Below are 114,312 nucleotides of genomic sequence, written 5' to 3' on the forward strand. Positions count from 1 at the left end.
GCCGGTCACCATCGACATCACGAACAGGCCGCCCATCATCGGCAGCATCTGCATGCCGGCTTGCGTGGGCGTCGAGCTTTTGACCACCTGCAGATAGAGCGGCAGGAACGTTACCGAACCGAACAGCGAGACGCCGATGACGAAGCCGATCAGGCTACTCAGCAAAAACGTGCGTTGTTTGAACAGTTCGAGCGGCATGATCGGCTCGACCGCGGTGCGCTCTTCGTGAATGAAGCCCCAGATCGACACCAGCCCGATGCCCAGCGTGAACCACAATTGCGGCGACGACCACGGCAGAATCGTGCCGCCCTGGCTCGTGAACAGAATGATGCAGGTGAGCGCACCGGCGAGAAACGCGGCACCCATGTAGTCGATGGTGTGCTTCACGTGACGCACATGCGGCTTGAAGACCGCGCCGATCACGGCGAGCGAGATGATGCCGAGTGGCAGGTTGATGTAGAAAATCCAGCGCCACGACAGGTGCTCGACGAGAAAGCCGCCGAGCAGCGGTCCGATCACCGTCGCCAGACCGAACACCCCGCCGAATACGCCCTGAAAGCGGCCGCGTTCGGCCGGCGGAATCACGTCGCCGATCGCGGCCATCGTCACGACCAGCAGACCGCCGCCGCCGAGTCCCTGCAGCGCGCGCAACACGATCAGTTGGGTCATGTTCTGCGCCACGCCGCATAACGCGGAGCCGACCAGAAACACCACGATCGCCGTCTGCAGCACGATCTTGCGGCCGAACAGGTCGCCGAATTTGCCGTACAACGGCACGACGATGGTCGAGCTGAGCAGGTAGGCGGTCACCACCCACGACAGATTGTTGAGGCCGCCGAGTTCGCCGACGATGGTCGGCAGCGCGGTCGAGACGATCGTCTGATCGAGCGCCGCGAGCAGCATCACCAGCAGCAGTGCCGGAAACAGCAGGCGGATCGGCGGATGATCGGCCGCTCGCGTGCCCGCCGGCGCCGGGCTGGGCGTCAGGTCGGCGGATTGAAGGGTAGTGGGTTGTTCCATGGGGCTGTATTGAAATTAATTAACTTAGAGATTAATATAGGAGACATCATAGCAGCCGTCAAATTGAATGCAATGGCAAGGATTCCGTCAGATAAGCAGGAAGCGAAGGGGGCGCCGCAGCCCGCGCGGCGCCCAGGCCGTCCGTCAGGCACCGCGCGCGGCCCGGAGCAGCGCAGCCGCCTGCTCGACGCGGCGCTCGTGCTGTTCGCGCGGCAGGGCATCGTCGATACCACGCTCGGGGAAATTGCCCGCGAGGCGGGCTTCACGCCGGCCATGATGCATTACTACTTCAAGACCCGCGATCAACTGCTCGACGTGCTCATCGACGAACGCTTCGCGCCGTTGCGCGTGGGTCTCGGCGTGCCGTTTCAGGAAAACCCCGACGATCCGGTCGCCGCGATCACGCAACTCGCGCGGCGGATCGTGCAGGTGGCGACCGATCATCCGTGGTTCCCGTCGCTGTGGGTGCGCGAAGTGATCAGCGACGGCGGCCTGCTGCGTCAGCGCATGCAGGAGCGCTTCGGCAACACGCACCAGAAGGCTTCTCTGGCGGCGATCGCGCGCTGGCAGGAGGAGGGGCGTCTGAACGCGGAACTGGAGCCTGCGCTCGTGTTCGTCACGTTGCTGGGATTGACGATTCTGCCGCTGGCCGCGTCGAAGATGTGGCGCAACGATCCTGTGCGCAGCAAGATCGGCGGCGAGGAGATCGCGCGGCATGCGGTCGCGCTGCTGGTGCGAGGGATCGGACCGCAGAAAACGGAGTGATGTGTTGTGTGGGTTGTGTGCGTTGCGGGGTGAGCCCCCAGGTCCGTCGCGGCACGCTACGTGCTACCACTCGTGTGAAAGTGAACGCCGCGTGCGCCGGGAAGCGCGCGGGGCGCCGCAGAAGAACAGGAATGGCGGAACGGACGCCGTGCCGGGAACGCCGTGCTGATGGAACTGGCACGCGTTGCGGTGGCGGATCGGAAGTGTCGGCATCGGGTTGCCGGAATAGCGGCGCCGAAAGCCGGTTTTTCATTGGCGTGCAATTTTGGCGCGTTACTGTGCGCGCGAGTTGGCGGGGTCGCGATGTTTCAATCGTCGATCCGCGTGAAACTCGGCGCGCGAAATCGAGTCGGAACCATGAACAGCGACACCGCAGCCGCGCAAATCGGCGGCACGCAGCAGAACGATACATTGGCCACATCTGACGGCCTAACCGGTTTTTTAGAGCAACAACAGAAAATGAACGGAGCATTGAGACTCGATCAGGCCACGATCGTGCTCGTCGAAGACGACCCGGACAGCCGGGAGTCGTTGACCTTGTTACTCGAAGCGGAAGGCGCGCAGGTCTGCGCCGTTGCGGATGCGGAAGAGGGCGTCGAAGCGGCCTTGCGGCTGTTGCCGGATGCCGTGGTCTGCGACCTCGATTTGCCGGCCATGGACGGTTTCTACCTGATCCAGCGGCTGCGCGATCACGAGATTCGCGGCGATCACGCGCCTGCGGTGGCGGTGGCGCTCACGGGTCATACCGACGAAGCCTACCGCTTGCGCAGCATCGGCGAGGGTTTCCAGCATTTCATGACCAAACCCGCTTTGCCCGACGATCTCGTGACGCTGCTGCACGACGCGATCGACGCGCGCGCGGCGGGCTAAACAGGTTCATGCCGGGTTGATCGACGGTTGGCGTTTCGGCGCCGTTTCGGTGCCTCCGGCCGTGACGGCCGCGAAGTCCGTGTGGATCGGGAGGGCCGTGCTATTTAGCGGCGACAGCCGCCGCTGAACTCGCCGCGGCTTCTGCTTCCACCGCCTGGCACGCGGAACACAATCCCTTCAATTCGATTTCATCGCTGGCGAGGCGGTAGCCCGCGTCTTCGATCTGCGCGACGAGCGCCTGACGCAGTTTCGGCTGATGCAGTTCGGTCACGTTGCCGCACTGCTGGCAGACCACGAGAATGCCGTGCTGGCACTGCGTCAGATCGTGGCACACCGTGAAGGCGTTGATCGATTCGATCCGATGCACGAGCCCGGCGGTCAGCAGGAAATCCAGCGCCCGGTACACCGTGGGCGGCGCCGAGCCCGGATGGATCTGGCGCATGTCGTCGAGCAACGAATAGGCCTTGGTGGCGCGGCCGGAATTCAGCAGCAATTCAAGCACTTTGCGGCGAATCGGCGTGAGTTTTTCGCCGCGTTCGCGGCAATATTCGTCTGCGAGCGTCAGCGCGGCTTCCTGCGAAGCGCCGTGCGTGTGCCCCGGCTCATGGGCATGCGCAGTGGCGGCGGAGGGGGCTTTGGCGGCGAGCGCGGCGGGCTTGGCGGTCTTCATACGTCGATTATAAAGGTCAGCGCGCCGCGCCGTGCTGGGTGCTCACGATGTGCCCGGCGGCGCGCTCACGCGATGCGAGCCGGCCAACGTCGGCCGGCTCTTCGCTGTCGAGCGACGCTCCGTAGCTCAGCCGCGGCTCAGGTCAGCGGAAAATCAATGTACTTCTTGAAACCCGTGCGCGTCGCAAGACGCGAATACCAGCGCTCCAGATTCGGCAGCGCCGGGCGCTCCACGCCGTCGAGCCCGAACCAGCGTTTCGCGTACGCGCCGATCACGATATCGGCCAGCGTGAACTTCTCGCCTTCGAGGAAAAAGCGCGCCTGCAGATGGTTGTCCAGCGTGCGCCACAGCGCGGTGACCGCGGCGAAATCGGTAGCGAGTTTGGCGTTGTCGCGCTCGGCCGCCGGCGTGCGCACGAGCGCCCAGAACACCGGACGCTCAGCGGGCTGCAGCGTGGACAGCGACCAGTCCAGCCAACGATCGACACTCGCGCGGACCTTCGGCTCGGCCGGATACAGCAGGCTCGCTTCACCGTATTGCAGCACCAGATAACGCAGGATCGCGTTCGATTCCCACAGCACGAAGTCGTCGTCGACCAGCGTCGGAATCTTGCCGGTCGGGTTCATCGCGAGATAGTCGGCCTCGTTGTTGCGGCCGAATTGCAGACCCGCGTCGATGCGCTCGTACGGCAGCACCAGTTCATCGCAACACCACAACACCTTCTGGACGTTGACCGAGTTGGTGCGTCCCCAGATCGTAATCATCCGGTCAATCCTTTTCTTGGCAAAGTTGGCAAGCCGCGCCGGCTGCGCGGCGTTCAGCCGGTAACGATACACGATGCGCGCGCCTTTGCGGAGCGCGGGTGAAGCCGTTCGGCAATTCCCACGCGTTGCGTACAATGGCCGCTCCCGAATACGACGAGGCACCGGATGGCCCGCATTGTCCCCGACGACTGGAAGAGCCTCGCCGCCACCGGCGCGGCGGCCCGCGAACGCGAAACCCTCGCGCTGCTGGAAACAGCGCTGTCCGATGACTACACCGTTTATCACGGCGTGCACTGGACGCGCCTGAACCAGAATTTTTCGGTGTTCGGCGAGGCCGACTTCGTGATCGTCAGTCCCGCTGGGCGCGTGATGATCGTCGAACAGAAAACGGGGTTTCTGCGCGAGACGTCGAAAGGGCTCGTCAAGGTGCATCTGCAGACCGAGCGCAATGTGGCGATCGCGCTCGCGCACACCGTCGAGGGATTGCACCGGCGTCTCACCGCGGCGTTCGGCGCGGGCACCTATTTCGTCGAGGAACTGCTGTACTGCCCGGATCATGTCGTCAAAGACGCGTCGATTGCCGGCGTGAATCCCGCGCGTATCGTCGACGCGACGCGCAAGGACCGGCTCGCGGCGGTGATTCGCGAGGCGTTGCCGGTGGACGAAGCACGCCTTGCCTGCGCGCCGAAAATCCACCATTTTCTCGCCGACGAACTCGCGCTCACGCCCGACGCGAGCGCGCTGGTCGGCCAGGCCGGCACGCTCGTCACGCGCCTCGCGGGCGGTCTCGCCACCTGGGCGCGGCGGCTCGAATTCGCGCCGTTCCGCCTGCGGGTGATCGGCACGGCCGGCTCCGGCAAGACGCAACTCGCGGTGCAGGTCATGAAAGACGCGGTGGCGCGCGGGCAGCGGCCTTTGTACGTGTGCTTCAACCGGCCGCTGGCGGACCACATCGTGCGGGTCGCGCCGCCCGAGGCGAAGGTGGCGAACTATCACCAGCTGTGCGACTGGATTGCGCGCGACGCGGGCCGCGAGCCGGACTTCCAGGCCGGCGACGTCTTCAATCAGCTCGAAACGACGTTCGCTGACACGCCTATCGACGCGCGCTGGCAATTCGACGTGCTGATCGTCGATGAAGGTCAGGACTTCCAGCAACCGTGGGTCGCGGCGCTCGAACGCCTGCTGCGTCCCGGCGCCGCGTGGTGGTGGCTCGAAGATCCGCTGCAGAATCTGTACATGCGTGAACCGGTGGCGCTGCCCGGCTGGACCACGCTGAAGGAAACCACCAACTACCGCAGCCCGCGCGACATTCTCGACTATGTGCGCGATGTGGTCGGCGGCTCGGTGCCGGTCGCGGCGGCGCTCGCGTCGGGCAGTCCGTTCGACGGCTCCGATATTTCGCTATCGGTCTACGACGAAGCGAACGCCGCCGAAGGCAGCATCGACGCCACCAAGCGCGCGATCACGCAGGCGTTGTCGCTCGGCTTTCGCAAACAGGACATCGTGGTGCTGTCGTTTCGCGGCCGCGAAGGGTCGGCGATGAGCGCGCTGGATCATCTCGGCCCGCACCGGCTGCGCAGTTTCACCGGCAAATACGATCTGTTCGGCAACCCGGAGTATCGCGAAGGCGACGTGCTGTTCGAGTCGATCTATCGCTTCAAGGGGCAGGCGGCGCCGTGCGTGATTTTCACCGAGGTCGACTTCGATACATTCGACGAGCGGATCGCGCGCAAGCTGTTCGTCGGCGCAACACGCGCGACGATGAAGCTGATCATGGTCGCCTCGCAGCGGGCCGCGCGGCATCTGCACTTGCGCGACGGCAAGGAAGCGCGAGACGCGAAAGACAGCTAGTTCAGTGCCACGCGCGCGCACCGACCAGCATGCCGGTTTGCATCTGTGCGTCCCACCAGATCACGCGCAGCAACGGCGCTTGTTGCGCGATCAACAATGCCTGCACCGGGTCGCTCTCGACAAAATGCGTGACGCCGCCGCGCAATGCGGCGGCCGCCTTATGAGCGGCGGCGCCGGCGGAACTTTCGTCGTGCGTGCCGGGCGTGCGCATGACCAGTTGCAGATGCCCGAAACCGTGCCGCTTCAACCACACCTCGGTGCGCGCGCGGTCCAGTTCCGGCCGGCCGGTGATGATCGTGCGAACGCGTTGCAGATCGATATCCGGCAGCTCGTCGAACGGCAGCAGCGCGTCGCGTTCTTCAAGCGCGGCGGCCAGGTCTTCATCGTAGCGGGCGAGCGGCACGTCGGGCAGCAGAATGCCGTCGAGGTCGATCGCGTACGTCGCGTATTCGTGGTCTTCCGCCATTGCAGGTGCGGCGCCGGCTTCGACGCGCGCCCAGTCGTCGCGATAACGCTCGGTGTACGCCTGGCGCTCCCACGGAAACAGCGCGAAGTAGCCGCGCGCGTCGATCGCGTAGTCGGGTTGCGCGCGGCTCAGGTCGTCCACTGCGCCGGTCAGTGTTCTGACGTCGAGCCCATGTTGCTGCAGAAACGCGATGCAGTCCGTCAGCGTGAAACCGCGTCCGGCGATGTCCTCGCATAACAGCACGCGCGAACCCGCAGGCGGGATCGGCAGCGTCGAATCCCAGGCCACCGTGCGCGACTGCCGGTCATAGCGCAAAAACGCCACCGGCGTGCCGACCGCATGCGACACCATCAACGCAAGCGGCGCACCGCCGCGCAGAATGCCGATCGCGAGCGTAAAACGCTCCGCCAGCAACGCGGGTTGCAACGACTCGATCCAGTGATCGAGCTGTTCGTACGTCAAGGGCAAAACCGGCTTGTTCATGACTCTTTGGGGGCGCTGTCGAGCGCATATGGGACGAGTGTCTCCGAGGCGATGCGGCGTCCGGCGTCGAGCGCAGCGGCGGGGCCTCGTTTTTGAGACAGAGAATTTTGGCGATATTATGCATGCGGTTCAACGATTGCGCGTCGGGGTGACGCGCGTCACCGGCGTGGCGCCGCAGAGCGCCGCCCGCAAGAAACAGATAACGGAATAGAAAAACAGATGACCAAGGCGATCGTAACGGCGCAGGGTAGAACTGCCGTCCATAGAAACACGCGTAGCAGCGCGCACATCGGTGCGCGCTGGGCGAGTGGCCTGATGTTCGCGCTGGCCGGGTTCGGCGCGCATGCGCAACCGGCGTCGGCGCCATCCGCGCCATTGGCACCTTTAACGCTCGACGTGACGGGCAAGATCGGCAAGACTACCGATGCTGCGCACCGCGTGTATCACTTCACGGAGGCGCAACTGCTCGCGCTGCCGGTCCACTCGATCACCACCGCCACCACATGGACGCCGCGCTCCACCTTCACAGGACCGCTGCTGGCGGATATTCTGAAGGCGGTCGGCGCGACCGGCAGCGAGGTCGAGATCCATACGCTCGACGACTACACCTACAGCGTGCCGGTGTCCGACTGCGATCGCTACGGCGTGGTCGTTGCATACAGCATGAACGGCCGGCGCCTGAAGATCAGCGACTTCGGGCCGCTGTTTCTCATCTATCCGCGCGATGCGTTTCCCGATGAACTCACGGGCGCCTCGGGCGATTCGAAATTCGTATGGCAGATCAAGGCACTCATCGTCAAATAGTGCGCCGTCCGTGGCGCCGTGTTCTTTACGTGCTGATCTGGCTAACCGCGCTCGCGGCGCCGGCCGGCGCGATCGGCTACCTGCTGTATGCGAACCTGCTGAACCCGCGCACCACCGAGCAATTGACCGGCACGTACGACGGTTTCTACTGGGACGCCGCGCAACTGCAAATCGCTTACGCGCGTTTCGAGAATCAGTTGCTGCTGTATCAATCGGGTGTCGACGACGACTATCAGCGGCTGGTGCTGCGCTATGAGTTGCTGCAATCGAAGCTGCACGTGATGGCCGGTTCGACGCGCCGCCTGACCACGCAACTGACGCTGCTGCAACGCCAGCTCGACGAAATCAGATCGCTCGACCATGTGCTCGCCGACTTTCAGCCTGAAGTCGAGGCGTTGCAGACAGACCGCACTCAAGCCAATCAGATCGTCGCCGAATTGCGCGAGCATTGGAACGAGGTCAACGATCTCGCGCTGAGCCGCCGCTTCGCCGACGTCGCCGATCGCGAAGCGATGAACCGCGATTTCATCGACAAACGCCGCATGCTGTTCGCCGGTGGGATGTTGCTGCTGTTGCTGTCGGCGGCCGCGACGCTGTTGCTGGTGCTCAACGGCCGGCGCCGCACGCGTCTGATGCATCAGCAGCATGCGGCGCTCGAGGCCGAACACCAGGCGAGCCGCGCGGCGCGCGAGGCGAGTCTCGCCAAAGACGCGTTCCTCGGCATGATCAGCCACGAACTGCGCACGCCGTTGCATGCGATCGTTTCCTCGATCGAACTGCTGGGCTTCAACTATCACTCCGAGGCCGACCGCAAGGTGATCCAGCGGCTCGAAACCGCGGGACGGCATCTCGAAGCGCAGATGAAAGACCTCACCGACTACGCGCGCCTGGGCGCCGGCAAGCTCGAATTGCGGCATGAGCATTTCGAGCCGCGCGAGCTGCTGGCGTCGATTATCGACGAGCATGCCATGTCGGCCGAGGCGCGCGGCCTGCGGCTCGAAAGCGAGGTGAGCGGCATGAGCGGTCTGGTCGATTCCGATCCGCACCGGATCCGCCAGATCGTCAACAACCTGGTCACCAACGCGATCCGCTATACCGAGACCGGCACCGTGCGGGTGCAATTGAAGCGGCGGCCCGCGGTGCTGATTTTCGTTGTCAGCGATACCGGGCCGGGCGTGCCGCATGCGCAGATTCCGCTGATCTTCCAGGAGTTCACGCAACTGGACGGCTCGCGCACGCGTCGCTTTGAAGGGGCGGGCATGGGGCTGACCATCGTGCAGGGGCTGGTGAAACTGTTCGGCGGCACCGTCGACGTGGCGAGCACGGTCGGCGAGGGCACCACCTTCACCGTGACGATTCCGGTCGCGGCGGTGGCCGTGGCCGGGCCGCCGGGCGTGCCGGCGCACACCGAGCCGGGCGGCGCGCGCCCCTGCGTGCTGATCGTCGACGACAATCGGCTGATCCGCGAATCGCTCAGCGAAATGGTCGCGCATATGGAGTTCGACGCGCACGCGGTCGGCAACGCCGACGCCGCGCTCGCCTGGCTCGACGCGCGCCGCTGCGACGTGGTGCTACTCGATCTGCATATGCCGGAGCGCGACGGCTACACGTTTCTGGCGGACTTCGCCGGGAGGAACGGGCCGTCGTCGGGCGTGCCGGTGATCGTGGTCAGCGCGTATGCGCCGGAGCCGGAAGCAACAGGAAAAGCCGGAGACGAAACAGAGAGAGAAGCCGGCGCGCAGCCGTTCTTCGAAGCGTTATTAAAGCCGGTACATTACGAAGATCTGCGCAACGCGTTGCAGCGTGCGTTGGCGTCGCGGCATACGGTGTAAAGCGGCGCTGCCGGCGCGCGAAGTAGAGATGGGCTCAACCTGAGCACGCACCTTCAGCCCGCTGGCGGCGCGTTCGGCGCTACGGGCGGTTACGGACGATTAAGCCGCTTGGAGAGGTCGGCGACCAGGATCGCCATGCGCGCGGGCTTTTCGTAGCACGCGACGTCGTAATTGCGGATCACCTGGCTGATCTCCGATTCGCTGGCCTTGCCGGTCAGCAGCTCGCCGGTCAGCACGAAGATCGGCGCGTCCGGATTTTCCGACGCGCGTATCGCGCGAATCGCCGCCGCCGAAGTCTGCGAGCCGAACAGCCAGTCGATCACCACGCCGTCGAACACCTGCGTTTGCAGTTGCTCGGTGAAGGCCGCGAGTCCGTAGATCGCAACCGCCGTGAAGCCGCTACGCTCCAGATAGTCGCGCAGGTTGTCGGCGCTGGCCTGATCGTCGTCGACCACCGCGATGGCCGGTTTGTCGGTTTCGGCGCGGCGCGGATAGATCTCGATCTTGTGGACTTCGTACGCGCTTTGATACAGCGTGCCGTCGTGCCGCGCTACGCGCCATTGGCCGAGCCGCGAATAGGCGACGAATTCCGGCCGGCTGCCCGCTTCGAGCGCGGCGCCCACCCAGGCGGTGCACGCCAGTTCGATCGCGCCGATGCTGAAGATGGCTTCCTGGGCGATCGCGCCGACCATGCCCGGATCGAGCGATTGCGCGCCGAACAGTTGCGCGGCCGGTTCGCCGTATACCTCGGCGACTTTCTTGATCTGCGACAAGGTCCAGGGACTGTTGCCGCGCAGCTTGCGGTGCCCCTGGGAAAAACTCAGATCGAGAATCCGGCATAGCTCCGTGGTTTGCTGGCGCTTGCCGATTCCGTGACGGCTCATCAACTCGCGCACGCGCTCGGCGACTGCGATGGAGTCAGGTGAGTGTGTTTCGTTGGCCATACTGCGTGAGAATCCCCGTCTTGAAGGGTGCTGTGGAGTGCGGCCCGACAGGTGCAAGGGGCCCATGCACATTCAGTGTGCATGGGCCCGTCCACTTGAGGGACAGCAAATGTACCGTAAAAAGTTTCGCGGTCTGTGTTTTTGTGTGGCCGCCACCAGGTCCGTCTTTGCGCGAGTCGAAACGGATCGGTACAACGGCTTTTTATGCAATTTGAATCAAGTTCATTTTACCGATTAAACCGTTCCGCATCCTTAGAGAAATAACTCGGATACCTCTTTTGCCGCGGCATTGGCGTGATCTGAATGTGATAGGCGGGACAAAACTCGCGTGGCGGCATCTGGTGTGCCAGCACAGGGCACGCCCGCCACTTCGCGCCAATTTATGCCAACTCGCGCCGCACGGACAGCGTCCCACTTATTTATGTCGCCGACATTTTCTCGAGCTTGGTCACCGAGCTTTTCAGGCCTTTGAAAATCCGTTCGGCGACCTTGGCTGGAAAGCGCTCGGGCAATTCGGCCGAGACCCGCTCGATGACCTCGGGCGTCTGCGCGATCAGGCGCTGGATCAGCGGCTCGGCGTTCGCCCCGTACGAGCATTTCAGCGCCATGGTGTTGAAGTGGCGCCGCTGCACGTCGCGAAACGCGTCGTGTTTGTTGCGCGACCACATGGCCATGGCGAGCCTGGCCTTGTACCACGACCACTGGTTCGGGCCGCTGCCTTCCACCGGCCAGATCGACATCACGTCGTAAAGCGGCGTCAGACGGTACTGGCCGCCGGCCAGCAGGCGAATGCTGAAGTTCTTGGCGTGGCCGTCCGGCGCGGCCAGCATCCAGAACAGAATCTGGCTGGCGAGCAGCGTTTCGATGTCCTGCGAAGGCGTGACCGATTGCTGCAGAATTCGCGCGAGGTCGAGCACACCCGGACCGCCGTCGTTTTCGTACTTGCGATGCGACGGCAAGCCGTAGACCTGGCAAAAGTCCTCCTGCGGCAGGCGCAGCAGCCATTGCCCGCTCGAATGCGGCTGGCGGTCGAAACGTTCGACGCTCAGCACCCGCTGCTTGCCGAAGGTCATGATTTCCGTGTTTGCGACCGGCAGTCCGTAGGCACGCAGAATCCGCAAACAGAGCCATTCGTTTTCCACCGACGTGCTGAGGTCGGCGAGCTTGTTGCCGACCAGTCCGAGCGGCAGCTTGAAAATGTGCGTGGTGGGCGTGGCGCCGTGCGGGCGCTGCCATTTGCCGTCGTGCCAGAGCAGGGCGGTTTTCTCCTGCGCGCCGGCGAGCGAGATGCGGAAGTCGTCGGTTTCGTCGGCGGCGCCGGGCGCGGGGTTGCTCACCGTGCGCGCCAGCATGGCCTCGATCTCGGCGTCCGACAACGGCGTGCCCTCGATCCGCTCGACGCCGGCGGGCGTGTCGTCTTCGGCGAGCAACTGGACGGCGCCCACGCAATCGCGGCCGATGGCTTGCAGCAGGTCGAACGCGTCCAGCGTGTCGGTTCGATAGCGCTGGGCGATCCGCTTTCTGATCGCCTCGCTGTCGGGCAACAGGTTGTCGAAATAGTTGAGGACGCGCGGGCCTTTGAGCGGCAGATTGCCGGGCAGGAACAGGAGCGACAACGACAGCGGGCGGCCAGCGGGCGAGGCGACCCACGCCGGGTCGTACTCGAACTCCATCGGGCCGCGCGTGGGCAGGCGCCAGACGCCGACCCGCTCGCCATTGGCCCACACGGACAACGCGCGTGTATAGGTTGGACGGCCCATGCTCACCACTCGATCAGCGGCGCCGGCTCGAACGCCGGCGGGGTTTTGTCGCTGAGTTGCAATTGCAGACCATAGACGCCGCATAGCGCCAGCAATTGTTCGAGGGTGAGCGCGGCGGCGTCGGTTTCCAATGCCGAGAGGCGGCTCTGGCTGATGCCGACGCGCGCCGCCGCCTCGGCCTGCGTGAGGCCGGCTTGCCGCCGGCTGGCGGCGAGCAGGTGGGCCATCTGGTCGGGTTTGGCGATGAAATGGAGCATGGCAAATTATCCGTGAGACGAATAAATGTAGTTTATGCGTCTCACGAATATTTGGCAAATATGCGTGAGACGAATATTTGCCAAATATCTGTCTAGCGAATAAAAGCCAAATATCTGTCTGGCGAATAAACGTCGCGTGCGGTCAGTGCGGTTTCCCATGCCGGGCGGCCGGCCGCTCGACGGCGCGCGCCATGATCGGGCCCGTTTTCTGCTGAGAGCGTTTCACCGACCTTTGCGATACGGATCTGACATGATGAATCGAAACCACGCCCCGCGCATCACCGCCGCTCGACTCTACGCCCTGTTCGCCGCCGGCTTTTGGCCGTCGCGGCCGCCGCCCCGGCGAACGCCGCCAGCCGCGACGAACAGAGCAAGGCCTGTCGCGGCGACGCCATGCATTTCTGCGCCGCCGAGATTCCCAACGAAGACAAGATCACCGCCTGCATGAAGCAGCACGTCGACGAACTCAGCCCGGCCTGCCGCGCGATGTTCAAGGGCGGCAAGAAGAGCGGCGCGAAAGACACCACGCAGTGACGCCGCGGCGCTGCGGCGCTGCGGCGGCAAGTCTTTGCCGCTCGCCCCCGCGTTCGCCCGCGATCCGTCCCCAGCGCGCACCGGGGCATCGTAGAATCGTTCGTTCTCGATTCCCGGAGCCGCCGCGTGCCCGCCCAGCCGAACCCGCCGCCACGTCAGCCGCGCTTTCGCCTGCCTCGCCGTGCTCGCACGCCCTGGCAGGCGCCGCGCGCCCGCACGCTGTTCACGCGACCCGCCGCCTCGCCGCAGCGCGTGCTGCTGCAACGTATCTATCTCGTCGCCGGTCTGTGCGTGCTGGCCTTCGCCGTGCTCTATCTCGACCGCGACGGCCTGCGCGACGCCAACCGCAAAGTGCTCGGCATCGTCGATCTGATGTACTTCACGATGGTCACCGTCGCGACCGTCGGCTATGGCGACATCGTGCCGGTGACCGCTCGCGCGCGACTCATCGACGCGTTTTTTATCGTGCCGATCCGCATCGTCATCTGGTTCGTGTTTCTCGGCACCGCCTATCAGTTCGTCATTCAACGCGTCATCGAGGAATTCCGTATGAAACGCCTGCAAAAACAACTGAACGACCACGTCGTGATCTGCGGCTACGGGTTGAGCGGTTCGGTCGCGGTGCGCGAGTTGCTGGAAAGCGGTTTTGCGGCGGAATCGATCGTCGTGATCGACCCGCAGCAGGCGGCGCTCGAGGCGGCTACGGCGTTGGGGGTGGCGGGACTGCTCGGCGATCCGTCGCGCGAGGATCTGTTGCAGCAGGCGCAGGTACGGCGCGCCAAGGCGGTCATCATTGCCGTCGCCGACGACGCCATCGCGATCCTGCTCACGCTGACCGTGCGCAGCATCGCGCCGCAGACGAAGATCGTCGCGCGTATCCAGGAGCAGACCTATCAGCGTCAATTGCGCCAGGCCGGCGCGGACGTGATCGTGTCGTCGACCAAGATCGGCGGCCTGCTGCTGGCCGACGCGGTGGCCAGCGACTACATCGTGCCGTTCATCAACGACCTGCTGTCCACGCGCGGCCGCGTCAATCTGCTTGAGCGGGAGGCGACCACGCAGGAAGTCGGCCGCTGGAGCAACGCGCTGCCGGGCGCGGTGGTGGTCGGCCTGGTGCGCGCCGGCCGCGTGCTGTCGTTCTACGAAGACGAACCTTGTCCGATCGAGGCCGGTGACCTGCTGATGGTGATCCAGTCGTCGCGTCATCCGGGCGAAGCGGCCGCCTGCTAACCGGACTGGGCGGTGGCGCGGCACGCAGGTTTATGGCCGGGCACACTGGAGCCGTTGCCGAACCCGCTGCACCGATTGACGGTTTTCTGTTGCGCCGAATCCGGATTCACACTTTCGCAAGGATTGGAACCACCCGCTCATGACCCGCCCGACCACGCAGATTTTCGACGCCGCCGCCACCGCGCAACTGATTCCCTACGCCACCCTCGTCGACGCTTTGAAGCACGCGAGCCTCGACTACACGCAGCAGCGAATCGTGAGCCCCGAACGGCTCGTCGTGCCGCTCAACGAAGGCGGCATCATGCTGTCGATGCCGGCCACCGCACCCGATCTCGCGATTCATAAACTGGTCAACGTGTGCGCGAGCAACCGCTCGCGCGAGTTGCCGACGATCCACGGCCAGGTGATGGCTTTCGACGCCGATACCGGCGAAACGCTGTTTATTCTCGACGGCCCGACGGTGACCGGACGCCGCACGGCGGCGATGTCGATGCTGGGCGTCGAGACGTTCGCCGCGAGCACGCCGCGCGAATTCCTGCTGATCGGCACGGGCACGCAGGCACTCAACCATCTGGAGGCGATCGGTCAGCTTTATCCGGACGCGCGCGTCTGGGTGAAGGGCAGCGCACCGGCGCGCGCCGCAGCGTTTTGCGCGGCGTATGGCGAGACGACGCGCGGCAACCTGCAGGGCAAGGTCCGCGAGTTGCAACCGTTGTTGACGGAACCCACCGCACCGATTCCCGCTTCGATCGATGTCGTGATCGCGCTGACCACCAGCAAGCAGGCGGTCTACGACGAACCCGCGCGCGCTGGACGGCTGGTGATCGGCGTCGGCGCCTTTACGCCGGCCATGGTCGAGATCGGCGCGCACACGCTGGCGGGCAGCGCGCTCTACGTCGACGATCCGGCCGGCGCGAAGCACGAAGCCGGCGATTTCATCCAGGCGGGCGTGGATTGGGCGGCGGTGCGCGGGATCGCTTCGGTGCTGGACGAGTCGGCGTCAAGCTCAGCGGAAAAGCCGGTGGTTTTCAAAACAGTCGGCTGCGCGGCCTGGGATCTCGCGGCCTGCCGCGTGGCGCGCGCGGCGTTGTCCGGCGTTTAAAGCACAAAAGCACGCCGGCAAAAATTCCTGAAAACGCGAAAAAAGACCTGAAAAACAGGCCTTTAACGCGCGGGGTTGGCATATTGCGCCAAGCTGAGGCAGATGTTGCCGTGCAAACAATCTCAAAACGTTGCACCATAGGCGTTTGCCAGAAAAAAGTGCCGGTCCGCCGGTGCTCGCAGTTCGCCTCAGGCTTTTTTCTGCCCCTTGACCGACGCCTCATCCCTCTCTCCACGCTGCGACCGCGCTATGACGACCCACCACGCTACTGCCACTCCTGACTTGCCGCTCGACATGATCATCTTCGGCGGCACCGGCGACCTGTCGTTCCGCAAGCTGCTGCCCGCGCTCTACATGGCGCATCTGCACTGCAATCTGCCGCCGGAAACGCGCATCCTCACGATCGGCCGCAAGCCCTGGTCGCGCGAGGAGTACATCAACGAATTCATGGAGTTGAAGGCTAAACCGTTCATCGAAAAGAAAGCCTTCGACGCCGCCGCCTGGGACAAATTCCTCGCGCTGTTCGAGTACGTGCGCATGGACGTCGACTCGGCCGAAGACTATCAGCGTCTGAAAGAAAGCTCGCGCGAAGGCGTGCGCCGCGTGTTCTATCTCGCGACCTCGCCGGATCTGTTCACGAACATCTGCGACAACCTGGCCACGGCCGGGCTGATCGACGGTAACTCGCGCGTCGTGCTCGAAAAACCGCTGGGCCACGATCTGGCGTCCGCGCAGGAAATCAACACGGCGGTCGGCAATCATTTCAACGAAGCGCAGATTTACCGGATCGACCACTACCTCGGCAAGGAAACGGTGCAGAACCTGATGGTGCTGCGCTTCGGCAATCCGATTTTCGGGCCGCTGTGGCAGGCGCCGTACATCAAGAGCGTGCAGATCACGGTGGCGGAGACGGTCGGCGTGGGCACGCGCGCGGGCTTCTATGACAAGACCGGCGCGCTGCGCGACATGGTGCAGAACCACCTGCTGCAACTGCTGTGCATCGTCGCAATGGAACCGCCGGTCTCGCTCGACCCGGACGCGGTCCGCGACGAAAAACTCAAGGTGCTGCGCTCGCTGCGTCCCATGACCGCCGAAGATATCGCCCGCGACACCGTGCGCGGCCAATACACCGCAGGCGCGGTGGATGGCGAAGCGGTGAAGGGCTATCTCGAGGAAGAAAACGTGCCGGCCGGCAGCCGCGCCGAAACCTTCGTCGCGTTGCGCGCGCATATCAACAACTGGCGCTGGGCTCACGTGCCGTTCTTCTTGCGCACCGGCAAACGGATGCAGAAGAAGGTGTCGGAGATCGTGATCGAGTTCTCCGAGCTGCCGTTCTCGATCTTTCCGAGCGGCGGCCGTAACTACGGCAACAAACTCGTGATCCAGTTGCAGCCGGAAGAGTCGATCCAGTTGCAGGTGCTCGCGAAAGAACCGGGCAGCGGCATGCACATGCTGCCGGTGAATCTGAATCTGGATTTGCAGCAGGCCTTTACCGAGCGCCGCGCGGAAGCGTATGAGCGTTTGCTGATCGACGTGATTCGCGGCCGCCTCACGCACTTCATGCGGCGCGACGAACTGGAAGCCGCATGGGCCTGGGCCGAGCCGATTCTGGAAGGCTGGGGCAAGTCGGGCGAAAAGCCGCGCTCTTATACCGCGGGCACGTTCGGACCGTCCGCTTCGACCGCGCTGATGGCGCGCGAAAATGGCCTGTGGGCGGAGGAGTCGCAGTAAGCGGTTTTCCGGTCTTCTCGCGCAACATGGAAAAACGGCCCGCATGATGAATGCGGGCCGTTTTTTTATTGCCGGTAGCGGATGCAGTCGTGCGCGTCTATGACGACCACAGCCGCTACACCTTAAGGCAGCGAAATCGTCAACGTAGCCGATTGCGGGCCGAGCTTGACCACTTGCGAATACGGCGCGAGCGAACGCAACGTCTGATCGCGCAAATACGTGTTCAGCCCCAGATAAGCCAGCAACCCCACCAGCGCGAACACCGCGCCAATCGACCACAGCGGCACCTCGCGCTTGAGCCGGTGCGCGACCTGATCGGGCAGCGGCCAATGCGGCGCGAACGGCGCGCGTTTGCCCTTCATATGCGCGATTTCGTCGCCGATACGAGCGGTCAGATACGCGAGCTTCTCGGGCCCTTCGAGCAGGTACTTGCCCTGAAAACCGAGCAGCAGGCACATGTGAAACACCTCGAGCGACTGCAGGCGCGGCGCGCCTTGCGCGCGGCATTCCTCGAGATAGTGGAAGAACTTCTCGCCCGCCAACTGTTCGCCGAACAGCGTCAGTTGCAGCGGCCGGCGTTCCCACTCGGTGCGGATCTTGAAGGTGGACGACAACACCGATTCGTCGATCGCCGCGCAGAACGCAAACTTCGACGCATAGACGTCTTCCGCCGACGCGTTGAGCTTCTTCGCGCCGCGCTCGAAGTCGCCGAGGAATTGCTGGATGCGCTGGCTGAACTCATGCGCTTCGCCCGGTTCGCGGCCGTTCTTCAGCAGGAACAGCATGAAGAAGCCGTCGTACAGTAGATCGAGCAGCGAGCGAACCTGATAGCTCGGCTCGCTGGCGGGGGCGGGCGTTGCGGCAGGTGTGCTGCCGCCAAACAGGGAGGGCGCGTAGCTCATGAGGTGACGGCGATCAGTTCGAGTTGAAGATCGTTGATGCCCGACGGCGCGTAGATCATTGCCGATTGGGCTTGCAACATGCGGTCATACAGCGCACCGCGCGATTCGAAGGAGAAGTAGCACGCGCCCGGGCGCACCGGAATGGCGGGCGGCACCTGCGGCGTGTAGACGAGCCGCACGCCCGGCATGGCCGAGAGCACCAGCTTGTCGACGTCGTCCGGCGCGCCGACCTTGAAGCGCGCGGGCACGGCTTCGACGAGTTCGGCGGTCGGCATGTCGGCCGACACGGCGATGTAGAACTGGGTTTTGTCGTCGATCTTGCCCGAGTCGAGACGGCCCGCATGGAACGACGGGCGGACTTCTTCGAGCGAGATCGCGAAGTAGCGCGTGGAGATCACGGTTTCGAGCAGATCGCGCAGGATCGTGTCGAGACGCGCGAACGACGGGCCCGGATCGTCATGCCGGTACGCCGGCAGATCGGACAGCGCGTAGCCCTTCGAAAACGTCATCAACTGACCGGCGAGGCGCAGCAATTCCTGGAACAGCCGCTCCGGATGCAGTGCCGAATGCTGGTAAAGATGCGCAAGCGACGCGAATGCCGCGCTCGCCGTATGCAGCAGCCAGAACGACGCGATGTCGCCGGAACGGAATTCGATGATGTTCTTGGTCGGCTCGCGGTGAAAGCCGTACAGCGCGTTGACCTTGGCCTGCAACGCGTCGATCAGTTGACGCAGCCGCTGATGCAGCACCGGCGACGCGTCGATCGCGAGGCAGGGCGGCACGAAGCTGTCGTCGAATTCGAAACCCGAGGTGGCCGTGCGGCGCACGCGCACGAGCGGCACCGACAGCAACTGGTCGCGCGGCTCGCTATGCGCAATGAGTTTGACGCTGGTCTTCAGGAAGGTGATGTCGGCTTCGGCGGCGTCGGTGAAATGATCGGCCACCGGCGTCTGCTCGCTCACGTAACGCGACACGAAGCCCGCGTTCCTGTCTTGCGAGTAGTTCGCGCCGGTTTCGCGCAGCGGATGCAGCGCGAGATAAAACGTGAATTCGTTGATGCCGTCGGGCAACGTGTCCAGCGCGATGGGCGGCGGCAACTCGTCGGCTTGCGGCGCCGAGTAGAGCGCGCCGTCCGGAAACACCAGCGACAGTTCGCTCAGGCGCAGCACGTTGCTGCCGATCGCGTCGCGGTCGAAGCGCGCCGAACGCACGCCCCAGTTGTACGGCTGGATCGCCTGGATCGATTCGAACAGGCGCGCCTCGTGATAGGCGTCCTGACGCTGAAAATGCTGAGGCCTCAGAAACAGGCCTTCCCCCCAAAGCACTTTTGCGGAATAACTCATCTCAAACCTGTTATATGCGTTCAGCGTGTGGCGTGCCCGGACATTACCGATTCGAGCGCCGCATTGTTAATTGTGTAGAAACTGTTAAATCGTATTTGCACGGCATCTTTATCCGCAACTCACCGAAGAAAGCATATTCAGCGGCTGCGCGGGCAATCCCTGTTCCGGCGGGATCACGGTGCCGTTGGTCACGGTCATTGCACAGTTATGCAGGCCGATCATTATGCCGGATTTCTCCGACTTCGCCGGGTCGAAGGCGAATTTCCAGCGTTGCATGGCCGGATCGCGGAATAGAGCGACGATACCGAATGCCTGCGCTTCACGCGAGACTTTTTCGGTAACGGTGTAGCGCTGCCCCGGGATCAGTGTTACTTCACGCACGCCCAGCAAATCGCCGCCGAGCGTAGTCTTTTCCTTACTCGGATCGGTAAATGCGTCAAATGGCGCCTGCTGGAATGAGGTGGGGTCTTTCAGCACATAAAGCCGCACGACCAGCGCCAATGGCCGGTTGTCGGTCGCGGCATTCAGATTCGGCGCGGCGTATAAGGTCAGGCCGACATTGCGCGGCGGCTTCTGCGCGTCAGGCAGTTCCGGCTTGCCGAGGCCGCTGGCCTGCAGCACCGCGTTGGCGGCCGCGCCCAGCACCGGCACAGCGGCCGCGCAACCGCCCAGAAGCGCGCAGGCGGCGGCGCTCGCAATCAATAACGATGCATGGCGAACAAAACCCGAATTCATATACATCGACCGGCTTGGCGCCGCCCCCCGTCAATACATCAATAACGAAATCAATCCGGCTATTTGCAACAACGCGAATCCACGCATTGCCGCTTTATGCAAACTGCATGTGTTGCCGGTTGGTAGCTTGTTTGCCGCCAGCCAGTGGAAATTTTTTCCGCTTTCGACAATAACGCTATTGCACCAGGAAACAATTTCTGCATGTTTCGTTTAAATGATCCGTATGCATTTTTTTTGTGCAATGCTTCTTCACACGAAAGTTGAATTATCGAAAATTGGCCTGTACTATACCCGCGCACTTGAAGCAAAGCAAAACTCCGGTTTCTCCTTGAATTAAAAAATTCGCACGTCGGTGAAAAACGATGAATGAGCGTCTGTTAGTAAAACTATCTGGGGTTGTGTTGGCATGCGGCGTGATGGCCGGTTGCGCGACACAGGGCGACAACGTGGCGGCCACACCCGAGGCTTTTAATAAGCAACTCGCGGACGCCGATACGGTCGCGAAGGGTGGCGATCAGGATCGCGCCATCCTGCTTTATCAGCAATTGTCCAAATCCGATCCGACGCGTGAAGAACCGTGGTCGCGCATTGCGCAGATCCAGTTCACGCAAGGTCATTACGGTCAGGCGATCGTCGCCGCGCAGGAAGCGCTCCAGCGCGACCAGACCGACCGTCAGGCGAAGAGCGTGCTGGCGGTGGCCGGCTTGCGCGTCGCCACGCAATCGCTCGGCGAATTGCGTCAGGACGCGTCGCTCGCGGGCGACGCGAAGTCCGACGCGCAGGCGCTCGCCAAGCAACTGCGCGACACGCTCGGCGAGGCCACGCTGTTCCCGCCCGATCCGAACGACAAGCCGGTCGTGAAGAAGAAAAAGTACGTTCGCCATGTGCCGAAGGGCAAGCCGGCGGAAGCGGCCGAAGCGAACAACAGCGCCGCGGCTCCGGCCGCCACGCCGGCGGCGCCTGCCGCTCCGGCAGCGCCGGCAGCACCCGCCAAAGCCGCACAAAGCGGCGGCGCGTCCGACCCGTTCAGCGCGTTGCGTTGAACGTAGCCTGATCCATTCGCATCCGGGAGCCGACGATGGCGAAGAAAGAGAGCATTCAGAAACGCTTGCAAAAAGTGCGGCCGCCGCGCGTTCAATTGACCTATGAGGTCGAACGCGGCGATGCGATCGAAATCAAGGAACTGCCGTTCGTCGTCGGCGTGGTTGCCGATCTGGCCGGTCAGTCCGAAGTCGAGCAGCCGAAGCTGCGCGACCGCAAGTTCGTCAACATCGATCGCGATAATTTCGACGACGTGATGAAGGCGATCGAGCCGCGCGCCGCGTTCCAGGTTGAAAACCGCCTGAGCGAAACGGGCGGCAAGTTCGCTGTCGACCTGCGTTTCAAGTCGATGGCCGACTTCAATCCGGACGAAGTGGTATCGCAGATCGAGCCGCTGCGCCGCCTGCTCGAAGCACGTTCGAAGCTGGCCGACCTGCGCAACAAGCTGGCCGGCAACGACAAGCTCGAAGATCTGCTGAGCGAAGTGCTCAACAACACGCAGCAGTTGCAAACCCTTGCGAAAGACCAGGGCGACGCGGCAGACCACGACAAGCAGGGCGAATAAGTACGTACGGGGTGTGAGATGAACCAGCAAACGGCAGCAGCCCAACTCGCCACCGCACAAGGCGGCACGGAATCCACGCTGCTCGACCAGATCGTCGAGAAAAGCCGCGTGGCGAAGTCCGAGTCCGAACACGCGCGGGCGAAAGACCTGATCGGCGAACTCGTGCGCGAAGTGCTCGACGGCACGGTGGTGGTGTCCGACAACCTGTCGGCCACGATCGACGCGCGCGTCGCGGAACTCGATCGCCTGATTTCCACGCAGCTGAGCGCGGTGATGCACGCGCCGCAATTCCAGCGCATGGAAAGCACGTGGCGCGGTCTCGACTACCTGTGCAAGGAAAGCAACACCGGCAACACGGTCAAGATCAAGGCGCTGCATGCGCCCAAGCGCGATCTGGTGCGCGACTTCAAGACTGCGATCGAATTCGATCAGAGCGCGCTCTTCAAGAAGGTCTACGAAGAAGAATTCGGCACCTTCGGCGGTTCGCCGTTCGGCACGATCATCGGCGACTTCGAAGTAACACGTCAGCCGGAAGACATGTACTTCATCGAGCAGATGTCGCACGTCGCGGCGGCCGCGCATGCACCGTTCATCGCGTCGGCGTCGCCCGAACTGATGGGTCTCGAAAGCTTCGCCGATCTCGGCAAGCCGCGCGACCTCGGCAAGGTGTTCGACACGGTCGAATACGCCAAGTGGAAATCGTTCCGCGACGCTGAAGACTCGCGCTACGTCGGTCTGACGTTGCCGCGTTTTCTCGGCCGTCTGCCGTTCAATCCGAAAGACGGCGCCACGGCGGAAGGCTTCAACTTCGTCGAGGAAGTGGACGGCACCGATCACAGCAAGTACCTCTGGTGTAACGCGGCATGGGCGTTCGCTGCCCGCCTGACCGCGGCATTCGACGACTTCGGCTGGTGCGCGGCGATTCGCGGCGTGGAAGGCGGCGGTCTGGTCGAAGATCTGCCCACTCACACGTTCAAGACCGACGACGGCGAAGTCGCGCTGAAATGCCCGACCGAAATCGCGATTACCGATCGCCGTGAAAAAGAACTGAGCGACCTCGGTTTCATTCCGCTCGTGCACTGCAAGAACTCGGACTACGCCGCGTTCTTCGCCGCGCAATCGGTGCAGAAGCCGAAGAAGTACAGCACCGACAGCGCCAACGCGAATGCCGTGCTGTCCGCGCAGTTGCAATACATCTTCTCGGTGTCGCGCGTCGCGCATTACCTGAAGGCGATGATGCGCGACAAGATCGGCAGTTTCGCGTCGGCGCAGAACGTCGAAGTTTTCCTGAACCGTTGGATCTCGCAATACGTGCTGCTCGACGATAACGCGACCCAGGAACAGAAGGCGCAGTTCCCGCTGCGCGAGGCATCGATTCAGGTCTCGGAGATTCCGGGCAAGCCTGGTGTGTATCGTTCGGTCGCGTTCCTGCGTCCGCACTTTCAACTGGACGAGCTGTCGATCTCTTTGCGGCTTGTCGCTGACCTGCCGAAACCGGCAAATTCATAAACGAAAGTCCAGAAAACCCGTGCGGGCCGCACGGGTTAGCTGTTAAAACCACCTCTTTGGGGAGTCGATGAGTTATGAAGGATATCTATTTAAAATTCGGCAATCCGGCGATCAAAGGCGAGTCCGCCGATAAAGATCACGCTGGTTGGATCGAAATTGATTCGTGGAGCCACTCGATTACGCAACCGCGTTCGGCGACGGCTTCCACGGCCGGTGGTCACACGTCCGAGCGTTGCGAGCATTCGGACATGCAGTTCACGAAAGACATCGACGTGGTCAGCCCGTTGATCTATCAACACGCATCGGGCGGCACGACGTTCGACGAAGTCACGATCGACTTCATGCGTTCGGATGGTGAAGGCAACCGCATCAAGTACCTGGAAGTGAAACTCAAGTACGTGATCATTTCGAGCGCCACGCCGAGCGTGGTGGGCGAAGGCCTGCCGACCGAACAGTTCTCGCTGAAGTACGCTGCCGTGCAGTGGAAGTACACGCAGCAAAAGATCGGCGGCAACCAGGGCGGCAACGCGCAAGGCGCGTGGAGCCTGACGAAGAACGACAAGACGTACGCGGTCTGATGTCGCGGTGCGGGCGGCATGCCCGGCGTGAAAACGCCGGCGTGCGCCGCCCGCGCCTCGCATCGGCCGGATTCTTCGGACTCTGATGAAACGCTTCGAACCCAGCTTTCTCGACAAGCTGTTCGACGACGAACCGCATCTGCCGGCGTCCCCGGCGATGCGGCAATTGTCGTTGGAAGAATTGAAAAGCACCGTCGCACGCGACGTGGAAGCGATTCTGAACACACGGATCGCGCTGACCGAGCACGAGCTCGCGGCGCTGCCGGAATGTCAGCAGTCGGTGCTCACGTACGGGCTGAACGATTTCGCGGGCCTGAGTCTCGCGAGCCATTACGACCGCACGTTTATTTGCAAATCGATTCAACAGGCCATCGCGCGGCATGAGCCGCGCCTGCAGCAGGTGGTGGTCTCGCTCGAATTGAACGAACAATCCACCAATGCGCTGAACTTTGCGATTCAGGCGCTGCTGGTGGTGCACCCGGCGGAAGAACCGGTGAGTTTCGACGCCATGTTGCAGCCGTCCACCTTGCAGTACTCGGTGACGCGCGCTCGCGCGAAGCTGTAGCGGCGGCACATGGCAGCACGCGGCAGCACACGGCTGCACGTGTGCCGTATGAGTGTTTAGCAGTATCTTGAGTAGCGCCTCGCCGCCGCCGTTACGCGCAACGGCACGATGAGACGGGGCGCGGAAGGTTCAGGTCCGGGGATAGATCGATGGAAGAATTGCTGCCGTATTACGAGCGCGAATTATCATTTCTGCGGCGCTATTCGCGCGATTTCGCCGAGCGCTATCCGAAGATCGCGGCGCGTCTGGCCATGTCCGGCGAGCACTGCGAAGACCCGCACGTCGAGCGGATGATCGAGTCGTTCGCGCTGCTCGGCGCGCGCATCAACAAGAAACTCGACGACGATTACCCCGAATTCACCGAAGCGCTGCTGGAAGTGCTGTACCCGCACTACCTGCGGCCGTTTCCGTCGTGTTCGATCGCGCAGTTGGGCACCTCGGCGGCACTCAGCCATCTGACCGAGCCGGTGCTGATCGAACGCGGCACCGAACTGAAGTCGCGCCCCATTCGCGGCGTGCAATGCCGGTTCCGCACCGCTTACGACGTCACGCTCGCGCCGATCCGCATCTCGGAGGCGAAGTACACGTCGGTAGCCATGGCGCCGAGCGCGACCGTGCTGCCGGGCAACGCCACGGCGATCGTGTCGATCACGTTCGAATCCACCGCGCCGCTCGATCTGTCGGCGTTGAAGCTGGGCACGCTGCGTGCGCATCTGCACGGCGAGCAGTCGTTTATCGCGGCGCTGTCGGACTGCCTGTTCGTCAACGCGATGGCCACGTATGTGGAAGCCGACCGGCGCGGCGTGTGGACCCCGCTGCGCGTGTCGCCGCTCGTCCAGGCGGGCTTCGACGAAGACGACGCGCTAATCGACTATCCGGCCAAATCGCATCCGGCCTACCGGTTGCTGACCGAATACTTCGCGTTTCCCGAGAAATTCAATTTCGCGGACTTCGATCTGGCCGCGATGACGCGCGCCAGCGGCCGCTGCCAGCGTCTGACGCTGCATGTGGTGCTCAAGGAAGTGCGCAGCGATTCGCACATGGCGCGCCTGCTCGATTCGTTGTCCGCGCATCATTTCCGGTTGTTCTGTTCGCCGGTGGTGAATCTGTTCGAACAGCACGGCGAGCCGATCCGGATCAGCCATCAGGCGATTTCGTATCCGGTGATCGCGGAATCGCGCCGCGCCTTCGCCTACGAGGTCTATTCGATCGACTCGGTGAAACTCGTCAGGCAGCAGGCGCATGAGGAGTCGGTGATCGAGTTCCGGCCGTTCTACTCGCTGCATCACGGCGAAGCGGCGCGCGCCGGTCACTACTGGTTCGCGCGTCGCAACGACTGGGTCGCGCAGAAAAGCCCCGGCTACGAGACGGAAATCTCGATTGTCGATATCGACTTCGAACCCGCCGCGCCGCAAACGGATACCTTGAGTCTCGATCTGACCTGCACGAATCGCGACTTGCCCGCCGGCCTCGCGGTCGGGCTGGAAGGCGGCGATCTGTATCTCGAAGGCGGCTCGTTGACCGGCAGCATTTCGATGCTGCGCCGGCCCACGCCGAGCGTGCGTTTCGAGCGCGGGCGCGCGTCGCATTGGCGGCTGATTTCGCATCTGGCGTTGAATCATGTGTCGCTGGCCAATAGCGGTCTGTCGGCGCTGAAGGAAATGCTGGTGCTCTACGATTTGCGGCGCACGGCGGTGTCGGCGCGGCATATCGACGGACTGGTCGGCATTGAACAGCGCGCGGCGGTGCAGTGGCTGCCGGGCAAGCCGTTCGCCACCTTCGTGCGCGGTATCGAGATTCGTTTGACGATCAACGAAGAGCATTTCGTCGGCACGAGTCTCGCTTCGTTCGTGCGGGTCATCGATACTTTTTTTGGGCTGTACGTGCATCTGAACAGCTTTGTGCAACTGGTCGTCGTGTCGAAGCGCACGGGCGAGGAGATTCTGCGATGCAAACCGCGCAGCGGCGAGTCGATCCTGGCGTAATCGAGCAACTGCTCGACGAGCCGCATCGCTTCGAATTTTTTCAGGCGGTGCGGATCCTCGAGAAGTGGTTCGCACAACAGGCGCCGTCAAACAATGGGCATTCGGGCAACCGGCGGCCCGGCGAAATCGTCGCGCAGCGCATTGCGTTTCGCAACACGCTGTCCATGTCGTTTCCGCCGAGCGAGATTCACAGCGCGCAGTCTTACGGCGACGAAGGCGCGCCGCTGAAAGACAAGGCGCAGCGCAGCGCGGCGCTCGCGGATGGTTCGCTGGAGAAGGTGGATATCACGCCGGCGTTCTTCGGGCTGCTCGGCGGGCAGGGCGCGTTGCCGCTGCATTACACCGAGCAGATCGTGGCGCGCGAGCATATCAAGCGGGACCGCGCCGCGCGTGAATTCTTCGACGTGTTCTCGAACCGCGCGACCGCGCTGTTCTACGCGGCATGGAAGAAGTATCGCCTGCCGTTTCACTACGAGCTGGATCGCGACGAACGCTATCTGCCGCTGTTGCTGGCGCTGGCCGGCGTCGCCGACGACGACACGCGCAACAGCCTGCAAAGCGGCGACGGCGCGCTGTTCGACGAAGCGATTGCCGGCTACGCGCTGGCCGCGCGGCATCGGCCGGTGTCGGCGGCGTATTTGCAGCGCACGCTGTCGGAGTACTTCAAGGTGCGGGTGCGGGTCGAGCAGTTCATCGGCAAATGGTACGACGTGCCGCCCGATCAACTGACCGTGCTCGGCAGCGTCAACGCAACGCTCGGCGCCACCGCGCTGGCGGGCGAACGCGTCTGGCAGCGCGACATGCGGGCTCGTCTCGTGATCGGGCCGCTCGACAAGGCCGATTACGAAGCCTTCCTGCCCGGCGCCGACCGCGCCGTTGCGCTGGAGCGCATGCTGACGTTGCTGGCCGGCGTCACGCTCGAATACGAAGTCTCGCTGGTGCTGCGCCGCAAGGAAGTGGGGCCGAGCCAGTTGAGCAAGGGCGCGCGTCTCGGTTGGGACGCGTTCCTGTGCACGCGGGAAGCCGACCGTGACCGGGCGGACGCCCGCTACGAATTGCACGTGATTCACTGACCACAACGATAGAACCTGGACCCGGATCGCACGACATGAGCACGTCCCTCAATACCCTGATCGCCAAACTGAATCCGACCTGCCGGCAAGCGGCTTTGCTGGCGGCGAACAACTGTCTCGCGCGCGGTCACTACGAGGTCGACCTCGAGCATCTGCTGCTGGCGCTGCTGGATGAATCGGCGAGCGACGTCGCGCTCGTGCTGCGGGCGAGCAGGATCGACCCGCATGCGTTGCGCGCCGATCTCGAACGCGAATTGCAGCGGCTGAAAACCGGTAATACGCGCACGCCGGTGTTCTCGAAGCATCTGATCGACCTGCTCGAACAGGCGTGGCTGATTGCGTCGCTCGATTCGCAGATTGGCCGGATCCGCTCGGGGCATTTGTTGCTGGCGCTGCTGAGCGCGCCGGATCTCGCGCAGTTTGCCGAGCGCATGTCGCCGTTGCTGCGCGACGTGCGCGTGACCGATCTGAAGCACAAGTTCGACGAACTCACCGCGGGCTCGCGCGAAGCGGAACGCAGCAGCGCGGCCGACAGCGCCAGTGACGACGCGAGCGATATCGCGGCGAACGAAGCCGTGCCCGGCGCACCGTCGAAGACGCCCGCGCTCGACACCTACACCAGCAATCTCACGCAGCGCGCGCGGGACGGCAAGATCGATCCGGTGATCGGCCGCGAAGCCGAAATTCGCCAGACCATCGACATTCTGATGCGTCGTCGCCAGAACAACCCGATCATGACCGGCGAGGCGGGCGTCGGCAAAACGGCCGTGGTGGAAGGTCTCGCGCTGCGCATCGCCGCCGACGACGTGCCCGTGCCGCTCAAAGGCGTGGCGTTGCACGTGCTCGACATGGGTCTGCTGCAAGCCGGAGCAAGCGTGAAGGGCGAGTTTGAAAACCGCCTGAAGAACGTGATCGACGAGGTCAAGAAGAGCCCGCATCCGATCATTCTGTTTATCGACGAGGCGCATACGATCATCGGCGCCGGCGGCCAGGCGGGTCAGAACGACGCGGCCAATCTGCTGAAACCGGCCTTGGCGCGCGGCGAATTGCGCACGATCGCGGCGACCACGTGGAGCGAGTACAAGAAGTACTTCGAGAAAGACGCGGCGCTGGCGCGGCGCTTCCAGGTCGTGAAGATCGAGGAGCCGAACGAGGCGCTGGCCGCGGCGATGCTGCGCGGCATGGCGGCGCTGATGGAAAAGCACTTCAACGTGCGCGTGCTCGACGACGCGATCACCGAGGCGGTGCGCCTGTCGCATCGCTACATTAGCGGCCGGCAACTGCCGGACAAGGCGATCAGCGTGCTCGACACGGCTTGCGCGAAGGTGGCGCTCGCACACAGCTCGACACCGGCCGCGATCGACGACACGAAGAAAAGCCTCGAACGGATCGACGTCGAAATCGCCGCGCTGGAACGCGAAGTGGTGAGCGGCGCGGTGCATGACGAGCGGCTGGCGGAACTGCGCGAACTGCGCGAGGAAGACGTCAAGGCGCTTGCGGAAGACGAAGCCCGCTACGACAAGGAACGCGCGCTGGTCACGGAGATCGTCGGCTTGCGCGCCGAGCTCGACGCGGCCCGCGTGAGCAACGCGAACGGCGAGCACGCTGAACACACTGACAAAGCGGGCAACGCACAAGCCGCACGCGGAACACTCGCCGCACGCGTCGCCGAACTGCACGCGCTGCAAGGCAGCCAGCCGATGGTGCCGCTGCAGGTGGATGGCCACGTGGTCGCCGAAATCGTCGCGTCATGGACCGGCATTCCGCTCGGCCGCATGATCAAGGACGAAATCCAGACCGTGCTGAACTTGCAGCCGCTGCTGGCCGCGCGCGTGATCGGCCAGGACCACGCACTCGACGCGATCGCGCAGCGCGTGCGCACCGCCAGTGCCAGTCTCGAAGACCCGAACAAGCCGCGCGGCGTGTTCATGTTCGTGGGCCCGTCGGGCGTCGGCAAGACCGAGACCGCGCTGGCGCTGGCCGACGTGCTGTACGGCGGCGAGCGCAAGATGGTCACGATCAACATGAGTGAGTATCAGGAGGCGCACAGCGTCTCCGGTCTGAAAGGCTCGCCGCCGGGCTACGTGGGTTATGGCGAGGGCGGCGTGCTGACCGAGGCGGTGCGGCGCAATCCGTATTCGGTGGTGCTGCTCGACGAAGTCGAAAAGGCCCACCCCGACGTGCTCGAAATGTTCTTCCAGGTGTTCGACAAGGGCACGATGGACGACGCCGAAGGCCGCGAGATCGACTTCCGCAATACGCTGATCATTCTGACCTCGAACGTCGGCTCGCAGGCGATCATGCAGGCCTGTCTGAACAAAAGCGCGGAAGAACTGCCGGACGCGGACGAACTCGCGGAGACGTTGCGCCCGCAACTGTACAAAACGTTCAAACCGGCCTTTCTCGGCCGCATGAAAGTGGTGCCGTACTACCCGATTTCCGACGACGTGCTCGCCGAAATCATCGAACTGAAACTGGAGCGGATTCGCCGCCGCATCGAAGCGAATCACAAGGCCGTATTCGAGTGGGACGAGTCGCTGGTCGACGCCGTGCTCGCGCGTTGCACCGAGGTGGATTCGGGGGCGCGCAACGTCGACCATATTCTGAACGGCACGCTGTTGCCCGAGGTCGCGCAGCAGGTGCTGGAGCGCATTGCGAACGGCGCCGCGATCGAACGCATTGCGGTGCGCGCGAGCGAAGCCGGCGAGTTCGACTACACGGTCGTGTAACGAGCCGCAGCCACCCCGCGGCGCGCTCACACGTTCGCCAATCTGTTTAAATGCCGTACCGGACACTTATTGCATTCTGTCATGCCGACTAATCTGGACACCCTGCTGGCGCCGCTCAGCGAGACCTCGCCGTGCGGCGACGATCTGCTGTTTTCCGCCGACTTCGACGCGATCCAGCACGCGCGCCGTTTCGAAGATCCCTCGCTCGATCAGGGCGAGTGGGTCACGGACATCAAGGAGGCCGACTGGCCGTTCGTGGTGGAGCGCACGAGCGCGTTGCTGCAAACGCAGACCAAAGACCTGCGGCTCGCCGTCTGGCTCACGGAGGCGCTCGCGCTCGAAGAGGGCATGGACGGTCTCACGCGGGGCTATACGCTGCTGACCGGGCTGTGCGAGCGCTACTGGGACACCGTGCATCCGCTGCCGGAAGGCGACGACACCGAGTATCGACTCGGCAATGTCGCGTGGCTGGTGGGTCGCACCGGCGAACTGCTGCGTGCCATGCCGCTGACCTCGTCGCAAGGTAATGCGTACAGCACGATCGATTGGGACGTGGCGACGCACGTCGCGCAAGCCGTCAAGCGCGATCCCGATCACGCGGACGAAATCGCGCGCGGCAAGCCGTCCATCGAGCAGATCGAAGCGTCGAAGCGCGCCACGCCGCCGGCGTTCTACACGGCGCTGCTGGCCGATCTGAAAGCGTTCGAGGCGGCCATGCTCGCGCTCGAACAGGAACTCGACCGCCGCGCGGCCGACGCCGCGCCGAGTTTCCGTCAGGCGAAAGACGCGTATGAGAACGTCTTCCGTCTGGCCGAACGGTTTGCGCGCGAACTGGGCGTGAACGCGGAAACGTCGCCGCCCAAAGCCCCCGCGCCGACCGAGCACGAACGCGCCGAGCCCACCTTCAAGACTTCACCGCAACGCGAGGAACCCGTGTTGACGACCACGCCGACCAGCCCGATTGCAGGAATCCAGAGCCGTGCGCAAGCCGTCGCGCAGTTGCGCGCGGTGGCGCGGTTCTTTCGCGGCACCGAGCCGCACAATCCGGCGGCTTACTTCGCCGAGAAAGCCGCTGAGGCCGCGGATATGCCGTTGCATCAATGGCTGTCCACGGTGGTGAAAGACGACGGCTCGCTTGCGCATATCCGCGAGTTGCTGGGCGTGAAGCCCGACGATCAGAAAAGCTAGCCGATCACGCGCCTCTGATCTCGCGTATGCCCTTACGCAACCGACGGCGCAGCAACGTGCGCAACGTGACGCCGTCGGCGTAGCCCACCATGTCGGCAATCCTGTCGACGCTGTTGCTGCTGGTCTTCAGCAGATGCACGGCACGCTCGATGCGCAGGTCCTGCACATGCGAGACCGGCGTCTTGCCCAGCACGTCGCGAACGCGCCGCGCCAGCGTGCGCTTGCTGGTCGCCAGCTCACTGGCGGCGGCATCCAGATTGAAACCCTTGTCGAGATGCGCGCGCGCCCAGCGGTCGAAACGCTCGACCAGCGGATCGGCGTGAGAAAGGTGATCCGAAATGATGTACGCCGACTGCGACGGCCGCGAGTCGACCACCAGGTAATTCGCCACCAGCGTGGCCAGTTCGGGACTGGTCTGGCGAATCAGCCATAGCGTCATGTCGATGTGGCTGAACGCGGCGCCCGCCGTCACGAACTGTCCGGAGTTGACGAGCATATGGCTCGTGTCGAGACGCACGGACGGATAGCGTTGACGAAACAGCGGCGCCAGCCACCAGGTGGTGGTGGCGTTGTGCTGCGCCAGCAAGCCGCTTTCAGCCAGCACGAACGTACCGACGCACGCCGCGGCGATGCGCACGCCCGTCTCCGCCCAGCCACGCAGTGCCACGGCGGCTTCGGCCACGTCCGCGCGCGCCAGCGCCGCCTGCAGCGACTCGGGCATCTTGTAGCCGAGCGCCGGCACGATCACCAGATCCGGCGCCGGGCAGTCCGCCAGCGGCCGCACGGGAACGCTCAGGCCTTGCGCGCTTTTGACCTTGCGACGCACGCCGGCGACCGAAACCTGAAACGGTTCACCCGGCCACGCCTGCAATGCGGAGAGTTCGTTCGCCGTGGTCAACGCATCCAGCACGATGGCGAGTCCCGTGTCGAATACGCCTTCCAGCGCCAGCACCGTGATATTCATGGCTCGATCGATACCAAAGATGTCAATCGTGCCAGCATCCCAGATGCCTTCCGCGCTGTAAAGTGGGATCGGTCGCAAGCGTTGCGATCCCACTCACTCGGAGAGACTCATCATGATCAAGTACGCACTGTTCGCGCGCTTTGAAGCGAAGCCCGGCAAGGAAGCAGACGTGGCGGCTTTTCTGGAAAAAGGGCTGGAGCTGGCGAATCAGGAAACCACCACGCCGATCTGGTTTGCGTTGAAATTGTCGGATCGTGTGTTCGGTGTGTTCGACGCGTTCCAGGACGAAGCGGGCCGCGACGCGCATCTGAGTGGGCCGATCGCCAAGGCGTTGATGGGCAGCGCCGACGAGTTGTTCGTGGCGCCGCCGGAGATCGCGAAGATCGAGGTGCTTGGGCTGAAGAATCAGGCGGTGTAAACCTGCGTCACGCCGCGCCCGAAACCGGGCGGGGCGGATTGGCCCGCCCAGTGTGGATACGCGGCGATGCCGCCACGCCACACACACTGCACTGTTACGACCCGGCGCGGAACTCGATGCGCCGGTTCCTTGCGCGCCCATCCGTCGAATCGTTCGACGCGATCGGCTGATCCGGACCGACGCCGGTGGTCGTCATCTGCTGCGGGGAGATGCCCTTGGCGACCAGATAGCCCTTCACCGCATCCGCGCGCGCCTGGCTCAGCGCGATATTCGACGAGCGATTACCCGAGTTGTCGGTGTGACCGATGATCGCCACGGTTCGGGTCGTCATCTTCTGCATGGCGGCTGCCATCTGATCGAGAATCAGCCGGCCTTGCGGCGTGAGCGTCGCGCTGCCGGTTTCGAATTCGATCGTGCGGTTGGCCAGCGTCTGATCGAGCAGCCCCTGTTCGGACGCGCTCACGCGCAGTCCGTTCTTGATCGTGTAGGTCGGGTTCAGCGCATTCGCCATGTCGCTCGCGAGTTGCTGGCGCTGCGATTCGTTATGCACTTCGCCCTTTACGTCGATCTGCGTGCCGTCGATCTTCAACTGGCCTTTGCTGATCTGCTTCAACTGCGGGCCGATCAGTTTTTGCACGTTGGCCGACCAGTTGGGCGGCGTCGCGACGTCGGCCACTTCGATCTGATCGACCACATTGGCCGCGCCATACGTGTCGCGCAGTTTCGCGAGCACGGCGGCCTTGGTCGCTTCGTCGGGCACCTTGCCGCCGACCACCACCTGACCCGGCGTTGCATTGGCGGGCGGCGGCGCAGCGGTGATCGCGCCGGTGCCGGCGCCGGTCGTGCCGCTGGCGAGGCCCGCGGTGGTGACTGCGGGACCGGCGGTGCCCGTTTGCGCGGACGCCGTGCCCGGCAGCACCGTAGTGTGAATCGCCATGCCGTTGTTGTCGACCGGCGTGACGCGCGCCGGGCCGTCGTTGTCGGCCTGCGCGGCGGCGCTGAGCAGCAGCCCCGCGAGCAGCGCGGCCATGCGAATGCGTGGGCTGCCTGAGGTACGGGAGGTGCTTGAGGTACGTGGGTTCAGCATCGTGTCACGCTCCCGTGAAGGCTTCGCGGAACGTGTCGATGCTGACGCGCAGCGACAGTTGCGGTTGGTCGAGGTAACTGACGAGCTTGCTGATGCCATGATCGTTTTGTGCGTGTTCGTCGATCCACTCGGGATCGTCGATATCGATGTTATGTGCCGCATACGACTGCGGGTCGACCACGCTGTGCAGCGTTTTGGCCGAAGCGCCGTTAAAGCCGATGATGAGCCGCTCGCGCTCGGCAATCGTGCCGATGAAAATGGCCAGTTCGAAATCCGCCTGGGCGACGAACGGCGCGATCAGTTCGAGCCAGAACGCGGCCACCAGACTGCGGTAGAACGGGTCGTTCGGCAGCGGCAAGGTGAGCCCGCGTTCGAGATGCGACGAGCCGCTTTGCATCACCGGACGCAGCAGCGAGCCGAGCGCCAGCATCGCGCCGCGCAGACGCACCGGGTGGCCGCTCGCGAGCAGCATCTGTTCGAGACCGGCGAGCGTCTGATGCTCGACGAAGTCGTTGAACGTGCCGTCGTGCGGATTGCCGGGACCGCCGCCAATCTCGATCGGCACCATCGTCTCGCCGAGCGCCTGCAGCGCGCCGGCCGGCTCGCTCGCGCCGAGCAGCGGCTTCATTTGCGAAGCGATGCGCGACCATAGGCGCGCGAACGCGAGCGGGCTGTGCGCGAGGAAGGTCAGCGGCTTTTCGACTTCGAGCGCCGTGGCGGCGAGAAACGGAAAGCGCCGCGACGACTGATCGTGGCTCGCCACCATGTGGCCGGCGATGGCCAGCTTGCTGCGCGAACCGAGGAACGCGAAGTGCATCGGCTTGGCGTTTTCGTAGACGATCTTCCAGCGCGGATCGTCGGTAAGCAGTTCCATGGCTTCCGCGATCCAGCGGTCGAGCGTGGCCAGCAACTGCGGGTTATGCGCGCTCTTCACGAAGTCGCCGCGCGACGGAATCTTGCCGAAATAGGCGATTTGCGCCTGGACGGTCTGCGTCATTGCGCACTCCCTGTGTTCGAAACCGCGGCAGCGGCGGTCGCCGGCGCGTTGACGGGCGCGGGGCTGGGCGCGGCGCCCGGGCCACCCGCAGCCGTTGCATTGACCGAATTGGCCGCCGCGCTCACGTCCGCCACCGACGACGGCAGACGCAGGCCGCGCAGGCTTTGTTGTTGCGGCGCGTCGCTGCTGGCGCTCGAGGCCTGCGACGTGCTGATGATGCGCATGCTGACCGCCACCGTGATATTGCCTTGGGTCCACGTCAGGTCGAAGGTGCCGTCCGGACGACGCTTGCGTTGCGCCGAGTTGATCAGCTTCTCCAGACCGTAGCGGCCCGGCTCGTTCACCAGTTGCAGCGTGCGGCCGTCGAAGGTCGTGGCGTTCAGCGTCGCGCCCGGCGAACCCGACGGATTCGGCCACACGAAGTTGGTCCACTGCGGCGGCGTATTGCGGTAACGCATCTGCTGACCGTCGATCGCGAGCGTGTATTCCGTGGTGCCGCTGCTAGGCTGCGGCAGGATCTGGAACACGGTCTGCGGTTCGGCCGAACCTTGCGCTCCCGCGCCACCACCCGCCGCACCGCCGGCAAGCGGCGCCACCCAGCGCGCGAAGCCGCTGGTGAAGTCCGGTGTCAGCGCGAGACCCATGTCGCCCCATGTGCGTGCCGTCAGCGTGTCGCCACGGCGCACCGCGAGCGGCCCGAGGGTCGTGCCGACGAACTTGGCGATCGCGCCGTCCGGCCCGAACACCTGGGCGATTTCACTCGCACCGGCTTCGACCTTGGCGTCGCCCGCGAACGGGTACTTGGTCGCCAGCGATCCCTGGAAGGTCTGATAGACCTGGGCGTTCCACACCTTGTTGACTTCGACGCTGGCCGGCTGGATCACCACCGCGTAGGCGGCCATCAGCGGACGCACCAGCAGCGGACGCAGCGCCTTGCGTTGCGAGTCGGTGAGGCCGGTGAGCATCTGCTCGTCGACGTACTTCAGCGAATCGGCCAGTTCGGAACCGCTGCCGTCGAGCGTCTGTTGCATCAACTGACGCGCGCCCGGTCCCGGATCGCCCTGGTTCTTGATCACGTTGAAGCGCGTGCGGACCTTGGACAGCGTGTCCATATAGCCCTTGAGCATCGAGCCGTTGTCGCCGGTCTGGACGATGCGGCCCAGCGCCGAGAACTCCTGGCCGATCGGGCCCATCGGCATTTCGACCGGATTGCCGTTGATGTCGATGTTGGCGTTCAACTGACCGGTCGGCGCCCGCGAGAACAGGTTCTTGAACCAGCTGGTGGCGCCCGATTGCGCGCGCTTCAGGTTCGCGTTGAACAGCGACGGGTTATCCCACGAAGTCTGGTCGTACGCGGTTTCGAGCACCTTGCGGATCGGCGAGTCCTGCGGATCGCCGAGACGGTTCATCGCGTCCACCGCCTGGCCGAAGCTGCCGAAGTTCTGCACAGCGATGCCTTGCATGAACTTCTGCCAGTGCATGGCGTAGTCGGTCTTGTACATCGTGACGAGCGCCTTCTGGATCTGCTCGGGGCTGCCTTCCAGCGTCAGATCGTCGTGCGCGGAGGTGTTGAGCACCCAGTCTTTCGCCTGCAGTTCCTTGGTGGCGGCGTCGCGAATCGCGGGCTGCACGTACTGGAACCACGCCTCACGCGTGAAGGTGCCGGGGATCGCGTAGCTGCCCGCGACCAGCGCTGTATTGTTGTCGCCGACAATGCGGGCGATCGTCATGGGCGCGAAACGGGTCGACGCACGCGCCTTGATTTCCTCGTAGACGCGCTGACGGGCCGGCATGCCGCGCACCACGCGGCGCAGGTTTTCACGGGTCTGGTCGACCAGACCGAGGTTCTCGTCGATCATCGGCCAGTCGTCGTCGGACACGCGCGACAGGTAGAACGTGATCATGCGTTCGGCGCTGCGGATCATCTCGTCGCGCGGCATGTTGCCGCGATTCGTTTCGAGCCAGCCGCGCCAGAAGCGGGCCACCTGATCGGTCAGGTGAGCCGTTTCCACGTGACGCTTGTCGCTCAGCATCAGGTAGGTCTTGAGCGCGTTGTACGCGTCTTCCACGTTGGTCGGCGAAGCGTCGCTATACAGGCCGCCCTGGCTGTTCGCGGCCATTGCCGCATGCGCGGACACCGGCACCGCGGCCGCGTCCGGCGTGCGGTTCAGCGGCGCGAGCTGATCAGGATGCGCGTTGACGTCTTTCAGGAACGACGCGAGATTCTGCGAGACCGGGTCGAGCAGGATCTGCCGCACGCCGTTGTAGTACTCGGTGAGCAGACGCTGTTCGAGACGGTCGCCCTGATACAGACCGAGCGACACCGCGAGCGGCCGGTCGCGGCGGAACTGCTCGAGCTGGTCGATGCGGTCTTCGAGCACGTCCATGGCCTGCATGCGCGACTGCAGATCGTTACGGTTCTGCTGCAGACGCACCACGTTGTCGAGGTCGGCCTGCACGTTCGCGGTGAGCTGTTCGTTGTTCACCGTGGACCACGTCCAGCCGCCGAGCGCCAGCGCCAGCACGGCCACGAAGCCGAAGAACGTCGCATAGCGCATGCGCGTTTTGGCGGGGCTCGCGAATTGCCGGACCGTCTGACGGTCGGCGAAGATCACTTTCGAGAACAGGTCGCGCAGGAAGAAGCCGTTCTTCGAGAACGCGCTATGCGGCTTGGGCAGGCTGTCGGCGCTCAGGCCGAAACGGGTGGCGATGCGGGTGGCTGCCGCGCTGTTGGTTTCGCCTTCCTGCAAGGCGCTGGTGAAGTAGAAGCCGCGGAAAATCGGCTTGTATTGGAACGGGTTGGTTTCGAACAGCGTGGCGAGGAACGCGCGCAACGCGGGCTTGATGGTCGAGAATTCGAGCGGGAAGCTCAACTGACCGGGCGACAGCTTGTTGCCGCGATTGATCGACATCTGCGCGACGCTGATTTCTTTCAGGCCGTCGTACAGCTCTTCGAAATGCTCGTCGAACAGGCCGACCACGTCGCGCTTCTCGTCGGGCTGGTAGGGCAGGGTGGCGCCCCACACGCGGTCGTATTCGTGACGCTCGCTGCCGCTGAAAAATTCGGTGAAGCCGGTAATCAGGTCGGCCTTGGTGAACATCACGTACACCGGCGCGAACACTTCGAGCTTCTCGGTCAATTCCTGCACGCGCTGGCGCAGGTTCTTCGCGAGGTTGATCGCGAATTCGGGCTTACTGTTCGTCAGCTCGGCAATGCTCGCCGTGACGATGATGCCGTTGATCGGCGCCTTCGGCCGGAACCGCTTGAGCAGGCCGAGGAAGCCGAGCCATTCGGTGCGGTCTTCGTCGTGTACGGAATAGCGGCCGGCGGTGTCGAGCAGAATGCCTTCGGTCGTGAAGAACCAGTCGCAGTTACGCGTGCCGCCAATGCCGTGAATCACCGCGTTGTTCTTGTCGGCGAACGGGAATTGCAAACCCGAGTTCAGCACCGCGCTGCTCTTGCCGGCCGCCGGGTTGCCGATCACGATGTACCACGGCAGTTCGTACAGCGCCGAGCCGCCCGAAACCTGGCCGATCTTCGAGGTCTTGATGGTCTTTACCGCGTCGACGAGGCGCGTGCGCAGCACGTCGAGTTCCGCCTGGCGCGCGGGCGTGGGCGCCGGACCGGGCTCGGTCTGCTTCTCCGCCTGCTGCTCGAGCATTTCGCCGAGCTTGCGGTTGGCGCGCCGCGCGAGCAGGCGGCGGATCACCCAGACCAGCACGATCAGCGCGAGCACCGCGCCGAACGCGAGAGCCGGCCACATCAGGTCGACCTGCAGGGTTTCCGCGCCGACGAATAAAACAGCGGCGAGCGCGAGCAGGCCGATGATCGAGAGCGTGCGTGTATGGGTCAACACGTTGAGAATGCGTCGCATAAGCCGGTCAGGTCTTGTTGATGTGTGTTATGGCGCGGGGTGTGGCGATCAGCCAGGCGCGCGTGCGGCGTTTGAAATAAAACGAAAGCATATTCAGGCGAAAGCGATGGTGGCGGGATTGTTAAATTCAGATGGGCAGGCACCGAAAAAAGCGCATGGCGCAATGCCGTTATGCAACTGGCATTGCCGCGTTTTGCCGGAAAAATTGATTGAACGCCCCATTGTCAACCTCTTTATTACCCGCTTCACCTTAATGACCCCGCCCAAGGACGAAGCCGGGTTTGTGATATTCGACGTGTCCGAGATCCATCATTTTCCAGCGACCACCCCACGTCAGGCCGACCTGTTCGGCGGTCTGCCCGTATAACTGATAGCCTCGCATAGCCCAGGGATCTTTTTCTGAAATGACGAGCTTGCCGTCGCGCAAAAAAGCGTTGTCCGCGGCAAGACCGTATTGGTGATAGCTCTGAAACGCTGCGGCATTGGTGACGTTGCCCCCCATTTGCGCCAGCCGGTTTTGCCGCTCCGGACTGCGATAACCTTCCAGCAAAGCCATTTCATACCCGTATTGCTCGTGCATGATTTTATACACGAGCAATAAGCGTGTTCGGAAGTCTGCATCGAGCAAATTCCAGTCGCGGCTCGCGTCTTTGAGCGCGGGCCGAATCTGTTCGACTTCCTGCGTGGCGAATACCTCCGGCGGCAGTGGCGGCGGGGGCACGAGCTGTTCGCCGTTCAATAACGCGGCAATTTTCTCGTCCGGTACTCGCGCAGTGTCATCGAATTGGAATAATTGCCGGCCGCGTAAAGCCAATGCCACCAATGGCGGCGTCGCAAGAATACCTGTCGTGGTAAAAATCAGCAAGCGCCGCTTTACCAGTAACTTTTGCATATCAACTGCGGTGGATTGCGAAATTTTTGCCGAGCGTACTAATTGACCGCGAGCATGCGTTGCACCGCGCGATGCCCCGCGCATAACGCGGCCATGAATGGCGAGTGCAACGCCTAATAAAGAGGCGCGCACTGCCGGCAATAGCAGCATTGCGGCGATCAGGACGGCGATGGCGAAATAGGCGAGAAGTACTACGGCAATCAAAGGCGACCCCGGAAATTGGAAACAATTGTATTTTGTAATGCTTGCTCTTAGAATCAGGCCTGCTCGGAGACGAGCCGGAACGGTATTATCACGGCGAATTAAACCAGGATTCAATGAGACAGTGAATGAGTGCGCCGGAAAGTTCGAATTCCAAAGCCCCGCCTAGCCTGTTATCCGATAAGGCTAAAGGCGCTGATGCCAATGGTTCGCGAATTCTCGCGAACCTGGAAGGCCGCGTTGCGCCGCCTACCGAAAAACCGCGCCGGTCCAGGGCGCCACTTCTGCTCGTTGCGCTGCTGGTGATCGCGGCCGGCGGTTGGGGCGCATGGCATATGCAGCAGCGTCAGCATGATGAGACGCTGGCATCGGCTACGTCAGCTTCGCCGGGCGAAGCGGAGAAGCCTGCCGCGACCGCGGCTGTGCCTGCCTCTGCATCGTCGCCGGGCGCCGCGCAGGTCGTCGCGAAAGTGCCGGCGGCGCCGCTGCCGGCTTCGTCGCAAGCGGCCACCATCATCGCCGACGACAGCGACAGCAAAGCCGCCGCCGCGTCAGCACCTGCACCTGCCAGCGGCGCCGACCGCCTGTCGCGTGCGCTGGCCGACGGCGCGGAGCCGAGCAGCGCGCCGACGCCGGTGGCGTCCGCGACATCCGCTTCGGCGGTGCCGGTGCCCGCGGCCAAGCATGGCAAGAGTGCAACCGCGCTCGCCGGCAATAGCAAGCATGAAGCGGCGCACGGCAAGAAGGAAAGCGCGACCGCCAGTGCGGGCAACCGTCATGCGAGCATGCCGACCGCCGTCGCGCAGTCGAAGAAGCAGCGCCCGAACGGCACGGCGTCGAAAGACGATACGGATGCCGATCTATTGGCGGCGCTGGTTGCGCGAACCAAGCCGGCCGACACGAGGCCAGCGGGCGGCAGTGCCACGACCAAAGTGAGCGCCACGCCCGCCAGTGCGAAGCTCGCGGAGCGCGTGAAAGAGTGCGGGCAGCGTGGCTTCTTTGAAGACCAGTTGTGCCGCTGGCGCGTGTGCGACGGTCATTGGGGTAAAGATCCGGCATGTCCGGGTGCGTCGCCGCAAGCCCATCAGCCGTAATTCGGGTCGCGCGCGTCGCGCCTTTACCGTGACGCGCCGCTAACCCCTCGTCGAGTTTCACCTGCCGCCACGGAGTGTGTGCCGTGGCGGCGGCATCGACCGCCATGCGCGTCAGGCGACGCGCATGCGCTTCCACAAAAAATCCAGCTACGCGCGTCACCGTGCGGGGACCTGTTCGTCCTCGCCGGGGCGGCATTGTTGCCGCCGGCTCGCGCAATGTTGCGATCAAAAATAAGAGACATCAATGAAAAGACTTCTTGTAGCAATGACGTGCGTGGCAAGCGTGACGGCCGTTCTGGCCGTTTCCGCGTGCGGCGGCAACAGCCTGACTGCATCCAGCGCTGCACCGAAAGTGATTATCGATAGCGACTACAACACCCTGAGCGATGACGGTCAGCTCGGCGTGATGGCGGCGCAACTGCAGGCGCAGGGTTCGCTGAACGTGCTGGGCATTACGGTCGTGTCCGGCAATCAATGGTTGAAGCAGGGCGTTGCCGACGCGTTGAAATCGGTCGAGCGTCTGGGTGTCGAGAAACAGATCGGCGTGTATGCCGGCGCCAATTACGCGCTGTCGCACGACTTCGCGACCATTCAGGCCGAGCAGAAGCAATTCCCCGGTGGCGACGGCTATCTCGGCGCGTGGAATAACCCCGAGCCGAAATCGGACAGCGACCTTGTCGCGCCGCCGGACGGCTTCGCGACGCACACCAAAGTGCAGAGCAAAAGCGCGGTTGATTTCATTGTCGATTCGGTCAGGCAGAACCCGGGCGAAGTGACGATTCTGGCGATCGGCCCGCTGACCAATATCGCGCTGGCTACGCGGCAGCATCCCGAGATCGTGCCGCTGATCAAGCAGATCATCTACATGGGCGGTGCGATCGACGTACCGGGTAATACCACGCCCACGGCGGAATTCAACTGGTGGTTCGATCCGGAAGCGGCGAAGGCCGTGTTGCATTTGCCGATCAAACAGGTGGTGATTCCGCTCGACGTGACGGACACCGTGAAGATGGACAAGGCGCTATACGATCGTGTCGCGCATGATCCGGCGAAGCAGACCATCATCACGCAATTGTTCAAGACGTTGAACGGCTATGGTTACGATGGCAAGAACGGCTTCGAGACGAATCCGAACTACACCACGAACATCTGGGACACGTTGACGCTCGCGTATCTGATGAATCCTTCGTTCGCCACGCAAACCGTGGATGAATGGGTGGATGTGGATATGAGCTTCGGCGCCAATGACGGCAAGGCTACGGGTTATACGAGTTTGCCGCCGGCGGGCTTGCAGAAGATGACGGTCGTCAAGCGCTTCGACAATCCGGGCTTTTTCAATTTCTACGTGGATCTGTTGACGCGGCCGGTGCCGCTGACGCTGCCGAACTGATCGATTGTTGAGTGTGTTACGTGTTGTTGCGTGCCGCTGCGGACCTGCATCGACACCGCCTCAGGCGGGATGCAGGCCGCGCAGCAATTGTCGTACGCGGGTGAGGTCCTGGTCGACGTGTTCGGCCTGTTCGAACAACTCCGCGAGCCAGTCGACGAAGGCGCGCACGCGCCGCGACACGCGGCGATTTTTCACATAGGCGACGGCGACCGGCATCGGCACCGGTTGCCATTGCGGCAGGACTTCGCGCAACAGGCCTGAGTCGAGGTAGGGTTGCGCCGCGATCCGCGCGGGCTGGATCAGGCCGAGGCCTTGCAGTCCGCAGATGAGGTAGGCCTGTTCGTCGCTGACTTTGACGAAGCCTTTCACCTTGACCTGTTGCGCTTCGCCGTCCACTTCGAAATCGAAATCCACTTCACGGCCGTTATGCGGCGACATGCAGTTGACCGCGACGTGTCCGCGCAGATCGTCGAGATCGGTGGGTGTGCCGTAGCGGGCGAGGTACGCGGGGCTGGCGCAGGTGACGTGTTCGAGCGTGCCCAGGTTACGCGCGACGAGGTTCGAGTCGGGCAATTCGCCGAGCTGGATGCTGCAGTCGATCGCTTCCGAGATCAGGTCGACGGTGCGGTTGCTGATGCTGATGGCCAGGTCGAGATTTGGGTAACGGGTGTGGAAGTTTTCCAGTGCTGGGAGGACGATGGCGCTGGCTACCGCGCCGGGCATTTCGATGCGCAGGCGGCCGGTCAGGTTGTCCGTTGCGTGGCGGATGCTGGCTTCCATGTCGTCTATGTCGGCCAGGATTTGTGTGCAGCGTTCGTAGTAGGCCGCGCCTTCTGGGGTCACGCTCAGGCGCCGCGTTGTGCGGGCTAGTAGGGCTGTGCCTAGCAGGGCTTCCAGGTTCTGGACTGTTGTCGTTGCTGTTGCTCGTGGGATGTTTAACGACTCCGCTGCGCGGGTGAAGCTGTTCGTGTCCACGATGCGGATGAATGTGCGCATTGCAGTTATTCTGTCGATCATGGTTTTTTGCTCCAGTCGGAAATGGTGGTTTTTTTGCCTGCCTGCCTGCCTGCCTGCCTGCCTGGCGGGGTGGTGGGTTTTTGGTGTTGGCCTTTCCTTGTGTTCACGGTGGTCTATTAGCGTTGCCCCTGTGCGGGGCAATGCTCTCAACTTAAGCCCCACTGCATCAAGCGAGTTTGTACGCGAGATGGAAGTGGGGCTTGGCTTTTCTTGGTGGTCTTGGATAAGAGCGTGACGGCTGTACCCGGCATCGGGTCAGGCGGATCACGTCCAGCACACCGGCGAGGCGGTCCAGGCAGTGTCGGACACGCAGCAGGCACCCGCCGAGGATCGGCTTGAGTGCGCCCAGTGCGTACACCCGATTAGGCCGGCTGGCGTGCCCGTCATCGTGCGGCGCATCAAGCTCGCTGAGCAATGTGCAAAGATTGTCAGCGAGGATTTTTGCGCCGAAGTCCTGCTGCAATGCCAGGTAATCGAGGCCCGTGACGGCTTCCAGTCGCAGCCGGTGTTTCAGGCGTTTGAACGCTTCTTCGACGCGCCAGCGCTGATGATAGAGCGCGCCGAACGATGCAGCCGGGTAACGCTCGCTGTCCAGCAGCGAGGTCATCAGCACACGCACTCGACCGCTTGGGGTGACGTCCCGGATCAGGCGTACGGTAGTCGGCCTGCGCATCAGTTCATAGTCGCGGGCATCCTGCTCGCCAGGCGCTTCCAGTGTCACCACATGCTCGGTTTTACCGCTGCGGGCAAAGGCGGTGACGCACTTCCAGTTACGTGCGTCGACGCGCATGCAGAACTCAATATCGCGCTGTGCCAGCGCCGCCACCATCGTGTTGCCGATGTAGCCGCGATCGAGCAGCAGCAGATCGGTACGCGGCTGCAGCACGTCCAGCGCTTCGAACAGCATCTGCCGCTCGGCGCCGTCGGCGGGATGAAGCGCCGCGTGCAGGGTCAGCTCGGAGCCCGGCAGAAACAGTGCAAACGCGTAGTGATCGGCGCGCAGTTCATGGCCGCGACGCGTGCCCACGCGCAGGCGGCTGCCGTCAGCGGCGACCAGCCTCAGGCCGTGCCAGCGCATCGAATCGATATGGGGTTGAGCCAGCGAAATCAGGCGGGCGCGGGCCAGTTCGAACAGGTCGGCCGACAGTCCGCGTCGGGCCTTGCTGAACGCCTGCGCACTGACGGCGCGGCTGCGTGCGCCGTGCTCACCCAGTGCGCCAAACAGCGCGTCGAGCTCGGTCTGCACGCTGGCACACATGCCCGACATCATCAGCGCGGCCATGCGCGGCAAGGTCAGTGTGCGATTGCGGGTAAAGGCGGTGGGAGAACGACGCACGCGATCGGCGAGCGCCGGATCGAGCAGGAAATCGGAGAACTCAGCCAGAAGCCGCGAGGACGCTGGTATTTGAGTTCATATCGTTGATTTATCAGTGAGTTATGTGATGAAGTTTACAGGGGCAATGCCTCGTTTACAAGCACTTTGGGGCTTAAGTTGAGAGCATTGCTGTGCGGGGCGGCACCTACTTCTCTTTGCCGCGGCAAAGAGAAGTAGGCAAGAGAAAGCCGCTCACACCGCTAACTATTAAGCGGGCTTCGTGGTTCACCACCGGCAGTGGTGCATCTGGAATCCGCGCTCTCGCACACTCCGCTCTCGTGACAAAGCCGTCATACATCCTGACTCGCGCCTTGCGCTCGTCAGAGCGGTCTGCATTGAAATCAGGGGCTTCGTTTTCGCGCGCGCGGGCCGTCGGCTTCGCCTCGGCGAGGCGCCGTAATGCGTCGGTAGACCGACGCGTGTCCCGATGTTTTTGACTTACCGTTCGGCACGCGCAGCGCTGCCGGATGGATGACTGCTGTGTCACTAGCGTCGAATGCGCGAGGACACGGATTCCAGATGAGCCACTACCGTGGCTGCGCGGGGGACCCGCTTAAGAATTAGCGGTGTGAGCGGCTTTCTCTTGCCTACTTCTCTTTGCCGCGGCAAAGAGAAGTAGGTGCCCCCCGCACAGGGGGATCGCTAATAGACCACTAAGAAAGCAAGGAAAGGCCAACACCGCAAGCACCGAGGCAAGCAAGCGCAGTGAAGTACAACAACAGAAAAAACAAACCAAACACCCGCGCCGCAGGCAAAAAAACCCCCGCGGCCACGAGCGAAAAAACCCGCAAAAAATTACTTCCGCAAGGAATCCAGATCAATCACAAACCGATACTTGACATCACTCTTCAGCATCCGCTCATAAGCCTCATTAATCCCCTGCATAGCAATTACTTCGACATCGGAAGTAATCCCATGCTCACCGCAGAAGTCCAACATTTCCTGCGTCTCGGCAATCCCACCAATCAACGACCCAGCCAACCGGCGACGCTTGAAGATCAGATTGAACACCTGCGGCGACGGATGATCGTGCTCGGGCGCACCCACCAGCGTCATCGTCCCATCCCGCTTCAGCAGATTCAAAAACGGATTCAGATCGTGCTGCGCCGCCACCGTATTCAGAATGAAATCGAAGCTGTTGGTATGCGCTTCCATCTCCTGCGCATTCTTCGAAATCACCACCTCATCCGCGCCCAACCGCTTCGCATCTTCAATCTTCGACGGCGACGTCGTGAACAGCACCACATGCGCACCCATCGCATGCGCCAGCTTCACACCCATATGGCCCAGTCCGCCGAGGCCGACAATCCCGACCTTCTTGCCAGGACCAGCGCCCCAGGTACGCAACGGCGAGTACGTGGTAATGCCCGCGCACAGCAACGGCGCCACACCCGCCGGGTCGAGATTCTCCGGTACCCGCAGCGTGAATTCTTCGTCGACCACGAGTTGCGTCGAATAACCGCCGTAAGTGATCTGGCCATCCACACGGTCGACACCGTTATACGTGCCCACCCAGCCGTTCTCGCAATACTGCTCGAGATCTTCCTCGCAACTCGCACACGTGCGGCACGAATCGACCAGGCAACCCACGCCAACCAGATCGCCGACCTTGTACTTCGTGACGTCCGGACCCACCGCGCTGACGCGGCCGACAATCTCATGTCCGGGTACCACCGGGAAAACCGTGTTCTTCCATTCGTTGCGCGCCTGATGCAAGTCGGAATGGCACACGCCGCAAAACAGGACTTCCATCTGCACGTCATGGGCGCGCAGTTCGCGGCGCTGGATTTCGAACGGAGCGAGCGGCGCGGTAGCGTCGGTCGCTGCATAGGCGTAAGTCGTGCTCATGGGTAGCTCCAGCAAAGAGGGTGATGTCACAAGGCGATGCCCTCAGGCGACGCGTGGAGTCGCCACAGACAGCCTTGTCTTGAGCCGGGATCACAGCGCCAGCGGTGGTCGACGAATTCGCCGAAGCAGTGAATTGACAACCGAGCCCAACGTGGTGCGGAAAAACTCGATCCGGCAGGGTTCCCATCTTAGGAGCCGACCCTGAACCGGGGAATACCTGAATGTCTTGAAGATTTGCCTAAAACTCCTGGCGGAGAGCGCAGTAGGTCGTTTAGTGCTAAATTTCAAGCATTATTCTCTTGAACGTCACTATACCGTCATGTCAAGTTCCGCTTCTGGTCCCGCTTCTGATCTCGCTTCTGATCCCGTCGCCAGCATGCTCGCGGCCCCGCGCATGGTCGAACTGTTCGACCTGCTGGCGCCGACTCCAGGCTTTACGCGCTCCACGCTGGAAGGCGTCAATCTGATGCGCGCCAATAGTCCGATGCCGCGCATGCCGGTCATGTATGAGCCGAGCATCGTGATTGTTTGTCAGGGCAGAAAACGCGGTTATCTCGGCGACCAGGTGTTCCAGTACGACGCGCAACAGTATCTGGTGCTGTCGGTGCCGCTGCCGTTCGAGTGCGAAACCGAGGCGAGTCCGGAGACACCGTTCCTCGCGATCTCGGTCCGCGTCGATCTGACCATGGTGGCCGAGTTGCTGATGGCGTTGAACGAAACGCAAGGCGCGGCGCAGAACGAACCGCTCGGCGTCTATTCGACGTCGCTCGACCCGGCTTTGTCGAATGCGGTGCAACGCTTGATGGAAGCGCTGGCGTCGCCGCTCGACGCGCGCATTCTCGCGCCCGGTGTGGTCCGCGAAATCTGCTATCGGGTGTTGACCGGCGAGCAGGGCGATGCGATCCGCGCGGCGCTGACGCATCAGAATCATTTCGGGCGCATTGCCAAGGCGCTGCGGCGAATTCATGCCGACTACTACGGCGAGCTCGACGTGGATACGCTGGCCGCCGAAGCCGGCATGAGCCTCGCGGTGTTCCACGCGCAATTCAAAGCGGTCACCGCCACCTCGCCGATGCAATACGTGAAGACCACGCGTTTGCATCACGCGCGCTTGCTGATGGTGCAGGACGGGTTGAGCGCGGGCGCGGCCGCGGCGCGCGTCGGTTATGAAAGCGCGTCGCAATTCAGCCGCGAGTTCAAGCGGCTGTTCGGCCTGAGTCCGGTCGATGAGGTCAAACGCATGCGCACCGTCTACGATCCGCCCACGCCGCGTGTGGTGAAGCCGGTGGCACGTTACGTGACCGCCGTTTAGGCGCGTTCGTGATTTGATGGTTGCGGTTGCAACGGCTACAAACTGCTACAAGCCGCTGAACCAGTTGTACCCCTGGTCTTCCCAATAGCCGCCAGGGTTCGTGTTGGTCACGAAGATCGCCGCGATGTGCTTCGGGTTCTTGAAGCCGAGTTTGGTCGGCACCCGCAGTTTCAGCGGGTAACCGTATTTCGCAGGCAACGGGGCATCGCGGAAGTCGAGCGTGAGTTGCGTTTGCGGATGCAGGGCCGTCGCCATATCTAGGCTCGAATAGTAACGGTCCGCACACTTGAAGCCGACATAGCGCGCGCTCAGATCGGCGCCGATGCGCTCCAGAAAAGTACGGAACGGCACGCCGCGCCATTGGCCGATCGCGCTCCATCCTTCAATGCAGATGTGGCGCGTGATCTGCGAAGCCTGCGGCAACGCGCGCAACTGATCGAGATTCCAGCTGCGCTTGTCCGTGACCAGGCCCGACACTTCGAGCTGATAGGTCGAGCCGTCCACATCCGGCGCATCGAACTCGGGATAGAACGCGTTGAACGGAAACGGGTCGGTGATTTCGTGCGCCGAATAGGTCGGCGCGAGCTTGTTGCGGTCGAACAGCCAGCCTTGCACGCGATCGTTCCAGCGCGACATGGCCCACAGCACCTTGTCGACCGAATCGCCGTCCTGCATGTTGCAGCCGGACAGCATGGCGAGTGCGCCGATCGACAGCGACGAGCGCAGAAACAGGCGCCGCTGCAAACGTTCGATTTGCGGCTGATGATCGCTGAGGACGATCGGCGAGCGGCGCGCCTCGTCGGGACGGGATGCGCTCATGCCTAGGTTCCTTCGTGAGCAGAGGGTTTGGCGTGGCCGGTGAGCATGGGCAGCAAGGTGCGCGGCACCAGCAGCACGAGCGCCAGATGCACGACGACAAATCCGACCACGCCCGCCATGGCGACGAAATGCACGCGCCGCGCGAAATCGAAACCGCCGAATAGCGCGGTCAACCATGAGAACTGCACCGGCTTCCAGATCGACAGTCCCGACGCCACCAGCAGCACGCCGAGCGACAGCACCAGCAGATAGAGCGCACGCTGCACCGCGTTGTAGCGGCCGGTGTCGTGCGGCAGTTTGAAGCGCAGCGCCAATGCCGCGTCATGCACCACGTCGCGCGGATAAACCGGCAACAGCTTGCGGCGGAAATGCCCGCGTCCAATCCCATACGCCAGATACAGCAGCCCGTTCGTGCACAGCAGCCACATGGCCGCGAAATGCCACGCAATCGAACCGCCAAGCCAGCCGCCGACCGTCGCCCACGCGGGAAACCGGAACGGGAAAAACGGCGACGCGTTGTAGATAGCCCAGCCGCTCATCACCATACAGACCATCGCAAACGCGTTGATCCAATGGGTGACGCGGACGACGAGCGGGTGAACGAGTTGACGCTGGCGTGTTTCGGGCATGGCGCGGCAATGACGGCGATGACGGGGCGAACGGGAAACGGAAAGCCGCGTCGTGACAGGACGCGGCCGCTCAAGCAGTTGAAGCGATACGGTCGCGCCGTATTACATCGGCGGCGTGACGCCGTTGACGCCCGCGGAGATGAAGTTGGCGGCCATCGAACCGTCCGCTTCCTTGTGGGCGAACAGCACGACCTTCGCGCCCGGCACCAGCAGCGAACGGTCGCCCGGTTGCAGGTTGACGATCGGCACGTCCGGCGGAATCACGATTTTCTTTTCACCGTCCTTGTACTTCACGGTGATCGTGCGGCCGTTGCTGACCACGAGCGAGCCGACGGTGCCGTTGGTCATCGAGCTGTTGCCGCCCAGATCCCACGGGCGGTGGCCTTCGCCGCTACCGCGCATGCTGGCCGGAAACACGTGGACTTCGAGCGCCTTCAGCGTGCCGTCGGCCTGCGGAATCGCGGCGGTGCCGACATAGCTGTCCGGCTTGATGTCGTTCACGTTGGCGAGCGTGACGCCGCGAATCGGCGTGTCTTTGGCGAGCTTCACGTCGACGTCCTTGCCGTCGCGCGTGTGGACCTTGAGCAGGTCGCCCGACAGCGACGTGACGGTGCCGCGCACGCCGGTGGGCGCGGCGCTCTGGGCTTGCGCGGCGGGTCCGGCGGCGAGCAGCGCGGCGGCGACGAACGCCGGGGCGACGAGCACGCGCAGTGCCTTCGCGGAAACGATCTTCATGGAACGACTCCAGGTGGGTGAGCAAGGGAAGCCGCGACAGGCGCGGCGATGGGGGCAGATTAGGCGCGCGATCGGCTCAGCCGGGTGACCGGCGGATGACAAAAACGTCATGAACGGGGTGGCCCGCGCCACGTAGAATGGTCGTTACCTATCTATCTGTCCGGCGTTTCCAGCGCGCGTCAGCCCTATGAGCATTCTCGTCATTGAAGACGATCCGAAAACCGGCGACTACCTGAAGAAGGGTTTGCGCGAGAGCGGCTATGCGGTCGATCTCGCCCGCACCGGCACGGACGGTCTGCACATGGCCCTCGAACAGACGTATGAACTGGTGGTGCTGGACGTGATGCTGCCCGGCATCGACGGTTGGGAAATCATGCGCGCGCTGCGGGCGCGACGCGATCTGCCGGTCATTTTCCTGACCGCGCGCGACCACGTCAGCGATCGCATTCGCGGTCTCGAACTCGGCGCGGACGACTATCTGGTCAAGCCGTTTTCGTTCACCGAACTCGTACTGCGCATTCGCACGCTGCTGCGGCGCGGCGTGATCCGCGAAAGCGACGTGTTCGAGATCGCCGACCTCAAGCTCGACGTGCTGCGTCGCAAGGTGACGCGCGAAGGCGTGGAGATTGCGCTGACCAATAAGGAATTCATGCTGTTGCACCTGCTGGTGCGACGTCAGGGCGAAGCGCTGTCGCGCACGCAGATCGCCTCTGAAGTGTGGGATATGAATTTCGACAGCGATACGAATGTGGTGGACGTCGCCGTCAAACGGCTGCGCGCCAAGGTCGATCATCCGTTCGAGAAGAAGCTGATCCACACGGTGCGCAGCATCGGCTACACGTTCGGCGACGGCTCATGAGCTGGTGGGCCGAGCGGTCACTGACGGCGCGCACCACGGTGCTGTTCGCGTCGATTGCCTGCGTGGTGATCGGCACGCTCGGCGCGTATTTCTATCACTCCGCCGAAGTATCGCTGGAGCGCCGCGCCGACGTCGTGCTGACCGGCCGTGTCGAGCACTTCAGCCGTATCGTTCAGGATATGTATTCCGTCAGCGAATTGAAGGAGCGCCCGCTACTGTTCGAAACCATGTTGGGCGGAGAGGCGGACGTGCTGCTGTTTCGCCGGCCCAACGAGACGCCGTTTATCGACGTCAATCCGGCTGGCATCGCGGTGCCGCCGTTGCAGGCCGCGCCGTCGGGCCGCCTGCCGACCTTCGCCGAGATTCGCCGCACCGTGCTGGCGGACGGCGTGCCGGTGCATTGGGCGATCGCGACAGCCAAGGCGCGCGAGGACGGCGCCGAAGTCGAAGTGATTGCCGCGCATCCGATGACCCAGGAAGTGCGCATGCTCGCGGCGTATCGCAACCGCATCCTGCTGGCCACGCTGTGCGGCATGCTGGCGTCCACGCTGCTCGCTTACTACGTGTTGCGCCGCGCGTTGCGGCCGGTGCGCGAGATCGCCACGCGCGCCGCGCAGATCAGTCCGGCGAGCCTCGCGGTGCGGCTCGACAGCGACGCCGCGCCGGTCGAGTTGCGCCAGCTCACGCACGCGTTCAACGCGATGCTCGACCGTCTCGCGGATGGGTATCAGCGCTTGTCGCAGTTTTCCGCCGATCTGGCGCATGAAATCCGCACGCCGATCGGCGCGCTGATCGGCCAGACCCAGGTCACACTCGCGAAACCCCGCGAGCCCGACGAGTATCAGCAGGTGCTCGAATCGAATCTGGAAGAGCTGAACCGCCTGAGTCACATTGCCGAGAACATTCTGTTTCTGGCGCACGCGGATCATGCGGCGCTGTCGGTCGATCGGGAAACGGTCGACCTGCGTGAGGAACTCGTCAGAATCGCCGACTATTTCGAAGGTCTCGCCGACGAGCGCGGCATGCGCTTCACGATCGAGGCGACCGGATCAGTCTCCGCCGATCCGATGCTGTGCCGGCGCGCGATCAACAATCTGGTCGTGAATGCGGTGAGATATGGAGCGCCCAACACGGTGGTGCGCTTGAGCGGCGCAAACGACGAAACGGGCGCGACCGTGGTGGTGGAGAACGACGGTGCACCGATTCCGGAGGATCAGTTGCACCGGCTGTTCGATCGTTTCTACCGGGCGGATGCGGCGCGCAGCGAGTTCACCGAATCGAGCGGGCTGGGGCTCGCCATCGTCAAGGCGATCATGCATCTGCATGGCGGCGCCGCACAGGCGGCTTGTCCCGCGCCCGGCGTGGTGCGCTTCGAATTGCGCTTTCCGCGTGCCTGATCGCGAACGGGCCAACCATCTAACGACCGCGCGGGCGTATTTCAGCGCATGGCGGGTAACGTCGATACCGGGATGATTGCGCAACTGGCTACCGCTTTCCGCTCTCGATACGATGGTGTGACCCATTTCCCCTATCCGGAGAGAACACCATGAAGCGGTTTCACATAGCCCTTGCGGTCGCCGACCTTGACACTTCGATTGCCGACTACAGCCTGCGTCTCGGGCAAGCGCCCACCGCGGTGGTGTCCGGTCAGTACGCCATGTGGCGTACCGATCTGCTCAACTTCTCGATCAACATGACGCCGGAAAAAGCGGGCCAATTGCGCCACATCGGCTTTGAGGACGACGCGGCCGAGGGCTTCACGAAGAGCGTCGACGTGAACGGCCTCGAATGGGAGCACTTTTCGGCGCAGGAACAGGATCGGCGTATCGAGAGTACTTATGGCCACGCGGTCCGCGCGGATCGAAGCTGAGGCAGGCGGCATTGCGTTGGCCATGACCACGCGGTGACCGCCCGGACTCAGCACTTCAAGGTCGTTCATCGCGTTGTGTCGAGAGGGTCAGGCCGATCGATCGCACAGCAGCGTCAATCCGGCCCGGTCCACGTCGAGAGAAAATGCCGCCAGGCTATCTCCGCGCGCCGTGTCCACTGGACCCATGGCGCGCAGCACCAGCCCTAGCCGGCGGTAGAGCCGCGTCATTCCGACCGGGGCGACGCCGATCAGGCGTTGAATTCCTAAGCAGGTCGCGTATTGAAAAACGATCCGCAGCAGTTGACGCATTCGCTCCAGGTCGATCGCCACGTCGGCATGTAACGTGGTGAAGCGCGACATTTCCCATATGCGAGCATCGCCGGCCAGCGGTGCGGACAACAGATCGGGAAACACCTCAGCCAGCAGATAAGGCCGCGTGGTGGGCAGCAGGCGTGTGTAGCCGCAGATCTGCCGGGTCTCGGTGTACCCGATGACATGGGTGGTGTCGTTGCGGTCGAATTCATCCCACTCTTCCCTGGCCGGGTTTCCGGCGGACGGCAAATCCCATTGCATGTGTTCGACGAATACCGCATGCCGGTATCGGCCAAGCTGCCGTCTGGCGATGGGGCTGAGATTGTCCATCGTGACGATCGCAATTTCGTCCATGACCCGCTCTCTATAGATAACCGTAGGCGATCGCATACGCGGCGGCCGCGACCTTGGATGACGCGTTGAGTTTTCTCATACAGTTTTTCAAATGAAAGTTCACGGTATCGGCCGAGATATCCAACGCGTTGGAGATGCTTTTGGCGGATCCGCCGTCGGCGGTCCAGCGAAGGATTTCAATTTCACGCCGGGTGAGATTGATTTCAGTTGTGTCGTCCCGCTGTCGGTCGGCAATGGTGCTCACACACGTCATCGACAGATGGCTGAGTGCGGCAAGGTACGGTCGCAGCGCTTGTATCTCGTGGCAACCGAGGGCCGGGTAATCGCGCGCGAGGGAGAACACGCCGCACCGTCCGCGCGCGTCCCAGCAAGGCTGGGAGATGCCGACTCGCAGTCCCGCGGAGCGGGCTTCGTCCCATAAGGGTTGGGCGTCGCTGAAAAGGTCGTCGTTCCAGACGGTGGGCGTCAGGTCCCTGACGTCGAGTCTCGCGATCGGATCGATCTCCAGATAGTGCTGATCGAGGTAGCGCGATACCCACGGCGTGGGATAGGAACTCTTGATCACGACGTTCCTGAAATGAAAGGGCGGGCGATTGTGATAACCGAACGCGCAATACGCAAACCCAAGGTCTTGTGATGCACGCGACAGCACGGTGAGCGCGTGGTCGATCTGCTCGCAGTTCTGCAGTTTGAAGAAGAGATCGTTCCACCATCCGGAGGGGTCAGGGCACATCGCTAGCTCCGCTTTCAAATGTGTTTACAGACAGAACGCATAAGAATTAGTTCGGACTCTTGACTGGGGGGCGATACGAAGCCGACCGACGCCAACGGTTCCCCCTGCACGATTACGCATAGTAAAGGCGAATGGGGATGGATTAGCGGACAGCGGGGCGTTTCCTGCCAATTGCCGGAGCGCGACATAAGGGCGCGCTCGCGGGCGGAGTGGCGAAAGAAAGGCATGGCAATTTTCGGCGGCAACCACGCCGATTCCGCGATCGACCCTACCAAAGATGGGAGCTTTCTCAGGACCAGGTTCATGTAATTGTTTGTGCAGGCAGATCGGTCGGGACGGGTTGTCATCCGCGCGCCATGTCGTGGCTATAGATAGCTGGCGCATTTCAAACAAAGGAGTCTGCAATGCTTGAATCGTTCTCAGGAAGTGGCGATTTTCCTGTTTTTGATCCCGAGAAAGACTGGATCACGTTGGGACAGGATCAATCGAAGGCCGAACTGAATCGGGCCTACGCCTACGTACAGGAACGCGCGATCCAGGACCGGTTATCGATGAGCTTCGAAGGCGATCAGTCGCGCGCTTATCCGGTCATGTCGGGTTTTTGCGCGCTTCACGCCGCGACAGAAGAAGTGCTGTCGGCGCAAATAAAAACGGTATTCGACGCGTTGCAGAAGATCGTCGCCACGTACCGGACCGACAAGAACCTCCAGCACTTTCTCGACATTCCGAAGCCGCTGAACCGCTGGATCAAGGAAGACGCGCAGCCATCGAACAACCGGATCGATCTGTGCCGTTTCGATCTGATGGGGCGCAGCCTGGCGCAGTTGAAAATCATCGAATTCAATGCGAACGCGCCGGGCGGCATCGTGTACGCCGGCATGATCAACCGCTATTGGCGGCAGGCGCCTTGGTCCGCGGAGTTGATCGAATCGTGGGGCGGCGCTCCTTCTGCGTTCGAGCGGGAAGATTGGGTCGCCGACTGGCTCTCGGCACTGGCCGACGCGCGCGGCATGGAAGCGATCGAAGGTATCGCGCTGCTGCATCCCGCGGGCGGCAATATGCTTGAATTGCCTCACCTGAAGAAGCGGCTGGAGGCGCGCGGCCTACGCGCCGCCATGCTGAGCCCGGAGCAACTATTCGAGGACGCGGACTCCTCGTTTCGACTTGGCTACCTGAAATACGGCGTACAGCGCGCTCTTCAGGACATCGGACAATGGGACCGCTTCTGCCGAAGCGTCGTGGAAGGGCGACTGGTGATCCCATCGTCGCTAGCGGGGCGCTGGATCGGCGACAACAAACTCTGTATCGCCGTCATGTCGGACCCGCGCTTCGCCTATCTGTTCGACGACGCCGAGCGCGCGGCGATTCATGCCCTCGTGCCGCTGAGCCGCAAACTCGGCGACGGCGTGAGCCGCGCGGACCTGCTCAACAATAAAGACGACTTCGTCATCAAGCATCCGTACGGCACGCGCGGCGCGGCGGTCCACGTCGGGCGCGACTACGACGCGGCCACGTGGACTGACCTGATCATGCAAACGTCTTCTTCGGGCTACGTCGTGCAACGCTTCGTCGACTCGGAATGCGAGGTCGAAGGCGAGACCTGCTTCCGGGATCTGGTGGTGACGATTGCCAGCGGCGAAATTGCCGGCTATGGATCGCGTGTCAGCCGGGCGCGCAAAGTCAACATCGCGCAGGAGGGCCGCAAGATGGCGGTGCTGAGTTCGCTGCGCGCCACGCGCTGATCCGGGCGAGTGCGACTTTTTCCTTTACGCTGGTTCACGCAGCAGGGCAAGCGCTTCGATGCGCTTGCCTGCCGGGACTTCCGGCGCTTTACGTGCGGCAACGGCGTGTCGCTGATCGGAACATGGTTGCAGCGGGTCGGCGCCGGTTGGCTGGCGTGGGAAGCCAGCCATTCGAGCGTGTGGCTCGGCATCGTGGCGTTCGCCGATCTGTTCCCCACGCTCCTGTTCGCGCCGCTCGCGGGGGTGATGGCGGACCGCTGCGACCGGCGCAAGGTCGTGCTTTACTGCCAATGCGTCGCGATGGCCATGGCCCTCCTGCAGTGCGGTCTGTTGCTAGGCGGTGTCCAGTCGCTCGCCTGGCTGCTGGTGACGACGTCGATCTCGGGGACCGCGAATGCGTTGTGTCAGCCCGCGCGCATGGCCTGGGTATCGGGCCTCGTGCCGAAACCGCGCCTTGCGTCGGCGGTGGCGATCAATTCGCTGTGCTTCAATCTCGCGCGTTTCGCCGGACCGGCGGTCGCGGGCGCGGTGCTGCTCGAGTTCGGCACGGCGGCGCTGTTCGGGTTGAATGCGCTCAGCTACGCGGTCTTCATCGTCGTGCTAGTGCGCATGCCGGCGGCCCCGATGCCTGCCGCCATGGCGCCGTCCGCCCGGTGGTTCGGCGACGCGCTGGACGGCTTTCGCTACCTCGCGTCGGTCGCGTATTTAAGGGGCGTTTTCGTGATCACGGCGGCGTCGGCCGTGTGCATTCGCGGCATTCCGGAGCTGGCGCCGGCCATCAGCGAACAGTTGCTGCGACAGGGGCCGCGTGGTTTCGCGTCGCTGGTTGCCGCGGCGGGCGCCGGGGCGCTGGCGGGCGGCATCTGGTTCAGCGGCCGCGACGGCGCGCGATATGTGGCGAGCCTGATCAAGCGCCACGTGCTGGCGGCGTCGCTCTGTGCGTTGGCGTTGGCGCTGACGCGCGATTTCCGGCTCGCGTTAGCGCTTTTCTTCGCGATGGGTTTTTCGATCGTCGTGACCGGTATCGGCGCGCAGACGTTGATTCACCAGTCGGTGCCGGAGCATCTGCGCGGGCGCGTGCTGGGATCGTATGGGGTGATTTTTCGCGGCGGACCGGCCCTGAGCGCGTTGTGGCTCGGGGCGGCCGCACCGCTTGGCGGACTGCGCGTGGCGCTGGGACTCGGCGGCGTGCTGTGTGTGCTGATCTGTGTCATGGCGAGCGTCCGGGTTCGCCGGGCGCCTGGCCACCTGGCGCGGTCGCGCTGAACGTGCCACCGCGCCTCCCTACGTCACTCGCCCAGCGTGCCCGCTTCCTGCTGGTTCTGGTAGTGCGCGCGTTTTTCCTCGTACATCAGCAGATCCGCGCGCTGCACGCCCGCTTCGAGTCGGTCGCCGCGCTGGCAGGTCGCGGCGCCCATTGAAAAGCTCAGCGGCGCGCCCGGATAAAACTGGTTGTTCATCTCCACCAGTTGTCGGATCGCCTCGATCATCGCCGCGCCGCCGCGTTCGTCGGTGTCCGGCATCAGGACCGCGAATTCGTCGCCGCCAATTCGCGCCGCGTGAAACGGGATATCCATCGCCTTGGCGAGCACTTCGCCGGCGCGCCGCAACAGCGCGTCGCCGGCGGCATGGCCGAGCTGGTCGTTGACGCGTTTGAGGCCGTTCAGGTCGGCCATGATGATGGTCACCGGCCACGGACCTTTACGCTCCAACCGGTTCAGTTCATCGACATAGAACGAACGGTTGCGCAGCTTGGTCAGCACGTCGTGCTTGCCGAGGAATTCCAGGTAGGCCTCGGCCTTCTTGCGCGCCGTGATGTCGGTCAGCGCCACCAGCACCAGGTCCCAGTTTTTCTCGTGTCCCGGCAGCACGGAGAATTGCAGATGCACATGCACTTCGCTGCCGTCGAGCGAATAGTTGAGCACCTCGCGCTGCTGGAACAGCTTGTTGTCCCACAGGTCGATCAACTGCTCGCGGAAATGCGGCCGCATGTCGTCGCGGAATACGTCGGCGAGCCGCGCCAGCAGCGTGGGTTTGTCTTTCGCGGCGAACATGTCGAGCGTGTGCTGGTTCACGTCGAGCACATGGATTTCCTGCATGCAGCGCTCGACGAACTCGGGGTGCACGTCGGTGAACACGCGAAAATCGCTGATGCCGGCCGCCCGCGCGTCGTCGAGCAGACGCTTGACCGCGCTGAAGTCTTCCACCCACAGCGACACCGGCGAATGCTCGAACAACCCGCGCACGTATTGTTCGGCGAGCGTCACGCGATGCCGGGCGCCTTCCAGTTCCGTGATGTCCTCGACCGACACCAGCACGCGGTCCCAGTTCGCTTCGTGGCCTGGCAGCACGGCGCCCTTGAGCAGCACGTCGAGGCGGCGGCCGCCGAGCGTGTAGTTGACCGTGTGGCTCGTGAATTGCGAATGCCCCGCCCACAACTGGCACAGCTCTTCGAGGTGGGTCTTGAGCATGTCGTCGCGGAACACCGCGGCGAGGTTGCCGGTAAGCGCGTCGAAATCGGCGGCTTCGAACTGCGTCAGCGTCTTCTGATTGACCTTGATCACGCGGATGCTGTGCGCGCAGTCGGCGACCCGGCTCGGCTCCGCGGCGAAATGCGCGCGCAGATCCGTGACGCCTTCGGCACGCCACGCGTCGAACAGCGCGCGCACGCCGCTGAAGTCTTCGAGCCAGAGCGAGACCGGCGCGAGTTCGAACATTTCGAAATCGTCGCCCGATGCGTCGCGGGGATTTGCTTCGGGGCGGCTGATTTGCCGGGCGGCGGGGGCGGAGGCGGGGTCGTGCGGGAGCATATCCAGCATGGGATTCTCGGGGTCGGAGTAGCCGCTATTCTAAGACGGATAGGCGTTGGGTAAAAACAAACGCGTACGAGGCATCGATTTTGCGCAGGCCGTTCGGCAAGCTACCGGCGCGGAGCCACTTCAGGCGTGGCCGTCCGGCAGCGCGTCTTTGAGTGCCTTGCTACACTGATCCGCTGTCGATTCCGTCCGCCAACCCGGTTAAAAAACGTCCCGTCATGAAGCCATCCCTGCTGGTTCTGATTTCCCTGAACGACACTAGCCGCGCCAGTATCGACGCGGCGTTCGAGGCCGTTCACGCCCCCGACAGCGCTCAGCGCGCCGCCGCGATCGCCGCGCACGGCGCGACGTTTCGCGCGGTGCTGACCAACGGCACGACCGGCCTGAACGCCGCGGAAATCGATCAGATGCCGCAACTCGAATTGCTCAGCGCACTGGGCGCGGGCTACGAAAACCTCGCCGTCGACCATGCCCGCTCGCGCGGGATCGTGGTCGTCAACGGCGCGGGCACCAACGATCATTGCGTGGCTGATCATGCGTTCGCGCTGCTGCTCGCGGTGGTGCGCGACGTGCCGCAACTCGACCAGGCGACTCGCGTGGGCGTCTGGCGCGACACTTTGCCCATGCGCCCGAACGTCTCCGGCAAGCGAATCGGCATTGTCGGTCTCGGCAATATCGGCGCGAAGGTCGCACGCCGGGGCGGCGGCTTCGACATGGAAGTCGGTTATCACAATCGCACGCCGCGTGAAGGTTCGCCGCTGCGTTACTTCGACAGCGTGACGGCGCTCGCGCAGTGGAGCGATTTCCTGGTGGTGGCGACGCCCGGCGGAGCGGGCACGCGTCATCTGATCGACGCCAAGGTGCTCGACGCGCTGGGTCCGCAAGGCTTCGTGGTCAACGTGTCGCGCGGCAGCGTGCTCGACACGGCGGCGCTCGCGCAGGCGCTGAGCGTGGGGACGATTGCCGGCGCGGCGCTCGACGTCTACGAAGGCGAGCCGCATCCGCCCGAGGCGTTGCTGGCGTTGCGCAACGTGGTGCTGACGCCGCATGTGGGCGGCCGGTCGCCGGAAGCGATCACGGCTTCGGTCGACAATTTCCTGAGCAACGCCAAACGGCATTTCGCGGGCGAGCCGGTGCTGACGCCGATCTGAACGCAGGCTGCAATCGGCGCGAAATCAATCTGAAGCCGATCCGCAGTCAATCTGAAGCCGATCCGACAGCTCAGCCGCATCATTGAAAGCCAAACCGAAACTATCGGCGCCGCGGATAGTTTCTCTCACGAATAGCGATTTCCCTTGTGGGGCCGCGGCGCATAGGATGGTCGATATTGGATCATCAGCGCTTCGATCATTCGAAGCCGCGACGGAGGCCCCGCATGGAACACCACGCCCGCACGCAGGACGAACGGCTCGAGATCAAGACCACCACCTGCTACATGTGCGCGTGCCGCTGCGGCATCCGCGTGCATCTGCGCGAAGGCGAGGTGCGCTACATCGACGGTAATCCCGAGCATCCGCTCAACCAGGGCGTGATCTGCGCGAAGGGCGCCTCGGGCATCATGAAGCAGTATTCCCCCGCGCGCCTGACCCAGCCGCTGATGCGCAAACCCGGCGCGGAGCGCGGCAGCGCGCAGTTCGAGCCGGTCACGTGGGAGCACGCGTTCGAGGTCCTCGAAAAGCGCCTCGGCGCGATTCGCGCCACCGACCCGAAGAAGTTCGCGCTCTTCACCGGCCGCGACCAGATGCAGGCGCTGACCGGCCTGTTCGCCAAGCAGTTCGGCACGCCCAATTATGCGGCGCACGGCGGCTTCTGCTCGTCCAACATGGCGGCCGGCATGATCTATACGATCGGCGGCTCGTTCTGGGAATTCGGCGGCCCGGATCTGGACAGCGCGAAGCTGTTCTTCATGATCGGCACCGCCGAAGACCATCATTCGAATCCGCTCAAGATCGCCATTTCGAAGTTCAAGCGTGCGGGCGGCCGCTTTATCGCGATCAATCCGATCCGCACCGGCTACGCCGCGATCGCCGACGAATGGGTGCCGATCAAACCCGGCACCGACGGCGCGTTGTTCATGGCGTTCCTGCACGAACTGATCGCCGCCGACGCCTGGGATCACGAGTTCGTGCAGCGCTACACCAACGCGGCCGAACTCGTCGACCTCGACGAAAGCAGCGCCAACTTCGGCCTGTTCGTGCGCGATCCGCAGCGGCCGGCCGGCAATCCGCTGTTTCCGCAGAATCATCTGTGGTGGGACGCCGCTGCCGGGCGCGCGGTGCCGCATCACGCGCCGGGTGTGACGCCCGCGCTCGACGGCCGTTACACGCTCGAGGACGGCACGCCGGTCACGCCGTCGTTCGCGTTGCTGCGCGAACGCGTGGCCGCCTGCACGCCGGAATGGGCTGCTGGTATTACGGGCATCGCGGCGGACACGATTCGCCGTCTCGCCGGCGAGATGATCCAGGTGAGCCGCGACCATCGCATCACGCTGCCGATCCGCTGGACCGACGCCTGGGGCGAAACGCACGAAACGGTCACCGGCAACCCGGTCGCTTTTCACGCCATGCGCGGGCTCGCGGCGCATTCGAACGGCTTCCAGTCGATCCGCGCGCTGGCCGTGCTGATGTCGCTGCTCGGTACGATCGACCGGCCCGGCGGTTTTCGCCACAAGTCGCCGTTTCCGCGCGCGGTGCCGCCGTCCGCGAAACCGCCGAACAGCCCCGACGCCGTCAAGCCGAATACGCCGCTCGCCACGGGTCCACTCGGCTGGCCGGCCGCGCCCGAAGACCTGTTTATCGACGAGCAGGGCGGCCCGGTGCGGATCGACAAGGCGTTCTCGTGGGAATACCCGCTCGCCGTGCATGGCCTGATGCATAGCGTGATCACCAACGCGTGGCGCGGCGACCCGTATCCGATCGACACGCTGATGATTTTCATGGCCAACATGGCGTGGAATTCGTCGATGAATACGATGAAAGTGCGCGAGATGCTGGTCGACAAGCACGCGGACGGCGAGTACAAGATTCCGTTTTTGGTGGTGTGCGACGCGTTCCAGTCGGAGATGACCGCGTTCGCCGATCTGATCCTGCCGGACACGACCTATCTGGAACGCCACGACGCGATGTCGATGCTTGACCGGCCGATCTCCGAATTCGATGGTCCGGTGGATTCGGTACGCGTACCGGTCGTGCCGCCAACCGGCGAGTGCAAACCGTTCCAGGAAGTGCTGATCGAACTCGCTTCACGCCTGAAATTTCCGGCTTTTACGAGTGCCGACGGCACGCGGCGGTTTCGCGACTATCCCGACTTCGTGGTCAATTTCACGACCACGCCGGAGTCCGGCGTCGGCTTTCTGATCGGCTGGCGCGGCAAGGACGGCGACAAGGCGCTGGTGGGCGAGCCGAATCCGAACCAATGGGAGCAGTACGCGAAGAACAACTGCGTGTTCCATTACCGCTTGCCCGAAGACATGCAGTACATGCGCAACTGCAATGGACCGTATCTCGACTGGGCCGTGAAGAAGGGCTTCCGCAAATTCAACGAGCCGATCCTGATCCAGTTGTACTCCGACGTGATGCAGAAATTCCGGCTCGCCGCCCAAGGCCGCACGAGCGGCCGGCAGCCACCGGACCATCTGCGCGCGCGCGTCGAAACGTATTTCGATCCGCTGCCGTTCTGGTACGCGCCGCTGGAAAGCGCCGCGACGGATCTCGAACGTTTCCCGCTGGCCGCCGTGACGCAGCGTCCCATGGCGATGTACCACTCGTGGGATTCGCAGAACGCCTGGCTGCGGCAGATTCATGGCGAGAACTATCTGTACATGAATCCGCTGATGGCCGCCGAAAACGGTATTACCGACGGTAGCTGGATCTACGCCGAGTCGCAGTGGGGCCGCGTGCGCTGCATGGCGCGTTTTAGCGAAACGGTCGAGCCGGGCACCGTGTGGACGTGGAATGCGATCGGCAAGGCGGCGGGCGCGTGGAATCTTTCTGCCGACGCGAACGAATCGCAGCGCGGCTTCCTGCTCAATCACCTGATCACCGATGAATTGCCGGCTGGCGACGACACCGCCTCACGCTTCTCGAACTCGGATCCGATCACGGGGCAGGCCGCCTGGTACGACGTGCGGGTGCGGCTTTATCCGGCGGAAGCGGATGCGCGACACACGCTGCCGCAATTCGCGACGATGCCGCCGTTGCCCGGTTCGAACGGCGTGATTTCACGCATCGTGCAGACCTATTTCGCGGGACGCGGGGAGTTCGCGGCGCGATTGCGCGGAGCGAACGGACGGAAGTGACCGGCCGCTAGTAATCCGCGCGGCTGGCGAGGAGCGCGGGAGCGGACCGGCAAGCAGCGGAATACAAGCAGCGAAAGACGAGCAGCGAAAGACAGCAGCGAAGGAGCCTTTGATGACACAGATGGCATTGGTGATCGACCTGAACGTCTGCGTGGGTTGCCACGCTTGCGTGACGAGTTGCAAGGAGTGGAACACGTCGGGCGAATCGGGCAGTCTCGCGGATCTGAATCCGTACGACTCGGACCCGTCCGGCACCTTCTTCAACCGGGTCCAGAGCTTCGAGGCGGGCAGCTTTCCGAACGCCGAGACGATCCATTTTCCGAAGTCGTGCCTGCACTGCGAGGACCCGCCCTGCGTGCCGGTCTGTCCGACCGGTGCGAGCTATAAGCGTAAGGAAGACGGGCTCGTGCTGGTGGACTTCGACCGCTGTATCGGCTGCAAGTACTGCGCGTGGGCGTGTCCGTACGGCGCGCGTGAACTCGACGAATCGCGCAAGGAGATGACCAAGTGCACGCTGTGCGTCGATCGGATTCACGACGAGAATCTCTCCGAACGCGATCGTCAGCCGGCTTGTGTGCTGGCTTGCCCGACCTCCGCGCGGCTGTTCGGCGACATTCACGACCCGGAGTCGGTGGTGTCGAAAGCGATCGAGGAACGCGGCGGCTATCAGTTGATGCCCGAGTGGAACACGCGGCCCGCAAATCACTATTTGCCGCGCGTGCCGACCGAGGCCGCCGGCTGCGGCAGCGGCGCGTGCTCGTGCAAATCGACGGGATCGGCGACGGACTCGACGGACGCCACGCAGGCGCCGGCTTCGCTCGACGCGCAACTCGAGCGCGGTGAATTGCATCTCGCGTCGATGGCGACGCGCATCTAAAAATCCAAGGGGACCTCGCGATGAATCCGGCTTTCTCTGTCGTCTTCCTCACCACCTTGAGCGGCGCGGCTCAAGGGCTGCTGATCGCACTCGTCGGCGTGGAGAGCGCCGCGCAACTGGGGCTGATCGCGTCGCCCGGCGCGGCGTTCTATATCACCGGCGCGGGCGTGTCGGTGATGCTCGGGGGGCTTGGGCTGATCGCGTCGTTTTTCCATCTGGGGCATCCGGAACGCGCCTGGCGTGCGATCGCGATGTGGCGCACCTCGTGGCTGTCGCGTGAATGTTTGTGCCTGCCGGCGTTTCTCGCCTGCGTGTTTTTCTACGGCGTCGCGCATTGGCTGGGCTCGCCGTGGTCGCTCGCGATCGGTTGGCTCGGCGTGCTGGCGAGCGCCGCGCTGTTCGTCTGCACGGCGATGATTTACGCATGTCTGCGCTTTCTGCAGGAGTGGGCCACGCCGCTCACGTTGGTCAATTTCGCGTTGCTGGGGTGCGCGTCCGGCTTCACGCTGGCTACCGCGTTGAGCGCGTGGTTCGTGCCGGCGCCGACCGGTGGGCTCGCGTTGTGTGCCTGCGTGCTGACGCTGGCCGGTTGTGCGAGCCGCTCGGCGTCGCTGGTGCGCAATGCGCGCTTGCGGCCAAAGTCGACGGTGCAGAGCGCTACGGGCATTCACAATCCGAAGCTGGTGCAGGTGTCGCGTGGCTTCACCGCCGGCGCGTTCAATCTGCGTGAGTTTTTCCACGGCAAATCGGCGGGCACGTTGCGCGGAATCAAATGGGGTTTTCTGGCGACGGCGTTCGTCGCGCCGGTCGTGTTGATCGCGTTGGGTGCGAGCTTGCGTTCGATCGGCGGGTCGCTGAGTCTGCTGGCCGCCGCGTGTCTGGTGCAGTACGCGGGGCTGGTCGCGGAACGCTGGTTTTTCTTCGCCGAAGCGAAGCATCCGCAGAATCTGTATTACGCGCGGGTGGGGTGAGCGGGGAGCCGCGCAGCTACGACACGCCAGCCAGGCGACGCGTTTACTTCCCGGCGCGCGCTGTTCGACGGCGCGGCGCAGCCACGGTCTTCGCGGCGGTAGATGCCGCAGCAACTGGCGCGGCCGGCACCTTTGCCTTTTTGGCCGCCCGGACCGGTTTCGTACTCGCACTATTGGCCAGCGACACGAACACCGAATGGTCGTCGTCGAACAACTGAAGCGTGCCGACCGAAATCAGCTCCGCGACACCGTCGCCGAGGTTGGTCACGCGATGCTGCTGCTGCGCGTCGAAATGCAGCGAGTCGCCTGAGCCCAGCAGATATTCCTTCTTGCCGACCGCATAGCTCACCTGTCCCGAGAGCACAAAGACGAACTCGTCGCCGCCATGCGCGACCCATTCGGAGCGGTATCCCTCCAGCAACTGCACCTTGACGGCGTTCAGCAGGCTGCCATTGAAGGTGGTGGAGAGTCGTTCGTAGCGCTGCTGGGTGTCGTCGAGCGAATAGGATTCGCGGGCGCCCTGATGCGAATCCGGCTGCTCCTGACGCGGTTGATCGACCAGCACGCCGAGCGGCACGTTCAGCGCCTTGGCGACATTGACGAGCGACGAAATCGAAATCCCCGTCAGATTGCGCTCGACCTGCGACATGAAGCCGATCGACAGGTTCGCTGCCGACGCCACTTCCAGAAGCGTCATTCTGGCTTCCCGGCGCAAGCGGCGAATGCGCTGGCCGATGTGCATGATGTCGGAATCCATGAAGCTCCTTCAAAGCGGCGATATAGACAAAGCATGCGGAAAATGTCGCGGCGTCGCCGGCGTTTCACTTCCGGGAAATCGCACGAAGCACAACCGTCCGGTCGACAATGCAGGCCGCATTGTAGCGCGCCGAATTCGCCGTTTCGTCCGACAATGCCAGCGGTGTGGCGGTTTCCAACCGCCTGCCAGGCGGGGCAGCAGCGCAATTTCACCTTAACCGCAATGCGTGACACTGCCTGAATTCCAGCATGGGCGCGCCTTTCCGCTTCCTTTCGCTTAATCCCAGGTTCGTTTGAGAATTTTAGTAGGAGTAAAATTTAAGCTTGACGCAATTTTTAGCTCAAGGTAATTTTGAAAAGCGGTCCCGGCCGTTGCGTGCGCCTGATCGATAAACAAAACATGGGCATCCGATGATAGATCGACTGAAATACAGCTTCTCCAGCCTCGCGCGCTATGACGCCGCCGTCGCCGATACGCACGCCGGGCTCTCGCGACTCATGCAGCAGCGCGGCCTCGATGCGCTGCTGGTCACGTCGCAGGACGAATTCGTCAGCGAGTATTTGCCGCGCTGTAACGACCCGCGTTACGCGCTGTCCGCGTTCGACGGTTCGACCGGCAACGGCGTGTTTCTGTCGGAAGCGGTCGCGCTCGAACTCGGTCTGCCGCAATTCCTGTTGTTCGTCGATGGCCGCTACCATCTGCAGGCCGATCTGCAATGCGATCCGCAACGGGTGCAGGTGCAGAAGCTGGCGTTGGGCGTGTCGATGTGGAATGCCATCGCCGACTGGCTGATCGCGCATTCGGCACGCGTCAACGCCGTGGGCTACGACGCGCTGCGGATGAGCGTCGCGCAACGCGAAGGCATGCTCGAAGCGACCGCGCAGGCCAATCTCGTGTGGACCGGCCTGACCGGCCGCGAAGTGGACAGCGCGATCGATTTGCCCGGCTGGAAGGTGGATCGTCCGATCTTCGAGTTGCCGCAGTCGATGACCGGATCGAGCGTCGCGCAAAACATCGCGACGCTGAATCAGCGCGTTCACGCGCGGTTAGGTGGAGCGCAGCCAGCCACCTGCTTCCTGACCTGCGTGGCGGACGACATCAGCTTTCTGCTGAACAGCCGCGGCTATCACCTGCCTAATGCGTCGTCGCATCTGGGTTTTCTGTTCGTGATCGGCGAGCACGTCGTGCTGTTTCTGCCGGAAGGATGCGATCAGTGTCCGGTGGAATTGCGCACGTATCCGTCGCTGCGTGTGGTCCGTCGCGATCGGGACGAACTGGCGCGCGTGTTGGGCGAGTTCGAGGTACAGCAGGTGTGCTACAGCGCCGAGGCGGTCAACTGCGCGCTGCCCGACGCGGTGCGCCGTATCTGGCCGGCGGCCACGCATACGGATTTCAGCCCGGTCGAATCGATGCGGGTCGGCAAGACGCCCGAAGTGCTGGACCAGTTCCGCGACGCGTTCGCGCGCAGTTCGGCGGCGATTGCCGAGACCATGCGGTGGACCAAGTCGGGCGATGGACAACGCCGCTCCGAATACGACCTCGCGCGCACGATCAACGACGCTTATGGTGCGCGTGGCGCCGTCGGGCTGTCGTTCACGTCGATCGCGGCGAACGGCGCGAACAGCGCGTCGGCGCATTACTCGGCGGCCAGCGCCGAGGTCGATCTGCAGGAGGGCGAGTTGGTGCTGCTGGATAGCGGCGCGTACTACGAAAGCGGCTTCGCGACCGATTGCACGCGCGTCGTATTGCGCAAAACCGATCCGCAGACCCGGGCGCGACCGTGGCAGAAAGAGATCTACACGGTCGCGTTGAAGGCGTGCATCAAAGGTCTGGTCACGCAGTTTCCCGCCGACACGACCGGCGCGGAAGTCGACGCCGCCGTGCGCGCGGTCTGTCAGCAGCACGGCTACGATTTCGGGCACGGCACCGGGCACGGCGTCGGCATTCACGTTCATGAAAGCGGCGTGCGCTTCGCGCCTGGGGCGACGTACGGTCTCGTGCCCGGCGCCGTGATTTCGGTCGAACCGGGCATCTATCTGCCGGGCAAGGGCGGCGTCCGGATCGAGAACATCGTGATCATTCATCCGAGCGCTACGCAAGCCGGCAAGATGGAATTCGAGAACATCGTGGCCGTCGGTTACGACTGGGATTTGATCGACCTCGATCTGCTCGACGAAAGCGAGCGGGACTATCTGCGTGACTATGAGCGGCTGTGTGCCGAGCGCGGCACGAGTGTCACGGCGTGCCCGTTGCTGTAGGCCAGTCTTTCAGGCGGCCTTGCGTCGCATTTGGCCGACGGACAGCCACAGCGCGGACACCAGAAAATAGATCGCGCCCACCGCCGCGTACGCCGCCACTCTGGAGATAACCGGCGGCGTGGCCGTGTGAGCTTGCACGATAAAGAACGTGCCTGCGATCGCCGACTGCGCGCCGCTCAAAATCATGGCCCACTGCGCGCCGAATTGTTTCCAGCGGCGCGCTGCCGTGCCGAGTTGAAGCAGTCCGGCAAGTATCGCCCAAATCCCAAACACGCCCAGCACCCAGCTCGTGTCGACGCTCAAGGCAACGACCACCGCGGTCGTCGTCAGGATACTGATGACGACATTGATTGCCTGAGTACGGCTTTCGGCCATTCCGCCCGTGCGCGACATGTCGATGTAATTAGCCAGCGCATCCCATGCCGGATAGACGACCAGCAGCGCGGCGACGGCCTCCGGGGAATGCTGTCCGAGGGAGAAAGCAAGCGCGACCCAGGCAACGGAAAACGCTGCCCGAATGAAGTAATACTGCGTGAGCCACCGTTCTTCGCGAGCACGTGTGGGATCGGTGCGGCGATCGTTCATTGCAACTCCTTCTGGATTGTCGACGACCGGAGTCGTCGATAGATTCTGGGCGCCTGGTCGGCCGACAACGCCAGGCGGTTGCCCGCGCAGCGTGCGTCGGCCGCATGACTTACATCGGGGGCGCGACGCCGTCCTTTTCGACGACGACGAAGTTACCGTCGTAAGCGCCGTCTTTCCCATGAATCGCCACCACGAAGACCTGCTTGCCTGCCTTCAGATCGTCGCGCGTTGCGGGAATGAGCGTGACGACCGGCGCGTTGGCCGGCACGTTGATGACGTTGGTGCCGCCCTTGTACGACAGTTTCAGATCGCGGCCGCTGGTGCCTTGCACCACGGTGTCGACGTTGGCGTTTGTCATCGACGTGTTGGCGCCGAGGTCCCAGGCATAGTGTCCCTCTCCCGTACCGCGCGCGGCTTCGGGGAACACCAGCACCTCTTTGGCGACCAGCTTGCCGTCCGGTCCGGGCGTTGCGGCGGCGCCGACGTAGGAGCCGGGCTTGATGTCCGAAAGCTGGACGGCCTTCACGGCGTTCAGGTGCGTCGAGTCCTTCATCTGGATCGTGACGGTGTCGCCGCTGCGGCGGTGTACCTGCAGCGTGTTGCCCGAGAACGACTCGATCGCGCCTCGGATCCGTTCGGGCTTGTCGGTGGACGATTGAGCGAAGGCCGTTCCGGCGAGCGTCAGCGCCAGGGTGGAAATAGCGAGTTTGAGGCGAATCGACATGAATGCTCCGTGTGTGCAGTAGTGGTGTGAAACTTGAGGTTGAAGCTGGACGTTGAGGCTTGACGTTGAATCTTGATGTTGAAGCTTGGCGTGAGTGAAAACTTGCGGCGCCGGCTCAGGAACCTCCGAACCAGTTGTACCCCTGGTTTTCCCAATATCCGCCGGGAAACTCGTTGGTGATCGTGATCGCCACGATGTGTTTCGGGTTCTTGTAGCCGAGCTTGGTCGGCATCCGAAGCTTCATCGGGAAGCCATAGCGCGCGGGCAGAATGTTGCCGTCGTAGGTCAACGTGAGCTGGGTCTGCGGATGCAGTGCCGTGGGCATGTCGATGCTGGTCCAGTAGTCGTCGGCGCAATGCAAGGCGACATACTTCGCCGTCGTATCCGCTTCGACCAGCGCGAGGAAATCGGAAAATCGCACGCCGCCCCATTTCCCTATGGCGCTCCAGCCTTCAATGCAGATGTGCCGGGTGACCTGGCTTTGTTGCGGCAACGCGCGCAGTTCGGCGAGCGTCCAGCGAGCTTTGCCTTTGACCCGTCCTTTCAACTCGAGACGATAGGCCTGAGGATCGACGACCGGCACCTGATCGATGTCGTAGTACGCGTTGAATGGAAATGGCCGCGTGATCATCGACTCGGGGTAAGTCGGCGCGAGCTCGCGCGGGTCGAACAGGCGTGCCTGGGCGTCGTCGTTGAAGGCGGAGACTCTGCGCAGCATCGTCTCGACCGATTTGTCGGTCTTCAGGTCGCAACCCGACAGCAGCATCAAACCGCCGAGCGTGAGGATTCTTTTACCCAGCAAGCGTCGTGCGGAGGATTGAAGTTCACCTCGTGCATCCTTGACGATGGAAGCCGCGTCGGGTCGATATGCCGGAGCGGGCATAGCGCCGCGTTTTGGGGAGTTCATGTTTAGCGGCCTCGAATGATCGTCAGCAAGGAACGTGGAACGAGGGCGACCATGGTTACGTGCACGATCAGAAATCCGACGAGTCCGCTCATGGCGACAAAATGGACGACGCGCGCGTTATCGAAGCCACCCATCAGCGTGCGCAGAAGCGGGAATTGCACGGGTTTCCATACCGTCAGACCCGACAGAACGACAAGTGCGATGTCGGCAAGCACGGCAAGGTAAGCCAACTTCTGGACGGCGTTGTACTGGGTCGGATCAGCGTGCGCCAGCTTGCCTCGCATGGCGGCAAGCAGATCCGAGCCGACGGCGCGAAGCGTGACCGGAAACAGCTTCGTGCGCAGGCGTCCCGTCGCGATGCTCAGCCCCAGATACGCAACAAAGTTAATGACGAGGATCCACATGATCGCGAAGTGCCAGAGCAGCGCACCTCCTAGCCAACTGCCCAGCGTGATGGCGGCGGGAAACCTGAGGCTCGGGAAAATTGGCGACGCGTTGTAGATCTGCCAGCCGCTCATGCACATCGCAATCACGGAGGCGGCATTGAGCCAGTGAAAAATGCGGACGTAAGCGGGATGGGCAAGCGTGCTGTTCATGGGAGCATTGGGCATCGGGTTGTCCGCGTGACGGCGTGTTGGCGCAGGAAGGAGGCCGTCTCGGGCGACTCGATCGATGGGCTTCGGTTCGGTGTGAGAATCGCATCCGGCGCAGGTTGACGCCATCGGTCGAATGACCGATCCCCGGGGTAGGGAGGTGGTGAGGTGGGGTTTCGGTTTGTTGCGCCCGCTGCGTCACTGGCGTGCCGCAGGGCTTCGGCGAGCGGCTTGCGCTGACTGGGATCAGCGCTGCCGGTCGTTTTATCTGATAACTACCGCGCAACAACCGCGCGATGCGTCACGCAGCATTGCGCGGCCGCTGCCGTCAACTTCGAATGGCGCGCGGCCGCATGGCCCGCTTTCACCCGCACGCGCCGACCTCGCCGCAGGCCGTGCAAAAGTCGCAGCCGTCCTTGCGAATCACCGCATTCGCGCCGCACGACCCGCATTTGCGTCCGAGCATGGTCTGCAGTCCGAGCACGCCGCCGGCCTGCGCCGACGTGGCGGCATCATCGCCATCGTCGGGATTCGGCCGGATGCCGAAGTCCGCCGACAGCGCCGTCTCCGCCTTCATCTGCCCGCGCGGCAAACGCGCCAGCCTACGCGACGGCACCTGATTGCCCTCGGCGTCGAGAAAGCCGCGTCGGTGCAGAATCTGCTGGATCGCGAACGCGAGCGCGGCCACTTCCGAATCGTGCCAGCGCGGCGTGCGATGACCGTCGAGCCGCTGCACGTCGCCGAGCCGCACCTGTCCGCGATCCCACGACACCTTGCGCATATCCTGCAGATTGCGCGCGACGAACCCGCCGCGCGCGGCGAGCGACAGCGAGCGCATGGTCGCCGTGATCCATTGCTGCGATTCGTCGCGCTGGCCGGTCGGAATAAAGAACTCAATCGGACGCTCGATGCTGACCTCTTCGCCGCCCAGCCGCCCCGTGACTTCGATAAACGACACCGCCACATACAGCGATTTCTTGCCGGCCTGGGTCAGATATTCGACCTTCTCGATGATCGCCGGCAGTTCGCCTTTGGGCCGATGATCGATCGCGATTCGCAGCGGATCCTGATCGTTGTCGGCCAGCGAGTCTTCCGCTTGCGCCGGCGGCGGGCTCACGCTGAGCACCGCGCCGAGCGTTTCGTTCGGGCGATACGTGGCGAGGCCTTTTAGGCCGTTTTTCCAGGCGTCGAAATAGAGGCTTTCGAACGCGTCGAACGGATAGTCGGCGGGCACGTTGACGGTCTTCGAGATCGAGGTATCCACATACGGTTGCACGGCCGCCATCATGTCGAGATGGTCGCGCGCCGACATCTCGAGCGCGCTGACGAAGTAATCCGGCAGCTTGCCGACATCGCCGCCCAACTCGCGATACAGCCGGTACGCGTAGTCTTCCACGTCGAACGATTCACGGCCGCCGTCGGCCATCACCTTCATGCGCGTGTAGGTCCACGAGAAGGCCGGCTCGATGCCGTTCGACGCGTTGTCCGCGAACGCGAGGCTCACCGTGCCGGTCGGCGCGATGGACAGCAGATGGCTGTTGCGGATGCCGTCGCGGCGAATCGCCGCCTTGAGGTCGTCGGGCAGGCGCGACGCGAAAGTGCCCGCTTCCAGATAGCGGCCGGCGTCAAACAGCGGAAACGCGCCGCGCTCGCGCGCCAGTTCCACCGACGCGCGATACGCTTCGTCGCGCATCAGCCGCGCGATCCGCACCGCGAAGTCGCGGCCGGCCTGCGAGTTGTAGCGCAGGCCGAGCATCACGAGCGTGTCGCCGAGACCGGTGAAGCCGACGCCGATGCGCCGCTTCGCGTGCGACTCGTCGTATTGCTGCGGCAGCGGCCACAGCGTGACGTCGAGCACGTCGTCGAGAAAGCGCACCTGAGTGCGGGTGCGCTGGGCGAGGCCGTCCCAGTCGAACGACGGCGCGCCGCCTTTCATCTGCGCGAACGGCTCGATCACGAAGCGCGTCAGGTTGAGCGGCCCGAGGTTGCAGCAGCCGTACGCGGGCAACGGTTGTTCGCCGCACGGATTGGTCGCGCGGATGGTTTCGACCGCGCGCAGGTTGTTGTCCTCGTTCATCCGCGAAATGAACACGATGCCGGGTTCCGCGACGTCGTACGTGGAGCGCATGATGCGCTCCCAGATCGCGCGCGCCGGGCGTTCGCTGTAGACCCACAGGCCGTCGTCGCGCTGCCGCATGTCGTTGGCCGCGCGTAGCGCCGGCGACGGTTCGCCGCGATGCACGAGCTGCCAGGGCTGATCGGCTTCGACCGCGCGCATGAAGGCGTCGGTGACGCCGACCGACACGTTGAAGTTGTTCCAGCGGCCTTTCGAATGCTTGGCCTCGATGAATTCGAGCAGGTCGGGGTGGTCGCAGTCGAGCACGGCCATCTGCGCGCCGCGCCGCGAACCGGCGCTTTCGACGGTGCGACAGGACGCGTCGAACACATCCATATAACTGCACGGCCCGGACGCCGATGAACTGGTGCTGTGAACCCGCGCGCCCTTGGGGCGGATTGCCGAGAAGTTATAGCCGACGCCGCCGCCGCGGCGCATGGTTTCGGCCGCCTGCAGCAACGCGACGTAGATGCCGGGCAGGCCCTGTTCGTCGACGCCCTGAATCGCGTCGCCGACCGGCTGCACGAAGCAGTTGATCAGCGTGGCGGCAATGCCGGTGCCGGCCGCGCTCATGATGCGGCCCGCGCCAAGTGCGCCGTGCCGCAGATTGTCGACAAAGCGCGCTTCTACGGATTCACGTAGCGCTTCCGGCTCGGCCCGGGCGACGCCGTGGGCGACGCGTTGGAATACGTCGTCGGCCGATTGCTCGTCGCCTTTCGCGTATTTTTCAAGCAGGACGTCGACGGAGAACTGTTGCGGTGCGACGAGCGGGGCCGGGGCGGCCGATGCGGTGCGGGTGTCCGGCGTGTCTTCTGCCATGGTATGCCCTCGGACGGCGCCGCAAGACACGCGGCGCGGTGGGTGGAAATGCGAGGGTCACGATAGCCGGACAGCGAAGCCGGCGCGGTGACGTGGCGCAATCTCCTGCACCTTAGCTCAGCGCGCGAGGGGCCGCAATCGGAAGGGTTTTTGCATCGCGGGATGACACGTGGCGCTTGAGGGGCGCGCTATGCAACGGGTCTTGTGGTGGGGCGACCGGAAACGGAAAACTTCAGGCTTCGGCGAATTCACCTAGCAGTTCGGCGCAAATCATCGCCGATGCATTCGCGGGCGCTGGCCGCTCGGCCGGTTTGAACACCGCGTCGCCGCGGCGGATCTTGCGGCGCGACACCGCGCAGGTGCCGGACGTGTGCGCCGACCGGCGGCGCCAGCGCTGCTCGCCATAATGACATTTCCCCGGTTCGACCCAACGGATCACCAGCGTCGTATCGGAGCGTTCGAGAATTTCGATGCGCACGCCATTGGTACCGTCAAGGGGGATGGACTCTAAGGTCATCATCATCGGCTCCGTATTGTGGTGTGCCGAATGTAGTCCTGCGCGGGCTAGATAGCCATTGTGTCCGAGTTGAAACACTGTTCTCGAAATAGCAACAATGAAACTTGACATTCACATCTGCCCGTCACGGCGGGGTTTTACGGGCCCGATGACAGCAATTTGGAGATAAGGCGGATTTTTGCAACGCAGTGTTGTTCGTAGCGCGACGAGAGTCCCGCCCGTTAAGGCCGACGGCGCTTCCTTTAAGATGTCGTTATCGATGAGCGACCGTGGCATGCCAGTGTAGCGGTTCTGGTTTTTTCCGGTCGGCTCGCGCGCACCTGGGGAAAATCGCCTTGGGTCGCGCATCCACGCTTTGATAAAACCACCAGAGATCACATGAATTCACGCCCGCCCGTCACGCCACCCGAATCGCCACCCGTCACACCACCCGAATCGCCGACCTCGCCCGAGCGTCTGAAAAAGCAGCGAACCGCGTCGCTCCTGCTGTACATCGGATTGGTGCTGCTGGCGTTGTGGGTCGTGCGCGATTTCATCGCGGTGGCCGCCTGGGCGAGCGTGCTGGCCATCGCGCTGTGGCCGCTTCTGCGCAAGATCGAGGGACACCGCTGGTTCAGCGGCCGCACGACCTTGATCGCCGCGGTGTTGACGCTCGCGATCGCGTTGCTGGTGGTGCTGCCGGTCGGCGTCGGGATCGCGCAGGCGTTGCGCGAGGCGCACGACATGACCGACTGGTTCAAGACCGTGCAGGAAAACGGCATTGCGTTGCCGGACTTCGTTCAGCATCTGCCGTTCGGCGTGCAACAGATTTCCGCGTGGTGGCAAGCCAACCTCGCGCAGCCGCTACGCGATTCGGCGGCGATGAAGGGCTTGCACAGCACCACCGTGATGACGCTCGGCCGCCATTTCGGGGCGCGCGCGGTGCATGCGCTGATGGTGTTCGCGTTCATGCTCGTCACGCTGTTCGTGATTTTTCAGGCGGGGCCGCGCTTGTCGGGGTCGCTCTCCACCGGCATGCGGCGCGGTTTCGGCGAGGCCGGCGCGCAGCTTCTGCAACGCATGGCCACGGCCGTGCGCGGCACGGTGTCGGGACTGGTGGTGGTCGGACTCGGCGAAGGCGCGTTGCTGGGCGTGGCTTATGCGGTGACCGGCTTGCCGCATGTCGCGTTGCTCGCGGTGATCACCGCGATTGCCGCGATGCTGCCGTTTTGCGCGCCGCTGACGTTCGGGCTCGCGGCGTTGTGGCTGCTGTCGCAAGGGTCGGTGGCGTCGGCCATCGGGCTCGCGGTGTTCGGCTCGGTGGTGGTGTTCGTCGCCGAGCATTTCGTGCGGCCGGTGCTGATCGGTAACTCGACGCGCCTGCCGTTCCTGCTCGTGCTGTTCGGCATTCTCGGCGGCGCAGAAACCTTCGGTCTGCTGGGCATTTTTATCGGTCCGGCGTTGATGACCGTCCTGATGGTGTTGTGGACCGACCTTGTGCAATAGTTGCACGCGAATTTCAGGTCGGTTTCAAGGGCGGCCGGTCGAGGGGTGATCCAGCGGTTGTGGTGGCGTTGGCGTTGGTGTCGGCGTTTGCGTCTTCACGCAGCCCAGCGTGTATTTCAGCGCGGCTGGCAGCAGCGCGCTCCAGACATCCCACGTGTGGGCGCCGTCGATGATACGCAGCGCCGCCGGATTGCCCGCCAGCCGCAGATGCGTGTACAGCGACGACGCATCGGCCTGGATCGCGAGATCGTCGTCACCGGCGGCAATGAACATCGGCAGACGATACGGTCGGCTCATATAGCGGTCCCACTGCGCCGGATAGTTGAGCTCATGCCAGATGCGCGGATCGAATTCGCGCTCGCCGAATACCCCCACACGCCGCGCCGCCGACGCGCGCGGCGGTTCGTTCGGGTAGATCGCGGGGCTCAGCAGCATCGCGCCGCAAAAGCGTTCCGGCTGCGTCAGCGCGTAACGCAGCGCGCCGAAGCCACCCATCGACACACCGCCGATCATGCGGCCGCCGCGCTGCGTCGACACCGCGTAGCGCGATTCGATCTCGGGCAGCAGATCGTCGAAGAACGCCGTCTCCATCTTCTCCTTGCGATCGACGTACCAGTCGGTGCCGCCTTGCGGCATCACGATCGCGACCGCCGGCATGTCCTTGTGGTCGATCAGCGCGTCGGCGGCGCTTTGCAGATGGCCTTGGGTGAGCCAGTCGTTGGCGTCGCCGTTATTGCCGTGCAGGAGATAGAGCACCGGAATGCGGGCGGCGTCGTGACGATAGCCGGTCGGCAGATAGATGGTGTACGACCAGTCGCGGCCGAGCGCGTCGGCATGGAAGCTGCGGCTGATCACGGTGCTGGCGCAAGCCGCGCCGTGAGCGATGACGCACAGCGCAACGAGTGCGGAGTGTAGGAATGGACGCATGTGAGAGTAGGAGGCCGCCGCGCGGGTCGCGGGCGGCGTCATGCTAACAGGATCGGCGGTGGAGATTGAAGCGATACGAACTCAGCGCGGACAACGGACGAGACCGCGAACGCCTGGATCAAGGCGCGCTGCCCGCGCGCCACTCAAGGCGAGGTGCGAAGCCGTGCGCCGACCAGCCGCGAAGCGAGCCGCTTGAACGGCTTTTCCCCGAGCGCGACGGCCAGCAGCGCACCGACCGCGACGGCATCGGCGAGCAGGCCGAGCGGGTAGTTGAGATAACCGTCGGTGGCCGCATACAGCACCGAATCGACCACCAGCGAAATCACCGCGCCGGCGATAAAGCACAGCAGCCCCTTGCGGCCGATCACGCCGACCCACGGCAGCCATTGCGCGAGTTTCCTGGCCCAGCCGAGCTGAATCAGATTCGCGACGAGCCATGCAATCGCCAGAAAATTAACCGCGCGCAGATAGGAGAGGTTCTGCTTGAGACTGCCGTCGAGCGGTTCGAGCTCGATAAACAGCTTGTAGTAAGCCGCGGCCGCCACCACGGCGAACGCCAGCACGCTGACCAGCCAGCCGAGCCGGTGCGCGCTGATGCGCTGATATACCGGCTGGCAGCGGGCCAGCACGCCGAGCACGAACAGCAACTGCCAGGCGAACGGGTTGAAGTCCCAATGCATGTCCGGCGCGGCGGGCAAATACGCGGTGATCGCCGGGGCGCCGGCCCACAGCGCGACGCTGCCGGCCAGCAGCCACCACGGCTTGCTGCGCGCGAGCGGCAGGATCATCGGCACCAGCGCCGCGAAGAACGCGTACATCGGCAGCACGGAGGCGAGATACGGCTGGCGGCGGAACAGCAGGATGTCGCGCAACGCGGCGACGGGGGCGTCCATCAGATCGTCCAGGTCGGTGGTGGCGAGATTCGGGCCGTCGATGCTGAACGCCGTCAGCACCGCGCTGACCAGCAGCATCAGCGCGGCGGTGATCAGGAACGCCCGGTAGATTTCCAGCGAACGCCGCAGGAAGCGGCCGCGCGCGATCGTCTCATTGCGCCGTTCGGCCAGCGCCGCGTAGGCCGTGGCGGTGGCGAAGCCGCCCAGGAACACGAAGACTTCGGCGGCATCGCACAACGCGTAAGCGTGCAGCGTGACGCGCGACAGAATGCTGCCGCCGATATGGTCGACGACGATGATCAGCAGAACCAGTCCGCGGAAAAAGTCGAGCTCGATCAGACGGGATTGCGATGCTTGCATGGTGTGACGCCAAAAGCAGCCTCATGGGACGGCGCGCTGGCTCAGCGCGGCAAACGTCTCACGTGACTTTGGAAATAGGGGCGAGCTGCGGCGGATGCACGATCTACGCGCTCGGCGTCGCCGTTTTCAACCGGGCGGCCTGGGGCAGGCTCGATTGCAGAGGGCAGTAAAAATGACCCATGTGACGACGCTGAGTTCCGCTGCAGCGCCGCGAAAGCTTTCGATTATATTTCTTTCCGTGACAAGGACCCGGCGAGCCGGGCAGCGCGCCGGGCGCGAAACGCAGCTCAAAACCGGGCTGGACTTCAGTCAGGGCGGCGCGCTGCCGTCTACCTGAATGAGCGCCGCGATAAAAGGGGCGCTTGCACGAAGTGGAGATTTCGCAACAATTTGAGATATCGACGTGACACCCGATGGACGTCCAGCTAACGGCGTGTGAGGATTTCCTGAAGGCGCACAGGGGCCGGTGAAAGCCCTGACAAAGCGTCAAGAACAAAGCGGCTGGATCGAGTTGTCCGATTACTCGAGTGCAGGGAGATCATCATGAACAAGCAAGTGTTCGCGCTGGCTGTCTCCGCCGCTTTGTCCGCCGCTTTTGCCCAGTCTGCCTCGGCGCAGACCAGCGTGACGCTGTACGGCGTACTCGATGAGGGCATCAACTACACCAATAACGTCGGCCGTGGCCATGTCTATGAACTGGCGAGCGGCGACGCGCAAGGCAGCCGCTGGGGCCTGAAGGGCGCCGAGGAACTGGGCGGCGGTCTGAAAGCGATCTTCCAGCTCGAAAACGGCTTCGACGTCAGCTCGGGACGCTTCAATCAGGGCGGCCGGATGTTCGGCCGCCAGGCCTTCGTGGGCATCAGTTCGGATACCTTCGGCAGCTTGACGTTCGGGCGCCAGTACGATTCGGTAGTCGACTATCTGGCGCAGACGACGGCCAACGGCAATTGGGCCGGCGAACTGTTCTCGCACCCGTACGACAACGACAACACCGACAACTCGTTTCGCCTCGACAACTCGGTCAAGTTCACCAGCCCGTCGATCTCCGGCTTCCAGTTCGGCGGCGTCTACAGCTTCAGCAACGACACCAACTTCGCCAATAACCGCGCTTACAGTTTCGGCGGGCAATATACGTATGGCGGCCTGCTGGTCGCCGCTGCTTATCTGCAGGCCGACAATCCCGGCAATGGCGCGAACGGCGCGATTACCGCGAACGACGCCAGTTTCATCGCGGGGCGCATGCGCGTGTTCGGCGGCGGCATCACGTACTCGTTCGGTCCGGCGACGGCCGGCTTCGTTTATACCAACTCGAATTATCTGGATCCGACCGGCAACGGTTATCTCGGCATCACACCGCTCGTGCCGCCGGGCATTTTGCTCAACTCGCTGAAGTATCAGAACTTCGAGGTGAACGGCAAATATCAGGTGTCGCCGATGCTGTTCGTCGGCGCGCAATATGTCTACACGATGGAAAGCTACGACGCGTCCAACGGCGGCGTGAAGCCGCGGATTCACTCGTTCGGTCTGATGGCGGATTACAACTTGTCCAAACGCACCGACGTCTACATTCAGGGCGAATATCAGCAGGTGACCGGCGACTCGACCTACACGATTCTGGACGATGCCTTCACGCCCGGCACCCAGTCGCCTTCATCGACGTCGAAGCAGGTCGTGGTGCGGGCGGCGATACGACATAAGTTCTAGGCGAGCGCGAGCGTGCATGGCGCTTGCGTGAGCGGCTCAGTTCATCACGTAGTGCTGAATCAGAATCCCGACCACCACGCCGGCCGGAATGCCGAAGCTTCGGCCACGCAGCGTCGCGCTTAAATCCTCGTCGAGGACAAAGCGGCAGCGACGCTCGCGCCACACGGTTTTATAAGCCAACGGTCTCGCGCCGACGATCACCACGGCGATCAGCACCGTGACGACAACTTGCCCGAACGCGTGCAACTGGGCCGTGAACGGTGAAAACTCGCCGGCGTTGCAAAGCAGCACCATGACGAAGGCAGCGATCAACGCGCCGAAGAAAAAACCGCTGATAAACCGGTTTGCCGATTGAAGAGAATCCACTGCAACCTCAACGCGTTCGTCAGCGGGATAAACGTGACGAACGAAAAAATAGACGGACGGGAAGGGTGTTCGATTGAATCGACCCGCCAGAATATTTTCTTTGGCGGCCGCTACCTAGCGTCCGTTTCCCAACGCCTCGCGCGATAAGTCGGAAACGGCCGCCGCGTAAATGGCCGCCTACGCGCCCAGCAGATTCAGTTTCGCGTACTGCAGCAGCATGATCGTCTTGCCGTCGACGATCTCGCCGCGCTCGATCATCGCGAGCGCTTCGTTCACCGGCAATTCCAGCACCTCGATATCTTCGCCTTCATCCGCGATGCCGCCGCCTGCGCCGACCTTCGCCACCGCGTCGTATTCGGCGACGAAAAAGTGCAGCTTCTCCGTGACCGAGCCCGGGCTCATGAACGCCTCAAATACCTTGCGCACGTCATGCACGCGGTAGCCGGTTTCCTCTTCCACCTCCGCGCGAATCCGTTCTTCCGGCGAGGCGGCTTCCAGCAGACCGGCCGGCGCCTCGATCAACATGCCGTGATGACCGTTGACGAACGCCGGCAGGCGGAATTGCCGCGTCAGCACCACCGTACGGCGGCGCGGATCGTACAGCAGCAGGGTGGCGCCGTTGCCGCGGTCGTAGGTTTCGCGGCTTTGGCGCTGCCAGCTACCGTCGGCGCGTTGATAGTCGAAGGTGGTTTTTTTCAGCACGTACCAGTCGTCCGAGAGCACTTCGACGTCGACGATACGGACCCGTCCGGCGGTTTCGTTCATGTTCGCTTCCTGTTTTTCTGATTGCCATGTTTGCATGGGCAAGGACAAAGCGGTCGGCGCCGCCTGCGAATCATGGTATCGTGCAGCTTCGTGCAAAAACAAGTGATTTCGTGCAATTGCGTTGAAATGCCCCTGACCCTGTCGAGACCCTCACCGTGCTGACTTCGCAAAGAAAACAACTGATCCTTGAAGCGCTGAAGCGCAACGGGCAGGTGATCGCCAAGACGCTGAGCGTCGAATTCGAGGTGTCGGAAGACACGATCCGCCGCGATCTCCGCGAGCTCGCCGCCGAAGGCCAGCTTCAGCGCGTGCATGGCGGCGCGTTGCCGGCGTCGCCGGCGGCGGTAGACTTTGCCGGGCGCGAGCGGATCGAGTCGGCGTCGAAAGCGGCGATTGGCCGCGCTGCCGCCGGCATGATCGCGCCTGGCCAGATCGTGTTCGTCGACGGCGGCACGACGGCCGTGCAACTGGCGCGTCATTTGCCGTGCGACTTGCAGGCCACGATCGTCACGCATAGCCCGAGCATCGCGGTCGAACTCGCCGAGCACACGCAACTCGAGGTCGTGATGATCGGCGGCCGTCTGTTCCGGCATTCGATGGTCAATCTCGGCGCGGCCGCCATCGAAACGCTCAGCCATATTCGCGCCGATCTGTTTTTCATGGGCGCGACCGGCGTGCATCCGCAAGCGGGTCTGAGCACCGGCGATCGCGAAGAGGCCTACGTGAAGCGCGCGTTCGCCGAGCATGCGGCGGAGACCGTGGTGTTGGCGTCGGCGGAGAAACTGCACGCGGCGTCGGCGTACAAGATCGCGGACGTGACGGCGGCCAGCGCGATCGTGGTGGAACGCGGCACGGCCGAGGCGCTGACTGCGCCGTTCGAGGCGCTCGGCATCACGATCGTGCGAGCGTAATTCGTCGCGACGGTGGCCACGCGGAGGCCTTCCGGGCATCACGCTCAAGCCGCTATTAAGCCCACTGCATAACGGTTCCAGCGGGCTTCCAACGCGCTTCCAGATCAACCCATGCTGAATCCGTTATTTTCGAGATAGCGGACAAAATTTGACGCACCCTGCGGCGAATCAGCGCGATAATCGCGGCCTTTGCCCTTCGCCGGGCAGACAAAAAGGCAACTCACGGTAGTTCAAAGGTCAATCAGATCGAATGCGGCGCAACCGGAACACGGGTCGTCGCAGATCGCCGGTACGCGCGGGCGCGCATGAGCGCCTGTGGTTCGAACAGCTCCTTCGTGGTTCCATTGCCGTTCCGCACGCCAGCGCGTGCGTGTCAGCGCGCGCATCGTCGCGCGCGCGGCGGCGGGGGAAGCGTGTGGGTTCCGCCGACGGGTTGCCGCCGTGTTCACTTAAGGAGAAGTCCATGGGGAAACTCGACCTTTCGCGTCGTAGTTTTCTGAAGGCCAGCGTCGTGGCGGGTGTGTCGGTGTATCTCGCGCCGATGGGCAGCCGCGCATTCGCTGCGTTGTTCGAAGAGAAAATTCTGACGCCGATGCAGTGGGACGCGGCGAACGGTCAGGCGAAATTCCGTATCGACGGGATCGCCAAGGTGACCGGTTCGAAAGTGTTCGCACGCGACATTCGCGCCACCGACATGCCGCATTGGCCGCAGCAGCAGTCGCACGCGTTCATTCTGCGCACTACGCAAGCCGACCGCAGCTACGAAGGTTTCGACCTGTCGCTGCTCGGCGCCGATCTGCAACCCGACCGGGTGGTGACGGCGGCGGATCTGACGCGCGACGGCCTGATCTTCCCGGCCTTCTACGGCGACGACATGTTGCTGCCGCCGGGCAAGACGCCCGCGTATCTCGGCCAGGCGGTCGCGATCCTGATCTATCACGACTTCGCGCGCTTCCGCTTCGCGAAGAACACGCTGAAGTTCCAGGATCAGATCATCCGCTACGGCGCGCAGACGGGGCCGCTGGAACGCGATCCGTGGGGCACGTTCCGCTTCGTGCGGGTCGGCGGTAAGACGCCATACGACGACGATGTTTTCTCCAGCCTGAAAGACGCGCCGGTGTTTCCGAGCATGATGCGCAAGCACAAGCCGGTGTGGCCCGACGGCGTCGAGCACGGCAAGCTGGACGAGCAGGGCATGTTCCACGCCGCGCAGATCCAGCAGAACCTCGATCATCCGTCGGCGGACTGGCTGGTGATGGAGCGCGAGTACAACACGCAGTCGATCGATACGGCCGCGCTCGAGCCCGACAACGCGAACTGCTGGTACGACGCCGCGACGCAATCGCTGCACATGGTGGTGCCGACCCAGGCGCCGTCCGAAGTCGTGGACAGCGCGGCCGGCATGGTCGCGAAGTGCGCGTTCCCGGTGAAGAACCTGTTCATTCACCCGTGCTACACGGTCGGTTACGGCTCGAAGGATCACTTCAACGTGCCGTTCTATGGCCTCGTCTGCGCGATGTATGCGGACGGCCGCCCGGTGCGTCTCGCCAACGACCGCTACGAGCAGTTCCAGACCTCGTTGAAGCGCCACGCGTTCAAGATGAACTACCGCATCGCCGTCGATAAAAAGACCGGTCTGCTGCAATCGTTCAAGGCGGAGATGGAAGCAGACGGCGGCGGGCGCTGCAACTTTTCGCCTTCCGTGGCAATGGTGGGCGCGACCGCCGCGCAGTCGATCTATTACTTCCCGAGCAACGATCTGTCGGCGGTGGCGATTGCGTCGCGCGCGATCGACGCCGGTTCCGCGCGCGGCTACGGCACGCTGCAGAGCATGGCCGCGACCGAAATGATGGTCGACGAAATCGCCGCGCAACTGAAGCTCGATCCGATCGATTTCCGCCTGAAGAACGCGTTGCGCTCCGGCATGAAAAACACGCAAGGCGCGGTGCCGGCCGGCGCGATTCGCGTCGACGACGTGTTGAACAAGGCCAAGGTGCATCCGCTGTGGGTGAATCGGGCGAAGCGCAAGGCCGAGTTCGAAGCGGCGCATCCGGGCAAGCGCTACGGCGTGGGTTTCGCGTGCGTGCAGAAGGACTTCGGCACCGGCGCGGAGACCTCGTTCGCGAAGGTCGAATTCAGCGCCGACGGCAAGATCAGTTTGCAGCACACGGCCGCTGAAATCGGCACCGGCGTGTCGACCTCGCAGGCCGTCGCGGTCGCCAAGTGGCTCGGCAAGCCGGCCACCGACGTGCACGTCGCGATCACCGACTGGCCGGATCTGCCGGTCGTCACGAGCGGCGATCCGTACATGATGTCGCAGGCCGATCAGGACAAGCTCGCGGCGAATCCGCGCTGGTCGCCGGGTTATGCGTCGCCGTCCAGCGCGACGAACTCCGCGTTCTATTTCACGCACAGCACGCGCGAAGCGGCGCGGGTCGTGTTCGCACACGGTCTGTGGCCGGCCGCGATGGCGATCTGGAGTCAGGGCACGGGCGGCGGTCAGGCCGCGCCGCTGGTGGTGCGGATCGAAGACGCGCGCTGGGTCGACGGCAAGCTGTCGGCAGCGGGGCTCGAGGCGCTGCCGTTCGAACAGCTCGCGAAGAAAGCGCACGAACTCGGGCTCGTGACCGGCGCGACTGTGCACGTGTTCAATCGCTGGCAATGGACCGAAGCGGACTTCGAGATCGACGGCGCGGTCGTGCGCTTGCCGCTCGACGGCCTCGCGCTGCGCTACGGCGACAACGCGCCGGACGAACGCAAGAAACTGCAGACTACGGCGAATCGTTACCGCGTGCTGGATCGTCAGCGCGTGTTCATTCCGCCGGTTCAGCGCAACAACGCGACCGTGACGTACTACAGCGCGGTCGGCACACTGGTCGAACTGTCGGTGCATGAAGCGAGCGGCAAGGTCGAGTTGCTCGCGCATCACTCGATCATGGAGTGCGGCAATCAGATCTCGCCGCAACTCGTGTCGGGCCAGTTGCAAGGCGGTCTGGCGATGGGCATCGGCCACGCGCTGCACGAGTATCTGCCGCTGTACGAAGACGGTCCGGGTAACGGCACGTGGAACTTCAACCGCTACCACTTGCCGCGCGCGACGGACGTCGCCGTCTGGACCCAGACCGGCGAAGTGCTGCCGCCGCTCACCGAGACCGATCCGCCGAAGGGCATTGCCGAAGTGGTGATGATTCCGGTGGTCGGCGCGATCGTGAATGGGATCGCGCATGCGATCGGGCATCGGTTTACCGATCTGCCGGTTACCCCGCAACGTATTCAGGAGGTGCTCGCATGACGGCCCCCAAGCAAGATTTGACGAACGCCGCGAGCCAGACGGGTGGTGTGGCGGTGGCTTCCGGTGTGGTGGGCGGGGCGGCGAGTGCCGCGGCTGCTCCGGCGGCTGCTTCGGTTTCGGCTGCTGCATCCGCCGGCGTTGCCGCCAGCGCGCCGGCCGCCGGTGTGGTCGAGCGTCCGTTGACGCATTTCCGCACGCTGCCGCTGTCGATCAAGGTCAACGGCGAGATCGTCGGTCCGACCGACGTGCCGGCCGGGCTGATGATGATCGACTACCTGCACGAGTATCTGCACCTGACCGGCTCGCGTCTCGGCTGCGGTCAGGGCATCTGCCACGCGTGCGTGGTGATCGTCGACAAACCGGACGGCACCAGCGAAGAAGTGCGCACCTGCATCACCGGCGCGAATTTCTTCCACGGCAAAACCATTCGCACGATCGAAGGCCACGCGAAGCGCAACGACGCGGGCGAAGTCATCGGCATGTCGCCGATCCAGCAGAAGTTTCTCGAGCACTTCAGCTTTCAGTGCGGCTACTGCACGCCGGGTTTCGTCAACGCGGCCACGGTGTTGATCGAACGTCTGCAGCGTCAGCCGGTTGCCAAAGACGAGGTCGAAGCGACCATCACCGAAGCGCTGAACGACCATATCTGCCGTTGCACGGGCTACGTGCGCTATTACGAAGCCGTCAAGGAAGTCGTGCTGACGACGCCGGGTCTCGTCAAGGAAGCCGCATGATGCGCCGCCCGATCACTCTGCGCCGCGCGCTGCTTTTGCTTGGCGCGACGCTCGCGTTGAGCGCGTGCGGCAAGCACGACGATTCCGCCGCAATGACCGCCGCCGCCGCGTTGGGGCCGCAGTCCACCGCCGCCGATCCGCTCGCGCGCGGCCGCTATCTCGTGAAAGCCGCCGATTGCGCCGCCTGCCACACCACCTCGGACGGCGCGCCCTTCGCCGGCGGCGTGAAACTGGCTTCGCCGTTCGGCACTTTCTACGGCACCAACATCACGCCGGACAAAGCGCACGGCATCGGCAACTGGAGCGCCGACGATCTGTACAAGGCGCTGCACGACGGCGTCACGCCGACCAAACAGTTGTATCCGGCGATGCCGTACACGTCGTACCGTCAGTTGTCGCGCGCGGATAGCGATGCGATCTACGCGTATCTGATGGCGCAGAAACCGGCCGCCGTGCCGAACCACGAACCCGAACTGTCGTTCCCGTTCAACCTGCGTTTCGGCGTGCGTTTCTGGGACTGGGTGTTCCTGAAGGACGCGTTGCCGGATGCGTCAAACCAGGCGTCGGCCAAGGGCGCTGCCGCCACCGGCTCGGCGGACTGGTATCGCGGGCGTTATCTGGCGAGCGCGCTCGGCCATTGCGCCGAATGCCACACGCCGCGCGGCAAGTTCGGCCAACTCGACGGCGCGAAGCCGCTGGCGGGTGCGGCGCTCGGCCGGATCGCGGCACCCGACATCACGCCGCACGGTCTGGCAGCGCGTGGCTGGACCGCCGCCGATCTGCAGACGTTTTTCGCCACCGGCATCGCGCCGCAAGGCTCGGCGTTCGGCGAGATGTTTCCGGTCGTGCATCTGAGCAGCCAGTACATGACGCACGACGATCTGCGCGCCATGTCCACCTACCTGCTCGGCGATCAGCCGCCCGCGCCGCAGCCGTTGCAACCGTTGCAGTCAGGTTCGGCCGATGCCGCGCAGCTCGAAGCCGGACGCAACGTGTATCTCGCCGTGTGTGCCGGTTGTCACGGCATCAACGGTGAAGGCAAGCCGCACGTCGCGGTGCCGATGCACGCCAACTCGACGCTGCGTCAGAGCGATGCGCACAACCTGATCGTGGCGATGCTCGACGGTCTCGGCGCGCAGGATTTCCCGGGTCTCGAACGGATGCAGGAGATGCCGGGTTTCGCCACGCAACTCAGCGACGAAGAACTCGCGCAGCTCGCGAACTATCTGCGTGCGACGTGGGGCGGCCAACCGGCCGACGTCACCGCGGACTCGGTGAAAGCGTTGCGATGAAGTAATGACGCGGTGAACTCGACCGCGCCGACCTGCTCAAACCGTATCGCGCCGCCGGCTGGCGGCGCGCCTTACGGTTCGCCATCGATCAGTCTGGTTTCTTCCACGGAGACTTCATGAGCAATGTGAGCAATCGCGCGACAGAGATTCTTCCGCACCACAGCTACGTTCATTCACTCGGCGCGCCGCTCGCCTGTGTGCAAGGCACGATCAGCAAGGTATTCCCCAGCCCGGACAATCACCACGGCGCGAATCATCAGCAATTCGTGATCAAGATCGACACGGTGCTGAAGTTCGAAGGCGGCTCGGAGAATCTGGTGGGCACCGAAGTTTTCGTCGCTGTGCGTTTCGGCGACGACGAAGGTCTGGCGCACGAGATCCCCGGCTTGCAGGCCGGTCAGCCGATTGAAGCGCAAGGGGAATATATTCCCGATTCCAGCGCCTATCCCACCGCCGACAACAACAACCCCGTGCTGCCGGTACTGCATTTCACGCATCATCCGGTCGGCTACGTACGCTACGACGGGCAGTACTACAGCTAACCCGGTTTCCCTCGAAGCGGACGGACATCGCGCCGTTCGCCTGCCGGCACGTTCATCTTTTCCCCATTCGCCGTTCCTTTTACGCCGTGAAAACGATTCAAGTTTTCGCGGCGCTTTGCCGTTAAAGCAAAAGTTACCGACCGATTGCCGAGGTGTTGCCGTTTCCGTTGCACGCGCAACGATGTCCGCAATACCGTGGGTAAGGTTTGTATCAGATTGTGTGGAGCGGGGCGTTTTCTGTAAAACGCACTTTACAATTCCGCTGGAATTTTAATCGGCAATCTGGCCCTTTTCGCAGAAGATCGACTGTTTTGGGTGAGTCCACGGTAGACGTGGCTTCCCGACATCGGGTGATGGCGAAGGGTTGGGTTGTTCGGCAGGACATGGGATGAGCGTCGCACGAGGCGACCTCGCCGTGTCGCGAAGATAGGCCGCGCGGCGTACGAACGCGCGCATCGCACGCGACGAGGCGTGCATCCGGTCCGCCATAAAAAAGGCAGGAGTCGGACATGGTGGAAAAGCGTTTCGACAGAACAATCAAGGCCAGTCTGGCCGGCGTGTGGGTCGCGCTGGCCGTCAGCGGTTGTGCGAACGTCGGGCAGCAGGGCGCGCAGAGCGGCGCGGCGCCGGATGCGACGGCCGCTTCCGCGGTGCCGGCGGCGAATGCGCCGACCGCAACGGCAGCGACCGGTGCGCAACTGAAGATCGGCGCCGATGCGGGCACGCCGCTGAAGAAATCGCCACCGCTGGTGTATCGCGTGAAGCGGGGCGATACGCTGGCGCGTATCGCGCAGCATCATCATTGCAGCGTCAGGCAGTTGCAAGCCTGGAACGGTTTGAAAACGAAGTCGCGGTTGAAGTTGGGGCAGGTGCTGCATGTGGCGTCGCCGGAAACCGTGCGGGCCGTGAACGCGGCTAACGCGGCGGCGGCTGCTTCGGCCAAGGCGGCAGCGGCTTCGGCTTCGGCGGCTGCATCGGTGGCGCAGCAGGCGGGCGTATCGACGAATTCGGCTGCGGTTACGGCTAATGCTTCGGTTGCGGCAGCCGCATCGGCAACCCAAGCCACCCAGGCCGCTCCGGCCACCACCGCGCAAGCGGACTCAGCCGCGCCGAGCGCCGCTGAGGCACGCGAAGTCGCGCAGCAAACCGCGCGGCACGCGAACGGCGTGGCGCTGGCATGGCCGGCGGGCGGGCACGTCGTTGAAGGATTCCAGGCGGGCGAGACGCGCGGCATTGAAATCGGCGGCAAGCCGGGCGATCCGGTGCGCGCCGCCGCCGACGGCAAAGTGATGTACGCCGGCACGGGCCTGAACAGCTACGGCAGTCTGATCATCGTCCAGCACAACAAGGACTTTCTGACCGCTTACTCGCATAACCGCAAGCTGCTGGTCAAGACCGGCGACATCGTCCGGCAAGGGCAGCAGATTGCCGAGATGGGCGACGAAAACAACTCGCGCGTCTCCGTCGGCTTCGAGTTGCGCCGCGACGGCAAGCCGATCGATCCGATGCCTTATCTGCCGCACGGGCGCGGTTAAGCCCGCGTCGTCACACGAACCCGCACACCTCTCAGCGGCGTTCAACTCCGGCGTGAAGAGGGCGCGGCTAAGCCCGCGTCCTCACGCAATCCAGCGTAGCGCCGCAGCGACGATCGCTTCCGGCGCGTCTTCCTGCATCAGATGGCCGGCGTTCGGCACTGCCTGAAAGCGCGCGTTCGGTATCGCCGCAGCCAGTTGGCGGCCGCGCGCCAGCGGAATCCATTGATCCTCTTCGCCCCACAGAATCTGCACCGGGCAGCGCAGTTGCGCGTAGCGCGCTTCGACCTCGTCGGTATAGCGCTGATCCATTTGCGCGATCTGCCGGTAGAACGCGGCCTGTCCCGTCGCGCCGAGCCACGGCGCCACATAGGGTGCGAGTTCGCCGTCCGGAATCTCACGCGCAATCGCGCCGCGTAGATACGCTTTCACCACCGCTTCGTGAATGTAGGGCGGCAGCCCGGCAAACGCGTCGCCGTGCTCGCGCACATGGCGCACGAAGGGCGAGCCCCACGGCGCAACCGCAACCGGATCGATCAGCGTGAGGCTGCGGTACTCGCAGCCGTCGATCAGATGCGCGCGCAACGAAGTCGCACCGCCGAAATCATGCGCCACCACGTCCGGCTTCGCTAACTGCCAATGCGCGAGCAACGCCGCCAGCAGCACGTTCTGGATGCCGAGCGAGACGTCTTGCGCCTCGCGTTGTTCGGATTGGCCGTAACCGAGCAGGTCGTAGTAGTAGACCGTGTGGTTTTGCGCGAGATGCGGCGCGATGCGATGCCACACAGACGAAGAAAACGGCGTGCCGTGAATCAGCACCAGCGGCGGACCATTGCCGGTCACATTGAAGCGCACGGTCTGATCGCGGAATAAGTAGCTTTCGGGGAGCGGCCAGTTTTGCATGGCAGTGAACGTGGCAAGGGAGTTCGCTTACCTTAGCAGGGCACCGCGATGCGCGCTGATCGGGTTTTCGTAGCGGCCGGCGTGCCGTTCCCGAAAAAGCTCACCTTGGGTTTATTCAGCAAAGCCAGGCAAATTCAATGTTGAACCACCGGCGTATCGATTCAAATCGTAAACAACACACGCTTGCGACGCCCACTCTTGCGAATCGCGCATAAATCGGCCTGAAGTAAGGGCTTTTCGCATCGGCTGACTACCGGAAGCCTGGTAATTCCTGATAATCGTCGACCGCCGTATTCAACCCGGTCATGTTCAGCCGATCAAAAAGCACGCTTCTCAATGGTGAGGAAATTCGGGAGCCGACGGCGCGCACCGCGCATTCTGGCAAGCCGGCGCGCGTCGACGTACGCCGGCCTTAAAAAACCTCACCGCCAACCGCTCACTTCTCCGCCACCCCACGCAGCAACTGCGCCACCTGCCCATGGTGATGCAGAATCGCCGGGTCGGCCTGCAACAACGGCAGATAGCGCGGCAGAAAAATATTGTTCGGCGCATCGGGCGAGAACAGTCCCGTGACCGCTTCGGCCGCGCCGACCCGGTCGGCGGTATCGGCTTCCTTGTCGTCGAGGATTTCGTCGACGCTCGCGATCACCGTCGAGAGCGGCGTGAGCCAGCGAAACCCCGAGCCGTTGATGAGCACCTGCAGAAACGCCGCCGGCGTCACCGGACCGAATTCCTTTTCATACGCCGCGCGTTCGTGGTCGAGAATCGCTTTGTGCAGCGACAGCAGAGGTCGGCGAATGTCCGAGAGGAATTGAGTGCATTGCTGGTCGTTCATCGTGCTGCTCCTTCGGAGTGTCAGGCCGGATCGCATCCGGCATTCGGGTATTCAGGTATTCGGGTACATGCAATCGTTCCAAACCGGAACCATGCTAGCAAAATCGGCGGCCGCTGACCGCTAAAGCGTTTCAACGGCCACGCGCGCATGGGGGTCGCTGCGAAATTATTTATCCGCGACTACAATTTGCCGATCATCTCCGGCGCGTTCGCGCCTTGCATCGAATGTCTGTTTGAACTGAACGCGAGCCGCCGCGCGTATTAGTCCGGCTTATCGAATAAACGCGGCAACGCTCACTGTTTTGGTTCGACGTCTCTGTCTAAACAGCCTCATCAACAATAAACCCCACTCGGAGCCGCTCAATGACAACCCTGAATATCAACGGCGAGACCCATACCGTCGACGCCCCACCCGACATGCCCCTGTTGTGGGTCTTACGCGACCTCGTCGGTTTGACCGGCACCAAGTTCGGTTGCGGCATTGCGCAATGCGGCGCCTGCACCGTGCATCTCGACGGTGTTGCGGTGCGCTCGTGCGTATTGCCGGCCGCAGCGGTCGGCGACCGCAAGATCACCACCATCGAAGCGGTCGGCGGCACGCCCGCCGGCCAGAAAGTGCAGCAGGCCTGGCGGCAACTGGACGTGGTGCAGTGCGGCTACTGTCAGTCGGGGCAGGTCATGTCGGCGGCTTCGCTGCTCACGAGCAACCCGAACCCCAGCGACGCGGATATCGACGCCGCCATGGCCGGCAACATCTGCCGCTGTGGGACGTATAACCGCATCCGCGCGGCGATCAAGCAAGCCGCGAAGGGAGCCTGACATGTCCCAGGGATTGCTCGATGCAGGCAACGGTGCACATCCGTCCGGAACGAAGGCGGGGCGCGTGTCGCGCCGCACGTTTCTGAAATTCGGCGTGACGGTGGGCGCGGCGGCCGGCGGCGGTTTGCTGCTCGGCTTCAGCCTGCCGGCGGCCAGCCAGGATCAGAAGGCCGGTAAATCGGTGATTGGCGGCGATGGAGTCGAGACGCCGCAAAGCGGCGTGTTCGCGCCGAACGCGTTCATCCAGATCGACACGGCGGGCAAGGTGACGCTGGTGATTCCCAAGGTCGAGATGGGCCAGGGCGTGTACACGTCGATTCCGATGCTGATCGCCGAAGAGCTCGAAGTGCCGCTCGATTCGATCACGGTCGATCACGCGCCGCCCAACGAAAAGCTCTTCATGGACCCGCTGCTCGGCGGCCAGTTAACCGGCGGCTCGACCTCGATCCGCTACGCGTGGGAGCCGATGCGCCGTGCCGGCGCCGCCGCGCGCGTGGTGCTGATCCAGGCGGCCGCGCAGCAATGGCAGGTCGATCCGGCGAGCTGCCACGCGCAGGCCGGCCAGGTGCTCCATGCGGCCAGCCAGCGCAGCCTCGGCTACGGTCAACTGGCGGACGCCGCGGCCAAACTGCCCGCGCCGCAAAACGTGCCGCTGAAGAACCCGAAAGACTTCAAGCTGATCGGCACGTCGCCCAAGCGTCTCGATTCGCCGGAAAAAGTGGATGGCACCGCGATGTTCGGACTCGACGTGCGCGTGCCCGGCATGGTCTACGCCGCGATCGCGAACTGCCCGGTGTTTGGCGGCACGCTCGCGAGCGTCGACGATACCAACGCGAAGAAGATTCCCGGCGTGCGCCAGATCGTCAGGATCGACAACGCGGTTGCGGTGATCGGCGACCACACGTGGGCCGCCAAACGCGGCGTGCAGGCGCTCGATATCAAATGGAACGAAGGTGCGGGTGCGGCTATTTCGATGCAGCAGATCGTCGACGATCTCGCCGCCGCGTCGCAACGCAACGGCGCGGTGGCGCGGAAAGACGGCGACGTGGGCAACGCGTTTTCGAATGCGAAGACGCGTGTCGACGCGGTGTATCAGCAGCCGTTCCTGGCGCACGCCACCATGGAGCCGATCAACTGCACGGTGCATGTACGCCCCGACGGCTGCGATGTCTGGCTCGGCTCGCAGGTGCCGACGCGGGTCGTGGACGCGGCGGTGGCAGTCACGGGTTTGCCGGCCGACAAGATCGTCGTGCATAACCATCTGATCGGCGGCGGCTTCGGCCGGCGGCTCGAATTCGACATGGTCACGCAGGCGGTCAAGGTGGCGAAACAGGTGTCGTCGCCGGTGAAGGTGACCTGGACGCGTGAAGAAGACATTCAGCACGACATGTACCGACCGTACTACTACGACAAGATCTCGGCCGGCCTCGACGCGAACGGCAAGCCGATCGCGTGGCAGCACCGGATCGTCGGCTCGTCGGTGATCGCGCGCTTCGCACCGCCCGCGTTCAAGAACGGCATCGATCCCGACGCGGTCGAAGTGGCCGCCGATCTGCCGTACGACCTGCCGAATCAACTGGTCGATTACGTGCGCCAGGAACCGCACGCGGTGCCCACCGCGTTCTGGCGCGGCGTGGGTCCGACGCGCGGCACCTTCGTGGTGGAGAGTTTCATCGACGAACTCGCGGCGCAGGCCAAAGTCGATCCGGTCAAATATCGCCAGGATCTGCTGGGCAAGACGCCGCGCGCGCTGAACGTGCTGAACGTCGCGACGCAGTCGGCGGGCTGGGGCAGTGCGTTGCCGAAGGGCCAGGGGCGCGGCGTGTCGGTCATGCACGCGTTCGGCAGCTTCTTCGCGATCGTCGTCGATGTGGCGGTCGATCAGGGTGAGGTCGCGGTCAAGCGGGTGGTGTGCGCGGTCGATTGCGGCATGGTGGTGAATCCGAACACGATCGAAGCGCAGGTGCAGGGCGGCATCATCTTCGGGATCACGGCGGCGCTGTACAGCGAGATCACGATCAAGGACGGCCGCGTCGAGCAGAACAATTTCACCGATTACCGGATGCTGCGGATCGACCAGACGCCACCCATCGAGGTGCATATCGTGAAGAGCGGCGAGGCGCCCGGCGGTATCGGCGAACCCGGCACGGCGGCGCTCGCGCCGGCGCTGACCAACGCGATCTACGCGGCCACCGGCAAGCGGCTGCGGCACTTGCCCGTCGGCAGCCAACTGCAAACCGCCTAACCGGAGCCCGATCATGAAAAACACACTGAAGGGTGTCGGTGCGGCGTTGTGCGTCGCGTTGCCGTTGCTGGCGCTGACGCAAGGCTCGGCCTATGCCGCCGCGCAATCAGGCGATCCCGCGCTGGTGCAACGCGGCGCCTATCTCGCGAAGGTCGGCGACTGCGTGGCCTGTCACACAGCGCCGAAGGGCAAGCCGTTCGCGGGCGGCCTGCCGATGACCACGCCGATGGGCCAGATCTACACCACCAACATCACGCCCGATCCGAAGACCGGCATCGGCGGCTATACGGAGGAAGACTTCGCGCGAGCGATGCGCGAAGGCGTCGCGAAAGACGGCCACAACCTGTATCCGGCGATGCCGTATCCGTCGTATGCGAAGGTCAACGACGACGACATGAAAGCGCTGTACGCGTATTTCATGGGCGGCGTGGCGCCGGTGCAGCAGGCGAATCGCGAGGCGGACATCAAGTGGCCGTTGAACATGCGCTGGCCGCTGAAGTTCTGGAACATGGTGTTTCTGGAGAAGGGCGCCTATCAGGACAAGCCGGGCAAGGACGTCGCCTGGAATCGCGGCGCGTACCTGATTCAGGGTCTCGGCCACTGCGGTTCGTGCCACACGCCGCGCGGCATCGCGTTCCAGGAGAAAGCGCTCGACGAAAGCGGCAGTGCGTTTCTGACCGGTGGCCTGCTCGACGGCTGGTTCGCGGCGAATCTGACCGGCGAGCACAACGTCGGGTTGGGGCGCTGGAACGATCAGGATCTGCAGGCGTTCCTGAAGACCGGTGCGAATCGCCATGCGTCGGCGTTCGGCTCGATGACCAGCGTGATCAACAACAGCACGCAGGGCCTGAACGACACCGACGTCGCCGCCATGTCGACGTATCTGAAGTCGTTGCCGCCGGCGGGCGGTAGCAATGCGCCGCCGTACGCGTACGATCCGCAGGCCACCAAGGTATCGCTCAACCGTCCCGCGAACGATGCCGGCGCACGCGTCTATACCGCGTATTGCATGCACTGTCACGGCGTCGACGGGCGCGGCTTCGCGCCGATGTTGGCGCCGCTCGCGGGCAATCCGAACGTGCTCGAGAAAGACCCGTCGTCGCTGATCAACGTGACGCTGAACGGCACGGAAGATCTGGTGATCGGCGGCATTCCCGCGCCGTATCCGATGCCGAAGTATGCGCCGGTGCTCAACGATCAGCAGATCGCGGACGTGCTGAGCTTCGTGCGATCGGGCTGGAACAACGGCGCGCCGACGGTGAGCGCGGCCGAGGTGGCGAAGTTGCGCAAGTCGACGCAGGCGGCCCGGTAGTTATGCGGGCTTAACGTTGGAAGGGATGGGCTGCAAAAAAAAGCGGTAACCGTGTTCGCCACACGGTTACCGCTTTTTCGCATCGAAGCCGCTACGTTAATGAAGCTTCAACGAAGCCCAAAAACCTCAGCGATGCTGTCCCACCTTCTGCCGTTTTTCCAGCACCCGCGCGTACCACGTCAACGGGAAACACATTGCGAAGTAAATCATCGCGACCATGCCGTAGATCGGAAACGGACGGAACGCGGCGTTGGTGATCATCGAGCCGGTCTTGGTCAATTCGGTGAAGCCGATAATCGACGCGAGCGCGGTGCTTTTCACGACCTGCACGAGAAAACCGACCGTCGGCGCCACCGCGATTTTCAACGCCTGCGGCCACACGATATAGCGCAACTGCTGGCTGAACGTCATGCCGAGACTCGCGCCCGCGGCCCACTGACCACGCGGCACCGCTTCGACGCAGCCGCGCCAGATATCGACCAGATACGCGCTCGTATAAAACGTCAGCGTGACGGTTGCCGCGACCCACGGCGAAACGTCGACACCGAGCAGGGGCAAACCGAAGAACGCGAGGAATAGCTGCATCAGCAGCGGCGTGCCCTGAAACACTTCAACGTAGACGATCACCACGCGCCGCAGCCAGGCGATCGGCGACACGCGCATGGCGAGCAGTATCAGCCCGACGAGGCCGCCGCCCACAAACGCGATCAGCGACAGCAGCACGGTCCAGCGCGCGGCGAGCAACAGATTACGGGCGATGTCCCACAGCGTGAATTCGACCATGATCAACGCTCCGTGGGCAGCGTGCGGGCACCGCGCCACATCAGGCGGTCGCGCCAGTTACGCGGCGCGTTGCCGCTGCCATGGCTGTTGCTGTTGCCGCGAGCGGCGCGGCCCGCGAACAGGCCGCGCCCGAAGCGATTGAGCAGTTGCCGCAAGACGATCGACAACACCAGATACGTGACGGTGATGATCACGTAGCTCTCGAACGAACGAAAGTTGCGCGACTGGATGAAGTTGGCCGCGTAAGTGAGATCGGGCACGGAGATCTGCGACACCACCGCCGAGCCGAGCATGACGATCAGCACCTGACTCAGCAGCGCGGGAAACACGTTGGCGATCGCCTGCGGCAGCACCACGAAGCGGAACACCTGGCGCCCGTGCAAACCGAGCGCTTGCGCCGCCTGCACCTGGCCGCGCGGAATCGAATCGATACCGGCGCGCACGATCTCGATCGCGTACGCGCCGAGATTGACGGTCATGGCCAGAATCGCGGCCTGTACTTCGTCGATGTGAATGCCGAGGCTCGGCAAGCCGAAGAACACGAAAAACAACTGCACGATAAACGGCGTATTGCGGATCACCTCTACATAACTGGCCACGACCCAGCGCGCCCATTTCGGCCCGGCCACCGCGATGCTCGCGCCGCCAATGCCGACCAGCCCGCCGAGCACGGTAGAGACCGCGGTCAGCCCGAGCGTGACGGCGGCGCCGCGCACGAGCATCCCCGCATAGAGGCCGAAGCCGCTGAAATCGAACGCATAAGTCATGGCGTGGCGCTCATCGTGAGGTCAGACTCCGCCGCGTTTCCGGACCCCGAGGCAATCCTCTGACGGGACGCCTCGGGCGGTTCGCGCAAAAAATGTTAGAGGTCGGCCGGCAGCGGCGCGCGCAGCCACTTCTGCGAAATCGCGTTCATGGTGCCGTCCTTGCGGGCCTTGGCAATCACGTCGTCGACTTTCTGCTTCAGCCGCGGCTCGTTCTTGTTCAGACCGACGTGATCCGGCGAGCTGAACAGCGAGAATTTCTGCTCCGGATCGTTCGCGGGATGACGCGCGAGAATCGTGGCGCCGACGTCGTTGCCGACTACCATCAACTGTACCTGACCAGAAAGGAACGCCGATATTGCGCCGTTAGGATCGTCGAATCTTTTGATGTTGGCGGACGGCGGGGCGATCTTGGTCACGCTCAGGTCTTCCAGCGTGCCGCGCGCCACCGAAATCGACTTGCCGGCGAGGTCGGCGGCGTTCTTCACGGGCAGCGACTTCGGACCGAACACGGCGAGGTAGTACGGCGCGTACGGTTGCGAGAAGTCGATCACCTTGTCGCGCTCCGGCGTCTGGCCGACTGAAAGCAGCATGTCAGCCTTGTGGTCGGCGAGATAGGCCATACGGTTGTCGCCCGTCACCTGCACGAGTTCGACCTTGGCGTTGAGCGCCTTGCCGATCAGATCGGCGACGTCGATGTCGTAGCCTTGCGGCTTCATGTCCGGACCGATCGAGCCGAACGGCGGGTAATCCTCGAACACGCCGATGCGTACCGTGCCCGATTTGGCAATGCTGTCGAGCGCGTCGGCATGCGCGGCCGACGAGAACGCGCACAGCGCGCCGAAGCCGGTGAAGGCGAGCGCGGCGGCGAGCGTCGCAAACACGCGGCGCGTGCTGGAGTGAGCGGCTTGAGCTTGGGTCATGGTCTTTCCTCTGTCGAGTGGATCGGTATTGGAATAGGTTTTAGTGGGCGCGCGCGGCGATCAGTTTGCACGCGTGCGACGGCAATTCCGCGAGCACCGGCATGCCGAGCGTGAGCCCCGGCGTTTCGCGTGGCGTGGTCGCGGCGGTCAGCGTGAAGCCGGCGCAATCGATCGTCGCTTCGAGCGACGCGCCGACGTCGCGAATAAACGTGACCGTGCCGGCCAGCCGGTTCGGACCCGCCGTGTCCGACGCCGGTTTGACGCACACGTCCTCGGGGCGGATCAGCAGACGGATGTCGCTGCCGGACTCCGGCATGCGTGCGTTTTGCGCCACGCTAATGCGCCGGCCGCCGGGCAGATTCACGCCGCCGGCGCCGTCGTAAGTGACCCGCAGGATATTGCCGAGCCCGATGAAATCCGCCACGAACTCGCTGACCGGATCGCGATAAATATCCAGCGGTTTGCCGACTTGCGCAATCCGGCCTTTCTCCATCACGACGATTTCGTCGGCCATGGTCATCGCTTCGCGCTGGTCGTGCGTGACCATGATCGTCGTGATGCCCAGGCGCTGTTGCAGCAGGCGGATTTCCACCTGCATCGCTTCGCGCAGCTTGGCGTCGAGCGCGGACAGCGGTTCGTCGAGCAGCAGCAGTTTCGGTTGCGAGGCGATTGCGCGCGCAATCGCCACGCGCTGGCGCTGGCCGCCGGAGAGCTGCGTGACCGGCCGGTTCGCCATGTGCGGCAACTGGATCAGCTCCAGCAATTCGGCGACGCGGCGCGCCTGCTGATCCCTGGCGGTCTTGCGTAACTTGAGCGGATAGGCCACGTTCTGCGCGACCGTCATGTGCGGAAACAGCGCGAGCGACTGGAACACCATGCCGAAATCGCGCTGATTCGCCGGCAGGCGCGTGATGTCGCGGCCGGCGAAATGAATGCTGCCCGAGGTCGGCGTCTCCAGACCGGCGATCATCCGCAGCAAGGTGGTCTTGCCGCAGCCGGACGGGCCGAGAAAGCACACCAGCTTGCCATCGGGCACGCTCAGATCGACGCTGTCGACGGCCTGCGCCGCGCCGAAGCGACGGGTCACGGCCTGCAAGGTCAGATGGGTCATCGAATGCTCCAGCAAAGAGGTGTCACGGTTCGCCTGGTCCAACGCGATACAGGCGGCGCTTAAAGCGCCACGCCTTCATCGCCGACCAGTTTTTCGAGCAGCCAGATCAGCGCGAAGTCGATCGCGACGATAAACACCGCGAAACAGAACACGGTCGGATCGAGCGACGACACCGTGCGGCTATACAGCCACACCGGCAAGGTCATCGTGTCGATGCCGTACAGAAAGAAGGTCACCGTGAATTCGTTGAACGAGACGATGAACGCGAACAGCATGCCGGCGAGAATGCCCGGGCGCATCAGCGGCAGGATCACGTCGACCAGCGCGCGAAGAGGACTCGCGCCCATCACGCAGGCGGCTTCCTCGAACTCGGGGCCGATCGCGGCGACCGAGGCCGCGCAATTCTTCACGGTGAACGGCAGCGCCAGAATCACATGCGCGATGATCAGGCGGAACACGCCCAGTTCGACCGGCAGTACGTTGAACACCAGCAGCAGCGACAGGCCGAGCATCACCAGCGGATAGACCAGCGGCAACGCCACCAGTTGTTCGACCGCCGGCTTGCCGCGAAAACGGTAGCGGCTCAGCGCGTAGGCGGCGGGCACGGAGACGAGCGTGGCGATCAGCATGGTTGAAAGCGCAACGATCAGGCTCGTGCTCAACGCGGCGCCCATCGAGAGCGAGTCGCTCGCATCCGGCGACACAAAGCTGTGCCACGCCGCGCGATACCAGTGCAGGCCGTACGCGTGCGGTGGGAATTCGAGCGTGTCGGCGGCGCCGAACGACATCGTGATCATCGTGAGGATCGGCAGCGCGGCGAGAAACAGCACGATCGCGGCGAGCAAGGCGGCGGCCTTGCCGAGTTGGCCCGGCATGGTCGCGGCGGGCCAGCGCGGGAAAAAAGGCGGACGGGGTTGAAGCTCCGCGCGGCGAACGGGCGTGCTCATGCGTGAGGCTCCTCGGCAAGACGCTGGGTCCGACGCACGAGGCGCTGCGACAGCGCCATCACCGTCAGCGTGGCGATCATCAGAACGACGCCCGACGCGGACGCCGCCGGCCAGTTCAGCAAGGGCGCGACCTGATCGTGAACCAGCACGGCGAGCATCGGCACGCGCCGTCCGCCGAGCAGCAGCGGCACGGCGAACGCGCTGGCGTTGTACGCGAACACCAGCAGCGCGCCCGACACCAGACCCGGCATGGCCAGCGGCAACAACACGTGACGCAGCGTTTGCCAGCGCGTCGCGCCGAGCGTCGCCGCGGCTTCCTCATACGAGCGGGACACGGCGCGCATCGCGCTGGACAGTGGCAGCACGGCGAGCGGAAAGGCGGTCTGGATCAGGCCGAGCAACACGCCGTTCTCGCGATACAGCCACATCAGCGGACGCTGGACGAGCCCACTGCCGAGCAGCGCGTGATTGAGCAAACCGGCCGGGCCGAGAATGATCAGCCAGCCATAGCCTTGCAGCAGCAGATTGACGAGCAGCGGCAGCAGCACGCCGGCCAGCAGCAGGCGGCGCGCGAGCCGCGACTGGGTGCGCGCCATGGCGAGCGCGACCGGAATGGCGAGCAGCACCGCGCAGATCATGCTTTGAAACGCGAGCTTCAGCGTGAGCCACAACGACTTCAGAAAGTAGCTGTCGAGCAGGTCGGCGTAGTTCTGCAGCGTGAAGCCGTGCCACTCGTTGCCCTGCGTGCCGAAGCTCATGCGCAGCACGACCAGCGCCGCCGCGCCGAGCACGGCGAGAAACAGCAGGATCGGCGCGAGCAGCAACCAGGGGCGCGCTTTTTCCATCGCGGTGGCGGCGGGCGCGTCCGCTGTGGGGCAGCCGGCGGCGGCTTCACCAGAAGCCGCCGCCGACGCAGCACGCCGCGAAAAGCGCGCGAGCATCGGTGTCATGCCGAGAAAATTTCGGTGTAGCGCTTGATCCACGCCGGCTGCACGACGGCGAGCGCCTTGTCGTCATGCAACACGGCTTTCTCGGCGATCTGCTTCGGGCTCGGCACGAACGCGCGGCTCTCGGCCGGAATCACGGCTTTCGAATTGACCGGGCCGTTCAGCACGTCGGCAGCCATGCGACCTTGCACGCCCGCGTCGAGCGAATGGTTGATGAAGGCGTGGATCACGTCGCTGTCGGCCGGATGCGCTTTGGGGATCACCGTGAACATCAGTTGCGTGGCGAAGCCTTCTTTCATGCCGTACGTCACGCCCATCTTGTACTCGGGCTTGCGGATCTGATCGGGGAAAAAGGCCGGCGAATAAATTCCGCCGATATCGAGCGAACCGGTGCGGAACAGATCGGCCACCTGGTTCGGGTTCTCGCCGAGCGTCATCACGCGGTCTTTCAGCTCCATCAGCTTCTTGAAGCCCGGCTCGATGTTCTGCTGCGAACCGCCGTTCATCTTCGCCGCGATGATCGCGAGGTCGACCGCTTCGGCCCACTCGGGCGGCGGCAGGAACAGGCGGCCGGCGTACTTGGTATCCCACAGCGCTTCGTAGGAGGTGGGCGCGCTCTTGACCGTCGACGTGTTGTAGATCAAGCCGTCCGACCACAGCAGATAGCCCACGCCGAAACCGTTCGCGCCCGTGCGGTACTGCGGCGCGACGTCCTTCAGATTGGGCAGCTTGTCGAGGTCGGGTTTCATCAGCAGACCGGCATCGCCGAGACCCGACGCGCCCACGCCGGCCAGCGTGATGACGTCGTACGTGGGACGCTCGCCCGCGGCCTTCACCTTGGCGACCATGCCCGAGGTGCCGTCGGCGCGGTCGGCGATCACCTTGCAGCCGGTCTTCGCCGTGAAGCTCTGGGCGATGTTGCGCAGCGCGGCGGCGCCGGTGTCGTCCGACCAGGTCAGCAGGCGCAAGGTCTTGCCGCTGAAGTTCTGTTCCTGCGCGCGCAGATTGACGAACGGCATCGGCAAGGTGGAGGCCGCCAGCGCCGCGCCGATCGCCTTGATGGCCTGCCTTCTACCCCGTTTGATCTCTTGCATGGCGGTCTCCCGTGTTGAACGCCTGTTGCCTGATGAAAATCACTGTGACCGCTGTCGCTGCACCGCCCGGTTGCGCGGTGTGTTGATGCACTCTAGGTTTGCCAAAATCCCTCAACAAACGAAATATGCGCATGACGCGCATGACGGAATCTCATGCGCTGGGCTTGGCGCGACGGACGGGACAAATTCGTCGTGCTTAGCCGGAGCACCGAGGGCGGGGCGTATGCGGGTTAACGTCCACGGTTCGGGCGCACTTTAGGCTCGCGTGGAGGTATGAGGAAAGCTCGGTTCTGGTGCGATGCTTCGGCGTCTTGCCCCGGCGTGGTGCGAAATGGCGCGGTCAGCGTGCTGTTTTTGCGGAGGCATGAATTCGGCGCATGCGGGTGGGATGCCTCGGTCCTCGTGTGGGCCTGTCTGATCGCGTATCCTGTGGGCTTGACAGCGAAGTGGGCGGTGCGCGCTGCGTCGCCCACACAATGACTTTTCCTGATCCCGGACGACTCCGATGCGCCGCCTTCCGCCACTCAACGCGCTACAGATTTTCGAAACCGTCGCGCGCCATCGCAGCTTCACGCGCGCCGCCGACCACCTGTGTCTGACGCAAGGCGCGGTCAGCCGGCAGATCATCGCGCTCGAGGATTACTACAAGTTCCCGCTCTTCAAGCGTCACGCGAAAGGCCTGACGCTCACCGCCGAAGGCGAAATGCTGCTGCCCGCCGTGAAAGAGAGCTTCGCGCGCATCGAGGAGATCTCGTTGCGGCTCACGCGGCAGCGCACCGATCTCGCGCTGAAAGTACCGACCTGCGTGATGCGCTGGATGCTGCCGAAAATCATGCGCTTCCAGGCCGAATACCCGGATCTGCATGTGCAGATCACCACGACCTGGCAGCACGACATCGATTTCCAGAGCGAGCCGTTCGACGCCGCGATCATCTACGGCTCGTCGCCGGGCGCGGGCGTGCAGGCGGTGCCGTTGTTCGAGGAGCGTCTGACGCCGGTGTGCGCGCCCGATCTGCTGAAGGACAAGCCGCTCGCCCAGGTGGCGGATCTGGCGCGCCACACGCTGCTGCATCCCACTCGCGATCATCGCGACTGGAAGATGTGGCTCGCCAAAGCCAGCGAAGGCGACGCGGCGAATGCGCCGGCGGTCGACGCCGAGCACGGCCCGAGCTTCGACACGCTCGATATGGCGACCAATGCCGCGCTACAAGGATTCGGCGTGGCGATCAGCGACCTCGCGCTGATCGACGAAGACGTCACGGCGCGACGCCTCGTGCGGCCGTTCGACACCGTGCTGAAAACCGGCTGGCGCTATTACTTCGTGTATCCGGACTCGGTGGCGCATCAGCAGAAGCTGAATCTGTTCCGCGACTGGATCGCGGCGCATTGGGAGGAATAAGTTAGGTCAAAGCGTCAGCTCAAGGCGTCAAGGCGCGAACGACAGAAACAGATACGCCGCGAACAGCGACAGATGCACGGCGCCTTGCAGAATCGTGGTGCGCCCGCTACTCAGCGTGAGCGTGCCGACCAGCAGCGTGAGGATCAGCAGCACGGTTTCCTTGCCGTCGATGCCGAGCATCAGCGGCTGGCCGTTCCACAGAAACACCGCGGCGACGGTCGGAATCGTCAAGCCGATACTGGCCAGCGCCGAGCCGAGCGCGAGATTCATGCTGTTCTGCAAGCGATCGGCGCGCGCCGCGCGCACGGCGGCGAGCCCTTCGGGCAGCAGCACCAGCGCCGCGATCACGATACCCACCACCGCGGCCGGCGCGCCCGCGTTCTTGACCGCGGTTTCGACGATCGGCGACAGGATCTTCGCGAGCAGCACGACGGCGACGAGGCACACCAGCAGCAAGCCGCCGGCCGCGAGCGCGACGCCGACGCTCGGCGGCGCCGCATGTACATCTTCATCCGACGCATCGGCGAGAAAGTAATCGCGATGGCGCACGGTCTGCACGAACACGAACACGCCATAGAGCACCAGCGACGACACGCCGGCAAAAGCCAGCTGCGAAGGCGACAGGATCGGGCCGACGCTGGTGGTCGTGTAGTTCGGCATGACGAGCGTCAGCACCGACAGCGACGCCAGCACGGCCAGCGCCGCCGACGCGCCGCGGCTCTGAAAATCCTGCTCGCGATGGCGGATGCCACCCACCAGCAGGCAAATGCCGACAATGCCGTTGCAGACGATCATGACCGCCGCGAACACCGTGTCGCGCGCGAGCCCGGCTTTTTCCGGGCCGGAGGTGAGCATGACCGAAACGATCAGCGCGACCTCGATCACCGTGACGGCCACCGCCAGCACCAGCGTGCCGAACGGTTCGCCGACGCGATGCGCAACCACTTCCGCGTGATGCACCGCCGTGAACACCGCGGCGCACAGCGCCACGCCGACCAGCGCAAGCAGCAGCCCGTTGCCCGGCAGCGCGTAGGCGAGCCCGAGCACGATCCACGCGACGAGCGGCGCGGCAATAGTCCAGCGGGGCAAAACGGTCGCGGGCGTGGTCATTCGGGCTTCCTTTTTCGATGCTTGTATGGGACGGCGGCGAACGGCCAACGTCTGGAGCTTGAAGCGAGCGCGAATGCTAACGCATCGTGTCAACAATGCGCTCTAACGCATTAAATTATAAAGGATAGTTTTTGCGGCCAGTGCTTGATCCCGGGGGCGTGGCGCAGCATCGGCGCAATCCTCGCGCAGCGGTCTCGGCGACCCCTGAACGGAAACGGGCGCCAACGCGTTGTGATAACGCATTGGCGCCCGCGAAGAGCCGGCGACGGCTCGACTACGCTTACTGTCCGACCGGACGGATCGTCAGTGCGTTCTTGACCGACGTCACGCCAGCCACGCCTTGCGCTGCCGTCGTGGCCAGGTCGACCTGCTGCTGCTCAGGCACGGAACCGGCGAGCGTCACTGCACCGCCGCGCGCGCGCACGGTGATGTTGTTGACGCTCAGGCCCTTGGTCTTCGCCAGTACGCCGCGGACCTTGCGGCCGAGCGCACGGTTCGCTGCCTTGGCTTGCTTGGCCGACGGCGCCGACGATGCAGCCATCGGGGCCGCAGCCATCGCGTCGCTGCTTTGCGCATACGCATTGAGGGACGCCAGAACGATCAGCGCGCCGCCGACCATCTTGATTGCCGTGAATGCTTTCATTCAACTTTCTCCTGTTGTCATGGATACGACGATCCCCGGGTGGGGATCTGTGCTTCGCCTGCGGATACATAGGGATCGACACTGAATGGAACGGTGCTACGGGTCGTGCGAAGGCTTTCAAACTGCCTGCTGATTCAGGCCGACCGTGCCACGCGCAAGCCGTTGAAGGCTGTGCCGCGGGCCGGAAACACACGATACTCCAATTAGTGCCATGGTGAATAAGACGGTGCCAGGAAATGAGGTTCTGGTACAACGAATCGGCCGATCGCAACAGGCCGATGGCGTCGTATTGCTGATCGCGCAACCGTGCCGGCGCCGTTCCGACGCGCATTGAAAACAAGGTCGACCGCATGCGAAAACCGTTGCTGCCTATCGTGCCATTGCTTCGTGACGAATTACCGCTCGATACGGTCGAGCTGGCGCGCTTCATGATCGGCAAATATCTCGTGCGCGATGGGCAGGAAGGGCGCATCAGCGGACGGATCGTCGAAACCGAAGCGTATCCGCTCGGCGATTCGACCAGCCACGCGTTTATGGGCCGCCGCCCGTACAACCTGCCGATGTTTCTCGCGCCGGGCTTTGCGTATGTGCGGCTTACGTATGGCGTGTCGTACATGCTCAACATGTCGGCCGAAGCGGAAGAGATCGGCGCCGGGATTCTGTTTCGCGCGATCGAGCCGCTCGAAGGTCTGCCGCTGATCGAAGCGCGCCGACCCGGCGTGCCGCTGCGCGACCTCGCGCGCGGGCCGGGGCGGCTCACCAATGCGCTCGACATCGGGCCGTCGTTCAACGGCTGCGATCTGTGCAGTGGGCATGGCTTGTGGATCGGTGCGATCGAGCGCGGCGAGACGCCGATTGGGGTGACGACGCGGATTGGTTTGTCGCGTGAGATGCATCAACCGCTGAGGTTTTTCGAACCCGGCAGCGCGTTCGTCAGCGGGCCGCGAAAACTGTTGTTATCGGCCCAGGCCGTTGAGCCGAAGCGGACGAAAAAATGACCGTCGGCGAATGGGTCGCCGGTCAAGATGGCTGGTTCGGATGCATTTCGAAACGTCAGACACAAAATGTTACGATCCCGACAATTATTACGGTAAGAGAAAAACTTGAGCGCGGATTTTCGGTGATTCATCGCGCATTCTTGCGAAACCAACAATTATGTATCTCTGAATTAAGGGTTTTCCCGGGACGATCGGGTGTCTAGACTTGGATCACTCGCTTCTCACAACGCGTGACAGGCGAAGCCAAAAAACCAGATCTGGAGGTAGTCATCATGAAGTCGCTTATCAAGGCAGTCGCCATTGCAGCCGTTCTCGCCGCTCCCGTCGCAGCGTTCGCTCAAGCGAGCCAGCAACCGGTGACCCGCGCCGACGTTCGCAACCAGTTGATCCAGTTGGAACAGGCCGGCTACAACCCGGCGAACAGCAGCGACCCGACCTATCCGGCCGACATTCAGGCCGCTGAGCGTCGTGTCGACGCGCAGAGCCCGGCGGTTGCGCAAACCCAGGAACCGGTTGCGGACACCAGCGGCTACGGTGGCGCAGTGAGCGGTTCGTCGCAAGCAGGTGGCGTGGTTCAGCCGATGTCGGGCCCGAAGTCGGTGTATTTCGGTAACTGATCGGACAGCGCAGTCTGGAAATAAAGACAGTAAAGCCGTTGATGGATTAGCAGGGTGTGCGCCGTCACCGACGGCACACACGGCATCGCGAAGCGTTAAACCTTCGACGATGTAAAGACGTAGACGTGAATTCGCGCGCGCGACCTGACAATCGGGTCACGCGCCGCGCGAAGCCAGTTCAAAGAACCTCCGCTGCCGCAAGGTAGCTTCGCCCAACCTTTTGAAGGATTGGGCTTTTTTTGCGCTCCGGTTTAGCAGCGCATGTAGGCGACAGTGGTTTTCTTCAGGGCCGCTCGCCGTGAATATAGAACTCGAGTTGCTGAATGGTGAATTGCTGTTCGGCGATGATGTTCTTCACCAGGTCGCCGATCGACACCATGCCGATCAGACGGTCGTTCTCGATCACCGGCAAGTGCCGCATGCGACGCTCGGTCATCAGCGCCATGCAGTCGTCCGTGGTCTGGTCGGGCCGCACGAAGCGCACGGCTTTGCTCATGATGTCGCGCACCGGCGTGGCCTTCGACGAACGGTCCATCAGCACGACCTTGCGCGCGTAGTCGCGCTCCGTGACGATGCCGGCGATGCTGTCGCCGTCCGTCACCACCAATGCGCCAATCCCTTTTTCGGCCATCAGCTTGATGGCGTCGTAGACGGAATCGTCGGCCCCGACCGTAAAGACGACCGTGTTATCAGGTTTAGTTTTAAGAAGCTGTGCAACGCTTGTCATGGAGCGGCTCCGTTTCGCAGTGCAGCATGCCGGCGTGGCGTGCTGTCGTGAGGGACAGGCCATTCCAGTATAGGCGTGGCGCGCTATCGGGATACCCGGGAATACCTGTGGCGCGTCAGGCGTTCTATCTGCAATCATGGTCCAACCGTGGCCTGCCGCACCGCGACGCATCCGCGCCATCCGCATGGCCATACGGTGCGTCATGCCGTTTAGCGATAAACTCCTGTCTCATATCTAATCTCCCGGTTGATCGGGTTCATGTCAGCACCACTGTCTAACGCCATGCTCACGTCTCACGATCCGTCGCCCGCAGCAGACGGCGCACTCAACAACGGCGAATGCGTCATTCTCGACGCCACTGCCACGCTCCCCACGCGCTACGGCACGTTCACCTCGTACGTGTTTCGCGTGTGCGAAAGCGGCGCCGAACATCTCGCGCTCGTGATGGGCGACGTCGCCAATCAATCGTCCGTGTTGACGCGCCTGCATTCCGAATGCCTGACCGGCGACGTGCTCGGCTCCTACCGTTGCGACTGCGGCGAACAACTCGACCTCGCGCTGCGCTATATCGCGGCCGAAGGCTGTGGCGTGCTGCTGTATCTGCGCGGTCACGAAGGCCGCGGCATCGGGCTGTCGAACAAGATCCGCGCGTACGCGCTGCAGGAGCAGGGACGCGATACGGTCGAGGCCAACCTCGATCTCGGCCTGCCGGACGATTCGCGCGAATACGATTCGGCGGCCGGCATTCTGCGCACGCTGAAGGTCACTTCGGTGCGTCTGATGAGCAACAATCCGGAGAAGTTCGACACGCTGTCGAAGCACGGTATTCCGGTGTGCGAGCGGGTGGCGCTGGCCATTCCGATGCGCGAGGAAAACGAGCGTTATATCCGCACGAAGCAGGTCAAGTTCGGCCACTATTTCGACGAAAACGAATAAGCCGTTGAAGCGCGCCGGCCGCCGTTGGTGACACACGGCGGCCGGCGTTTTTGCGTTGATTTCGTCAATCTGTTGCGCGGTTGAGGTGGTGCGAGCCGGGCGTTGCGTCCACCGGCAAGCACGCAGCGCGATCAGATGTCGCGCGTCAGTGCGATCAGAACAGGCCGAAGTCGTCGTTGCTGTCGGGAATGGCGTTGAGCACGTCCCGCAGCGCGTGCCAGCCCAACCATCCCAACAGACTGAGCGATAGCGCCAGCCAGCGGCGCGCGTTTGTTTGCGCGTGCGCGCGGTTCAGCGGTGTTCGATATTTCGCGGACGCGCGCGATTTCATCGAAGCGCGTAGTAAAGGGCAGGGGTGCATGCTGTCTCTCGTGATACGCGCTGTCTAGCGCGAGACGGTGGTCGATGCCGCAGTCGCTGAATTTGCGGCGTTGGAAGCGATTGCTGTTGTTGATTCGGCAGCATTCGCGGCATCAGCCACAGTCGGCGCCTTAGCGGTCGCAGCAGTCTTACCCGCTGCCAAAGCTACCGCCGCCACCGCCGCCGGCAAAATCCCCGCCAACGCCTGCGCCAGTGTCGTCGCCCCGAAGTACCTTTCGCTGACCTCCTTTTCGACGTCGATACGACCCGCGTTATGCGCGTCGTACAGATCGACGATCAGCCGTGCGTGCTGCTCGCCGAGACCGGCCGCCTGCAGCATCGCGTTCCACTCGCCACGCGGCACTTCACGCGCGATCACCTGACTGCTCGCCAGTTCACCGACCGTACGCGCCACCTCGAACGTGCTGACGCGCTGTTCGCTTTCGATACTCACCACGCGCGGCGACACATTCAGCGCGCGATCGTCGAGCAGCAGTTCGGCGGCGAGCACACCCACATCCTGCGCGGCGACGGTCGGATACAGCTTGCTCACCGGATGATGCAGGCTCGGCAGCACACCTCGCGCGAGCATTAAAGGCAGCATGCGCGCCCAGTTGTGCATGTGCTCGGCGGAGCGCAGAAAGGTCAGTTGCGTATCGACGGTTTTTAGCTGCGTTTCAAGGTAGTGGAACAGCGTCGAGATGCCCGTGCCGCTCGCGTGTTCCGCGCCATAGTCCGATAGCGCGAGAATCCGTTGCGGCGGATTCGCGTCCAGCGCGTCGACGCTCGAATTGATCATGCGGCGCATTTCAGCGGCCGGATCGGCGTGCGCGCGCGGCACCGGACACAACAGTTGCACCGCGTATGCGCCTTCGATCGCCCGCGCCACCGACGCCGTATCGAGCAGATCGGCGAGCGCGATCTCACAGCCGATCCGCGCGAGTTGTTCGCCTTGCTTGCGGTCGCGGACCACCGCGCGCACCGCGTGACCCGCTTCGCGCAAAACCGTCGCGGTGACTTTGCCGACCTGACCGGCGGCTCCAAAAATCACGAACATGTTGATCTCTCCTGGTTCTGTGCCATGGTGGATGAGGCGGCATGGCGTCATCCTGGAGAGACGGCGATCGAAAAGCGCGCAGACACGGATCGCATTGCGCAGATTCGGATGACGGTCTGCATTGCGGCGCTGCAACACGCGAACGGGATCGCGTAGTGTCGAGCGCCGCCGCGAAAAACCCCGCACAATGCACGCACCCAGGCCGCCATCCACGAGGCTCGCAATGAACGCCGTGACACCGATACCGCTAGCGCACAGCGGCTCCCGCATCGCCTTGCGTTCCAGCCAGTCGCTGGGCTGGCAGGGCTTCGGCGCCGATCTGGTCAACGTGTCGGCCGGGCTGCATCGAGTGCCGGCGTTCAAACATCATCGGGTGGGCGTGCATGTCGGCGCGCCGGTGCGGGCGCGTTGCCTGTGCAACGAACGCCGTTCTTCGCGCATCCAGGCGCATGGCGACGCCGACGTGATTCCCGCGGGACTCGACGGGCAGTGGACCGACGAATCCCCGTGCACGATTTTCAGCGTGTGGATCGGCGAAGCATTCGCACAGCGCACCGTCGAGCAGTTGGCCCTGAAGTCCGCCGACGCGCAGCTCCGGCCGCAATTCCAGATGCGCGATCCGCGTTTTCAGCATCTGGCGTGGGCACTGCATGCTGAACTCGAAGCCGACGAAGCCTCCGATCCGTTGTACGCCGAAAGCCTTTGCACCGCGATGGTGGTGCGCCTGATCGGCGGCGCGCCGACCCTCGACAACAAGCGCCGCACGCTCGCGCCGATCATGGCCACGCGCGTGATTGATTTCATCGAGGCGCATCTCGATCAGCGTCTCACGCTCGGCGACCTGGCCGCGCTGGCGGAGTTGAGCGTGCCGCATTTCAAGGTGCTATTTCGCGAAACGCTCGGCATGCCGGTGCATCAGTACGTGGTGCAGCGGCGCGTCGAAAGGGCCCGGTCGCTATTGCTGCACGGCAAGCTCAGCGCGAGTCAGATCGCGTTGGAAACGGGCTTCGCGCATCAGAGTCACATGGCGCATTGGATGGTCCGCTTGCTGGGTGTCACGCCGCGCGAACTCGTCAAGTCAAGTGCGAATGCAGGCCGCATTGTCGAGATCAACACGTTAAATGCCCGCCGCATTGCAACAGCGCGATAAACGTTCGAAACGCACTGCAGCATGCGGAGTTTGGAGTTCGCGCTCTATTGCCGTCGATCGATTTGTATCGCTAAATACCCGGACTTTGCAACCGGAGGCCGTGCATGTCGAAATCGAAGGGTTCCCGCTTTGTCGCCTGGGTAATCGCCGCTGCACTGACCCAGGCGCCGCTCGCGCTGCTGCTCACATTCGCTACGCCAGCCGGCATGGATCGCGCGGTCGCCGCGACCGCAACGGCTAACGCCAGCGTCGATAATTACGCGGCCACGCGCTATCCGATCATTCTCGTGCACGGTCTTGCGGGCACGGACAAATACCTCGGCGTGCTCGACTACTGGTACGGCATTCAAGCCGATCTGCAGCAGCATGGCGCAAGCGTGTACGTGGCGAACCTCTCGGGCTTTCAAAGCGACGACGGCCCGAACGGCCGCGGCGAACAACTGCTTGCGTACGTGAAGCAGGTGCTCGCGGCCACCGGCGCGCCGAAGGTCAACCTGATCGGCCATAGCCAGGGCGGCCTGACTTCGCGTTACGTCGCGGCGGTCGCGCCGGAGCTCGTCGCTTCGGTCACGACCATCGGCACGCCGCATCGCGGCTCGGAATTCGGGGACTTCGTCGCAGGCGTATTGCAGAAGGACCCGACGGGTCTGTCCACGCCGATCATCGCCGCGTTCGCGAATATCTTCGGGATCCTGACGAGCAGCACGCACAACACCGATCAGGACGCGATCGCCGCGCTGCAAACGCTGACCACGGCCAACGCGGCGGCCTTCAACACGCGCTATCCGAGCGCCGGTCTCGGCGCGCCCGGCTCGTGTCAAACGGGCGCGGCGACCGAAACCGTGAACGGCAACACGCATCTGCTGTATTCGTGGGCCGGCAGCGCGATTCAGCCGACGTCGGTGCTCGGCATTCCCGGCGCCACCGACACCAGCGTCGCGCTGATCGACCCGGCGAACGTGCTGGACCCGTCGACGCTCGTGCTGTACGGCACCGGCACGGTGATGCTGACACGCCAGTCGGGGCAGAACGACGGGCTCGTCTCTGTGTGTAGCGCGCTGTACGGCAAGGTGCTCGGCACCCGCTACAAGTGGAACCATCTCGACGAGATCAACCAGTTGCTCGGCGTGCGCGGCGCGAATGCGGAAGACCCGGTCGCGGTGATCCGGACTCAGGCGAACCGGCTGAAGACCCAAGGCGTTTGAGCGGATGGCGCAAGACGAACGGCAGCGAGGCGGTGCGCGCAAGCAGTGGTTTGCCTACGTCGCGGTCGGTGCGATATCGGCCGGCGCGGCGCTGTGGGTGAATCGCGCGCCGACCGTGCATCACGAGTCCGTGGCGGCGACGGGGCAGGCGGGTAGCGCCGCGCAAACCACGGCGCCTGGGTTGGGGCAAGACCCGAACGCATCGGCGGCGGGCGCGTTGCCGGCCTCGCTCGACGGATCGTCGCCGCCACGTTTGCCTACCGATGGTCGCGGTCATCTGGCGCGCACGCGTGCGGTGCGCGATTTCTTCGACTATTTCCTGACGACGCAAAACGAAATCCCCGCCACGACGCTCGACGCATTGGTGCGCAGGCAGATCGCCGCGCAACTCGACGGCACGCCGGCCGCGGACGAAGCGCTCAACGTCTGGCAACGCTACAACGCCTATCTGAGCGCAGTGGGGAAGTTGCCGCAAACATCGCCCTTGCCGACACAAGCCGGCGCCAGGCTGAATCTCGACGCGTTGCAACTCGAACTCGATCAGCGCGACGCGGTGGGCACGCGGCTCATGGGCGAATGGAACGCGCCGTTCTTCGGCGCGGAGTCGCAGCAGCAACACACGGATCTGGCGCGCCTGAGAATCGCGTCGGATGCTTCATTGAGCGACGCGCAGAAAGCGGCCCGTCTCGCGGCGCTGGATGCCGCGTTGCCACCCGAAGTGCGCGCCGCGCGCGAGCGCATCCGTCAGCAGCAAGCCGCGCTCGACACGTTGAGCCAGGCGCAAGCGCAGGCACAGAAGCCGGGCGGTTCGCTCGACGCAATGCGAGCGCAGATCACGCAGACGCTGGGACCCGAAGCGGCGGAACGCGCGGTGAAAATGCAGCAGGCCGACAATGCCTGGCAGGCGCGCTATGCGGACTACGCCAATCAGCGCGCGCAGATCGACAAACAGAATTTGCCGGCGCAGCAACGTAACGCGCAGGTCACGCAACTGCGTCAGCAGTTCTTCACGAATCCGAGCGACGCGATGCGGGCGGCGTCGCTCGATCGTGGCAGCGGTTCGGGCGGTTGAGGCCGAGAGCAGGGCCAAAGCCGGGCAAGGCGGCCCAAAACGGAACCGCTCGCCGCAGCACCGCGCCCGCCATCAACCCGGCGTAGCCCCCGTCAACTGCGCATACACATCGTGCGACAGTTGCAACAGCTGCTTGCGATCGATCCCACCCGACACCGCATAGCCAAAGTCGCCGTCGACCCAGTAGAACACGTTCACCGGCCCGTCCTGATACAGCTTGAACGCGGTGGTGTTCGAATTCACCTTGCGGTGCGAGATGCACAGCGTTACGCGCTCGCCGTTCGGCCCGCGATACATGAACTGCGCGGTCGGGCCATCGGCGCCGGGCAACAGCCGGCCGCCCGACAGATCGAAGCCGCTCTTCGACAGCACCGGCGGATGCACATTGGTGCCGAGCCGGTTCGACAGCCACTGCACGAAATCCTGCTCGTGGTCGGCGTTCATCTCCGCCGGGCGGTCGACCGCGGGCATATACACCACATGCGCGATCGCCGCCTGGCGCGCGAACATTTCGCTGCTGTCCGCGCTGACCGGACGCGTATCCGAATGGCTCGCGCCCATCGGCATCACCACGTCCTGCCCCATATGCGTGCCTACGCCGATTCCGACGCCTAGCACCAGCGCCGCCGCCATGCCGGCAAACTGCGGCCAGTTGGCGGCCATGCGCCAGCGACGCGGCGCAGGCGCATGCAGCCGTTTCGGCACCGGCTCGCTCAGCACGCGGTCGTAGCGCTCGTGGAACATGCTGTTGAGCGAGAAATAATCGCTGACGCGCGCGGCCAGCTCGGGGTTCTGTTCGAGCGCGCGCTCCACCTCGACACGCCGTTCGTCGGACAGCGTGCCGTCCACGTAGGCGTGCAGGTCTTCTTCGCCGATCGGCATAGATTGGTCGCTCATCGCACCACCTGTAATTTTGCACCGGGCTGCGTGCCCGCCATCAACGCCCGCAGCCGCTCGCGGCCGCGCGACAGACGCGACATCACCGTGCCGAGCGGAATATTCAACGCGAGCGCCACGTCGGCATAGCTCATTTCTTCGAGGCCCACCAGCAGCACGACTTCGCGCTGTTCCATCGGCAGGCGTTGCAGCGCGTAGTCGAGATCGCGCATTTCCAGCGAACGCGTCTGGTCGGACGGCACCGCGAATTCGCTTTCGTGGACGCTGTCGTCGTCGACCGCCACGTGAACGGCGCGTGCCGACGCCTTGCGCGCCTGATTGGCGAAGACGTTGTGCATGATCGTAAACAACCACGCGCGCAGATCGGTGCCCGGCTGAAACATGCCGGTGCGGCCGAGCGCGCGTTCGAGCGTGTCCTGCACCAGATCGTCGGCGAGGTCGCGATTGTTGATCAGCGCCCGCGCATAGCGCCGCAAACGCGGCACATGCTCCATCAACTCGTCACGGACATCCATGGTTCATCCCAATTGTGGGGCTTGTGTAAGGCCGAAGGCCGGCGCGCGCCGAGCGCGCCACCGGCAGTATTCCATTGGCTAACAC

101 protein-coding genes (1 of these 101 running past the window's edge) are annotated in these 114,312 nt (G+C 63.7%); 50 read left to right on the forward strand and 51 right to left on the reverse strand.

Features of this window, described 5'->3' with window-relative positions:
* Positions 1-1,020 carry the 5' portion of an MDR family MFS transporter gene (locus tag FA94_RS25945; protein ID WP_035556583.1) on the reverse strand. Its footprint begins 516 nt before the window's first position, so the window shows 1,020 of its 1,536 coding nt (coding positions 1-1,020); it begins with the start codon at positions 1,018-1,020; the stop codon falls past the left edge of the window.
* A gap of 72 nt (positions 1,021-1,092) precedes the next feature.
* Here FA94_RS25945 and FA94_RS25950 point away from each other — a divergent pair, with 72 nt between their 5' ends.
* Together FA94_RS25950 and FA94_RS25955 are read left to right on the forward strand one after the other, a co-directional pair.
* Entirely contained in the window at positions 1,093-1,785 is a 693-nt protein-coding gene (locus FA94_RS25950) for a TetR/AcrR family transcriptional regulator (RefSeq protein ID WP_051980747.1), read from the forward strand.
* Positions 1,786-2,142: 357 nt separating this feature from the next.
* A complete protein-coding gene (locus FA94_RS25955) occupies positions 2,143-2,655 on the forward strand; it encodes a response regulator (protein ID WP_035563046.1) in 513 nt (170 codons plus the stop codon).
* A 100-nt stretch (positions 2,656-2,755) separates the two neighbouring features.
* On the opposite strand, the gene FA94_RS25960 is transcribed toward FA94_RS25955, so the two are convergent.
* Positions 2,756-3,325 (reverse strand): Fur family transcriptional regulator, encoded by a 570-nt coding sequence (locus FA94_RS25960; RefSeq protein ID WP_035556585.1) that lies wholly within the window; start codon positions 3,323-3,325, stop codon positions 2,756-2,758.
* A 137-nt stretch (positions 3,326-3,462) separates the two neighbouring features.
* The gene (locus FA94_RS25965; protein ID WP_035563049.1) at positions 3,463-4,089 is read right to left on the reverse strand and encodes a glutathione S-transferase family protein; all 627 of its coding nucleotides are present in this window, start codon (positions 4,087-4,089) and stop codon (positions 3,463-3,465) included.
* A 165-nt stretch (positions 4,090-4,254) separates the two neighbouring features.
* Between FA94_RS25965 and FA94_RS25970 the strand changes: the two genes are divergently transcribed.
* Positions 4,255-5,940 (forward strand): ATP-binding domain-containing protein, encoded by a 1,686-nt coding sequence (locus FA94_RS25970; RefSeq protein ID WP_035556588.1) that lies wholly within the window; start codon positions 4,255-4,257, stop codon positions 5,938-5,940.
* Position 5,941: 1 nt separating this feature from the next.
* Here the strand turns inward: FA94_RS25970 and FA94_RS25975 are convergent, their stop codons facing one another.
* Positions 5,942-6,889 (reverse strand): phosphoribosyltransferase, encoded by a 948-nt coding sequence (locus tag FA94_RS25975; RefSeq protein ID WP_035556590.1) that lies wholly within the window; start codon positions 6,887-6,889, stop codon positions 5,942-5,944.
* 315 nt (positions 6,890-7,204) lie between these two features.
* Here FA94_RS25975 and FA94_RS25980 point away from each other — a divergent pair, with 315 nt between their 5' ends.
* On the forward strand, positions 7,205-7,693 hold the full coding sequence (locus FA94_RS25980; RefSeq protein ID WP_156126828.1) for a putative pterin-binding protein: 489 nt from the start codon (positions 7,205-7,207) through the stop codon (positions 7,691-7,693).
* Positions 7,663-9,525, forward strand: coding sequence for an ATP-binding response regulator (locus FA94_RS25985; RefSeq protein WP_035556593.1), 1,863 nt, complete (start codon positions 7,663-7,665; stop codon positions 9,523-9,525). Before FA94_RS25980 ends, FA94_RS25985 begins: the two co-directional genes overlap by 31 nt.
* Before the next feature lie 89 nt (positions 9,526-9,614).
* Here FA94_RS25985 and FA94_RS25990 read toward each other — a convergent pair whose 3' ends face one another.
* From FA94_RS25990 to FA94_RS26000, 3 genes are all read right to left on the reverse strand, one after another.
* Positions 9,615-10,469 carry a helix-turn-helix domain-containing protein gene (locus tag FA94_RS25990; RefSeq protein ID WP_035556595.1) on the reverse strand — a complete coding sequence of 285 codons (855 nt, stop codon included), beginning with the start codon at positions 10,467-10,469 and terminating at the stop codon, positions 9,615-9,617.
* Positions 10,470-10,888: 419 nt separating this feature from the next.
* The gene (locus tag FA94_RS25995; protein ID WP_035556598.1) at positions 10,889-12,229 is read right to left on the reverse strand and encodes a type II toxin-antitoxin system HipA family toxin; all 1,341 of its coding nucleotides are present in this window, start codon (positions 12,227-12,229) and stop codon (positions 10,889-10,891) included.
* A 2-nt stretch (positions 12,230-12,231) separates the two neighbouring features.
* Positions 12,232-12,486 (reverse strand): helix-turn-helix domain-containing protein, encoded by a 255-nt coding sequence (locus tag FA94_RS26000; RefSeq protein WP_035556601.1) that lies wholly within the window; start codon positions 12,484-12,486, stop codon positions 12,232-12,234.
* A gap of 318 nt (positions 12,487-12,804) precedes the next feature.
* Between FA94_RS26000 and FA94_RS26005 the strand changes: the two genes are divergently transcribed.
* The 4 genes from FA94_RS26005 (at position 12,805) to zwf (ending at position 17,083) form a co-directional block, all read left to right on the forward strand.
* On the forward strand, positions 12,805-13,020 hold the full coding sequence (locus FA94_RS26005) for a hypothetical protein (protein ID WP_051980749.1): 216 nt from the start codon (positions 12,805-12,807) through the stop codon (positions 13,018-13,020).
* 126 nt (positions 13,021-13,146) lie between these two features.
* Complete coding sequence (locus FA94_RS26010) at positions 13,147-14,250, forward strand: potassium channel family protein (RefSeq protein WP_035556603.1); 1,104 nt, start codon at positions 13,147-13,149, stop codon at positions 14,248-14,250.
* 139 nt (positions 14,251-14,389) lie between these two features.
* A complete protein-coding gene (lhpI, locus tag FA94_RS26015) occupies positions 14,390-15,352 on the forward strand; it encodes a bifunctional Delta(1)-pyrroline-2-carboxylate/Delta(1)-piperideine-2-carboxylate reductase (RefSeq protein ID WP_035556606.1) in 963 nt (320 codons plus the stop codon).
* A gap of 249 nt (positions 15,353-15,601) precedes the next feature.
* Positions 15,602-17,083, forward strand: coding sequence for a glucose-6-phosphate dehydrogenase (gene zwf / locus FA94_RS26020; RefSeq protein WP_035556609.1), 1,482 nt, complete (start codon positions 15,602-15,604; stop codon positions 17,081-17,083).
* 122 nt (positions 17,084-17,205) lie between these two features.
* On the opposite strand, the gene icmH is transcribed toward zwf, so the two are convergent.
* From icmH to tssJ, 3 genes are all read right to left on the reverse strand, one after another.
* Positions 17,206-17,985 (reverse strand): type IVB secretion system protein IcmH/DotU, encoded by a 780-nt coding sequence (icmH, locus tag FA94_RS26025; protein ID WP_035556611.1) that lies wholly within the window; start codon positions 17,983-17,985, stop codon positions 17,206-17,208.
* A complete protein-coding gene (tssK, locus tag FA94_RS26030) occupies positions 17,982-19,328 on the reverse strand; it encodes a type VI secretion system baseplate subunit TssK (protein WP_035556614.1) in 1,347 nt (448 codons plus the stop codon). The genes icmH and tssK overlap by 4 nt, the downstream gene beginning before the upstream one ends.
* Positions 19,329-19,436: 108 nt before the next feature.
* A complete protein-coding gene (tssJ, locus tag FA94_RS26035; RefSeq protein ID WP_035563059.1) occupies positions 19,437-20,063 on the reverse strand; it encodes a type VI secretion system lipoprotein TssJ in 627 nt (208 codons plus the stop codon).
* A 362-nt stretch (positions 20,064-20,425) separates the two neighbouring features.
* On the opposite strand from tssJ, the gene FA94_RS26040 reads away from it, so the two are divergent.
* The 9 genes from FA94_RS26040 to tssA all read left to right on the forward strand — a co-directional run bounded on the left by FA94_RS26040 (position 20,426) and on the right by tssA (position 31,296).
* Complete coding sequence (locus tag FA94_RS26040) at positions 20,426-21,106, forward strand: tetratricopeptide repeat protein (RefSeq protein ID WP_063771800.1); 681 nt, start codon at positions 20,426-20,428, stop codon at positions 21,104-21,106.
* A 35-nt stretch (positions 21,107-21,141) separates the two neighbouring features.
* A complete protein-coding gene (gene tssB, locus FA94_RS26045) occupies positions 21,142-21,669 on the forward strand; it encodes a type VI secretion system contractile sheath small subunit (protein ID WP_035556621.1) in 528 nt (175 codons plus the stop codon).
* Positions 21,670-21,687: 18 nt separating this feature from the next.
* Complete coding sequence (tssC, locus tag FA94_RS26050) at positions 21,688-23,178, forward strand: type VI secretion system contractile sheath large subunit (RefSeq protein ID WP_035556623.1); 1,491 nt, start codon at positions 21,688-21,690, stop codon at positions 23,176-23,178.
* Positions 23,179-23,252: 74 nt separating this feature from the next.
* Entirely contained in the window at positions 23,253-23,756 is a 504-nt protein-coding gene (locus FA94_RS26055) for an Hcp family type VI secretion system effector (RefSeq protein ID WP_035556626.1), read from the forward strand.
* Positions 23,757-23,841: 85 nt separating this feature from the next.
* On the forward strand, positions 23,842-24,321 hold the full coding sequence (tssE, locus tag FA94_RS26060) for a type VI secretion system baseplate subunit TssE (RefSeq protein ID WP_035556629.1): 480 nt from the start codon (positions 23,842-23,844) through the stop codon (positions 24,319-24,321).
* Between the two features lie 149 nt (positions 24,322-24,470).
* Positions 24,471-26,306 carry a type VI secretion system baseplate subunit TssF gene (gene tssF / locus FA94_RS26065; protein WP_035556632.1) on the forward strand — a complete coding sequence of 612 codons (1,836 nt, stop codon included), beginning with the start codon at positions 24,471-24,473 and terminating at the stop codon, positions 26,304-26,306.
* Positions 26,270-27,379, forward strand: a complete 1,110-nt coding sequence (gene tssG, locus FA94_RS26070; RefSeq protein ID WP_035556633.1) for a type VI secretion system baseplate subunit TssG — start codon at positions 26,270-26,272, stop codon at positions 27,377-27,379. Before tssF ends, tssG begins: the two co-directional genes overlap by 37 nt.
* A 35-nt stretch (positions 27,380-27,414) precedes the next feature.
* Entirely contained in the window at positions 27,415-30,108 is a 2,694-nt protein-coding gene (tssH, locus tag FA94_RS26075; RefSeq protein WP_035556636.1) for a type VI secretion system ATPase TssH, read from the forward strand.
* 81 nt (positions 30,109-30,189) lie between these two features.
* Positions 30,190-31,296 carry a type VI secretion system protein TssA gene (tssA, locus tag FA94_RS26080; RefSeq protein WP_035556639.1) on the forward strand — a complete coding sequence of 369 codons (1,107 nt, stop codon included), beginning with the start codon at positions 30,190-30,192 and terminating at the stop codon, positions 31,294-31,296.
* A gap of 4 nt (positions 31,297-31,300) precedes the next feature.
* Here tssA and FA94_RS26085 read toward each other — a convergent pair whose 3' ends face one another.
* Positions 31,301-32,260, reverse strand: a complete 960-nt coding sequence (locus tag FA94_RS26085) for a GlxA family transcriptional regulator (RefSeq protein ID WP_035556643.1) — start codon at positions 32,258-32,260, stop codon at positions 31,301-31,303.
* A 112-nt stretch (positions 32,261-32,372) separates the two neighbouring features.
* Here FA94_RS26085 and FA94_RS26090 point away from each other — a divergent pair, with 112 nt between their 5' ends.
* The gene (locus FA94_RS26090) at positions 32,373-32,678 is read left to right on the forward strand and encodes a putative quinol monooxygenase (RefSeq protein ID WP_035556646.1); all 306 of its coding nucleotides are present in this window, start codon (positions 32,373-32,375) and stop codon (positions 32,676-32,678) included.
* Between the two features lie 94 nt (positions 32,679-32,772).
* Here the strand turns inward: FA94_RS26090 and FA94_RS26095 are convergent, their stop codons facing one another.
* From FA94_RS26095 to FA94_RS26110, 4 genes are all read right to left on the reverse strand, one after another.
* Positions 32,773-33,765 (reverse strand): OmpA family protein, encoded by a 993-nt coding sequence (locus FA94_RS26095; protein WP_035556649.1) that lies wholly within the window; start codon positions 33,763-33,765, stop codon positions 32,773-32,775.
* 4 nt (positions 33,766-33,769) lie between these two features.
* The gene (gene tagF, locus FA94_RS26100) at positions 33,770-34,762 is read right to left on the reverse strand and encodes a type VI secretion system-associated protein TagF (RefSeq protein WP_035556651.1); all 993 of its coding nucleotides are present in this window, start codon (positions 34,760-34,762) and stop codon (positions 33,770-33,772) included.
* Positions 34,759-38,637 (reverse strand): type VI secretion system membrane subunit TssM, encoded by a 3,879-nt coding sequence (tssM, locus tag FA94_RS26105; protein WP_035556654.1) that lies wholly within the window; start codon positions 38,635-38,637, stop codon positions 34,759-34,761. The genes tagF and tssM overlap by 4 nt, the downstream gene beginning before the upstream one ends.
* Positions 38,638-38,887: 250 nt before the next feature.
* On the reverse strand, positions 38,888-39,733 hold the full coding sequence (locus FA94_RS26110; protein WP_035556656.1) for a M15 family metallopeptidase: 846 nt from the start codon (positions 39,731-39,733) through the stop codon (positions 38,888-38,890).
* Between the two features lie 125 nt (positions 39,734-39,858).
* Between FA94_RS26110 and FA94_RS26115 the strand changes: the two genes are divergently transcribed.
* Positions 39,859-40,824 (forward strand): prolipoprotein diacylglyceryl transferase, encoded by a 966-nt coding sequence (locus FA94_RS26115; protein ID WP_035556659.1) that lies wholly within the window; start codon positions 39,859-39,861, stop codon positions 40,822-40,824.
* Positions 40,825-41,068: 244 nt separating this feature from the next.
* A complete protein-coding gene (locus tag FA94_RS26120) occupies positions 41,069-42,214 on the forward strand; it encodes a nucleoside hydrolase (protein WP_035556660.1) in 1,146 nt (381 codons plus the stop codon).
* 60 nt (positions 42,215-42,274) lie between these two features.
* Here the strand turns inward: FA94_RS26120 and FA94_RS26125 are convergent, their stop codons facing one another.
* From FA94_RS26125 to FA94_RS26135, 3 genes are all read right to left on the reverse strand, one after another.
* Positions 42,275-43,231, reverse strand: a complete 957-nt coding sequence (locus tag FA94_RS26125; protein ID WP_035556662.1) for a LysR family transcriptional regulator — start codon at positions 43,229-43,231, stop codon at positions 42,275-42,277.
* 166 nt (positions 43,232-43,397) lie between these two features.
* Entirely contained in the window at positions 43,398-44,636 is a 1,239-nt protein-coding gene (locus FA94_RS26130) for an IS4 family transposase (protein ID WP_353611449.1), read from the reverse strand.
* 765 nt (positions 44,637-45,401) lie between these two features.
* A complete protein-coding gene (locus FA94_RS26135; RefSeq protein WP_035556664.1) occupies positions 45,402-46,454 on the reverse strand; it encodes an NAD(P)-dependent alcohol dehydrogenase in 1,053 nt (350 codons plus the stop codon).
* A 376-nt stretch (positions 46,455-46,830) separates the two neighbouring features.
* On the opposite strand from FA94_RS26135, the gene FA94_RS26140 reads away from it, so the two are divergent.
* Positions 46,831-47,766 carry an AraC family transcriptional regulator gene (locus FA94_RS26140; RefSeq protein WP_035556667.1) on the forward strand — a complete coding sequence of 312 codons (936 nt, stop codon included), beginning with the start codon at positions 46,831-46,833 and terminating at the stop codon, positions 47,764-47,766.
* Positions 47,767-47,811: 45 nt separating this feature from the next.
* Here the strand turns inward: FA94_RS26140 and FA94_RS26145 are convergent, their stop codons facing one another.
* From FA94_RS26145 to FA94_RS26155, 3 genes are all read right to left on the reverse strand, one after another.
* Positions 47,812-48,585 carry a molybdopterin-dependent oxidoreductase gene (locus FA94_RS26145; RefSeq protein ID WP_035556669.1) on the reverse strand — a complete coding sequence of 258 codons (774 nt, stop codon included), beginning with the start codon at positions 48,583-48,585 and terminating at the stop codon, positions 47,812-47,814.
* A 2-nt stretch (positions 48,586-48,587) separates the two neighbouring features.
* A complete protein-coding gene (locus tag FA94_RS26150; RefSeq protein ID WP_035556672.1) occupies positions 48,588-49,214 on the reverse strand; it encodes a cytochrome b/b6 domain-containing protein in 627 nt (208 codons plus the stop codon).
* Between the two features lie 102 nt (positions 49,215-49,316).
* Positions 49,317-49,949, reverse strand: coding sequence for a hypothetical protein (locus tag FA94_RS26155; RefSeq protein ID WP_035556675.1), 633 nt, complete (start codon positions 49,947-49,949; stop codon positions 49,317-49,319).
* 187 nt (positions 49,950-50,136) lie between these two features.
* Here FA94_RS26155 and FA94_RS26160 point away from each other — a divergent pair, with 187 nt between their 5' ends.
* The 3 genes from FA94_RS26160 (at position 50,137) to FA94_RS26170 (ending at position 52,678) form a co-directional block, all read left to right on the forward strand.
* Positions 50,137-50,808, forward strand: a complete 672-nt coding sequence (locus FA94_RS26160) for a heavy metal response regulator transcription factor (protein ID WP_035556678.1) — start codon at positions 50,137-50,139, stop codon at positions 50,806-50,808.
* Complete coding sequence (locus FA94_RS26165) at positions 50,805-52,205, forward strand: heavy metal sensor histidine kinase (RefSeq protein ID WP_035556681.1); 1,401 nt, start codon at positions 50,805-50,807, stop codon at positions 52,203-52,205. The genes FA94_RS26160 and FA94_RS26165 overlap by 4 nt, the downstream gene beginning before the upstream one ends.
* Before the next feature lie 149 nt (positions 52,206-52,354).
* Positions 52,355-52,678, forward strand: coding sequence for a VOC family protein (locus FA94_RS26170; RefSeq protein WP_035556684.1), 324 nt, complete (start codon positions 52,355-52,357; stop codon positions 52,676-52,678).
* Between the two features lie 87 nt (positions 52,679-52,765).
* On the opposite strand, the gene FA94_RS26175 is transcribed toward FA94_RS26170, so the two are convergent.
* Complete coding sequence (locus tag FA94_RS26175) at positions 52,766-53,344, reverse strand: acyl-homoserine-lactone synthase (RefSeq protein ID WP_051980754.1); 579 nt, start codon at positions 53,342-53,344, stop codon at positions 52,766-52,768.
* A gap of 10 nt (positions 53,345-53,354) precedes the next feature.
* Positions 53,355-54,077 (reverse strand): autoinducer binding domain-containing protein, encoded by a 723-nt coding sequence (locus FA94_RS26180; RefSeq protein ID WP_051980756.1) that lies wholly within the window; start codon positions 54,075-54,077, stop codon positions 53,355-53,357.
* 404 nt (positions 54,078-54,481) lie between these two features.
* Between FA94_RS26180 and FA94_RS26185 the strand changes: the two genes are divergently transcribed.
* Both FA94_RS26185 and FA94_RS26190 read left to right on the forward strand, forming a co-directional pair.
* Positions 54,482-55,819, forward strand: a complete 1,338-nt coding sequence (locus FA94_RS26185) for a glutathionylspermidine synthase family protein (protein WP_035556687.1) — start codon at positions 54,482-54,484, stop codon at positions 55,817-55,819.
* A gap of 9 nt (positions 55,820-55,828) precedes the next feature.
* On the forward strand, positions 55,829-57,085 hold the full coding sequence (locus FA94_RS26190; RefSeq protein ID WP_035556690.1) for an MFS transporter: 1,257 nt from the start codon (positions 55,829-55,831) through the stop codon (positions 57,083-57,085).
* Positions 57,086-57,108: 23 nt separating this feature from the next.
* Here the strand turns inward: FA94_RS26190 and FA94_RS26195 are convergent, their stop codons facing one another.
* Positions 57,109-58,638, reverse strand: a complete 1,530-nt coding sequence (locus FA94_RS26195; protein ID WP_197070245.1) for a sensor domain-containing diguanylate cyclase — start codon at positions 58,636-58,638, stop codon at positions 57,109-57,111.
* 215 nt (positions 58,639-58,853) lie between these two features.
* Here FA94_RS26195 and FA94_RS26200 point away from each other — a divergent pair, with 215 nt between their 5' ends.
* The 4 genes from FA94_RS26200 (at position 58,854) to FA94_RS26215 (ending at position 64,780) form a co-directional block, all read left to right on the forward strand.
* On the forward strand, positions 58,854-59,786 hold the full coding sequence (locus FA94_RS26200) for a 2-hydroxyacid dehydrogenase (RefSeq protein ID WP_035556693.1): 933 nt from the start codon (positions 58,854-58,856) through the stop codon (positions 59,784-59,786).
* Positions 59,787-60,010: 224 nt separating this feature from the next.
* Entirely contained in the window at positions 60,011-62,932 is a 2,922-nt protein-coding gene (locus FA94_RS26205) for a molybdopterin-dependent oxidoreductase (protein WP_035556695.1), read from the forward strand.
* Positions 62,933-63,044: 112 nt separating this feature from the next.
* Positions 63,045-63,809, forward strand: coding sequence for a 4Fe-4S dicluster domain-containing protein (locus FA94_RS26210; RefSeq protein ID WP_035556698.1), 765 nt, complete (start codon positions 63,045-63,047; stop codon positions 63,807-63,809).
* Positions 63,810-63,829: 20 nt separating this feature from the next.
* Positions 63,830-64,780: a dimethyl sulfoxide reductase anchor subunit family protein gene (locus tag FA94_RS26215; RefSeq protein WP_035556699.1), complete on the forward strand. Its 951-nt coding sequence runs from the start codon at positions 63,830-63,832 to the stop codon at positions 64,778-64,780.
* Positions 64,781-64,823: 43 nt separating this feature from the next.
* On the opposite strand, the gene FA94_RS26220 is transcribed toward FA94_RS26215, so the two are convergent.
* Entirely contained in the window at positions 64,824-65,537 is a 714-nt protein-coding gene (locus tag FA94_RS26220; RefSeq protein ID WP_035556702.1) for a helix-turn-helix domain-containing protein, read from the reverse strand.
* Positions 65,538-65,947: 410 nt separating this feature from the next.
* Here FA94_RS26220 and FA94_RS26225 point away from each other — a divergent pair, with 410 nt between their 5' ends.
* Complete coding sequence (locus tag FA94_RS26225; protein ID WP_035556705.1) at positions 65,948-67,795, forward strand: M24 family metallopeptidase; 1,848 nt, start codon at positions 65,948-65,950, stop codon at positions 67,793-67,795.
* Positions 67,796-67,804: 9 nt separating this feature from the next.
* Here FA94_RS26225 and FA94_RS26230 read toward each other — a convergent pair whose 3' ends face one another.
* The 6 genes from FA94_RS26230 to FA94_RS26255 form a co-directional block, all read right to left on the reverse strand.
* Positions 67,805-68,380 carry a membrane protein gene (locus tag FA94_RS26230; protein ID WP_035556707.1) on the reverse strand — a complete coding sequence of 192 codons (576 nt, stop codon included), beginning with the start codon at positions 68,378-68,380 and terminating at the stop codon, positions 67,805-67,807.
* A gap of 109 nt (positions 68,381-68,489) precedes the next feature.
* Positions 68,490-69,104 (reverse strand): DUF5666 domain-containing protein, encoded by a 615-nt coding sequence (locus tag FA94_RS26235; protein ID WP_035556710.1) that lies wholly within the window; start codon positions 69,102-69,104, stop codon positions 68,490-68,492.
* Between the two features lie 115 nt (positions 69,105-69,219).
* Positions 69,220-70,011 carry a molybdopterin-dependent oxidoreductase gene (locus tag FA94_RS26240; RefSeq protein WP_408307102.1) on the reverse strand — a complete coding sequence of 264 codons (792 nt, stop codon included), beginning with the start codon at positions 70,009-70,011 and terminating at the stop codon, positions 69,220-69,222.
* Positions 70,012-70,013: 2 nt separating this feature from the next.
* The gene (locus tag FA94_RS26245) at positions 70,014-70,607 is read right to left on the reverse strand and encodes a cytochrome b/b6 domain-containing protein (protein ID WP_035556715.1); all 594 of its coding nucleotides are present in this window, start codon (positions 70,605-70,607) and stop codon (positions 70,014-70,016) included.
* A 361-nt stretch (positions 70,608-70,968) separates the two neighbouring features.
* Positions 70,969-73,539: an adenosylcobalamin-dependent ribonucleoside-diphosphate reductase gene (locus FA94_RS26250; RefSeq protein WP_035556718.1), complete on the reverse strand. Its 2,571-nt coding sequence runs from the start codon at positions 73,537-73,539 to the stop codon at positions 70,969-70,971.
* Positions 73,540-73,771: 232 nt separating this feature from the next.
* Complete coding sequence (locus tag FA94_RS26255; protein ID WP_035563070.1) at positions 73,772-74,056, reverse strand: DUF3331 domain-containing protein; 285 nt, start codon at positions 74,054-74,056, stop codon at positions 73,772-73,774.
* A gap of 378 nt (positions 74,057-74,434) precedes the next feature.
* Between FA94_RS26255 and FA94_RS26260 the strand changes: the two genes are divergently transcribed.
* Entirely contained in the window at positions 74,435-75,541 is a 1,107-nt protein-coding gene (locus FA94_RS26260) for an AI-2E family transporter (RefSeq protein ID WP_035556721.1), read from the forward strand.
* Between the two features lie 24 nt (positions 75,542-75,565).
* Here FA94_RS26260 and FA94_RS26265 read toward each other — a convergent pair whose 3' ends face one another.
* Together FA94_RS26265 and FA94_RS26270 are read right to left on the reverse strand one after the other, a co-directional pair.
* On the reverse strand, positions 75,566-76,468 hold the full coding sequence (locus tag FA94_RS26265; RefSeq protein ID WP_035556724.1) for an alpha/beta hydrolase: 903 nt from the start codon (positions 76,466-76,468) through the stop codon (positions 75,566-75,568).
* 143 nt (positions 76,469-76,611) lie between these two features.
* The gene (locus tag FA94_RS26270; protein WP_035556726.1) at positions 76,612-77,721 is read right to left on the reverse strand and encodes an OpgC domain-containing protein; all 1,110 of its coding nucleotides are present in this window, start codon (positions 77,719-77,721) and stop codon (positions 76,612-76,614) included.
* Positions 77,722-78,264: 543 nt separating this feature from the next.
* Here FA94_RS26270 and FA94_RS26275 point away from each other — a divergent pair.
* A complete protein-coding gene (locus tag FA94_RS26275; RefSeq protein WP_035556729.1) occupies positions 78,265-79,425 on the forward strand; it encodes a porin in 1,161 nt (386 codons plus the stop codon).
* Between the two features lie 36 nt (positions 79,426-79,461).
* Here the strand turns inward: FA94_RS26275 and FA94_RS26280 are convergent, their stop codons facing one another.
* Positions 79,462-79,791 carry a hypothetical protein gene (locus FA94_RS26280; RefSeq protein WP_035556733.1) on the reverse strand — a complete coding sequence of 110 codons (330 nt, stop codon included), beginning with the start codon at positions 79,789-79,791 and terminating at the stop codon, positions 79,462-79,464.
* A 177-nt stretch (positions 79,792-79,968) separates the two neighbouring features.
* Positions 79,969-80,556, reverse strand: a complete 588-nt coding sequence (locus FA94_RS26285; protein ID WP_035556736.1) for an NUDIX domain-containing protein — start codon at positions 80,554-80,556, stop codon at positions 79,969-79,971.
* A gap of 155 nt (positions 80,557-80,711) precedes the next feature.
* Between FA94_RS26285 and FA94_RS26290 the strand changes: the two genes are divergently transcribed.
* From FA94_RS26290 to FA94_RS26315, 6 genes are all read left to right on the forward strand, one after another.
* The gene (locus FA94_RS26290; protein WP_035556739.1) at positions 80,712-81,467 is read left to right on the forward strand and encodes a DeoR/GlpR family DNA-binding transcription regulator; all 756 of its coding nucleotides are present in this window, start codon (positions 80,712-80,714) and stop codon (positions 81,465-81,467) included.
* A gap of 463 nt (positions 81,468-81,930) precedes the next feature.
* Positions 81,931-84,759 carry a xanthine dehydrogenase family protein molybdopterin-binding subunit gene (locus tag FA94_RS26295; RefSeq protein ID WP_035556742.1) on the forward strand — a complete coding sequence of 943 codons (2,829 nt, stop codon included), beginning with the start codon at positions 81,931-81,933 and terminating at the stop codon, positions 84,757-84,759.
* Positions 84,756-85,493 carry a (2Fe-2S)-binding protein gene (locus FA94_RS26300; RefSeq protein ID WP_081936112.1) on the forward strand — a complete coding sequence of 246 codons (738 nt, stop codon included), beginning with the start codon at positions 84,756-84,758 and terminating at the stop codon, positions 85,491-85,493. Before FA94_RS26295 ends, FA94_RS26300 begins: the two co-directional genes overlap by 4 nt.
* A complete protein-coding gene (locus FA94_RS26305; protein ID WP_035556744.1) occupies positions 85,490-86,785 on the forward strand; it encodes a cytochrome c in 1,296 nt (431 codons plus the stop codon). Before FA94_RS26300 ends, FA94_RS26305 begins: the two co-directional genes overlap by 4 nt.
* Before the next feature lie 116 nt (positions 86,786-86,901).
* On the forward strand, positions 86,902-87,327 hold the full coding sequence (locus FA94_RS26310; RefSeq protein WP_035556747.1) for a hypothetical protein: 426 nt from the start codon (positions 86,902-86,904) through the stop codon (positions 87,325-87,327).
* A gap of 509 nt (positions 87,328-87,836) precedes the next feature.
* The gene (locus FA94_RS26315) at positions 87,837-88,862 is read left to right on the forward strand and encodes a peptidoglycan DD-metalloendopeptidase family protein (protein ID WP_081936114.1); all 1,026 of its coding nucleotides are present in this window, start codon (positions 87,837-87,839) and stop codon (positions 88,860-88,862) included.
* Positions 88,863-88,943: 81 nt separating this feature from the next.
* Here FA94_RS26315 and FA94_RS26320 read toward each other — a convergent pair whose 3' ends face one another.
* Together FA94_RS26320 and FA94_RS26325 are read right to left on the reverse strand one after the other, a co-directional pair.
* A complete protein-coding gene (locus FA94_RS26320; protein ID WP_035556750.1) occupies positions 88,944-89,762 on the reverse strand; it encodes an alpha/beta fold hydrolase in 819 nt (272 codons plus the stop codon).
* 436 nt (positions 89,763-90,198) lie between these two features.
* A complete protein-coding gene (locus FA94_RS26325; RefSeq protein WP_035556753.1) occupies positions 90,199-90,597 on the reverse strand; it encodes a hypothetical protein in 399 nt (132 codons plus the stop codon).
* 362 nt (positions 90,598-90,959) lie between these two features.
* Between FA94_RS26325 and FA94_RS26330 the strand changes: the two genes are divergently transcribed.
* Genes FA94_RS26330 through FA94_RS26340 form a run of 3 tightly spaced genes read left to right on the forward strand, consistent with a single transcriptional unit; the run spans position 90,960 to position 94,972 of the window.
* Entirely contained in the window at positions 90,960-91,415 is a 456-nt protein-coding gene (locus FA94_RS26330) for a (2Fe-2S)-binding protein (RefSeq protein ID WP_035556756.1), read from the forward strand.
* A 1-nt stretch (position 91,416) separates the two neighbouring features.
* Positions 91,417-93,660 (forward strand): xanthine dehydrogenase family protein molybdopterin-binding subunit, encoded by a 2,244-nt coding sequence (locus FA94_RS26335; protein WP_035556760.1) that lies wholly within the window; start codon positions 91,417-91,419, stop codon positions 93,658-93,660.
* 13 nt (positions 93,661-93,673) lie between these two features.
* Complete coding sequence (locus FA94_RS26340) at positions 93,674-94,972, forward strand: c-type cytochrome (RefSeq protein WP_035556764.1); 1,299 nt, start codon at positions 93,674-93,676, stop codon at positions 94,970-94,972.
* A gap of 126 nt (positions 94,973-95,098) precedes the next feature.
* Here FA94_RS26340 and FA94_RS26345 read toward each other — a convergent pair whose 3' ends face one another.
* The 7 genes from FA94_RS26345 to FA94_RS26375 all read right to left on the reverse strand — a co-directional run bounded on the left by FA94_RS26345 (position 95,099) and on the right by FA94_RS26375 (position 101,541).
* The gene (locus FA94_RS26345) at positions 95,099-95,755 is read right to left on the reverse strand and encodes an amino acid ABC transporter permease (protein ID WP_035556766.1); all 657 of its coding nucleotides are present in this window, start codon (positions 95,753-95,755) and stop codon (positions 95,099-95,101) included.
* 2 nt (positions 95,756-95,757) lie between these two features.
* On the reverse strand, positions 95,758-96,522 hold the full coding sequence (locus tag FA94_RS26350) for an amino acid ABC transporter permease (protein WP_035556768.1): 765 nt from the start codon (positions 96,520-96,522) through the stop codon (positions 95,758-95,760).
* Between the two features lie 95 nt (positions 96,523-96,617).
* Positions 96,618-97,442, reverse strand: a complete 825-nt coding sequence (locus FA94_RS26355; protein ID WP_035556771.1) for a transporter substrate-binding domain-containing protein — start codon at positions 97,440-97,442, stop codon at positions 96,618-96,620.
* 40 nt (positions 97,443-97,482) lie between these two features.
* Positions 97,483-98,553, reverse strand: a complete 1,071-nt coding sequence (locus tag FA94_RS26360; protein WP_035556774.1) for an ABC transporter ATP-binding protein — start codon at positions 98,551-98,553, stop codon at positions 97,483-97,485.
* Between the two features lie 59 nt (positions 98,554-98,612).
* Entirely contained in the window at positions 98,613-99,500 is an 888-nt protein-coding gene (locus tag FA94_RS26365) for an ABC transporter permease (protein ID WP_035556777.1), read from the reverse strand.
* Positions 99,497-100,450, reverse strand: a complete 954-nt coding sequence (locus FA94_RS26370; RefSeq protein ID WP_035556780.1) for an ABC transporter permease — start codon at positions 100,448-100,450, stop codon at positions 99,497-99,499. The genes FA94_RS26365 and FA94_RS26370 overlap by 4 nt, the downstream gene beginning before the upstream one ends.
* Positions 100,447-101,541, reverse strand: coding sequence for an ABC transporter substrate-binding protein (locus FA94_RS26375; protein ID WP_035556783.1), 1,095 nt, complete (start codon positions 101,539-101,541; stop codon positions 100,447-100,449). The genes FA94_RS26370 and FA94_RS26375 overlap by 4 nt, the downstream gene beginning before the upstream one ends.
* A 505-nt stretch (positions 101,542-102,046) precedes the next feature.
* Between FA94_RS26375 and FA94_RS26380 the strand changes: the two genes are divergently transcribed.
* Positions 102,047-102,940, forward strand: a complete 894-nt coding sequence (locus FA94_RS26380) for a LysR substrate-binding domain-containing protein (RefSeq protein ID WP_035556786.1) — start codon at positions 102,047-102,049, stop codon at positions 102,938-102,940.
* A 27-nt stretch (positions 102,941-102,967) separates the two neighbouring features.
* Here FA94_RS26380 and FA94_RS26385 read toward each other — a convergent pair whose 3' ends face one another.
* Together FA94_RS26385 and FA94_RS26390 are read right to left on the reverse strand one after the other, a co-directional pair.
* The gene (locus tag FA94_RS26385) at positions 102,968-104,050 is read right to left on the reverse strand and encodes a calcium:cation antiporter (protein ID WP_035556789.1); all 1,083 of its coding nucleotides are present in this window, start codon (positions 104,048-104,050) and stop codon (positions 102,968-102,970) included.
* Positions 104,051-104,330: 280 nt separating this feature from the next.
* A complete protein-coding gene (locus tag FA94_RS26390; protein WP_035556792.1) occupies positions 104,331-104,693 on the reverse strand; it encodes a BON domain-containing protein in 363 nt (120 codons plus the stop codon).
* Positions 104,694-105,043: 350 nt separating this feature from the next.
* On the opposite strand from FA94_RS26390, the gene FA94_RS26395 reads away from it, so the two are divergent.
* Together FA94_RS26395 and FA94_RS26400 are read left to right on the forward strand one after the other, a co-directional pair.
* Positions 105,044-105,691, forward strand: a complete 648-nt coding sequence (locus FA94_RS26395; RefSeq protein ID WP_035556797.1) for a DNA-3-methyladenine glycosylase — start codon at positions 105,044-105,046, stop codon at positions 105,689-105,691.
* A 272-nt stretch (positions 105,692-105,963) separates the two neighbouring features.
* A complete protein-coding gene (locus tag FA94_RS26400) occupies positions 105,964-106,308 on the forward strand; it encodes a DUF4148 domain-containing protein (protein WP_035556800.1) in 345 nt (114 codons plus the stop codon).
* A 283-nt stretch (positions 106,309-106,591) separates the two neighbouring features.
* Here FA94_RS26400 and FA94_RS26405 read toward each other — a convergent pair whose 3' ends face one another.
* Positions 106,592-107,035 (reverse strand): CBS domain-containing protein, encoded by a 444-nt coding sequence (locus FA94_RS26405; protein WP_035556801.1) that lies wholly within the window; start codon positions 107,033-107,035, stop codon positions 106,592-106,594.
* A gap of 282 nt (positions 107,036-107,317) precedes the next feature.
* Between FA94_RS26405 and ribA the strand changes: the two genes are divergently transcribed.
* A complete protein-coding gene (gene ribA / locus FA94_RS26410; protein WP_035556805.1) occupies positions 107,318-107,971 on the forward strand; it encodes a GTP cyclohydrolase II in 654 nt (217 codons plus the stop codon).
* A gap of 154 nt (positions 107,972-108,125) precedes the next feature.
* On the opposite strand, the gene FA94_RS38800 is transcribed toward ribA, so the two are convergent.
* Entirely contained in the window at positions 108,126-108,302 is a 177-nt protein-coding gene (locus FA94_RS38800; protein WP_156126708.1) for a hypothetical protein, read from the reverse strand.
* Positions 108,303-108,356: 54 nt separating this feature from the next.
* Complete coding sequence (locus tag FA94_RS26420) at positions 108,357-109,388, reverse strand: NAD(P)H-binding protein (RefSeq protein ID WP_081936116.1); 1,032 nt, start codon at positions 109,386-109,388, stop codon at positions 108,357-108,359.
* 223 nt (positions 109,389-109,611) lie between these two features.
* Here FA94_RS26420 and FA94_RS26425 point away from each other — a divergent pair, with 223 nt between their 5' ends.
* The 3 genes from FA94_RS26425 to FA94_RS26435 all read left to right on the forward strand — a co-directional run bounded on the left by FA94_RS26425 (position 109,612) and on the right by FA94_RS26435 (position 112,815).
* A complete protein-coding gene (locus FA94_RS26425; protein WP_035556811.1) occupies positions 109,612-110,538 on the forward strand; it encodes an AraC family transcriptional regulator in 927 nt (308 codons plus the stop codon).
* Between the two features lie 104 nt (positions 110,539-110,642).
* On the forward strand, positions 110,643-111,743 hold the full coding sequence (locus FA94_RS26430) for a triacylglycerol lipase (protein ID WP_035556812.1): 1,101 nt from the start codon (positions 110,643-110,645) through the stop codon (positions 111,741-111,743).
* A 4-nt stretch (positions 111,744-111,747) separates the two neighbouring features.
* Positions 111,748-112,815, forward strand: a complete 1,068-nt coding sequence (locus FA94_RS26435; protein ID WP_035556815.1) for a lipase secretion chaperone — start codon at positions 111,748-111,750, stop codon at positions 112,813-112,815.
* Between the two features lie 72 nt (positions 112,816-112,887).
* Here FA94_RS26435 and FA94_RS26440 read toward each other — a convergent pair whose 3' ends face one another.
* The gene (locus FA94_RS26440) at positions 112,888-113,712 is read right to left on the reverse strand and encodes an anti-sigma factor family protein (RefSeq protein ID WP_035556818.1); all 825 of its coding nucleotides are present in this window, start codon (positions 113,710-113,712) and stop codon (positions 112,888-112,890) included.
* A complete protein-coding gene (locus FA94_RS26445; RefSeq protein ID WP_035556821.1) occupies positions 113,709-114,227 on the reverse strand; it encodes a sigma-70 family RNA polymerase sigma factor in 519 nt (172 codons plus the stop codon). The genes FA94_RS26440 and FA94_RS26445 overlap by 4 nt, the downstream gene beginning before the upstream one ends.
* Between the last annotated feature and the right edge of the window lie 85 nt (positions 114,228-114,312).

This window comes from Burkholderia sp. 9120, assembly GCF_000745015.1.
GTDB lineage: Bacteria > Pseudomonadota > Gammaproteobacteria > Burkholderiales > Burkholderiaceae > Paraburkholderia.

What these genes read in the sequence shown, in the direction of transcription:
- tagF (WP_035556651.1), bottom strand. Translation starts at nt 34,762, where the DNA reads ATGACGCAGACCGTCCAGGCGCAAATCGCCTATTTCGGCAAGATTCCG.
- FA94_RS26170 (WP_035556684.1), top strand. Translation starts at nt 52,355, where the DNA reads ATGAAGCGGTTTCACATAGCCCTTGCGGTCGCCGACCTTGACACTTCG.
- FA94_RS26240 (WP_408307102.1), bottom strand. Translation starts at nt 70,011, where the DNA reads ATGAACTCCCCAAAACGCGGCGCTATGCCCGCTCCGGCATATCGACCC.
- FA94_RS26090 (WP_035556646.1), top strand. Translation starts at nt 32,373, where the DNA reads ATGATCAAGTACGCACTGTTCGCGCGCTTTGAAGCGAAGCCCGGCAAG.
- FA94_RS26265 (WP_035556724.1), bottom strand. Translation starts at nt 76,468, where the DNA reads ATGCGTCCATTCCTACACTCCGCACTCGTTGCGCTGTGCGTCATCGCT.
- FA94_RS26395 (WP_035556797.1), top strand. Translation starts at nt 105,044, where the DNA reads ATGCGAAAACCGTTGCTGCCTATCGTGCCATTGCTTCGTGACGAATTA.
- FA94_RS26205 (WP_035556695.1), top strand. Translation starts at nt 60,011, where the DNA reads ATGGAACACCACGCCCGCACGCAGGACGAACGGCTCGAGATCAAGACC.
- FA94_RS26150 (WP_035556672.1), bottom strand. Translation starts at nt 49,214, where the DNA reads ATGCCCGAAACACGCCAGCGTCAACTCGTTCACCCGCTCGTCGTCCGC.
- FA94_RS25970 (WP_035556588.1), top strand. Translation starts at nt 4,255, where the DNA reads ATGGCCCGCATTGTCCCCGACGACTGGAAGAGCCTCGCCGCCACCGGC.
- FA94_RS25975 (WP_035556590.1), bottom strand. Translation starts at nt 6,889, where the DNA reads ATGAACAAGCCGGTTTTGCCCTTGACGTACGAACAGCTCGATCACTGG.
- FA94_RS26445 (WP_035556821.1), bottom strand. Translation starts at nt 114,227, where the DNA reads ATGGATGTCCGTGACGAGTTGATGGAGCATGTGCCGCGTTTGCGGCGC.
- FA94_RS26310 (WP_035556747.1), top strand. Translation starts at nt 86,902, where the DNA reads ATGAGCAATGTGAGCAATCGCGCGACAGAGATTCTTCCGCACCACAGC.
- FA94_RS26160 (WP_035556678.1), top strand. Translation starts at nt 50,137, where the DNA reads ATGAGCATTCTCGTCATTGAAGACGATCCGAAAACCGGCGACTACCTG.
- tssC (WP_035556623.1), top strand. Translation starts at nt 21,688, where the DNA reads ATGAACCAGCAAACGGCAGCAGCCCAACTCGCCACCGCACAAGGCGGC.
- FA94_RS25965 (WP_035563049.1), bottom strand. Translation starts at nt 4,089, where the DNA reads ATGATTACGATCTGGGGACGCACCAACTCGGTCAACGTCCAGAAGGTG.
- FA94_RS26380 (WP_035556786.1), top strand. Translation starts at nt 102,047, where the DNA reads ATGCGCCGCCTTCCGCCACTCAACGCGCTACAGATTTTCGAAACCGTC.
- FA94_RS26000 (WP_035556601.1), bottom strand. Translation starts at nt 12,486, where the DNA reads ATGCTCCATTTCATCGCCAAACCCGACCAGATGGCCCACCTGCTCGCC.
- FA94_RS26250 (WP_035556718.1), bottom strand. Translation starts at nt 73,539, where the DNA reads ATGGCAGAAGACACGCCGGACACCCGCACCGCATCGGCCGCCCCGGCC.
- FA94_RS26115 (WP_035556659.1), top strand. Translation starts at nt 39,859, where the DNA reads ATGAGTGCGCCGGAAAGTTCGAATTCCAAAGCCCCGCCTAGCCTGTTA.
- FA94_RS25950 (WP_051980747.1), top strand. Translation starts at nt 1,093, where the DNA reads ATGGCAAGGATTCCGTCAGATAAGCAGGAAGCGAAGGGGGCGCCGCAG.
- FA94_RS26145 (WP_035556669.1), bottom strand. Translation starts at nt 48,585, where the DNA reads ATGAGCGCATCCCGTCCCGACGAGGCGCGCCGCTCGCCGATCGTCCTC.
- FA94_RS26245 (WP_035556715.1), bottom strand. Translation starts at nt 70,607, where the DNA reads ATGAACAGCACGCTTGCCCATCCCGCTTACGTCCGCATTTTTCACTGG.
- FA94_RS26085 (WP_035556643.1), bottom strand. Translation starts at nt 32,260, where the DNA reads ATGAATATCACGGTGCTGGCGCTGGAAGGCGTATTCGACACGGGACTC.
- FA94_RS26215 (WP_035556699.1), top strand. Translation starts at nt 63,830, where the DNA reads ATGAATCCGGCTTTCTCTGTCGTCTTCCTCACCACCTTGAGCGGCGCG.
- FA94_RS26220 (WP_035556702.1), bottom strand. Translation starts at nt 65,537, where the DNA reads ATGGATTCCGACATCATGCACATCGGCCAGCGCATTCGCCGCTTGCGC.
- FA94_RS26305 (WP_035556744.1), top strand. Translation starts at nt 85,490, where the DNA reads ATGATGCGCCGCCCGATCACTCTGCGCCGCGCGCTGCTTTTGCTTGGC.
- FA94_RS26300 (WP_081936112.1), top strand. Translation starts at nt 84,756, where the DNA reads ATGACGGCCCCCAAGCAAGATTTGACGAACGCCGCGAGCCAGACGGGT.
- FA94_RS26040 (WP_063771800.1), top strand. Translation starts at nt 20,426, where the DNA reads ATGAATGAGCGTCTGTTAGTAAAACTATCTGGGGTTGTGTTGGCATGC.
- FA94_RS26260 (WP_035556721.1), top strand. Translation starts at nt 74,435, where the DNA reads ATGAATTCACGCCCGCCCGTCACGCCACCCGAATCGCCACCCGTCACA.
- FA94_RS26285 (WP_035556736.1), bottom strand. Translation starts at nt 80,556, where the DNA reads ATGAACGAAACCGCCGGACGGGTCCGTATCGTCGACGTCGAAGTGCTC.
- FA94_RS26125 (WP_035556662.1), bottom strand. Translation starts at nt 43,231, where the DNA reads ATGATCGACAGAATAACTGCAATGCGCACATTCATCCGCATCGTGGAC.
- FA94_RS26140 (WP_035556667.1), top strand. Translation starts at nt 46,831, where the DNA reads ATGCTCGCGGCCCCGCGCATGGTCGAACTGTTCGACCTGCTGGCGCCG.
- tssH (WP_035556636.1), top strand. Translation starts at nt 27,415, where the DNA reads ATGAGCACGTCCCTCAATACCCTGATCGCCAAACTGAATCCGACCTGC.
- FA94_RS26275 (WP_035556729.1), top strand. Translation starts at nt 78,265, where the DNA reads ATGAACAAGCAAGTGTTCGCGCTGGCTGTCTCCGCCGCTTTGTCCGCC.
- FA94_RS26420 (WP_081936116.1), bottom strand. Translation starts at nt 109,388, where the DNA reads ATGTTCGTGATTTTTGGAGCCGCCGGTCAGGTCGGCAAAGTCACCGCG.
- FA94_RS26255 (WP_035563070.1), bottom strand. Translation starts at nt 74,056, where the DNA reads ATGACCTTAGAGTCCATCCCCCTTGACGGTACCAATGGCGTGCGCATC.
- FA94_RS25985 (WP_035556593.1), top strand. Translation starts at nt 7,663, where the DNA reads ATGGCAGATCAAGGCACTCATCGTCAAATAGTGCGCCGTCCGTGGCGC.
- tssE (WP_035556629.1), top strand. Translation starts at nt 23,842, where the DNA reads ATGAAACGCTTCGAACCCAGCTTTCTCGACAAGCTGTTCGACGACGAA.
- FA94_RS26430 (WP_035556812.1), top strand. Translation starts at nt 110,643, where the DNA reads ATGTCGAAATCGAAGGGTTCCCGCTTTGTCGCCTGGGTAATCGCCGCT.
- FA94_RS26180 (WP_051980756.1), bottom strand. Translation starts at nt 54,077, where the DNA reads ATGTGCCCTGACCCCTCCGGATGGTGGAACGATCTCTTCTTCAAACTG.
- FA94_RS26165 (WP_035556681.1), top strand. Translation starts at nt 50,805, where the DNA reads ATGAGCTGGTGGGCCGAGCGGTCACTGACGGCGCGCACCACGGTGCTG.
- FA94_RS26325 (WP_035556753.1), bottom strand. Translation starts at nt 90,597, where the DNA reads ATGAACGACCAGCAATGCACTCAATTCCTCTCGGACATTCGCCGACCT.
- FA94_RS26270 (WP_035556726.1), bottom strand. Translation starts at nt 77,721, where the DNA reads ATGCAAGCATCGCAATCCCGTCTGATCGAGCTCGACTTTTTCCGCGGA.
- icmH (WP_035556611.1), bottom strand. Translation starts at nt 17,985, where the DNA reads ATGAGCTACGCGCCCTCCCTGTTTGGCGGCAGCACACCTGCCGCAACG.
- tssM (WP_035556654.1), bottom strand. Translation starts at nt 38,637, where the DNA reads ATGCGACGCATTCTCAACGTGTTGACCCATACACGCACGCTCTCGATC.
- FA94_RS26355 (WP_035556771.1), bottom strand. Translation starts at nt 97,442, where the DNA reads ATGACCCAAGCTCAAGCCGCTCACTCCAGCACGCGCCGCGTGTTTGCG.
- FA94_RS26155 (WP_035556675.1), bottom strand. Translation starts at nt 49,949, where the DNA reads ATGAAGATCGTTTCCGCGAAGGCACTGCGCGTGCTCGTCGCCCCGGCG.
- FA94_RS26345 (WP_035556766.1), bottom strand. Translation starts at nt 95,755, where the DNA reads ATGGTCGAATTCACGCTGTGGGACATCGCCCGTAATCTGTTGCTCGCC.
- FA94_RS26440 (WP_035556818.1), bottom strand. Translation starts at nt 113,712, where the DNA reads ATGAGCGACCAATCTATGCCGATCGGCGAAGAAGACCTGCACGCCTAC.
- FA94_RS26365 (WP_035556777.1), bottom strand. Translation starts at nt 99,500, where the DNA reads ATGAGCACGCCCGTTCGCCGCGCGGAGCTTCAACCCCGTCCGCCTTTT.
- FA94_RS26340 (WP_035556764.1), top strand. Translation starts at nt 93,674, where the DNA reads ATGAAAAACACACTGAAGGGTGTCGGTGCGGCGTTGTGCGTCGCGTTG.
- FA94_RS26185 (WP_035556687.1), top strand. Translation starts at nt 54,482, where the DNA reads ATGCTTGAATCGTTCTCAGGAAGTGGCGATTTTCCTGTTTTTGATCCC.
- zwf (WP_035556609.1), top strand. Translation starts at nt 15,602, where the DNA reads ATGACGACCCACCACGCTACTGCCACTCCTGACTTGCCGCTCGACATG.
- FA94_RS26405 (WP_035556801.1), bottom strand. Translation starts at nt 107,035, where the DNA reads ATGACAAGCGTTGCACAGCTTCTTAAAACTAAACCTGATAACACGGTC.
- FA94_RS26095 (WP_035556649.1), bottom strand. Translation starts at nt 33,765, where the DNA reads ATGCTGAACCCACGTACCTCAAGCACCTCCCGTACCTCAGGCAGCCCA.
- tssK (WP_035556614.1), bottom strand. Translation starts at nt 19,328, where the DNA reads ATGAGTTATTCCGCAAAAGTGCTTTGGGGGGAAGGCCTGTTTCTGAGG.
- FA94_RS26360 (WP_035556774.1), bottom strand. Translation starts at nt 98,553, where the DNA reads ATGACCCATCTGACCTTGCAGGCCGTGACCCGTCGCTTCGGCGCGGCG.
- ribA (WP_035556805.1), top strand. Translation starts at nt 107,318, where the DNA reads ATGCTCACGTCTCACGATCCGTCGCCCGCAGCAGACGGCGCACTCAAC.
- tssG (WP_035556633.1), top strand. Translation starts at nt 26,270, where the DNA reads ATGCAAACCGCGCAGCGGCGAGTCGATCCTGGCGTAATCGAGCAACTG.
- FA94_RS26225 (WP_035556705.1), top strand. Translation starts at nt 65,948, where the DNA reads ATGATAGATCGACTGAAATACAGCTTCTCCAGCCTCGCGCGCTATGAC.
- FA94_RS26425 (WP_035556811.1), top strand. Translation starts at nt 109,612, where the DNA reads ATGAACGCCGTGACACCGATACCGCTAGCGCACAGCGGCTCCCGCATC.
- FA94_RS26210 (WP_035556698.1), top strand. Translation starts at nt 63,045, where the DNA reads ATGACACAGATGGCATTGGTGATCGACCTGAACGTCTGCGTGGGTTGC.
- FA94_RS26435 (WP_035556815.1), top strand. Translation starts at nt 111,748, where the DNA reads ATGGCGCAAGACGAACGGCAGCGAGGCGGTGCGCGCAAGCAGTGGTTT.
- FA94_RS26120 (WP_035556660.1), top strand. Translation starts at nt 41,069, where the DNA reads ATGAAAAGACTTCTTGTAGCAATGACGTGCGTGGCAAGCGTGACGGCC.
- FA94_RS26295 (WP_035556742.1), top strand. Translation starts at nt 81,931, where the DNA reads ATGGGGAAACTCGACCTTTCGCGTCGTAGTTTTCTGAAGGCCAGCGTC.
- FA94_RS26175 (WP_051980754.1), bottom strand. Translation starts at nt 53,344, where the DNA reads ATGGACGAAATTGCGATCGTCACGATGGACAATCTCAGCCCCATCGCC.
- FA94_RS26230 (WP_035556707.1), bottom strand. Translation starts at nt 68,380, where the DNA reads ATGAACGATCGCCGCACCGATCCCACACGTGCTCGCGAAGAACGGTGG.
- tssB (WP_035556621.1), top strand. Translation starts at nt 21,142, where the DNA reads ATGGCGAAGAAAGAGAGCATTCAGAAACGCTTGCAAAAAGTGCGGCCG.
- FA94_RS26200 (WP_035556693.1), top strand. Translation starts at nt 58,854, where the DNA reads ATGAAGCCATCCCTGCTGGTTCTGATTTCCCTGAACGACACTAGCCGC.
- FA94_RS26315 (WP_081936114.1), top strand. Translation starts at nt 87,837, where the DNA reads ATGGTGGAAAAGCGTTTCGACAGAACAATCAAGGCCAGTCTGGCCGGC.
- FA94_RS26335 (WP_035556760.1), top strand. Translation starts at nt 91,417, where the DNA reads ATGTCCCAGGGATTGCTCGATGCAGGCAACGGTGCACATCCGTCCGGA.
- FA94_RS25995 (WP_035556598.1), bottom strand. Translation starts at nt 12,229, where the DNA reads ATGGGCCGTCCAACCTATACACGCGCGTTGTCCGTGTGGGCCAATGGC.
- FA94_RS26370 (WP_035556780.1), bottom strand. Translation starts at nt 100,450, where the DNA reads ATGACACCGATGCTCGCGCGCTTTTCGCGGCGTGCTGCGTCGGCGGCG.
- FA94_RS26235 (WP_035556710.1), bottom strand. Translation starts at nt 69,104, where the DNA reads ATGTCGATTCGCCTCAAACTCGCTATTTCCACCCTGGCGCTGACGCTC.
- FA94_RS26330 (WP_035556756.1), top strand. Translation starts at nt 90,960, where the DNA reads ATGACAACCCTGAATATCAACGGCGAGACCCATACCGTCGACGCCCCA.
- FA94_RS26320 (WP_035556750.1), bottom strand. Translation starts at nt 89,762, where the DNA reads ATGCAAAACTGGCCGCTCCCCGAAAGCTACTTATTCCGCGATCAGACC.
- FA94_RS26135 (WP_035556664.1), bottom strand. Translation starts at nt 46,454, where the DNA reads ATGAGCACGACTTACGCCTATGCAGCGACCGACGCTACCGCGCCGCTC.
- tssJ (WP_035563059.1), bottom strand. Translation starts at nt 20,063, where the DNA reads ATGAATTCGGGTTTTGTTCGCCATGCATCGTTATTGATTGCGAGCGCC.
- tssF (WP_035556632.1), top strand. Translation starts at nt 24,471, where the DNA reads ATGGAAGAATTGCTGCCGTATTACGAGCGCGAATTATCATTTCTGCGG.
- FA94_RS25955 (WP_035563046.1), top strand. Translation starts at nt 2,143, where the DNA reads ATGAACAGCGACACCGCAGCCGCGCAAATCGGCGGCACGCAGCAGAAC.
- tssA (WP_035556639.1), top strand. Translation starts at nt 30,190, where the DNA reads ATGCCGACTAATCTGGACACCCTGCTGGCGCCGCTCAGCGAGACCTCG.
- FA94_RS25960 (WP_035556585.1), bottom strand. Translation starts at nt 3,325, where the DNA reads ATGAAGACCGCCAAGCCCGCCGCGCTCGCCGCCAAAGCCCCCTCCGCC.
- FA94_RS26385 (WP_035556789.1), bottom strand. Translation starts at nt 104,050, where the DNA reads ATGACCACGCCCGCGACCGTTTTGCCCCGCTGGACTATTGCCGCGCCG.
- FA94_RS25990 (WP_035556595.1), bottom strand. Translation starts at nt 10,469, where the DNA reads ATGGCCAACGAAACACACTCACCTGACTCCATCGCAGTCGCCGAGCGC.
- lhpI (WP_035556606.1), top strand. Translation starts at nt 14,390, where the DNA reads ATGACCCGCCCGACCACGCAGATTTTCGACGCCGCCGCCACCGCGCAA.
- FA94_RS26400 (WP_035556800.1), top strand. Translation starts at nt 105,964, where the DNA reads ATGAAGTCGCTTATCAAGGCAGTCGCCATTGCAGCCGTTCTCGCCGCT.
- FA94_RS25980 (WP_156126828.1), top strand. Translation starts at nt 7,205, where the DNA reads ATGTTCGCGCTGGCCGGGTTCGGCGCGCATGCGCAACCGGCGTCGGCG.
- FA94_RS26390 (WP_035556792.1), bottom strand. Translation starts at nt 104,693, where the DNA reads ATGAAAGCATTCACGGCAATCAAGATGGTCGGCGGCGCGCTGATCGTT.
- FA94_RS38800 (WP_156126708.1), bottom strand. Translation starts at nt 108,302, where the DNA reads ATGAAATCGCGCGCGTCCGCGAAATATCGAACACCGCTGAACCGCGCG.
- FA94_RS26195 (WP_197070245.1), bottom strand. Translation starts at nt 58,638, where the DNA reads ATGCTGGATATGCTCCCGCACGACCCCGCCTCCGCCCCCGCCGCCCGG.
- FA94_RS26055 (WP_035556626.1), top strand. Translation starts at nt 23,253, where the DNA reads ATGAAGGATATCTATTTAAAATTCGGCAATCCGGCGATCAAAGGCGAG.
- FA94_RS26350 (WP_035556768.1), bottom strand. Translation starts at nt 96,522, where the DNA reads ATGACTTATGCGTTCGATTTCAGCGGCTTCGGCCTCTATGCGGGGATG.
- FA94_RS26375 (WP_035556783.1), bottom strand. Translation starts at nt 101,541, where the DNA reads ATGCAAGAGATCAAACGGGGTAGAAGGCAGGCCATCAAGGCGATCGGC.